At 38.0% G+C, this 115,343-nt stretch carries 116 protein-coding genes, 15 tRNA genes, 3 rRNA genes and 1 pseudogene (2 of these 135 cut by a window edge); 116 read left to right on the top strand and 19 right to left on the bottom strand.

Annotated features, from left to right (window positions below; all coding sequences use genetic code 11):
* Both ACQKTA_RS04390 and ACQKTA_RS04385 read right to left on the bottom strand, forming a co-directional pair.
* Window positions 1-282, bottom strand: partial view of a threonine/serine exporter family protein gene (locus ACQKTA_RS04390; protein WP_332581500.1) — the 5' portion only. Its footprint begins 168 nt before the window's first position; 282 of the gene's 450 nt are visible here — the first part of the coding sequence; its start codon is at window positions 280-282; its stop codon lies beyond the left edge, outside the window.
* 13 nt (window positions 283-295) lie between these two features.
* Window positions 296-1,048 (bottom strand): threonine/serine exporter family protein, encoded by a 753-nt coding sequence (locus tag ACQKTA_RS04385; RefSeq protein WP_332581499.1) that lies wholly within the window; start codon window positions 1,046-1,048, stop codon window positions 296-298.
* 396 nt (window positions 1,049-1,444) lie between these two features.
* On the opposite strand from ACQKTA_RS04385, the gene ACQKTA_RS04380 reads away from it, so the two are divergent.
* Window positions 1,445-2,017, top strand: coding sequence for a TetR/AcrR family transcriptional regulator (locus ACQKTA_RS04380; protein ID WP_427814330.1), 573 nt, complete (start codon window positions 1,445-1,447; stop codon window positions 2,015-2,017).
* A 41-nt stretch (window positions 2,018-2,058) separates the two neighbouring features.
* A tRNA-Ser gene (locus ACQKTA_RS04375) sits at window positions 2,059-2,146 on the top strand.
* Between the two features lie 92 nt (window positions 2,147-2,238).
* Here the strand turns inward: ACQKTA_RS04375 and ACQKTA_RS04370 are convergent.
* The 3 genes from ACQKTA_RS04370 to ACQKTA_RS04360 all read right to left on the bottom strand — a co-directional run bounded on the left by ACQKTA_RS04370 (window position 2,239) and on the right by ACQKTA_RS04360 (window position 4,235).
* Entirely contained in the window at window positions 2,239-3,405 is a 1,167-nt protein-coding gene (locus ACQKTA_RS04370) for a tyrosine-type recombinase/integrase (RefSeq protein ID WP_427814329.1), read from the bottom strand.
* A gap of 144 nt (window positions 3,406-3,549) precedes the next feature.
* Complete coding sequence (locus tag ACQKTA_RS04365; RefSeq protein ID WP_427814328.1) at window positions 3,550-3,888, bottom strand: ImmA/IrrE family metallo-endopeptidase; 339 nt, start codon at window positions 3,886-3,888, stop codon at window positions 3,550-3,552.
* An 11-nt stretch (window positions 3,889-3,899) separates the two neighbouring features.
* On the bottom strand, window positions 3,900-4,235 hold the full coding sequence (locus ACQKTA_RS04360) for a helix-turn-helix domain-containing protein (protein ID WP_427814327.1): 336 nt from the start codon (window positions 4,233-4,235) through the stop codon (window positions 3,900-3,902).
* 235 nt (window positions 4,236-4,470) lie between these two features.
* Here ACQKTA_RS04360 and ACQKTA_RS04355 point away from each other — a divergent pair, with 235 nt between their 5' ends.
* From ACQKTA_RS04355 to ACQKTA_RS04345, 3 genes are read left to right on the top strand one after another with little or no spacing between them, the layout of a single operon-like run.
* The gene (locus ACQKTA_RS04355) at window positions 4,471-4,659 is read left to right on the top strand and encodes a helix-turn-helix domain-containing protein (RefSeq protein ID WP_427814326.1); all 189 of its coding nucleotides are present in this window, start codon (window positions 4,471-4,473) and stop codon (window positions 4,657-4,659) included.
* 12 nt (window positions 4,660-4,671) lie between these two features.
* The gene (locus tag ACQKTA_RS04350) at window positions 4,672-4,938 is read left to right on the top strand and encodes a hypothetical protein (protein WP_427814325.1); all 267 of its coding nucleotides are present in this window, start codon (window positions 4,672-4,674) and stop codon (window positions 4,936-4,938) included.
* Between the two features lie 15 nt (window positions 4,939-4,953).
* Window positions 4,954-5,658: a Rha family transcriptional regulator gene (locus ACQKTA_RS04345; protein ID WP_427814324.1), complete on the top strand. Its 705-nt coding sequence runs from the start codon at window positions 4,954-4,956 to the stop codon at window positions 5,656-5,658.
* A gap of 189 nt (window positions 5,659-5,847) precedes the next feature.
* Here ACQKTA_RS04345 and ACQKTA_RS04340 read toward each other — a convergent pair whose 3' ends face one another.
* Window positions 5,848-6,042: a hypothetical protein gene (locus tag ACQKTA_RS04340; protein ID WP_427814323.1), complete on the bottom strand. Its 195-nt coding sequence runs from the start codon at window positions 6,040-6,042 to the stop codon at window positions 5,848-5,850.
* 112 nt (window positions 6,043-6,154) lie between these two features.
* On the opposite strand from ACQKTA_RS04340, the gene ACQKTA_RS04335 reads away from it, so the two are divergent.
* From ACQKTA_RS04335 to ACQKTA_RS04090, 50 genes and pseudogenes are all read left to right on the top strand, one after another.
* Window positions 6,155-6,304 carry a hypothetical protein gene (locus ACQKTA_RS04335; protein WP_427814322.1) on the top strand — a complete coding sequence of 50 codons (150 nt, stop codon included), beginning with the start codon at window positions 6,155-6,157 and terminating at the stop codon, window positions 6,302-6,304.
* Between the two features lies 1 nt (window position 6,305).
* The gene (locus tag ACQKTA_RS04330) at window positions 6,306-6,797 is read left to right on the top strand and encodes an AP2 domain-containing protein (protein WP_427814321.1); all 492 of its coding nucleotides are present in this window, start codon (window positions 6,306-6,308) and stop codon (window positions 6,795-6,797) included.
* Window positions 6,798-6,851: 54 nt separating this feature from the next.
* The gene (locus tag ACQKTA_RS04325; protein WP_427814320.1) at window positions 6,852-7,313 is read left to right on the top strand and encodes a hypothetical protein; all 462 of its coding nucleotides are present in this window, start codon (window positions 6,852-6,854) and stop codon (window positions 7,311-7,313) included.
* Between the two features lie 12 nt (window positions 7,314-7,325).
* Window positions 7,326-7,661, top strand: a complete 336-nt coding sequence (locus tag ACQKTA_RS04320; RefSeq protein ID WP_427814319.1) for a hypothetical protein — start codon at window positions 7,326-7,328, stop codon at window positions 7,659-7,661.
* Complete coding sequence (locus tag ACQKTA_RS04315) at window positions 7,654-8,310, top strand: ERF family protein (RefSeq protein ID WP_427814318.1); 657 nt, start codon at window positions 7,654-7,656, stop codon at window positions 8,308-8,310. The genes ACQKTA_RS04320 and ACQKTA_RS04315 overlap by 8 nt, the downstream gene beginning before the upstream one ends.
* A gap of 5 nt (window positions 8,311-8,315) precedes the next feature.
* Window positions 8,316-8,993 carry a putative HNHc nuclease gene (locus ACQKTA_RS04310; RefSeq protein ID WP_427814317.1) on the top strand — a complete coding sequence of 226 codons (678 nt, stop codon included), beginning with the start codon at window positions 8,316-8,318 and terminating at the stop codon, window positions 8,991-8,993.
* Window positions 8,994-8,997: 4 nt separating this feature from the next.
* Window positions 8,998-9,843: a phage replisome organizer N-terminal domain-containing protein gene (locus ACQKTA_RS04305; RefSeq protein WP_427814316.1), complete on the top strand. Its 846-nt coding sequence runs from the start codon at window positions 8,998-9,000 to the stop codon at window positions 9,841-9,843.
* Entirely contained in the window at window positions 9,836-10,144 is a 309-nt protein-coding gene (locus ACQKTA_RS04300) for a hypothetical protein (RefSeq protein WP_427814315.1), read from the top strand. The genes ACQKTA_RS04305 and ACQKTA_RS04300 overlap by 8 nt, the downstream gene beginning before the upstream one ends.
* Window positions 10,141-10,551 (top strand): RusA family crossover junction endodeoxyribonuclease, encoded by a 411-nt coding sequence (locus ACQKTA_RS04295; protein WP_427814314.1) that lies wholly within the window; start codon window positions 10,141-10,143, stop codon window positions 10,549-10,551. Before ACQKTA_RS04300 ends, ACQKTA_RS04295 begins: the two co-directional genes overlap by 4 nt.
* A 3-nt stretch (window positions 10,552-10,554) precedes the next feature.
* Window positions 10,555-10,860, top strand: coding sequence for a hypothetical protein (locus tag ACQKTA_RS04290; protein WP_427814313.1), 306 nt, complete (start codon window positions 10,555-10,557; stop codon window positions 10,858-10,860).
* A complete protein-coding gene (ssb, locus tag ACQKTA_RS04285; protein WP_427814312.1) occupies window positions 10,857-11,351 on the top strand; it encodes a single-stranded DNA-binding protein in 495 nt (164 codons plus the stop codon). Before ACQKTA_RS04290 ends, ssb begins: the two co-directional genes overlap by 4 nt.
* Before the next feature lie 15 nt (window positions 11,352-11,366).
* The gene (locus ACQKTA_RS04280; RefSeq protein ID WP_427814311.1) at window positions 11,367-11,864 is read left to right on the top strand and encodes a hypothetical protein; all 498 of its coding nucleotides are present in this window, start codon (window positions 11,367-11,369) and stop codon (window positions 11,862-11,864) included.
* Window positions 11,865-11,868: 4 nt separating this feature from the next.
* The gene (locus tag ACQKTA_RS04275) at window positions 11,869-12,066 is read left to right on the top strand and encodes a hypothetical protein (RefSeq protein ID WP_427814310.1); all 198 of its coding nucleotides are present in this window, start codon (window positions 11,869-11,871) and stop codon (window positions 12,064-12,066) included.
* Between the two features lie 10 nt (window positions 12,067-12,076).
* A complete protein-coding gene (locus ACQKTA_RS04270; protein ID WP_427814309.1) occupies window positions 12,077-12,373 on the top strand; it encodes a DUF1140 family protein in 297 nt (98 codons plus the stop codon).
* 323 nt (window positions 12,374-12,696) lie between these two features.
* Window positions 12,697-12,951: a hypothetical protein gene (locus tag ACQKTA_RS04265; protein WP_427814308.1), complete on the top strand. Its 255-nt coding sequence runs from the start codon at window positions 12,697-12,699 to the stop codon at window positions 12,949-12,951.
* Between the two features lie 38 nt (window positions 12,952-12,989).
* Window positions 12,990-13,259: a hypothetical protein gene (locus tag ACQKTA_RS04260; RefSeq protein WP_427814307.1), complete on the top strand. Its 270-nt coding sequence runs from the start codon at window positions 12,990-12,992 to the stop codon at window positions 13,257-13,259.
* Window positions 13,260-13,451: 192 nt separating this feature from the next.
* Window positions 13,452-13,913: a class I SAM-dependent methyltransferase gene (locus ACQKTA_RS04255; protein ID WP_427814306.1), complete on the top strand. Its 462-nt coding sequence runs from the start codon at window positions 13,452-13,454 to the stop codon at window positions 13,911-13,913.
* A 31-nt stretch (window positions 13,914-13,944) separates the two neighbouring features.
* Window positions 13,945-14,535, top strand: coding sequence for a DUF1642 domain-containing protein (locus tag ACQKTA_RS04250; protein WP_427814305.1), 591 nt, complete (start codon window positions 13,945-13,947; stop codon window positions 14,533-14,535).
* A gap of 4 nt (window positions 14,536-14,539) precedes the next feature.
* Complete coding sequence (locus ACQKTA_RS04245; RefSeq protein WP_427814304.1) at window positions 14,540-14,905, top strand: hypothetical protein; 366 nt, start codon at window positions 14,540-14,542, stop codon at window positions 14,903-14,905.
* Window positions 14,906-15,062: 157 nt separating this feature from the next.
* Window positions 15,063-15,272: a hypothetical protein gene (locus ACQKTA_RS04240; protein WP_427814303.1), complete on the top strand. Its 210-nt coding sequence runs from the start codon at window positions 15,063-15,065 to the stop codon at window positions 15,270-15,272.
* A gap of 24 nt (window positions 15,273-15,296) precedes the next feature.
* Window positions 15,297-15,530: a hypothetical protein gene (locus tag ACQKTA_RS04235; RefSeq protein ID WP_427814302.1), complete on the top strand. Its 234-nt coding sequence runs from the start codon at window positions 15,297-15,299 to the stop codon at window positions 15,528-15,530.
* A gap of 270 nt (window positions 15,531-15,800) precedes the next feature.
* A complete protein-coding gene (locus ACQKTA_RS04230; protein WP_427814301.1) occupies window positions 15,801-16,217 on the top strand; it encodes a transcriptional regulator in 417 nt (138 codons plus the stop codon).
* Window positions 16,218-16,909: 692 nt separating this feature from the next.
* Complete coding sequence (locus tag ACQKTA_RS04225; RefSeq protein WP_427814300.1) at window positions 16,910-17,251, top strand: HNH endonuclease signature motif containing protein; 342 nt, start codon at window positions 16,910-16,912, stop codon at window positions 17,249-17,251.
* A 147-nt stretch (window positions 17,252-17,398) separates the two neighbouring features.
* A complete protein-coding gene (locus tag ACQKTA_RS04220; RefSeq protein ID WP_427814299.1) occupies window positions 17,399-18,640 on the top strand; it encodes a hypothetical protein in 1,242 nt (413 codons plus the stop codon).
* Window positions 18,633-19,997 (top strand): toxin glutamine deamidase domain-containing protein, encoded by a 1,365-nt coding sequence (locus tag ACQKTA_RS04215; protein ID WP_427814298.1) that lies wholly within the window; start codon window positions 18,633-18,635, stop codon window positions 19,995-19,997. Before ACQKTA_RS04220 ends, ACQKTA_RS04215 begins: the two co-directional genes overlap by 8 nt.
* Before the next feature lie 5 nt (window positions 19,998-20,002).
* Entirely contained in the window at window positions 20,003-20,257 is a 255-nt protein-coding gene (locus tag ACQKTA_RS04210; protein WP_427814297.1) for a hypothetical protein, read from the top strand.
* A 104-nt stretch (window positions 20,258-20,361) separates the two neighbouring features.
* Window positions 20,362-21,771 (top strand): DEAD/DEAH box helicase family protein, encoded by a 1,410-nt coding sequence (locus ACQKTA_RS04205; RefSeq protein ID WP_427814296.1) that lies wholly within the window; start codon window positions 20,362-20,364, stop codon window positions 21,769-21,771.
* A 79-nt stretch (window positions 21,772-21,850) separates the two neighbouring features.
* Window positions 21,851-22,318 carry a capsid assembly scaffolding protein Gp46 family protein gene (locus ACQKTA_RS04200; protein ID WP_427814295.1) on the top strand — a complete coding sequence of 156 codons (468 nt, stop codon included), beginning with the start codon at window positions 21,851-21,853 and terminating at the stop codon, window positions 22,316-22,318.
* 6 nt (window positions 22,319-22,324) lie between these two features.
* Window positions 22,325-23,233 (top strand): phage major capsid protein, encoded by a 909-nt coding sequence (locus ACQKTA_RS04195; protein ID WP_427814294.1) that lies wholly within the window; start codon window positions 22,325-22,327, stop codon window positions 23,231-23,233.
* 2 nt (window positions 23,234-23,235) lie between these two features.
* Window positions 23,236-23,520 (top strand): hypothetical protein, encoded by a 285-nt coding sequence (locus ACQKTA_RS04190; RefSeq protein WP_427814293.1) that lies wholly within the window; start codon window positions 23,236-23,238, stop codon window positions 23,518-23,520.
* A 4-nt stretch (window positions 23,521-23,524) separates the two neighbouring features.
* Window positions 23,525-23,920, top strand: coding sequence for a phage Gp19/Gp15/Gp42 family protein (locus ACQKTA_RS04185; protein ID WP_427814292.1), 396 nt, complete (start codon window positions 23,525-23,527; stop codon window positions 23,918-23,920).
* Window positions 23,907-24,245 (top strand): hypothetical protein, encoded by a 339-nt coding sequence (locus tag ACQKTA_RS04180; RefSeq protein ID WP_427814291.1) that lies wholly within the window; start codon window positions 23,907-23,909, stop codon window positions 24,243-24,245. Before ACQKTA_RS04185 ends, ACQKTA_RS04180 begins: the two co-directional genes overlap by 14 nt.
* Window positions 24,238-24,474 carry a hypothetical protein gene (locus ACQKTA_RS04175; protein ID WP_427814290.1) on the top strand — a complete coding sequence of 79 codons (237 nt, stop codon included), beginning with the start codon at window positions 24,238-24,240 and terminating at the stop codon, window positions 24,472-24,474. Before ACQKTA_RS04180 ends, ACQKTA_RS04175 begins: the two co-directional genes overlap by 8 nt.
* A complete protein-coding gene (locus ACQKTA_RS04170; protein WP_427814289.1) occupies window positions 24,475-24,810 on the top strand; it encodes a hypothetical protein in 336 nt (111 codons plus the stop codon).
* Between the two features lie 11 nt (window positions 24,811-24,821).
* A complete protein-coding gene (locus tag ACQKTA_RS04165) occupies window positions 24,822-25,403 on the top strand; it encodes a phage tail protein (protein WP_427814288.1) in 582 nt (193 codons plus the stop codon).
* Entirely contained in the window at window positions 25,403-25,678 is a 276-nt protein-coding gene (locus ACQKTA_RS04160) for a hypothetical protein (protein WP_427814287.1), read from the top strand. Before ACQKTA_RS04165 ends, ACQKTA_RS04160 begins: the two co-directional genes overlap by 1 nt.
* Window positions 25,679-25,692: 14 nt before the next feature.
* The gene (locus tag ACQKTA_RS04155) at window positions 25,693-26,064 is read left to right on the top strand and encodes a DUF5361 domain-containing protein (RefSeq protein ID WP_427814286.1); all 372 of its coding nucleotides are present in this window, start codon (window positions 25,693-25,695) and stop codon (window positions 26,062-26,064) included.
* Window positions 26,064-26,573: pseudogene (locus ACQKTA_RS04150) on the top strand (hypothetical protein); the annotation flags it as partial. The gene ACQKTA_RS04155 and the pseudogene ACQKTA_RS04150, both read left to right, overlap by 1 nt.
* A gap of 317 nt (window positions 26,574-26,890) precedes the next feature.
* Window positions 26,891-27,403 (top strand): NUMOD4 motif-containing HNH endonuclease, encoded by a 513-nt coding sequence (locus ACQKTA_RS04145; RefSeq protein WP_427814285.1) that lies wholly within the window; start codon window positions 26,891-26,893, stop codon window positions 27,401-27,403.
* 106 nt (window positions 27,404-27,509) lie between these two features.
* Window positions 27,510-29,609: a phage tail protein gene (locus ACQKTA_RS04140; protein WP_427814284.1), complete on the top strand. Its 2,100-nt coding sequence runs from the start codon at window positions 27,510-27,512 to the stop codon at window positions 29,607-29,609.
* On the top strand, window positions 29,606-30,370 hold the full coding sequence (locus ACQKTA_RS04135; protein WP_427814283.1) for a phage tail protein: 765 nt from the start codon (window positions 29,606-29,608) through the stop codon (window positions 30,368-30,370). Before ACQKTA_RS04140 ends, ACQKTA_RS04135 begins: the two co-directional genes overlap by 4 nt.
* Entirely contained in the window at window positions 30,367-32,580 is a 2,214-nt protein-coding gene (locus ACQKTA_RS04130) for a phage tail spike protein (RefSeq protein WP_427814282.1), read from the top strand. The genes ACQKTA_RS04135 and ACQKTA_RS04130 overlap by 4 nt, the downstream gene beginning before the upstream one ends.
* Window positions 32,570-33,802: a phage baseplate protein gene (locus tag ACQKTA_RS04125; protein ID WP_427814281.1), complete on the top strand. Its 1,233-nt coding sequence runs from the start codon at window positions 32,570-32,572 to the stop codon at window positions 33,800-33,802. The genes ACQKTA_RS04130 and ACQKTA_RS04125 overlap by 11 nt, the downstream gene beginning before the upstream one ends.
* A 19-nt stretch (window positions 33,803-33,821) precedes the next feature.
* Entirely contained in the window at window positions 33,822-34,118 is a 297-nt protein-coding gene (locus ACQKTA_RS04120; RefSeq protein WP_427814280.1) for a hypothetical protein, read from the top strand.
* A 7-nt stretch (window positions 34,119-34,125) separates the two neighbouring features.
* Window positions 34,126-34,236, top strand: coding sequence for a CD1375 family protein (locus ACQKTA_RS04115; RefSeq protein WP_427814279.1), 111 nt, complete (start codon window positions 34,126-34,128; stop codon window positions 34,234-34,236).
* A gap of 50 nt (window positions 34,237-34,286) precedes the next feature.
* Window positions 34,287-34,670, top strand: a complete 384-nt coding sequence (locus tag ACQKTA_RS04110) for a hypothetical protein (protein ID WP_427814278.1) — start codon at window positions 34,287-34,289, stop codon at window positions 34,668-34,670.
* A 5-nt stretch (window positions 34,671-34,675) separates the two neighbouring features.
* On the top strand, window positions 34,676-34,885 hold the full coding sequence (locus ACQKTA_RS04105) for a phage holin (RefSeq protein ID WP_427814277.1): 210 nt from the start codon (window positions 34,676-34,678) through the stop codon (window positions 34,883-34,885).
* A gap of 1 nt (window position 34,886) precedes the next feature.
* Window positions 34,887-36,020, top strand: a complete 1,134-nt coding sequence (locus ACQKTA_RS04100; RefSeq protein WP_427814276.1) for an SH3 domain-containing protein — start codon at window positions 34,887-34,889, stop codon at window positions 36,018-36,020.
* A 327-nt stretch (window positions 36,021-36,347) separates the two neighbouring features.
* Window positions 36,348-36,899 carry a hypothetical protein gene (locus ACQKTA_RS04095; RefSeq protein ID WP_427814275.1) on the top strand — a complete coding sequence of 184 codons (552 nt, stop codon included), beginning with the start codon at window positions 36,348-36,350 and terminating at the stop codon, window positions 36,897-36,899.
* Window positions 36,896-37,285 carry a hypothetical protein gene (locus tag ACQKTA_RS04090; protein WP_427814274.1) on the top strand — a complete coding sequence of 130 codons (390 nt, stop codon included), beginning with the start codon at window positions 36,896-36,898 and terminating at the stop codon, window positions 37,283-37,285. The genes ACQKTA_RS04095 and ACQKTA_RS04090 overlap by 4 nt, the downstream gene beginning before the upstream one ends.
* 84 nt (window positions 37,286-37,369) lie before the next feature.
* Here the strand turns inward: ACQKTA_RS04090 and ACQKTA_RS04085 are convergent, their stop codons facing one another.
* The gene (locus ACQKTA_RS04085; protein ID WP_427814273.1) at window positions 37,370-37,555 is read right to left on the bottom strand and encodes a hypothetical protein; all 186 of its coding nucleotides are present in this window, start codon (window positions 37,553-37,555) and stop codon (window positions 37,370-37,372) included.
* Window positions 37,556-38,471: 916 nt separating this feature from the next.
* On the opposite strand from ACQKTA_RS04085, the gene brnQ reads away from it, so the two are divergent.
* From brnQ to ACQKTA_RS04070, 3 genes are all read left to right on the top strand, one after another.
* Complete coding sequence (brnQ, locus tag ACQKTA_RS04080; RefSeq protein ID WP_427814272.1) at window positions 38,472-39,824, top strand: branched-chain amino acid transport system II carrier protein; 1,353 nt, start codon at window positions 38,472-38,474, stop codon at window positions 39,822-39,824.
* A gap of 96 nt (window positions 39,825-39,920) precedes the next feature.
* Window positions 39,921-40,346 (top strand): GNAT family N-acetyltransferase, encoded by a 426-nt coding sequence (locus tag ACQKTA_RS04075; RefSeq protein WP_427814271.1) that lies wholly within the window; start codon window positions 39,921-39,923, stop codon window positions 40,344-40,346.
* Between the two features lie 88 nt (window positions 40,347-40,434).
* Complete coding sequence (locus ACQKTA_RS04070) at window positions 40,435-41,217, top strand: hypothetical protein (protein WP_427814270.1); 783 nt, start codon at window positions 40,435-40,437, stop codon at window positions 41,215-41,217.
* Window positions 41,218-41,259: 42 nt separating this feature from the next.
* Here ACQKTA_RS04070 and ACQKTA_RS04065 read toward each other — a convergent pair whose 3' ends face one another.
* Window positions 41,260-42,066 carry a Cof-type HAD-IIB family hydrolase gene (locus ACQKTA_RS04065; RefSeq protein WP_427814269.1) on the bottom strand — a complete coding sequence of 269 codons (807 nt, stop codon included), beginning with the start codon at window positions 42,064-42,066 and terminating at the stop codon, window positions 41,260-41,262.
* Between the two features lie 268 nt (window positions 42,067-42,334).
* On the opposite strand from ACQKTA_RS04065, the gene ACQKTA_RS04060 reads away from it, so the two are divergent.
* The 5 genes from ACQKTA_RS04060 (at window position 42,335) to ACQKTA_RS04040 (ending at window position 47,458) form a co-directional block, all read left to right on the top strand.
* A complete protein-coding gene (locus ACQKTA_RS04060) occupies window positions 42,335-43,537 on the top strand; it encodes a multidrug efflux MFS transporter (RefSeq protein ID WP_427814268.1) in 1,203 nt (400 codons plus the stop codon).
* A 235-nt stretch (window positions 43,538-43,772) separates the two neighbouring features.
* On the top strand, window positions 43,773-44,603 hold the full coding sequence (locus tag ACQKTA_RS04055; protein ID WP_427814267.1) for a transporter substrate-binding domain-containing protein: 831 nt from the start codon (window positions 43,773-43,775) through the stop codon (window positions 44,601-44,603).
* Window positions 44,604-44,622: 19 nt separating this feature from the next.
* Window positions 44,623-45,957: a CapA family protein gene (locus ACQKTA_RS04050; RefSeq protein ID WP_427814266.1), complete on the top strand. Its 1,335-nt coding sequence runs from the start codon at window positions 44,623-44,625 to the stop codon at window positions 45,955-45,957.
* Window positions 45,958-45,974: 17 nt separating this feature from the next.
* Window positions 45,975-46,715: an amino acid ABC transporter permease gene (locus tag ACQKTA_RS04045; protein ID WP_427814265.1), complete on the top strand. Its 741-nt coding sequence runs from the start codon at window positions 45,975-45,977 to the stop codon at window positions 46,713-46,715.
* Complete coding sequence (locus ACQKTA_RS04040) at window positions 46,712-47,458, top strand: amino acid ABC transporter ATP-binding protein (RefSeq protein WP_407856398.1); 747 nt, start codon at window positions 46,712-46,714, stop codon at window positions 47,456-47,458. The genes ACQKTA_RS04045 and ACQKTA_RS04040 overlap by 4 nt, the downstream gene beginning before the upstream one ends.
* A gap of 64 nt (window positions 47,459-47,522) precedes the next feature.
* Here the strand turns inward: ACQKTA_RS04040 and ACQKTA_RS04035 are convergent, their stop codons facing one another.
* Window positions 47,523-47,702, bottom strand: coding sequence for a YjzD family protein (locus ACQKTA_RS04035; RefSeq protein WP_427814264.1), 180 nt, complete (start codon window positions 47,700-47,702; stop codon window positions 47,523-47,525).
* Between the two features lie 170 nt (window positions 47,703-47,872).
* On the opposite strand from ACQKTA_RS04035, the gene dnaE reads away from it, so the two are divergent.
* The 29 genes from dnaE to ilvC all read left to right on the top strand — a co-directional run bounded on the left by dnaE (window position 47,873) and on the right by ilvC (window position 71,490).
* Window positions 47,873-51,130: a DNA polymerase III subunit alpha gene (gene dnaE, locus ACQKTA_RS04030; protein WP_427814263.1), complete on the top strand. Its 3,258-nt coding sequence runs from the start codon at window positions 47,873-47,875 to the stop codon at window positions 51,128-51,130.
* A 138-nt stretch (window positions 51,131-51,268) separates the two neighbouring features.
* Window positions 51,269-52,231: a 6-phosphofructokinase gene (gene pfkA / locus ACQKTA_RS04025; RefSeq protein WP_332581487.1), complete on the top strand. Its 963-nt coding sequence runs from the start codon at window positions 51,269-51,271 to the stop codon at window positions 52,229-52,231.
* 61 nt (window positions 52,232-52,292) lie between these two features.
* Window positions 52,293-54,077 (top strand): pyruvate kinase, encoded by a 1,785-nt coding sequence (pyk, locus tag ACQKTA_RS04020; RefSeq protein WP_332654268.1) that lies wholly within the window; start codon window positions 52,293-52,295, stop codon window positions 54,075-54,077.
* 174 nt (window positions 54,078-54,251) lie between these two features.
* Complete coding sequence (locus tag ACQKTA_RS04015) at window positions 54,252-54,803, top strand: YceD family protein (protein WP_427814262.1); 552 nt, start codon at window positions 54,252-54,254, stop codon at window positions 54,801-54,803.
* A gap of 58 nt (window positions 54,804-54,861) precedes the next feature.
* Entirely contained in the window at window positions 54,862-55,041 is a 180-nt protein-coding gene (gene rpmF / locus ACQKTA_RS04010; protein ID WP_071858614.1) for a 50S ribosomal protein L32, read from the top strand.
* Window positions 55,042-55,331: 290 nt separating this feature from the next.
* Entirely contained in the window at window positions 55,332-56,753 is a 1,422-nt protein-coding gene (gene gndA, locus ACQKTA_RS04005) for an NADP-dependent phosphogluconate dehydrogenase (RefSeq protein ID WP_427814261.1), read from the top strand.
* Between the two features lie 106 nt (window positions 56,754-56,859).
* Complete coding sequence (locus ACQKTA_RS04000; RefSeq protein WP_010740068.1) at window positions 56,860-57,546, top strand: response regulator transcription factor; 687 nt, start codon at window positions 56,860-56,862, stop codon at window positions 57,544-57,546.
* Window positions 57,543-59,048, top strand: coding sequence for a HAMP domain-containing sensor histidine kinase (locus tag ACQKTA_RS03995; protein WP_427814260.1), 1,506 nt, complete (start codon window positions 57,543-57,545; stop codon window positions 59,046-59,048). Before ACQKTA_RS04000 ends, ACQKTA_RS03995 begins: the two co-directional genes overlap by 4 nt.
* A 626-nt stretch (window positions 59,049-59,674) precedes the next feature.
* Window positions 59,675-61,233 (top strand): 16S ribosomal RNA (locus ACQKTA_RS03990).
* 76 nt (window positions 61,234-61,309) lie between these two features.
* Window positions 61,310-61,382: transfer RNA gene (locus ACQKTA_RS03985), tRNA-Ala, on the top strand.
* 169 nt (window positions 61,383-61,551) lie between these two features.
* Window positions 61,552-64,464, top strand: a 23S ribosomal RNA gene (locus ACQKTA_RS03980).
* Between the two features lie 71 nt (window positions 64,465-64,535).
* A 5S ribosomal RNA gene (gene rrf, locus ACQKTA_RS03975) occupies window positions 64,536-64,651 on the top strand.
* Together the 16S, 23S and 5S rRNA genes with 14 tRNA genes alongside form the textbook arrangement of a ribosomal RNA operon.
* Before the next feature lie 9 nt (window positions 64,652-64,660).
* A tRNA-Asn gene (locus ACQKTA_RS03970) sits at window positions 64,661-64,734 on the top strand.
* A 49-nt stretch (window positions 64,735-64,783) separates the two neighbouring features.
* Window positions 64,784-64,872, top strand: a tRNA-Ser gene (locus ACQKTA_RS03965).
* Between the two features lie 16 nt (window positions 64,873-64,888).
* A tRNA-Glu gene (locus tag ACQKTA_RS03960) sits at window positions 64,889-64,960 on the top strand.
* A 13-nt stretch (window positions 64,961-64,973) separates the two neighbouring features.
* Window positions 64,974-65,046, top strand: a tRNA-Val gene (locus ACQKTA_RS03955).
* Window positions 65,047-65,049: 3 nt separating this feature from the next.
* Window positions 65,050-65,125 (top strand) — tRNA-Asp (locus tag ACQKTA_RS03950).
* A 30-nt stretch (window positions 65,126-65,155) separates the two neighbouring features.
* A tRNA-Phe gene (locus tag ACQKTA_RS03945) sits at window positions 65,156-65,231 on the top strand.
* A 1-nt stretch (window position 65,232) separates the two neighbouring features.
* Window positions 65,233-65,313: transfer RNA gene (locus ACQKTA_RS03940), tRNA-Tyr, on the top strand.
* An 8-nt stretch (window positions 65,314-65,321) separates the two neighbouring features.
* Window positions 65,322-65,392: transfer RNA gene (locus ACQKTA_RS03935), tRNA-Trp, on the top strand.
* 13 nt (window positions 65,393-65,405) lie between these two features.
* Window positions 65,406-65,478 (top strand) — tRNA-His (locus tag ACQKTA_RS03930).
* Between the two features lie 8 nt (window positions 65,479-65,486).
* Window positions 65,487-65,558, top strand: a tRNA-Gln gene (locus ACQKTA_RS03925).
* A 67-nt stretch (window positions 65,559-65,625) separates the two neighbouring features.
* A tRNA-Cys gene (locus ACQKTA_RS03920) sits at window positions 65,626-65,696 on the top strand.
* A gap of 32 nt (window positions 65,697-65,728) precedes the next feature.
* Window positions 65,729-65,812, top strand: a tRNA-Leu gene (locus ACQKTA_RS03915).
* A gap of 60 nt (window positions 65,813-65,872) precedes the next feature.
* Window positions 65,873-65,945 (top strand) — tRNA-His (locus ACQKTA_RS03910).
* Between the two features lie 613 nt (window positions 65,946-66,558).
* On the top strand, window positions 66,559-68,238 hold the full coding sequence (ilvD, locus tag ACQKTA_RS03905) for a dihydroxy-acid dehydratase (protein ID WP_427814259.1): 1,680 nt from the start codon (window positions 66,559-66,561) through the stop codon (window positions 68,236-68,238).
* 11 nt (window positions 68,239-68,249) lie between these two features.
* Window positions 68,250-69,956, top strand: coding sequence for a biosynthetic-type acetolactate synthase large subunit (ilvB, locus tag ACQKTA_RS03900; RefSeq protein WP_427814258.1), 1,707 nt, complete (start codon window positions 68,250-68,252; stop codon window positions 69,954-69,956).
* A 3-nt stretch (window positions 69,957-69,959) separates the two neighbouring features.
* Entirely contained in the window at window positions 69,960-70,436 is a 477-nt protein-coding gene (gene ilvN, locus ACQKTA_RS03895) for an acetolactate synthase small subunit (protein WP_427814257.1), read from the top strand.
* A 58-nt stretch (window positions 70,437-70,494) separates the two neighbouring features.
* Window positions 70,495-71,490, top strand: a complete 996-nt coding sequence (gene ilvC, locus ACQKTA_RS03890) for a ketol-acid reductoisomerase (RefSeq protein ID WP_427814256.1) — start codon at window positions 70,495-70,497, stop codon at window positions 71,488-71,490.
* Window positions 71,491-71,555: 65 nt separating this feature from the next.
* Here the strand turns inward: ilvC and ACQKTA_RS03885 are convergent, their stop codons facing one another.
* The gene (locus tag ACQKTA_RS03885) at window positions 71,556-71,810 is read right to left on the bottom strand and encodes a hypothetical protein (RefSeq protein ID WP_427814255.1); all 255 of its coding nucleotides are present in this window, start codon (window positions 71,808-71,810) and stop codon (window positions 71,556-71,558) included.
* A 229-nt stretch (window positions 71,811-72,039) separates the two neighbouring features.
* Here ACQKTA_RS03885 and tuf point away from each other — a divergent pair, with 229 nt between their 5' ends.
* On the top strand, window positions 72,040-73,227 hold the full coding sequence (gene tuf / locus ACQKTA_RS03880) for an elongation factor Tu (RefSeq protein ID WP_332581073.1): 1,188 nt from the start codon (window positions 72,040-72,042) through the stop codon (window positions 73,225-73,227).
* 392 nt (window positions 73,228-73,619) lie between these two features.
* On the opposite strand, the gene ACQKTA_RS03875 is transcribed toward tuf, so the two are convergent.
* Window positions 73,620-74,357, bottom strand: coding sequence for an amino acid ABC transporter ATP-binding protein (locus ACQKTA_RS03875; RefSeq protein WP_332581080.1), 738 nt, complete (start codon window positions 74,355-74,357; stop codon window positions 73,620-73,622).
* A 12-nt stretch (window positions 74,358-74,369) separates the two neighbouring features.
* Window positions 74,370-76,532, bottom strand: a complete 2,163-nt coding sequence (locus ACQKTA_RS03870) for an amino acid ABC transporter substrate-binding protein/permease (RefSeq protein WP_427814254.1) — start codon at window positions 76,530-76,532, stop codon at window positions 74,370-74,372.
* Window positions 76,533-76,775: 243 nt separating this feature from the next.
* Here ACQKTA_RS03870 and uvrB point away from each other — a divergent pair, with 243 nt between their 5' ends.
* From uvrB to whiA, 7 genes are all read left to right on the top strand, one after another.
* Window positions 76,776-78,767 carry an excinuclease ABC subunit UvrB gene (uvrB, locus tag ACQKTA_RS03865; RefSeq protein ID WP_407856312.1) on the top strand — a complete coding sequence of 664 codons (1,992 nt, stop codon included), beginning with the start codon at window positions 76,776-76,778 and terminating at the stop codon, window positions 78,765-78,767.
* A gap of 121 nt (window positions 78,768-78,888) precedes the next feature.
* Complete coding sequence (uvrA, locus tag ACQKTA_RS03860) at window positions 78,889-81,714, top strand: excinuclease ABC subunit UvrA (protein ID WP_427814253.1); 2,826 nt, start codon at window positions 78,889-78,891, stop codon at window positions 81,712-81,714.
* 98 nt (window positions 81,715-81,812) lie between these two features.
* Window positions 81,813-83,069: a carboxylate--amine ligase gene (locus tag ACQKTA_RS03855; protein ID WP_427814252.1), complete on the top strand. Its 1,257-nt coding sequence runs from the start codon at window positions 81,813-81,815 to the stop codon at window positions 83,067-83,069.
* 2 nt (window positions 83,070-83,071) lie between these two features.
* Window positions 83,072-83,785, top strand: a complete 714-nt coding sequence (locus tag ACQKTA_RS03850) for an amino acid racemase (RefSeq protein WP_427814251.1) — start codon at window positions 83,072-83,074, stop codon at window positions 83,783-83,785.
* A gap of 243 nt (window positions 83,786-84,028) precedes the next feature.
* Entirely contained in the window at window positions 84,029-84,916 is an 888-nt protein-coding gene (rapZ, locus tag ACQKTA_RS03845) for an RNase adapter RapZ (protein WP_332581066.1), read from the top strand.
* Window positions 84,913-85,911, top strand: a complete 999-nt coding sequence (locus ACQKTA_RS03840; RefSeq protein WP_427814250.1) for a gluconeogenesis factor YvcK family protein — start codon at window positions 84,913-84,915, stop codon at window positions 85,909-85,911. The genes rapZ and ACQKTA_RS03840 overlap by 4 nt, the downstream gene beginning before the upstream one ends.
* A 15-nt stretch (window positions 85,912-85,926) precedes the next feature.
* Window positions 85,927-86,862 (top strand): DNA-binding protein WhiA, encoded by a 936-nt coding sequence (whiA, locus tag ACQKTA_RS03835; protein WP_332581064.1) that lies wholly within the window; start codon window positions 85,927-85,929, stop codon window positions 86,860-86,862.
* Between the two features lie 24 nt (window positions 86,863-86,886).
* On the opposite strand, the gene ACQKTA_RS03830 is transcribed toward whiA, so the two are convergent.
* Window positions 86,887-87,402 carry a thioredoxin domain-containing protein gene (locus ACQKTA_RS03830; protein ID WP_427814249.1) on the bottom strand — a complete coding sequence of 172 codons (516 nt, stop codon included), beginning with the start codon at window positions 87,400-87,402 and terminating at the stop codon, window positions 86,887-86,889.
* 220 nt (window positions 87,403-87,622) lie between these two features.
* On the opposite strand from ACQKTA_RS03830, the gene nifJ reads away from it, so the two are divergent.
* The 4 genes from nifJ (at window position 87,623) to glmM (ending at window position 94,806) form a co-directional block, all read left to right on the top strand.
* Entirely contained in the window at window positions 87,623-91,297 is a 3,675-nt protein-coding gene (gene nifJ / locus ACQKTA_RS03825; protein ID WP_427814248.1) for a pyruvate:ferredoxin (flavodoxin) oxidoreductase, read from the top strand.
* Between the two features lie 117 nt (window positions 91,298-91,414).
* Window positions 91,415-92,299: a diadenylate cyclase CdaA gene (gene cdaA, locus ACQKTA_RS03820; RefSeq protein ID WP_427814247.1), complete on the top strand. Its 885-nt coding sequence runs from the start codon at window positions 91,415-91,417 to the stop codon at window positions 92,297-92,299.
* Window positions 92,296-93,423, top strand: coding sequence for a CdaR family protein (locus ACQKTA_RS03815; protein ID WP_427814246.1), 1,128 nt, complete (start codon window positions 92,296-92,298; stop codon window positions 93,421-93,423). The genes cdaA and ACQKTA_RS03815 overlap by 4 nt, the downstream gene beginning before the upstream one ends.
* Before the next feature lie 27 nt (window positions 93,424-93,450).
* Window positions 93,451-94,806, top strand: coding sequence for a phosphoglucosamine mutase (glmM, locus tag ACQKTA_RS03810; protein WP_427814245.1), 1,356 nt, complete (start codon window positions 93,451-93,453; stop codon window positions 94,804-94,806).
* Window positions 94,807-94,887: 81 nt separating this feature from the next.
* Here glmM and glmS read toward each other — a convergent pair whose 3' ends face one another.
* Window positions 94,888-96,696 carry a glutamine--fructose-6-phosphate transaminase (isomerizing) gene (glmS, locus tag ACQKTA_RS03805; RefSeq protein WP_427814244.1) on the bottom strand — a complete coding sequence of 603 codons (1,809 nt, stop codon included), beginning with the start codon at window positions 96,694-96,696 and terminating at the stop codon, window positions 94,888-94,890.
* Window positions 96,697-97,135: 439 nt separating this feature from the next.
* On the opposite strand from glmS, the gene ACQKTA_RS03800 reads away from it, so the two are divergent.
* From ACQKTA_RS03800 to yihA, 7 genes are all read left to right on the top strand, one after another.
* A complete protein-coding gene (locus tag ACQKTA_RS03800; RefSeq protein ID WP_427814243.1) occupies window positions 97,136-97,423 on the top strand; it encodes a hypothetical protein in 288 nt (95 codons plus the stop codon).
* A gap of 15 nt (window positions 97,424-97,438) precedes the next feature.
* Window positions 97,439-98,467: a signal peptide peptidase SppA gene (sppA, locus tag ACQKTA_RS03795; RefSeq protein WP_427814242.1), complete on the top strand. Its 1,029-nt coding sequence runs from the start codon at window positions 97,439-97,441 to the stop codon at window positions 98,465-98,467.
* 2 nt (window positions 98,468-98,469) lie between these two features.
* A complete protein-coding gene (locus ACQKTA_RS03790) occupies window positions 98,470-99,036 on the top strand; it encodes an RDD family protein (RefSeq protein ID WP_427814241.1) in 567 nt (188 codons plus the stop codon).
* Window positions 99,011-99,934, top strand: coding sequence for a tetratricopeptide repeat protein (locus ACQKTA_RS03785; RefSeq protein ID WP_427814240.1), 924 nt, complete (start codon window positions 99,011-99,013; stop codon window positions 99,932-99,934). Before ACQKTA_RS03790 ends, ACQKTA_RS03785 begins: the two co-directional genes overlap by 26 nt.
* Window positions 99,935-100,037: 103 nt before the next feature.
* On the top strand, window positions 100,038-101,321 hold the full coding sequence (gene tig, locus ACQKTA_RS03780) for a trigger factor (RefSeq protein WP_427814239.1): 1,284 nt from the start codon (window positions 100,038-100,040) through the stop codon (window positions 101,319-101,321).
* Window positions 101,322-101,526: 205 nt separating this feature from the next.
* Window positions 101,527-102,774 (top strand): ATP-dependent Clp protease ATP-binding subunit ClpX, encoded by a 1,248-nt coding sequence (clpX, locus tag ACQKTA_RS03775; protein WP_332581052.1) that lies wholly within the window; start codon window positions 101,527-101,529, stop codon window positions 102,772-102,774.
* A 54-nt stretch (window positions 102,775-102,828) separates the two neighbouring features.
* Window positions 102,829-103,425: a ribosome biogenesis GTP-binding protein YihA/YsxC gene (gene yihA, locus ACQKTA_RS03770; protein ID WP_407857637.1), complete on the top strand. Its 597-nt coding sequence runs from the start codon at window positions 102,829-102,831 to the stop codon at window positions 103,423-103,425.
* A gap of 2 nt (window positions 103,426-103,427) precedes the next feature.
* Here the strand turns inward: yihA and ACQKTA_RS03765 are convergent, their stop codons facing one another.
* Window positions 103,428-103,580, bottom strand: coding sequence for an SPJ_0845 family protein (locus tag ACQKTA_RS03765; protein WP_407857824.1), 153 nt, complete (start codon window positions 103,578-103,580; stop codon window positions 103,428-103,430).
* Between the two features lie 133 nt (window positions 103,581-103,713).
* Here ACQKTA_RS03765 and ACQKTA_RS03760 point away from each other — a divergent pair, with 133 nt between their 5' ends.
* Window positions 103,714-105,042 carry a hypothetical protein gene (locus ACQKTA_RS03760; RefSeq protein WP_427814238.1) on the top strand — a complete coding sequence of 443 codons (1,329 nt, stop codon included), beginning with the start codon at window positions 103,714-103,716 and terminating at the stop codon, window positions 105,040-105,042.
* Between the two features lie 15 nt (window positions 105,043-105,057).
* Window positions 105,058-105,243, top strand: a complete 186-nt coding sequence (locus ACQKTA_RS03755) for a hypothetical protein (protein WP_407856457.1) — start codon at window positions 105,058-105,060, stop codon at window positions 105,241-105,243.
* Window positions 105,244-105,282: 39 nt separating this feature from the next.
* On the opposite strand, the gene ACQKTA_RS03750 is transcribed toward ACQKTA_RS03755, so the two are convergent.
* Genes ACQKTA_RS03750 through ACQKTA_RS03740 form a run of 3 tightly spaced genes read right to left on the bottom strand, consistent with a single transcriptional unit; the run spans window position 105,283 to window position 108,922 of the window.
* Window positions 105,283-107,208 carry a PTS fructose transporter subunit IIABC gene (locus ACQKTA_RS03750; protein WP_332580149.1) on the bottom strand — a complete coding sequence of 642 codons (1,926 nt, stop codon included), beginning with the start codon at window positions 107,206-107,208 and terminating at the stop codon, window positions 105,283-105,285.
* Window positions 107,209-107,258: 50 nt separating this feature from the next.
* The gene (gene pfkB, locus ACQKTA_RS03745; protein WP_427814237.1) at window positions 107,259-108,173 is read right to left on the bottom strand and encodes a 1-phosphofructokinase; all 915 of its coding nucleotides are present in this window, start codon (window positions 108,171-108,173) and stop codon (window positions 107,259-107,261) included.
* On the bottom strand, window positions 108,170-108,922 hold the full coding sequence (locus ACQKTA_RS03740; protein ID WP_407856196.1) for a DeoR/GlpR family DNA-binding transcription regulator: 753 nt from the start codon (window positions 108,920-108,922) through the stop codon (window positions 108,170-108,172). The genes pfkB and ACQKTA_RS03740 overlap by 4 nt, the downstream gene beginning before the upstream one ends.
* 164 nt (window positions 108,923-109,086) lie before the next feature.
* Here ACQKTA_RS03740 and ACQKTA_RS03735 point away from each other — a divergent pair, with 164 nt between their 5' ends.
* Window positions 109,087-110,547, top strand: a complete 1,461-nt coding sequence (locus ACQKTA_RS03735; protein WP_427814236.1) for an alpha-amylase — start codon at window positions 109,087-109,089, stop codon at window positions 110,545-110,547.
* 8 nt (window positions 110,548-110,555) lie between these two features.
* Here the strand turns inward: ACQKTA_RS03735 and ACQKTA_RS03730 are convergent, their stop codons facing one another.
* On the bottom strand, window positions 110,556-112,130 hold the full coding sequence (locus ACQKTA_RS03730; protein WP_427814235.1) for a ClC family H(+)/Cl(-) exchange transporter: 1,575 nt from the start codon (window positions 112,128-112,130) through the stop codon (window positions 110,556-110,558).
* 151 nt (window positions 112,131-112,281) lie between these two features.
* Between ACQKTA_RS03730 and pcrA the strand changes: the two genes are divergently transcribed.
* Window positions 112,282-114,531, top strand: coding sequence for a DNA helicase PcrA (gene pcrA / locus ACQKTA_RS03725; RefSeq protein ID WP_427814234.1), 2,250 nt, complete (start codon window positions 112,282-112,284; stop codon window positions 114,529-114,531).
* Between the two features lie 45 nt (window positions 114,532-114,576).
* Window positions 114,577-115,343, top strand: the 5' end (the start) of a protein-coding gene (gene ligA, locus ACQKTA_RS03720; protein WP_407856199.1) for an NAD-dependent DNA ligase LigA. 1,252 nt of this gene lie beyond the right edge of the window; the window shows 767 of its 2,019 coding nt (coding positions 1-767); the start codon lies at window positions 114,577-114,579; the stop codon falls past the right edge of the window.

Genomic DNA, 115,343 nt, shown 5'->3' with positions numbered 1-115,343 from the left:
TCCACCGGGAACCAATGGGACAAGACTAGGAACATTAAAAACAATGACGGGCATCTGCATTTTGCGAGAAAATAATATACTGATCAATCCAATCATTAAAGCACCTAAGAAATTGGCGGTACCAATATTTTGATGGAAATGCGTTTGCAAGATCCAAAAGGTCATCCAACCAGCCGCTCCGGTCAAGCCGCAAGATAAAAATGCGCGGCGAGGAATATTAGTGATCACGCTAAAGGCGATCGTACTAAACATACTGAACAAGAAATTTACTATAAATGTCATAGAACCCATCCTCCTAAAAGAAATTAAACGCTACAATGATGCCGCCGCCGATGGCTCCCGCAATAAATAAAGCTTCGGTTCCACGAGCAACACCACTAAGGAGATGACCTGCCATAATATCACGAAATGCATTCGTGATGGCTAATCCTGGAACTAGGGGCATAATCGAACCAATAATCAAGCTATTGACATCTTTGGCAAAGGAATTAGAAACCGCGAGTATTGCCAAAAGGCCGATGACTAAGGCTGCCATAAAATCATTTAAAAAACTCATTTTTAATTTTTTACCAAAAAGAGTATGAACAGAGAAGCCAATTATTCCAATTATAAATGTTGGAATGAAGTCGAACCACGTCCCATTTAAAATGATCATCAAAGTACTGCTGACAATTCCGGCAGCAATGATTTTCCATAAATAAGGAAAGTCCGGCGTATCTTGATCCACTTCGATCAAATAATGATAGAAGTCAGGTAATGAAAGTTCACCGTCTGCAAATTGTCTTGAGCCCCAATTGACAGCTGTTACTTTTTCTAAATTGATGGATTGTTGGGTTACTTGTGCAACTTGGCTTGTATGCTCTGAAGGAAATCCGACCACTAATCCAGTAGCAGTTACGTAAGTCTGGATATCATTTAACCCCGCATTTAAGGCAATTCGCTTCATTGTATCTTCTACACGATAAACCTCAGAGCCAGATTCCATCATGATTTTCCCGGCTTTTAAACAAGTATTCAGCACAAGTTGTGAATAATTTTGCTGTTCCATCAAAAATACCTCCTTTTTGCTTTCCGTATTCAATAGTAGATAAAATAAACTAAATAGACAAGAAAAACAATTACGTTTGTCAGAATTACTTAGAATAAGTATAATAAAGTAACACGTAATTTCTATTTCTGATAAAATCCGATGATTTTAAAGAAACAAACGACTAGTTAAAATTATAACGAGTTTACCATAAAATCAACTAGACTTATTCGAAGCCCAATAATGAAAAAAGTACAAATTTGCACTAAAAAACGTGGATTTTTTGTCATAATACACAAATTATTTAAAAATTGCCTCATTTGTTAGATAACATTCTCTATAGGGGTTGCAAAACTAATCCCTTTTTGATTAAAATAAAATGACGATAAAAATAATAACATTCTGGGAGGAATAAAAATGAGAAGAAAAGTATATACAAAAGATCAGATTCTAAAAGCTGCATATGAAGTTGTTGAAAATGAAGGTTTTTCTGGATTTACCGCTCGTAACATCGCAAAGAAAATGGGTATCAGCACACAACCGATCTATTTAGAATTCAAAAACATGAGCGATTTAAAAAATACCTTGTTAGATGAGATTTGTAATCACTTGTATTATGATTTTTTCCCAGAAGTCCGTACTGGCGATACAATCGTTGATTTAGGATTGAATTATATTTACTTCGCTAAAGAGCAAAGTAATTTATATAATGCTTTATTTGTTCAAGAGTATGGCGGCGGGAAAAAAATGCATGACTTTTCTTACAATTACTTCCATCAATTAATTACAGAACATCCTAAGTATAGTCAATTATCTGAAAAACGGATCAATGCGTTACATGTAGGTACTTGGATCGTTGTTACTGGGATTGCTACATTGATGTCTTCTGGAATCATCGAACCAACACAAGATGAAATCGTTCATTTGATCAATCGTTCAATCAAAGATTTGTTAGAAGAGGAAGATACTTCTGTTTTAGATTCATTATAAAATCTTGACATTTCAATCAGAAAAGGTAAGATAAATGGTGCGGAAGGTTGGCAGAGTGGTAATGCACCGGACTCGAAATCCGGCGAGCCGCAGTTATGTGGTGCACGGGTTCAAGTCCCGTACCTTCCTTTCATATCAAGCCTTAGCGTGATTTTTTATCACGCTTTTTTTGTGCCATTTTTTTGAGTACCTCATCAATTGAATACCCAATTGAATACCCTTTACATAGAATTGTGCATAAATGCAGCAAAGTTACTTATAACTTTTTTGTTCTGAGACTCTGTTACGTGTGTATAGATGTTCATTGTAGTTTGGATATCTGAATGTCCTAATCTTTCTTGGACATCTTTTGCTTGTGCTCCAGATTCGAACAGGAGAGAGGCGTGAGTATGTCTAAAACCGTGAGTAGTAATTTGTTTTGTAAGTTCGGGGTGGCGCTTATAAATAATATTTAACCATGATCTTGAGACGGTAGGATTATAAGGAGTACCATCGTGATTAAAAATCGAACCATCTCTATTTATAGAAAGAACCTTTGTACTCTCAGTATAATATTTTTTAAGTACTGAAACTGTATTGTCATCAAGAAGAATTTTTCTTTTTCCAGATTTAGTTTTTGGTGTGTTAGTGATCAATCTACCGTTTAATCCACGAGTAATTGTTTTATCAATATTCAGCATTTTATTTTTAAAATCAACATCTGACCATGTAAGTGCAAAAGCTTCACCTTTCCTTAAACCTGTAAAAGCTAATAAAGAGAAGAACGTAAATCTTTCACTATTGTCGTGTTCAATCGCTTTTAAGAAACTTAACAACTCGTCTTTGTCATAAAAATCAATTATTTTTTCGTCCTTTATAATTGATTCTCCACGAGGAATAGTTATTATTCGCATCGGGTTTTTATTAACTATTTCAATAGACATTGCGTAATCAAATACATTTGAGGTGTAGTTTTTTATTTTTTTAAATATTTTAGGTTTATTATCAGCCCATTCATTTACTATAGTTTGGCAGAAAGTAACGTCAATTTTACCAATGTATTTATCACCGAATACTGGCAATATATGTGTGTCGAAAATTTGTTTAGTAGAAGCCCAGGTGCTTTCTTTAACGGTCTTTTTATAGTTTGCAAACCATAGATCATACATTGATTCAAATTTCTTATCTTGCTTTATCTTGATGCTACTAATACCGTTTTGCTCTAGATCACTTTCTATCCTACGCAGATTTCTTTCGGCTTCTATTGCAGTAGAAAAACCTCTTCTTGTTGTTCTTTTCTTTTTGCCTGTCAAAGGATCGATGCCAAGATATACATTAAATAAAAATTTCTTTTCACCTTTTTTGTTTGAGTATTCTTTTACTCGGGGATCAATTTTTTTCTTTGCCATTTTTTAACTTCCTTTCCGCACAAGCGTTCGGTTGTACGTCGGATTTCGAGATGGTAAAATAGGTACGACAAATAGACCTACTTTACTGTTGGTTATTTGTGTGCCACGCTCACTCGTCCGCCAAGATGAATGTGAGTGTGTTTTTTATTTAAATTCCCAACCTAATCCTAGGTTGAAAGATTCAATAACATTTGAATAGTTGTAATGCCCATCACTTTCATTTATTAAATATTTCAACATATACTGATTAGCTTCATACTCCATTTTTGATTTATAAGTGCTGAGATTATAGAGAATCATATAATCAGAATGCTTTAAAGCGTGTCCAGTTTCATGAAGTATGACTTTTAATTTTTCAAATTCGTCCAGCTCTTGATTAACAAACATCATTTTTAGAACGCAATTGTAATAACCTTTGTTTTCAAGGGTAAGTTCTATTAGTTCAATTCCATTATTCTGCAGTATAGCTTTAACATTTTCCATCTAAAAAAACCTCACTTACTACTAAATCTTCCCTCTAAATATGCGCGTATAGCAATGCGATCATTATCAGTCATTGGCTTACCATCGAAACTCATCATATCATCTAAAATATCATCTAAATCAGATGATGCTAATTTGTTGATCCTTGAGGGATTTTCTGTTTTTCCAAGCAAGTAATCTGTAGAAACATTTAAATAATTAGCAACGGTATCCAATTTTTCTATACTAGGAGCATTTTTACTCCATTTAGAAATAGAGCCATTAGAAAGTTTGTTTTCTCTTTCTATGTAAGCAATACTTAATTTTTTAGATTTAGCAACATCTTTTATTCTCTCGTATAATCCCATTTTCTAAACTCCTCAGAATTTTTTCTAACTTTATCATTGACATCTGAAAATATTCTGTGATATTATACAAATGTACCGAGGCTGGCAAGCAAAGTACAAATGAACCACGCATTATTTTCTAAGTCGTATCGTTGAAATAGATACGTTTATTTCCTATACACTTAGTATAGAAAAATTTCTAAACTTAGTCAATAGTTGTGGTTAATATTCTTAGATTATTTTCGGAGGTGAGATAATGTTTTACGATCGAGTAAAAAAAATTGCAGAAAAGAAAGGTGTTTCTATTCGGAAAATCGAGACAGATTTAAAATTTAGCAACGGGGCTATTTCTAAATGGAACGATTCTGAACCTTCTTTTTCAAAAATGGTTAAAGTTGCTGAGTATTTAGAAATCCCTTTAGATGATTTGCTGAAAAAAGAGTAGGGAGGATTAACCATGAATATTCTCAGTGAAGAATTTTTGACAAAACTCAGAATTGCAATTGTTGAAGTAGTTAAAGATGCACTAATTTCATTGTCAAAGTCTGGCTCGACAGAAAAAAGATATCTGAAAAAAATTGAAGCTAGAAAATACGTCGGCGGGGTTAACGAAAATGGCTTCGAGAAGCTCATATCTCGTGGATTAAAAGAAGTACGTGTAGATGGATTTCTTAGATACGACAAAAAAGATATAGATGAGTTTATGGAAAAATACAAAATTTAGCAAAGGAGCATAACAATGACAGATCTAGTAATCATGAAAGATCGCCAAGCGGTCACAACAAGTTTACAAATAGCAGAAGCATTCGATAAGTACCATAAAGACGTTCTTGAAGCTATTGATAGCAAACTTCAATCAGCGGAAAATTCCGCTCATTACCAAAACATGTTCGCAGAAGGAGAATACAAAGATTCTCGTGGACGAACTCAACGATTGTATTACATGAATCGAGATGGCTTTGTTTTCGTCGCAATGGGATTTAATGGACGTAAGGCTGACGCATTCAAACTGAAATATATTGAAGCTTTCAATCAAATGGAAGAGCACATCAAACAACAGCCTAAAATTGCAATTTCTAAACGAGATCAAGTTATTTTGGCTTTACAAGCAAATGAAGAAACAAATCAACGAGTGGATGAACTAGATGATCGTGTAGCAGAACTAGAAGAAAACACCGTTCTAAGTGCTGGCAATTATGGATATATCAGCCGTCGAATCAGCCAACGTGTAGCCGAAGTTGCTCGAGGATTTGGAAAACTAACTTCTGAACAACGAGGAAAGCTTCATAAAGACATTAATTCAGGGGTCAAAGCAGTAACGGGAGTGTCAACACGAACACAACTGCGCAATAGACATTATGAGACAGTGTTGGATTTCATTAACGATTGGGAACCGTCGACAGCCACTAAGATGCAAGTGCGACAAATGAGCTTGGATTTATAAATAGTAAAGGAGGCAACAAGATGAAGGTAACCATATTAGAAGGAACGTCTGAACAAATCAAAAGTGTCCTCTCAACTATCGAAAGTAGTTGAGAGGAAAATAAAAGCAACACTTATAAAACAATTGAAATCGTACAAGGAAAACAAAATTCTTGTGTAGAAGAAAGATTAGCAACCATTAATAAACTGCTTAATTCTTATCAAGAAGATGTCTAACTGCTGTATTAGCCAATAATATGTCTAATTCATTTATTAGGATACCAGTTTCGGATGTAGATTTAATTTTGTGTTCTTTCATAAAATTGACGGTGACTTCTAGTAGTTTTCTCCTTAGTAAAAGTTCTTCTTTAGACATTATTTTCGGTAAATCATTACTATCACTCATTTTTTCACCACCTTATCAGTTATTTCAGCAGACCACTTGCTGATAAGAAAATTATACAACAGAAAGGAATTTTGAAATGAAAAAAATCTATTGGCTACGGCGCACTGGCGCAATGTTGTTCATGTTTGGAATTGGTGCGGCACTAACAGGAAATGTACCTGATTGGTTAAAAGTAGCATACATCACAGCAGTTTTCGGATTGATATTGATCTACGATGTTGCGGAGTATGAACAAAAAAAGCCAACCGAGGAGGTTGACTAGGATGACTAAAAAACATGATTTAACAGGACAACGGTTTGAAAGATTGATTGTGATTGAAGATAGCGGAGACAGAACAAAAAACGGAAGAGTTCTTTGGAGGTGTGAGTGCGAATGTGGAAATCATAAAAATGTTTCTGGTACAAATTTGATTAGTGGAAACACAAAAAGTTGCGGATGTCTAAAAGCGCAATTGAATAGAGAAAAGTGGAAAAATAAAGATATTTCGCGGGCACTTAGAACAGGAAGAGAAACAGACACTAAAGAAGGTACGCGCATCAGCTTATTAACTAGCAAGATGCCAGAAACTAATAAAAGTGGATTTAAAGGTGTCTTTTGGGAAGAAAGAAGAGGTCTTTGGTTGGCTTATATATCAGTGAAGAAGCAAAGAATGTTTTTGGGTTACTTTAAAAATAAACAACACGCCATTAACGCGCGCAAAGAAGCAGAAGAAAAATACTTTAAACCACTTCTTGAAAAATACAAAAAAGACTAGCCCACCATCCAAAGTTAGCTAGTCAAGAATAAAAACGCACAGGAGGATTATAACATGGGAAGATTTAATTTTGAAGATGCAGGAAGAAAAAGTAATTTTGGTGAATTTGTTCCTATCGAAATAAAAAAGAGGAATGAAGGCTATGCACGAATTGAAAAACCGATTCTTAGTATGAACAACACGACTATTAGAATCGGGTCATTTTTAGGCGAAACCCTATTAGACAAAGGTTATAAATATGCTCGTTTTATGCGTTCAGGGTCAATGCTTGGTATTCAATTCTTACATGATGAAGAAGATGATTGTGTAACGCTTCGACAGGCTAAAAACCAAGGAAAAGCAATAACTGCAGCATTCTCAAGCGTTTCAGGGTATTTAATGGAAACGACAGATCTTGTTAATTTAAATGTTTACAACTATCAATTTGATGTAAAACATGATGAAAAAAATATTTACTTCATCGAACTTGATAAGCCTTGGAGAAAAACTAAAAAGAAAAAGCCTCATAAAGATTAGGAGGGATGTTTCATGTTAACTGAAAAAGAAAAAGTGAAGCTAGACGAAGACATCACAAAAACTCCTGATGAAAAGAAGGTACTTATAAAAGATGGGTTCAGAAACACTGAGCTAAAAAAGAACGTCGAGTGCAATCAAGACGATTGTGAATCGCCTATCTGGAACACTGATACAATTTGGCGCTTGAGAATAGAAACCGAAATAAAAACTAAAGAGTTCTATCTACTCTTTGAAAATGCGCAAGAGACACTTGATCTATTTGAAGAAGAAATTAAGCGAGCGGAGCTCGTGAGATATAAAAATGGAAAAGACTTCAAGAAAGAAATGGAGGAGCGATACGGTGAGTGAAGAAAAAGAAATGAGCTTTTACGAAAAATTATCTGCATTAATTACAGAGCTCAAGGCTCCCAAAGGACAAAGAAACAACTTTGGTAAATACAACTATAGAAGTGCAGAGGATATTTTAGAAGCAGTAAAGCCATTAGCTAATAAATATGGATTAGTTCCTATGCTAACTGACGAAATAGTCCAAGTGGGCGATAGATATTATGTTAAAGCTCAAGCAGTTATCACCGATGGGATTAACACTGAGAAAGCAAACGGATTTGCTAGAGAACCTGAATCTAAAAAGGGAATGGATGAGTCGCAAATAACAGGAACCGCTTCTTCATATGCTCGAAAATACGCCATGAATGGTTTGTATCAGATTGATGATACAAAGGATGCTGATACTGATGAGTACAAACAGCAAGTTGATTCTGTTAAATCTAAAAAAATCACTAAGACGCAAGCGAGGGCGTTGCAGACTAAAGTTGATAAATTAGCAGAGCTTGTCACTTTTAAGACTAAGAAACATATTACAGGCGTTCAAATGGCCGAAAAAATTACTGATACAAAATTTTTACAGGCAATTCCATTAGCAGAATTAGATACAGAGCAATTCTTAACTGCTACTAGGTACGCTGATGAACTTGAAAAAGCTTATTCAAAGAAGTGATGTAAATGAACAACTTAACTTATCTCACAAAGATAGTGAAAATATCAGGCAATAAACTTGTTTTAGAACTCAAAGAAGAATTGAACATCAAAAGATTGAAGACGATTTTCAACGGATTTGATGGCGAGAGACAAGCGGAACTGTTCATCAAAGATCCACGTGGCTTTACACCGCAACAGAGACGCTTTGTGTTCGCTTTAATGCAAGACATCTACATTTACACAGGCGAACCTTTAGAAAGCCTGAAAGACGTGTTCTATTGGCAATTTAGATACTTCACAGGTAAAAACATCAGCTTATCAAATGAGTCAGAAAGTTCAGTTGATGAAGTATCTACACTGTCTGAATTGATACTAGATTTCATTTTTGAGAACGATATTCCTTTTAGAGAAGGCTATGAGATACCGCCGCAAAACGTTGAGTATTACTTTTACAAGTGTGTAATGACTAGAACGTGTTGCGTTTGTGGAAAGCGTGGAGCTGATATTGATCATTTTAACAAGTCGTTAGGCAGACGAAAACGCAAATCTGTAGATCATTCTGAATACGACTTTGCTGCACTATGCAGAACACATCATAGCGAAAAGCATCAGATTGGTTTAGAAGAATTCAAGAGAAAACATCATGTTATTGGAATCAAATTGAACGAGAAAGAAATAAAGAAATTGAGGATTGGAGGCTGATGAAGTGGCTGAAATAAGTTGGATCAAACTAAAAACAACAATGTTTGATGATGAAAAAATTAGGCTCATACAAGCGGTGCCTGAGTCCGATGCAATCTTAGTGATATGGATACGGTTGCTAGTGTTAGCTGGTAAAACTAATGATGACGGCTTGATTTATATACAAAGAAATATGCCTTATTCAGAGGAAATGCTATCAACTTTGTTTAGCAAGCCAGTGAATGTTGTCAGATTAGCATTAATAACTTTGGAAAAATTCAACATGATTGATTTAAATACCGATGGAAGTATAGCGATTACGAATTGGGAAAAGCATCAAAACGTTGAAGGAATGGAGCAAGTTAGACTAAAAAATGCTATTAGAAACAGAGAATATAGAGAACGGAAGAAACAAGAAAAGCTAATGTTAGAGCGTGACGTTAGCGTGACGTCACGCGACGGTACAGATATAGATAAAGAATTAGATAAAGATAAAGAAATAGATAAAGAGATAAAGAAAAGTGAACCTGTCCGTCATAAGTATGGCGAATACAAAAATGTTCTTTTAAGTGATGAACAATTAGAAAAACTGAAAAATGAATTTCCTTCTGACTGGGACCAACGGATAGAAAAAATTTCAACATATTGCGAATCAACAGGTAAAACCTATAAGAACTATCTTGCTACGATTAGAAACTGGTCCAAGAAAGATCATTCAAGAAAATCTAATCTGAATGGCTACAATAAAAATACACGAGTAGAAAAATTACCAGACCATATATCTGTAGCGCCAGAAGTGAAAGAACCTGAAATAGATTGGGTAGCAGAGGCTGAACGGACACTTGCTGAAAGAGGTGAGCTGAATGAATGATTTTGAACTCCTTAAATGTGTTCATAACAAATTGCCTCCAGATTACAAAAAGATACAAGGCCCTTATTTAAAAAGATATAGCCAATATATTGTTCAAGGAGGGCATGTGAATGATGATCGCGCAAAACAGATTTTTAAACAATATTGGGTAGGCTATTTTATTTATCATTATCAAGTAAGAGCCAAAGAGTATGATTTTTGGGAATTGAACGAAAGGCCATATGAGGAACAGTTAAACTTTGCAAAAAAAATGTATGAGATGTCCTTTGGTTACGCTCCGAAAATGAGGGTGGCTGGATGACAAAATATACTTTGTATATAGAACCTAAACCACAATCAAGACCTAGATTTGGACGTAATGGAACCTATGAAGAATCAAAGATGAAGCAGTGGAAACGAAATTGCGAGAGCCAATTAAGATTGTTGAAACCTAAAATCATAGATAAGGGTCCTGTATTCGTCTCTACGACGTTTTACATCTATCCACCTAAACGGATAGCCAAAGTGAAAAAAAGACGATCAGAGCTTGAATCAGAAAGCATATATGTAGATAAACGCCCAGATATAGATAACTATATCAAAGCAGTTCTGGATTGTAGCAACGAACTATTGTTTAAAGATGATGGACAAGTAGCCGCTTTGTCTGCACAAAAACTTTATTCATTGAATCCGAGAATAGAAATAGAAATTACAAAACTGGAGGATTAATTAATGCTAAACATGAAAACTTTAGACTATCGAATCACAAGTGATAGCAGTCAGGTAATCGTAAATAAAGCCCGCAGAAATCAAGATGGAGAAATTTCCATTTTAAAAGATAAAGAGGGCAATGAAAGAGAGTCACAAGTTCTTGTTGGATATTACAGTAATCTAAGTAAAGCTTTGGTGGCGATACAACGAGATTACGTGCTTTCAGATGGCGTGGTAGTAGAAACTATTAAAGATTATAAAGAAGCGCTAGAAACGATTACTACAACGCTAGAAAACGAATTGGACTTAAAGGAGGAATTTAAATGATAAACAATGTGGTTTTAGTTGGACGATTAACAAAAGACCCTGATTTACGATATACAGCCAATGGAACAGGCGTAGCAGCCTTTACTTTAGCAGTGAATAGAAATTTTACGAATCAGAGTGGGAATCGTGAAGCAGATTTTATTAATTGTGTAATTTGGCGTAAATCTGCAGAGACTTTAGCAAATTATGCCCGCAAGGGAACTCTTTTAGGCGTGACTGGTCGTATTCAAACTAGAAATTATGAAAATCAGCAAGGCCAACGTGTTTATGTGACAGAAGTTATTGCGGAGAACTTTCAGTTATTGGAGTCTCGTTCTGCTAATGAACAACGACAGGATCAAAGTTCTAACGATAGCAGTTATCAAAGTGGAGGAAACAGTTATAATCAACCTTCTCAATCGTCTAAAAATACTAAGCCAGACTTCAATCGTGATTCAGATCCATTTAGTGGTTCGTCAATTGATATCGGTGACGATGATCTTCCGTTTTAAAAGGAGCGTGATTACATGAGGAGTCGTAAAAGCCCTGAAAAGCAAAAAGCGTGGAGCGAACTATTGGTATTGATAAATGATTCAGAATGGTACTTAGACGAAGAGGCCAAAAGGAAGCACAAAGAATTAATGAAGATTATAGAATCAGAAGACAAAGATAAACCGAAAGCAAAAGAACGTGAAAAAAATAGATATCAAATATATCTGGATAAGCATCCAGGTTTAGAAGACGGCATAGTTGCGCTGTTAAAACAGGGAAAAACTTTTATTGAGATGAAAGAAATTTATTCTGTTAGCGACAGAATGTTCACTTATTTGAGAGCTAAGTATTGTATTGAAAGACATCACAGAATAGAACCACCAAGTAAAGAGGAGCTTAGCTATTACTATAACTACCTAGGTTTAACAAAAGCTAGTGAAAAATTCAAAGCGTCAAAACCAACTATCTATTACTGGCTAAAGAAGTATGGTATCAAGACCAAAGCAGCCAAACGAAACCTAAATTCGAGGTGATTCAATGTATCGCATATATCACGACAATATTGCAGCAATCGTTGTAGACGAAGATAGAAAGCTGTTCTGCTACACGAGTGTTGAGAAAGCAAAGCAAGTGTCTAAGAGCATCGAATCGAAAACGAGTTATCGAACAGCGTTGAATCAGCGAGAAGAGTTCTTGCTGGAAGTCGGATACAAGAAAGAAAAGTTTATTGGATAGGAGAATTACGATGAATTTAGTAGATCGTTATTACACGTTAATTCTGAAAGAACAAGTAAGACAATTACGATTATACGAACGTAAAAAAGAGCGAGCAGATAAAACGATCCAAGATTTAGCTCTGGCGCCAGCACATACTACTCAACGATACTGGCAAGCAGTAAGTCAGTCGGAATTGTGTATCAATGAAATCAATAAAATAAAAGACGAAATGAACTATCTAAATAAAATTTATCACTGGAAAGATATGTTACATCAAGATCGATTCAGTTTTATCACTAATGAAGTGTTGAGATTAGTACGCTAACTGGTGCTATCACATAGAAAATGTAAAGAGGTGATTATATTGAAAGTGCTTTGTTATTACGAATCAAAAACTCCTTTTGAAATTACCATTTGCGTTAATGATAAAAAAATTGATCGTGAAGACATTGAAAACATTGTCTATGTAACTGATATTGGACGATTTATTTTATTCTATTGGAATTAGATTGATGGAAACAACAAAGCCGTTTTTTAAATAGAAAAGGTTAACTGACCGACATTTTTGTCGGTCAGTTGAAGTATTTGCGACCCTCAAAAATGATGGTCACAAAGTCCGTAATCGGACGAGATCAAGGAGGAACTCAAATGAATGAAGAAGAAATTTTAAAGCTATTAAAATTAACAATCGGTGGAACTACACCTCATGGTTCGCATGGGATTGATATGGATGAAATACAACCGAACATTAAACTATTGGGAAGTGTAGCTACTGAATTAGTTTGTCAATTAGAAAGAATAGCTAATGCTTATGAAGATAGACAAGAAAATTCAATTCAAGCATGTGGCAAAGAAGCTAGATATTGGATTGACTTTATCGAAAAAGAAGTTTTAGGCGTATGAAAAAGTCAACTAACGACACCTATCAAGGAGGAACGATAATGAAAAAAATTGAAACGATTGAAACAATTATTTGTGATATATGTGGCAAAGAAGCAGATGGTGAATTTTTTACATTTTCACGTGTAAATGGTAACCCGACTGGGGAAACGTATTGCCCACATGATTTGTGCCGTGAACACATGGAAAAATGGTTTAGATTGTGGAGGGTTAAAGAAATTAGAAGATATGAAAATAATCCAACCAATGATAAACGGGCTGAAATGTTAAATGAGTTTAGTGAATTATTGAAAGAAGAGGACGGCAAATGATATGGACTATTATTCTGTTCATTTTAGGAATAGCGCTTGGAAGAGAATACGCACATATGAAATTTAGTAATAGAAATCAGTTTATTTTCAATAGATTAAGTAAATCTGCTAGGTCAGAAATTGTGGAAATTATTAATGACATGGACAACTAAACTTACATTAACCACCCGAATCATGGAAAGGATGAACAAATTGCCTAAAATTTTAGACGCTTGCTGCGGCAGTCGCATGTTTTGGTTTGATAAGGAAAATCCAGATGTAACTTTTATGGATTGCCGGCAGTATTACGAAGAACTACCAACAGGGCATGTGGTTAACGTTAACCCAGATGTAGTCGCTGATTTTCGTGATATGCCTTTTGAAGATAGTGAGTTCGACATGGTAGTGTTTGATCCGCCGCATTTGATCCATGCCGGCGAAACTTCCTGGTTAGCTAAGAAGTATGGCCGGCTAGATGAACTTTGGCCAGAAGACATCAGGCAAGGTTTTGCCGAATGCTTGAGAGTTCTAAGACCTTCGGGATCATTAATCTTTAAGTGGAATGAGGATCAGATTCCACTTTCTGATGTACTGGAAGCAATTGGAGAGCAACCACTGTTTGGTAATAAACGAAGTAAAACACATTGGTTGGTGTTTATTAAAAACTTACATTAACTCACCCTATCAAAGAGAAAAGAGGTATGAAATGGATAAGCAAGAAATAATTGAACGATTAAATAATAAATTGAGTGAAACACTAAAGTTCCAACAAATTTTTGAGCCTCTATCAGAAGGACATTCGGGATGTGAATCAAGGGCAAATGCTTATATGACTGCTATAAACTACGTCGAACAACTTGACGAACCGCAAAAAGTCAAAGTACCAGCGTATGTTGCTGAATATATTGAAGCACATCGTAAGTGGGGTCCTGGAATATTTATTGGTGATTGGCTTGCTGACAACGATGCCGTAGATAAATGGCTATATAACAACAGTGAGAAAGAAAACAATCGTAGATTTCTAATTGCAGTAAAAGCTTTTGTCGAAGGCTACGAGGTCGAAGAAACTCCGAAGTATTATGTTCAGCTCCCATTTATTGAATGGAACGAAGAAGCTGCTGAACTAGAGCAATTTGAGCTTTACTTAGGGTTTGACATAACTAGTGACGAGACAAGATTCACGCCGCTAAAAGAAGGATACAGAGACTTTAAAACGAAACTTGATGAAGAAACAATCAAATCGATTGATGAACGCTACTGGCCGTTTGCGGTGCCAATCGAGAAAGTAGAGGTGTGATTTAATGCAAACTATGCGAAGAATTGGCATACAAATTAATGGAAAGCTTGTAGGATCGTGCGGCTCAATAAGTAAAGTAAGCTCTCCTTTATTCAAAGACATTTTAGACACTTGGTTTGATATTGAGGGGTTTGTGCCGGCGAAACCTCCCTTGAACTCAAACCAGCAGATCGTGTTGGAGTGGTTGAAAGAACAGGTTTCGGTCGGGAATGACCTCCAATATGTTTTGTGGGAATTCACTGATAATGTTTATGAGGAGCCTGCGACATATAGTGTTTCTGAGCAAACAAAAGCGTGGCTAGAATTGACAGAGCAAGAACAATTTCAAGTCCTATCAGCCTTTGCGGAATGGGGAATGAAGCAATGCTAAATAAAAAATATAAAACTAGATATACCAGCATCGTGCCAAAAGGTTCAATCGGTAAATGTGTGGATGTGATTGATTCAAAAGTTTTAGCAGTGAGATTAGAGTTTCAGAACGGAGAATCTCTATGGTTTATGAAGAGGGATTTAACGGAGGTGGCTGAATGAAGTTCTCAGATGAATTAGAACGGCTGTATGAATCAGAAGAAATCAATCTGGCTGACTCAACCTATCCAACCTATAAAGATGCCTATACACAAGGCTACCTGGACGGAATCGAAAGAGCAGAGAATTATATAAGAGATTTGGAAAAAACACATGACGGTGCTATTGAAATGCTTAAAACGAGTATTAAAAGATTGTTTCTACGCTAACCGATGAAATCATGGAGGTTTTGAATGATGTGTGAGTATTGTGAAAAAGGTAAAAAGATTAAAGATATGGCACAAGAAGATGGATTCGGCTTTAAAGACGATGATTGTGCAAATATAAAGGGGAACATCTTTCATGTAGAAGCAGTGACTGCAGCTGGTGAAATTAATGCAGATATAGATTTGGACTATAGAATCAACTGCTGCCCTATGTGCGGAGTGAAGCTTATGAAAGGCAAACCAATATCAAGTGAAGACTAATATGTAAAAAAGACCACTGTTCGATGAGATCAGTGGTCAATGAGCTAGGTATTGGAAGTGTCCCCTAAAATTGGCATGAATTAAGAAAGTCCTAGCTCAACTACATTTTAACACAAAAAAGACTGCCGAAGAGTAGGACGACAGCCAGTGAGCTAGATTTTCGATGCCTACCAAAAAAGTCGTTGTAAAAAGAAGGAACCTAGCTCACTATTATTTTACACCTTGTATTTATTAATTAAAAACAAAAACCTATTATCGGAGGGTGAAGGATTGGCTGAATTAACAAAGACGAAGTTAGCAGATCTAGAAGAAGATTTTCGAGCATACAAAAAAATACCGAGTAAAATAGCAGAAGCGTTGATTGCTAAAGAATGGAAGCCAGAAGATGCTAATGCGTGGATAAAAGGAAGCCAAACGCATACAGAACGAGCATTAACCGATTTAATTAAACGAGAAGATAATAAAAGTTATCTTTACTATTCAAAACTGTATGCTGATATTAGTCGTGCCTACGATTCACTTAGCGAAGAACTGAAATATATTGTCGATATTTATATGTGGGGGGAATTGAATTATCTCGAATGGCGTGATGTAGCTGAACGAATTCATTGCTCTAAAACATCAGTATATAAAAAAAGGTACAAAATATTAGAAAGTTTAGCTATTCAACAAGGCAAAGTGTTCTAAAATGTGTGGTAGACCACCCTTAAAACGCTATAAAATGATAGAGTAGATAATTTATCAAGCAGGCAATTCAAACTTACTGTCATTGAAAGTTCTCCTTTCTAATTAGTTAACATACACCGTCTAGCTTGATAGATTATTTCGTTTTGACTACACTGCCACTCTGCGGAAACAGAGAAGGCAAACATCTGCACAATGAATCAAACGAGTTTCTAGGTGCAGTTAGAAACTTAATTGACGGCACGAATAATGATTTCTACTCAACAGGACGTGTCGTCTTTATGTCACTGTGGCGGATAGATCCGCACAACTTGGGCGTGAGCAATCATGAGATATAGAGTGTAATTCAACGGAGCAGAGAGTTCCCAGTCCGTATTACCGAGTGGAGCAGTACCACTCCAGTGACTTAGGTGTTTCACCACCGTTAAGCGTGAACGAATGATGCAGCAACCGAGCATTCCTATCTGCCAGACAGGGGTAAACAGTGGGTTCCATAATGGAGTAAGGTTGCTTTAATTTTAATAGAACTTCGCACACCTCTTTACAATGTGTCCCAAGCGGAGACGTTATACATAATCGAGATCACTCACACGAGTGGTCTTTTTATTTTGTCCGTCCCCTGTGTACTTCATGAATCTACGTTGAATGGCTATATCAACTAATGATAATCCACCTTAATAGAAAGGATCTTACCTATGGCATTGAGAGCAGACAGACAAGGTGCACATCGAGTAGCTTTTGAGAAGAATCGCAAGAGGCTGTTAAAGACTGAGAACGTATGTGGTATCTGTGGTAAACCGATTGATAAAAGATTGAAAGCACCAGATCCTTTAAGTGCAGTAGTAGATCACATCATACCAGTTTCTAAAGGTGGTCATCCATCTGCCATTGAGAACCTGCAGTTAGCACACTGGACATGCAACAGACAGAAGTCTGACAAGTTATTCAACAATAAACAAGACAATAAAAAAGATACAAAAGTATTAGGTAATAGAAACCTTCCTCAAAGCTTAAATTGGACTTTGTATAAGGCCTAAATAATTTTGGTGTAATTTTATTTGACTTTATTTTTAAATCAACCGAGTGAAAGTTTAAGGGGGCATACCTCCCCCTCCCGGCTGAGCGCCGTCGTTCACGCAGTCACTGTACATATTTTCTCGCGCGACATTGAAAGGAGAGATGAAATGTCATTACAAGGTATGAATTATCTGAAGAAAAAGCTTAATACAAGGCGCAGTCGTGTTGAAATGCGGTATAACCAATACGCAATGAAACATAAGGATTTTGATGTAAGCTTAACAATTCCAAATCAAATGAAGATGAATTATAAATCTATTTTAGGCTGGTGTGCTAAAGGAGTTGATAGTCTTGCAGATCGGTTGGTATTTCGAGAATTTGCAAACGACAATTTTGAAGTAAAAGAAATATTTGATGCTAATAATCCGGATGTTTTTTTCGATAGTGCAGTATTGTCGGCACTTATTGCATCATGTTCATTTGTTTATATCTCAAAAGGTGAAGATGATATGCCGCGATTACAGGTTATCGAAGCAAGTAACGCCACAGGAATCATTGATCCGATAACAGGCATACTTACAGAAGGGTATGCAGTGTTAGAGCGAGATGACAGAGGGCAACCGTTAGTGGAAGCCTATTTTGCTCCTGAACAAACATTTTATTATTATGCTGATAAGTCAAAGAAAAATTTTTCAATTGCGAATCCTACTGGCTATCCGTTGTTGGTTCCAATCATCCATAGACCGGATGCAGTCAGACCGTTTGGACGTTCAAGAATTACTCGTTCAGGTATGTATTTTCAAAGATATGCAAAGCGTACACTAGAACGTGCAGATGTTACAGCAGAGTTTTATTCATTTCCGCAAAAATATGTTACAGGATTAAGCCAAGATGCAGATCCCATGGAAACATGGAAAGCTACTGTATCCTCAATGTTGCAGTTTACAAAAGATGACGAGGGTGACAAACCAGTTTTAGGGCAATTCACTACACCAAGCATGTCGCCTTTTACAGAACAACTCAAAACTGCAGCTGCAGGTTTTGCTGGAGAAACGGGACTGACGCTCGATGATTTAGGTTTTGTTTCTGAAAATCCTTCATCCGTAGAAGCTATCAAGGCAAGCCATGAAAATTTACGATTAGCTGGTCGAAAAGCACAACGATCGTTAGGATCGGGCTTCCTCAATGTCGCGTTTATTGCAGCTTGTTTAAGAGATAGCTATCCTTACAATCGATACCAATTTAATGAGACGATCCCTAAGTGGGAACCATTATTCGAAGCAGATGCAAGTATGTTGAGTTTAATTGGTGATGGCGCTATTAAATTAAATCAAGCGATTGAAGGATTTGTTGACGAAGACACCATTCGAGATCTTACTGGAGTAAAAGGAGCTGGTAATAATGGATGATGTCGTTCCAAAACTGTTAGAAGATATCCAATCTCAATTCAATAATCAAATGCTTAAAAATAAAAAAATCAAACAATCAGTACATGCTTTAAAAAGCGGGGAAGCGACATATAAAGAGGTTAATGAGTTTGCGATAGAGGTCGGTTCAATAGCTGCAAATGCTCTAGGGGAAAATATCACGACTGAAATTTTACCAAACGGCAAAATGTATTTTAATATCGCTGATCGTATAGTCACACCAACACTGAATAAAAATTATGAACTAATTTCTGGATATGCAGTTGATGTCCAGTCGCTATTGAATAAACAAGCAGGTATTAATTTGAAAGTACAAAGCCCTATATTTGATGAAGATAGAGTAGATGGGATTGTTAACCGATTATCCAGTGATCAAGATTATGAAAATACAAACTGGCTACTTAATGAGCCGATTATAAATTTTAGCCAAAGCATTGTTGATAATGCTATAAAAGAAAATGCAGGATTTCATAAACAAGCAGGATTAAATCCTAAATTAATAAGAAAAGTATCTGGCCATGCCTGTAAATGGTGTCAAAATCTCGCTGGAGCATATGACTATGAGAGTGCTCCTGATGATATTTACAGAAGACATGAGCGTTGCAGATGTATTGTTGAGTATGTACCAAAGGATGGGAAAAGGCAAAATGTATGGTCGAAGACATGGAAAGATCCCAAAAAGGATGATAGAATTAAGTTAGCAAATGAAAAAGATCTAAACCAATCGACGAAAGCCGGAAATAGAGATATAGCAAATATTCTAAATGCAAAAAAGGGCGAACCAATGACTGTTGAAAAAGCTGATAGAACAAATGCTAATCCAAACTTTTATAAGGGACGAGAATACCAAGTCAATTGTCAGCGGTGCGTACCAACTTATGAGCTACGGAGAAGAGGGCTAGATGTTGAAGCTTTATCAGCTGCGGATGAAAGTATTTGGTCTGAACCAAATTCAACAGTAGTACGCTTTGGAAAAAAAGGAATTAGAGGAATAAATGCATTTGTAGATCCAACGACAAAAGAGCCGATTAGTTCGACACTTGTTGAGGGTAGAACAATGAAACAAAATTTTTCGAGATTGGAAAAAATTGTAAAAGAGGATGAGCGTTATTCACTGTCCATGGCATGGAAACGAGGCGGGGCTCATATAGTCAACATGGAAAGAATCGATGGGGTACTTTCAATTGTAGATGCACAAAGTGGATCAATTGCACCGATTGATGAATATTTTGCTATTCGAAAAGCACAACCTAAAAGTCTCAATTATTGTAGAATAGATAACACTGAAATTAATTTGAATATCTTAGAAAAAATTGTTATGGCCAAAAGGGAAGGTTGATACTAATGAAGGATTTAGACTCTATCATTAATGCGGTAGATATTCCAGGTTTCATTAAGAACAGTATAGAAAAATGGACTATTGAAAAAAATACTCCTAGTTTTATGTATCTTTTACCCGATTATGGTTATATAGAGCCAACAATTGGACAGCCATTTTTCTTGGTCGTGGATAAAATAACCTCGACGGGGATTCTTATTTTTAGAGAAACACCAGAGTGGGAACAGTTTAAATTAGATATGATATATGATTCAGAATGAAAAGCGCTTATTAACTAAAAAAAGTTGATAGGTGCTATTTTTATACCCAAAATTATCCCAGCGATAGGGTTATCATGCATGAAGGTGATTGAAAGGAGCAAGCTATGACTACTAAAGTAAGATTTGGTAATCAGCATCCTACTCAATCGGTAATTCTGCCGTATGACACAACGAAATATCTTGAAGCGATCGAACTATACAAGAAAACAAAGCGAAATTGTTACGAGTGGCAGCTTAATATCTTGAAAGATATTATGGCAATCGACAAAAGCGGATTGTGGGTACATCAAAAGTTTGGTTATTCCATCCCACGCCGAAATGGTAAAACAGAAATTGTTTACATGCTGGAATTATGGGCATTAAAACAAGGGTTAAGTACACTACACACGGCGCACCGGATTAGCACTTCTCATTCGTCTTATGAAAAGCTCAAAAAGTATCTTGAAGATAGCGGATATGTTGAAGGAGAAGATTTCAACTCAATCAAAGCAAAAGGTCAAGAACGATTAGAGCTATACGAAACGGGAGGGGTCATTCAATTTCGAACGAGGACATCTAGTGGCGGACTTGGTGAAGGATTTGATTTTTTAGTCATCGATGAAGCTCAGGAGTACACGACTGAACAGGAATCAGCTTTGAAATATACAGTAACTGACAGTGATAATCCTATGACGATTATGTGTGGAACGCCACCTACGCCGGTATCAAGTGGAACGGTGTTTACTCACTATCGAGAGACAACTTTAGCAGGCTCGACAAAATATGCCGGTTGGGCAGAGTGGTCGGTAGAGGAAATTCAAGATATCCATGATATTGATGCTTGGTATAACTCGAACCCCTCAATGGGCTATCACTTGAATGAGCGGAAAATCGAAGCTGAATTAGGTGAGGATAAACTCGATCATAACGTTCAACGTCTTGGCTATTGGCCTAAGTATAATCAGAAGTCTGCTATTTCTGAAAGAGAATGGTCAGTTCTTAAAGTTAATAATTTACCTGTTTTGAAAGGTCCGTTATTTGTTGGAATTAAGTATGGGAATGATGGAACAAACGTTGCCATGAGTGTTGCTGTCCGAACTTTATCAGGGAAAATATTCGTTGAAACAATTGATTGCCAGTCTGTTAGAAACGGAAATAATTGGATTGTTGCCTTTTTGAGACAGGCAGAAGTGCAATCGGTTGTCATTGATGGAGCTGGCGGTCAGTCGATACTTTCGAGCGAAATGAAAGACTTTAAGTTAAAAGACCCAATTCTGCCAACGGTCAAAGAGATTATTAATGCCAATTCGCTTTGGGAGCAATCCATTTATCAAAAATCAATTTGTCATAACGATCAACCTTCATTAACAACCGTCGTTACAAATTGTGAGAAACGAAACATTGGAACAAATGGAGGCTTTGGGTATAAATCGCAATTCGATGATATGGATATTAGTCTTATGGACAGTGCACTTTTAGCTCATTGGGCTTGCAGTAGTGTGAAGCCTAAAAAGAAACAACAAATCAGGTATTAAACGACTTTCGTTGAAGGTCGTTTTTTTAATACACAAAATTACCGAGACAGCCGGGTAAGCTGGGAAAGGATTTTTTATTATGTCAGAATTTAAAGCAATCGAAACACAAGAGGAACTGGACCGAGTTATCCAGGATAGATTAATTCGTGAAAAAAGTAAATATTCAGATTACGATGAAATCAAGAAACGTAACAACGAGTTAGAAAATGAAGTGGGTTCTTATAAATCAACTGTAGAAGAGTTAAACGAAAAATCTAAATTGTTTGATCAAGAAAAATCTGAATTGAGTGCAAAAATTTCAGACTATGAGACAGCAAATTTACGAACAAAGATTGCTTTACAAAACGGATTACCGTTTGATCTTGCAGAAAGACTTGTAGGTACCGATGAAAAAAGTTTGAAGGCCGATGCTGAGCGACTTGCTGGTTATGTAGTAAAACCCGCTCAACCAGTACCGCCCTTGAAAAATACTGAGTCGCCTTTAGGTGATGAAAAAAGTAGTGCGTATAAAAATTTATTAAGTGGTCTTAAAAACGAAGGAGAGTAAATTATTATGACATTAGAAAGAGGAACATTATTTGATCCAAAATTAGTAACAGATTTAATTAGCAAAGTGACGGGGAAAAGTTCATTAGCACGTTTATCGTCTCAAACACCTATTCCGTTCAATGGTGAAAAAGTTTTCACTTTTACGATGGATTCAGAAATTGATGTCGTTGCAGAAAGTGGTAAAAAAACGCATGGTGGTATGTCATTGGCACCACAAACAATGATGCCGATCAAAATTGAATACGGCGCTCGCATTTCTGATGAGTTTATGTATGCATCCGAAGAAGAACAAATTAAAATTTTAGAGGCCTTCAATGATGGGTTTGCTAAAAAAGTTTCTCGTGGTATTGATTTAATGGCTTTTCATGGTGTTAATCCTCGAACTGGAGAAGCTTCAACTGTAATCGGAGCTAATCATTTTGATGCGAAAGTAACTCAAAAAGTCGAAATGCCAGTCGGTTTGGCAGAACCAAATGAAGCGATTGAATCAGCAATAGAAGTTGTCAATGGCTCAGAAGGAGACATTTCTGGCATGGCAATGAATCCAGCATTCCGTTCAGCATTGGCTAAACAAAAGGACAAACAAGGAAATCCAATGTTTCCTGATTTGGCTTGGGGTAACGCACCATCTACTATTAATGGACTGGCAGTTGATGTCAATCGAACAATTTCAGATATGAACTCATTAAATGATCGGGCAATTATTGGTGATTTTTCTGAGGCATTTAAATGGGGATATGCAAAAGAAATTCCAATGGAAATCATTCAATATGGTGATCCAGACAATTCAGGAATGGATTTAAAAGGTTATAACCAAATTTATGTACGTGCAGAGGCATTTTTGGGTTGGGGAATTATGGCTCCTGAAAAATTTGCACGTATTACAGAAGTCGCTGCAGAAGGTGGCAAATAAAGATGCGATATAAAAATATTAAAACAGGAGCTGTCTTAGACAGTTCCTTTGTTGTTTCTGGTGAACATTGGGAAGCTGTTAGCAATCAAAAGAAAAAAAATTTAGATTCAATCGATGTTAATGACTCGGTAAAAAAAGAAAAAAAGAAGTCCGATATTGAAGAAACAAACGAATCAACTAGCGGAGTGTCCAAGAAAGAAATTATGCAAGAATTGGATGCTATGGGTATCGATTATGATGCCAAAGCTAAAAAGGATGATCTTTATAAATTAATGATTGGGGAGTGATCCCATGACTGTTTTTGCAACTATTGAAGATGTCGAATTGTTATGGCGTACGCTAAAAAGTGATGAAAAAGTACGAACGGCCGAATTGATTCAAGTAATTTCAGACTCATTGAGAGAAGAGGCGTTCAAAGTCGGAAAAGATCTAGATGTAATGATCGAACAACGACCATCGTTTCAGAATGTCGTTAAGTCTGTGACGGTTGATGTTGTTGCTCGTACGCTTATGACTTCAACAGATCAGGAACCGATGACGCAATTTGCAGAGGGTGCAATGGGCTATAGCGTATCGGGATCTTATCTGATACCTGGTGGGGGTCTATTCATCAAAAATAGCGAACTTAACCGTTTAGGATTACGTCGTCAAAGATTTGGAGTGATTACCTTATATGGGGAAGATTAAAGGCATTACAGTTCAACTAGTCAATCCAATCACAGAAGGCATAGATCCATTTGGAAATCCTATCTACAAAGATAAAGTAGTAACGGTAGAAAACGTCTTAATTGCCCCAACTTCATCAGATGATATTGTTAATCAGTTAAGTCTGACGGGGAAAAAGGCTGTTTATACGTTGGGAATTCCTAAAGGAGACACGCATGATTGGGAAGATAAAAAGGTGAAGTTCTTTGGCCAAGAATGGCGCACATTTGGTCTCTCGTTAGAGGGGATTGAATCGCTCATTCCACTTGATTGGAATAAGAAGGTGATGGTGGAACGTTATGGCTAAGAATAAATTTAAGATGAATTATGCTGGTGTTGGTCAATTACTGAAATCAGCAGAAATGCAAAATATTTTAGAAGAAAAAGCTACAAGTATCCGTAATCGAGCGGGCGAAGGGTATAAACAAGATATCTATGTCGGTAAAAATCGTGCAAATGCTATGATTTATGCGGATTCTTATCAAGCCAAAAGAGACAATTTAAAAAATAATACATTGCTAAAGGCGGTGCGATAAATGATTGAGATTGTAATTAAAGACTTTCTTGATGGCCATTTATCTGTACCGTCTTTTTTGGAGCGTCCAAGCAAGCCACCAAAACAATATATTTTGTTAGAAAAGGCAGGAAGTGGCAAAAGGAATTATTTGCCTACGTCAACCTTCATTTTTCAAAGCTACGCACCATCTATGTATGAAGCAGCAAAGTTGAATGAAGAATTAAAAGAAGTGGTTGAAAGCATGATTATTCTTGATGATATAAGCGGAATCAAGTTAAACAGCGATTACAACTTTACGGATACCACAACAAAAGAATATCGTTACCAAGCGGTATTTGATATTAATCATTATTAGGAGGGAAACGAATGTCAAACGCACAAAACGTTTCAACAGCAAAACCTAAAGTCGGGGGTGCTATTTATTCAGCACCATTAGGAACTAAACTACCAACCGACGCAGTAATGGCCTTAGATGCTAAATTTAAAAGCTTAGGATATATTTCAGAGGATGGGCTAACAAATACGAATTCACCAGAATCGGATAATTTTAAAGCATGGGGTGGAGAGACCGTCGGGACGACACAAACAGCAAAAGAAGACACTTTTGCATATACTTTAATTGAACCATTGAATCCAGATGTTTTGAAAGAGGTCTATGGACCGGAAAACGTTTCAGGTTCCATCGATACGATGATTACAATCTTGGCAAATGCAAAAGAATTAGAAGAACATGCACTTGTTGTAGATATGGTATTAAAGGGTGGAATCTTGAAACGGATTACGATTCCTTGTGGGAAAGTTACCGAAGTTGGTGATATCACATATACAGATGGTGATCCAATCGGATACGAAACGACTTTAACCGCAATTCCAGATGATAAAGAAAATACGCACTATGAATATATTCAAAAACCCAATACAAATTCCAATGAAAGTGGTGGCAAGTAATGGCTAAAAACAATGTGATAAAAGGTGTAACAAAATCAGGATTTTCTTATCAGCTATCTAAAGATCGCTTAAATAATTATGAGTTGCTAGAAGCTATTGGAGAAGTGGAAGAATCTCCGTTAGCATTGTCTAAAGCATTGAATTTAATGTTAGGTAAAAAACAAGCCCAACAATTAAAAGATCATGTCCGAAATGCAGAAGATATTGTTCCAATGGACAAAATGGAAGCAGAAATGACAGAAATGTTTACAAGTATTTCACAAGTAAAAAACTAGTGGTCCTTGCCAGAATGCTTAAAATTGACGAAGATGCTTTGATTTGCGACCTTGCTGAAACCTATCAAATTTATGACTACAAACAGTTCCCGGCACTAACGGTGGCTGTTTTTTCTTGTGGTTTAAGGGAAGAATCACGGATTATGCTTCGTTTAAGTGAGCAAACAATCCCGTTAAAAACTCTTTTGTTGGCAGATATCTCTGATAAATTAGCCTTGCTATTTTGGGCTAAAACAGATGATGGGCAAAAAGGAAAAAATCGCCCGACTTCGGTCGTAGCGTCTATGTATGGGCAAAATACTGTAGAAAAAAGCGAGATTGTTTTTGATTCTGGTGAGGAATTTGAACAAATGAGACAACGTTTAATTGATGGAGGTGAGTTGTAATGGCAACAGATTTAGGACAAGCATATGTACAAATTGTTCCTTCTGCAAAAGGTATTAGTGGTGCCATTCGTGGAAAGCTAGACCCAGAAGCGAGTGCGGCAGGACAAAGTGCTGGTAGTAATCTTGCAGGAAGACTTGTCTCTGTAGTTAAAGGAGTCGTTGCAACTGCTGCCATTGGTAAAGCGTTCGCAGCTACTATTTCTGAGGGCGCTCAATTAGAGCAGTCACTCGGTGGTGTGGAGACATTATTCAAAGGTAGTGCAGACAAAGTTAAAAAGTATGCAGATGAAGCCTATAAAACATCGGGACTGTCTGCTAATGATTACATGGAAAATGTCACAGGTTTTAGTGCAAGTTTGCTTCAATCTGTTGGTGGTGATACAGAAAAAGCCGCAGATACAGCTAATATGGCCATGATCGATATGTCTGATAATGCCAATAAGATGGGTACCAACATGGGCGATATCCAAAATGCCTATCAAGGATTTGCTAAACAAAACTATACGATAGAACTAATGTCCGCTGCATAGGTGACTATGTAGATGAAAGTGTGTGAACCTTACTAAGGGTGTGAAGTTAGAATATAGCAGTAAATGGCTATTGAGATAACTTTGCTAACAGGGGAAGTCTAAAACGATTATAGCTTTCGTCATGATTATCCTGTGCTAAGCTTTATTCTTTATCCAAATCAAATAGGCTGATAAATGATAATTTGGTATAATAAAGATATAAAGAAAGTCAAACGACTATGAGTTTGTTACTCAGTACTGTATCTATTAGTACGATATGGGAAGCGCACACCAACTTAAAAGGAGAATGAAAAGCTATGGAGATGTGGAAGGATATAGAAGATTTACCAGGTTATTCTGTAAGCAATAAAGGAAGAGTCATGAAAAATGATACAGGTCAAATTATGGTGTTGGGCAAGAACAACGGATACGTTAGAATTGTTGTTGCTAAACATGTCCATAGACTTGTAGCCAAAGCTTTTCTTGACGACCCTGAAAATAAAAAACACCTTTGGGTAGATCATATAGACGGAAATCGTTCTAACAATGATGTTTCTAATTTGAGATGGGTTACTCCATCAGAAAATAGACTGGCTTTTGGCCATGAACAAAGAACCATAAATAAACAGAGAAAAGTTAGAGCGACACATCTCGATGGCGAAGAAATCATTTTCGAATCAAGACAAGCCTGCGCTAAGTATTTTGGAACTTCTGATAGTGAAGTTGTTTATAACAAGCGATATCAGCGACACTCATCTAAAAAAAGGACGAATCCAAATGCACATGATAAAAAAGGCTGGATTTTTGAAAAAGTTGAAGATATAGTCTAATCCCTTAAGGTTTACGATAAATCGTAAGCCTTTTTAAATACCGCGAAAGTGGGGGTATAAATGGTTAGATAACCTTAAACTAGGTTATGGTGGTACTAAAGAAGAAATGCAGCGTTTACTCACAGATGCGGAAAAAATATCTGGTGTTAAATATGACATTAATAACCTAGATGATGTGTACAAAGCCATTCATGTTGTACAGGGTGAATTGGGTATTACTGGAACCACAGCAAAAGAAGCGGCAGAAACTCTAAGTGGCTCGTTTGCTTCGATGAAGGCATCCTTCCAAAATGTTCTAGGAAAATTAGCATTAGGACAAAATATACAACCACAACTTAATGAGTTGGCCAAAACAACGTCAACCTTTCTTTTTGGAAACTTCTTGCCAATGGTTGGGAATATTTTAAAGGCCTTGCCCGGAGCGTTCGTTACTTTCTTTAAAGCGGCAGTTCCTTATGTAAAAGAAGGTGTAGGAAATCTATTCCGTTCTGCTTTAGAACCAATAAAAGGTATAGGTGAGAAGCTATCTTCATCTTTTGATGGTTTTGGGAATATCGGTAAAACATTAGGAAATATCTTTTCGGGATTAACAACACAAATTAGTTCACCAACAAAAGGCTTAGATGTTTTCCAACTTGCGTTGGGTGCACTGATGGGGCCAGCAGGATTAGCCATAAAAATTATTGGACAACTTGCTAAAGTGTTTCAAAATGAAGGGATTAAAGGTGGTTTAAATACGTTGTCCACCTCATTTGAAACTTTAGCAAATGAAATAGCAATTAAAGGCCCACAGATTGGTGAATCTTTCGGTAATGCATTGCAAGGAATTTTAGGAGCAGTTGCAACGGCGTTACCTGGAATAATTGCAGGAGGATTACAAATAATTGCTGGACTCATTACAGGAATTGTTCAAGGATTACCGCAGTTAACTATTGCAGTCGCACAATTGATTGGAGCGTTTACTGGTTCTCTTTTGATGCTGATGCCGACGATTACTCTGTCAGCAACAACACTTATTACAGCATTCATCGGAGGTCTATCGTATGCCTTACCACAAATCATTGCAGCTGGTGCAGGATTAATCAATTCATTGTTGCAAGGAATTACGCAACAATTACCAAGCATTATTGAAAATGGAGCAAATTTGATCGTTACTTGGTTAAATGCGTTAAACACATATTTGCCTTCGATATTACAAGCAGGCATGAATTTATTGATTACCTTTCTTCAAGGAATTGCCTCTAATATTGGGCAAGTTGCTCAACAGGCGTTGAATATTATCATTAATTTTTCTCAAGTGATTATCTCAAACATGCCGACAATTCTTAATACCGCAGTGGATTTGATGGTAAGCTTTGCTAATGGTTTGGCATCAAGAATGAACGATATTATAGGCGCTGCAGCCAATTTAATTGCTAGTTTTATTAATGGAATTGCTGATCATCTTGGTGAAATTATCAATGCTGCGGTGAATCTAATTGTTAAGTTCTTAGAAGGAATCGCACGTAAGATTCCTGACATTGTGAATGCGGCAATGGATTTAGTCGATGCAATAGTCAGAGGTGTATTACAGGCACAAGGTCGATTAATGGATGCAGCAATAGATTTGATTAATGGATTTGCCAATAATATTCGGGATAGAAAAGATGAAATAAAGAGTGCTGCTCATAATCTATTAGATGCCATGTTACGTGTCTTTTTACCAGATAGTTTAGTTGATGCTGGTGAAGCCATTATTAATGGTTTTTTGGATGGTCTTCAAAAGGCTTTTGAAGGTGTTAAAAAATTTGTTGGCGGAATTGCAGACTGGATCAAAGAACACAAAGGGCCTATATCATATGATAAGAAATTATTGATTCCTGCAGGGAAAGCGATCATGGGCGGTTTAAATGCTAGCCTACAAGATAGCTTTAGCAATGTGAAAAATACGATTTATGATTTAAATGACATGATTCAAGATACCGTAGGAACGGATGTAGGTATTAATTTAGCTGCAGATGCAGTAGTTACCAATAATAGCGTGAACCAGCAAAAACGTGCGCAAGTTAGCCAGCTATCTGGAAAACCAACAGTATCTGATCAACCTATTTTTAATTTTAGCTTTAATATAGAACATGTGGATTTATCAAATAATCGTGGAATTGAGGATACTTCTTTACAATTAGCAAAATTAGTAGAGAAACAAATGAGGGGGCGTTTAGCATGATTAACTTTAATAAAATGCCTTACTTTCAGTTTAGGGGAAGGCGTTCAAATGAATTTAACATGGTCATTCGCCATGATATGGAATTTGTCCTTCCAGAAACCACTTTGGATTTTACAGAAGTGGATGGCAGAAGCTCAGACATAATCTTTGATAGAGGAAGATTGAAAGATATTGAAAAGACCTTCCCTGTCAGAATTTACAAAGAATCAGATACAACAATAGCCGCTCAGCTTAGAAATATAGCTGGGTGGCTTTATTTATCCCATGAATATTTACCATTACTCTTTAGTGGCTATGGTGAGTATTATTACAAAGCTTTGGGTTATAAAACAATCACTATAAAAGATGAAAGTAAAAACTGGGTCGATGTGGACTTTACCTTCAAATGCCAGCCTTATGTTTTTCGTTTGGATGGTGAAGATGAGCGAGATGTTTCAAGTGGTCAATCTATTACTAATCCTGAATTGTTTACTAGTCTGCCGATTGTTACCCTCAATAAAACTTCAAGTGCTACAGACAGTAATATTTACATTAATGGCCAACAGTTTCGTATAGCGAAAGAAGCAGGGATAGGAATCATTACAATGGATTGTGAGAACGGAATTGCTTACAAAGAAGGCGGGGTAAACGTCTCAAAACAATGTTTCTTAAATACTGAAGGCTATCATCCACTTATTTTACAACCTGGGAAAAATGAAATTTCTTATACGAATATCAATCAATTTAAAATCAAACCTAGATGGAGGAATTTAGCCATATGAGCACCATTATCTTACATGATAAAACAAATAATAACTGGTCTTCACTAGGGATTGGGCCATTAAAAGATGCGATAAACCCACTTGCTACCAGAGAAAAAAACGGCATCTATGATCTTAGTTTTCAATACCCTGTTACTGGTCCACTTTTCAAAGAACTCAAAGTTGGTCGTTGGTTTGTTGCAGATGCAGGCCCGACGATTCAAGCGCAAAGTCAACGTTTTGAAATAGCGCAAATTACAAAGCCCATTAATGGAATCGTTACAGTTTACGGGGAACATTATCGATATAAATTACTGAGAACCATTGTAAAGATAGGCTCAACTTTTAGTAATATCCCTGCCCAAACAGCACTTAATCAATTAAAAGATCGAATGGAACCAAAGGGAGAGTTTACTTTCTTTAGCAACGTTTTAACTAAGAGCTCTATTGATTTTACCGATCCAGCAAAATTCAAAAATGCTCAAGAAGTATTAGGCGGTGTTCAGGGATCCATACTAGACAATTTTGGTGGGGAATATCGATTCAATAATAATGAAGTCCAATTACTCAATAGGGCAGGAATAGACACTAATATTATCATTGCCTACGGTAAAAATCTTACAGACATTCAACAAGAAGAATCGATTGAGAATACCTATACCTCCATTTATGGTTGGGCAAAAATAGGCAACGGGGACGATGAAAAGATTCTAACACTGCCTGAAACGTTTATAGATAGTGAGTATGTAGGAAACTATACAGAGCGCCGTATACAGATGGTCGATTTCAGTGATAAAGAGCCAAAAGACGTTTCCACATTAAGAAATCTAATGAAGAATTATATCAAAACGAACAATGTAGGGATTCCTAAAGTATCCATCAAAACGAGTTTTGTTGACCTTGCAAGTGCGGTCATGGATAAACAATTAAAGAATTTAGAGCAGCTAGACTTATGCGATTGGGTAAATGTCGCGTTTAATCAATTGGATATCAATACTTCTGCACAAGTAATTAAGACAGTTTGGAATGTGGCTCTTGACCAATACGAATCGATCGAATTAGGAGAAGCACGAACAGACTTTTCAAAAGTTCTAGAAGATTCAAAAACAGATACTACGGCTATTAATAGTCATTTGTCTGAACTAGAAAAAGCGAAGAATGAAGCTTCTAATATCCTAAAAAATCCAGGAGTAGGACATGTCGTTATTTACCCTTCACTTGCAGACCCTCAAGAGATTCTGATTATGGATACAACAGATATCAATACTGCTAAAAAGGTATGGCGTTGGAACGCTGGAGGATTAGGCTTTAGCTCTACTGGCTATAACGGCAGTTACGGATTAGCTATGACTAATAACGGCGCCATAGTAGCAGATAGAATAACCACAGGTACTTTAAAAGCCATTGATATTATTGGTGTGGCTATTTCTGGTAGTACGTTTGAAACCACCGGCAATAACGGGAAAATATTTATGTCTGGCGGCAGCATGAAATTTCAAGATTATACTGGAAAAGAATTTGGCTTATTTTGTCCAGCAAATGCTGGGAGCTCTGGATTAACAATGATGATGTCTTCGACAGGCGACATAATGCTAGTTGCCGGAAATGGAAAAGTTAAAAACACCACATTTTCAATGACAGGAGGTTACGCTTCTGATGCTCATGTAACAAGCTTAACTGGGGAAAATACACCATTGTGGTTTCATTATGCAGGTGACCAATCAATAAGTGCTGGTGTCGAGATAGATAAAAATGGTGTTTTCCTTCGGGGAGTGGTAACGGCATATGAGGGGTTAGATATTTTAAAAAAGCTGACAGTGTATGGCGATACCTCAACTAATTTTTATTCCCCATTAAATATGCATGGTTATGCTATTCAAAATCAATCGGATATTCGATTAAAAGAAAACATAGAAGATTCAACTGTCAACGGTATTGAAGAAACGAAGAAATTAAACTTCGTTGAATTTGATCGGAAACAAAATTATCAAAGTAAAGACCCAAAGAAACAACCCTCTGCACAAAGAGAGCTAGGCTTAATTGCACAATATTCGCCTTTTTTAAGCGTAAAAAGTGAAGAAGACAATTACTTGAGAATCGATATGAATAAGCAAATCATGCTTAACAGCATGACGAATAAGCAATTGATTGCTCTTGTCGAAGAACAAGAACAACGTTTAATTAAAATCGAACAATTTCTAAGTGAAAAGGAGGGATTCGATGGCAAATAAAATTTTGAACTTAGATCTTTCAAAAGATCCCATTATGCCTGCGATTATTTACGGACGTATTGCAGATGATCGAATGCAAACAGTCACTGTTAATATCACGCGCAGAGACGAAGTGGCAGATCTTACGGGCTGTAAGATTACTTTTGAAGGAACAACACATAGCGGTCAAACAAAAGTGTTTGATACTAATAATGTTTCTTCCACATCACCAGGATTAAAGAAAGGGACCTTTGACTATACCTTTCCAAACATGGCGTTTGCAGTAGCTGGAAAGTATGATCGAGCTTATTTTTCTATTACAAAAGATGGAAAACGTGATACGACTGCTGATTTTGATATATTGGTGACAGGAAATGCCGATATCGATGCGCCAGAAGCAAAGACTATTATTACCGAATACAATAAATTAGTTGATGATCTTCAAAAGTTGCAGAAGCAAAATATTAGTGACCTACAAAAGCAACAAAATGCTTACATTCAATCAAGTGATGATGAATTTAAAGCCATTCAAGCAAGAATAACTGACTTAGAAACGCAGATTGATAATTATGAAAAAGCGGTTGGTAAAATGACATCTGATGCTGTAAGCGCAGTTGATGAAGCGTTGAATGAATTTAAAGCGGGCGCTTTCTATACACAGATAGAGTCCGATAATCTATTTGCTAAAAAAACTGATTTGACTAAGGAAAAAGTTAATCTTGGTAACGTTGATAACTACGCAACGGCAACACTGGAAGAAGCGGAATCTGGACTAGCAAAAGACAAGTTCATGACACCTTTTCTTGTGTTTAAAGCTATCGCCAAATGGGTACAAGGAAAATTTGTAACACCAGAGGATTTATTGAATAAAACATATCCGATCGGTTCTATTTATCCAAGTATTTCCAGTGTAAATCCAGAGCTACTTTTCGGCGGTACATGGGAACGGTTCGCCAAAGGACAAGTGTTGGTAGGTGTTGATGAATCGGATGGCGATTTTGCTGCAGGGAAAGCTGGCGGTACCAAAGCACACAAGCTAACAATTAATGAGTTACCAAAACATACTGTCCCTTTGGGTTTAAACAGAGGACCAAATCCATCAGCGTCAGGTTCAGGGACCGGTGGTTATCTTTGGGGTGATGTGGCGTCAGGCGGTAAAAATAGTGGTTCAGTTGGTGGCGATCAACCGCATAATAACTTGCAACCGTACATTGCAGTGTACATGTGGAAACGTACAGCGTAGAAAGAGGAGGAAAAACTAGATGAAAATTTATCAACCGTTAGAAGTGAAGAATACAGAAACAGGATTGTGGTACAACGAGTGGGAGATTTCAGAGGGAATGCCTGTTCCAGAAGGTATGGTGCTAGTTGCTCCACCTGAAAATCTATTATTCCCACGTTGGGATAATGTGCAAGGCATGTGGATTGAAGACAAAGACAGTATCATCGAAAAGATGAAGCAAGATAATGACGAGTTAAAAAATCAATTACTCGAAACACAAACGGCTATTGCAGATGTATATGAAATGATTTCTAAAGGAGATGAAATTAATGGTTAAAGTTTATGTGAATCTTATTATTAATAATCGTCGTCAATTGTCTGATGTACCGAGTTTAATCCACGATCAAGTAAAAGAGTTATTGCTTGATATGGAGTTGCCAGAATTAACAGAGTAGCACGCCTTCGGGTGTGCTTTTTATTTTAAGAAAGTTGGTGAAATTTATAGATGGAGTTAGAAGCTCAGGTCAAGCAGCATGAAGATAAACTCAAACAACATGACAAAGAATTAAGCCGTCTAAATGATGCAACATTAGAAATGCAACGAACGATGAATGAAGGGCTTGCCCGTGTAGATGAGTCAAACAAATTCCTTCGAGAGCAAAACGGACGACAGTCTGAACAAAATCAGGAAATACTCAGTGCAATTCTTGAACGAAATACTCGTAGCGAAGAACTCGAATATGAAAAAAGGAAATATGAAGAAGGGCTTGCCCATGAAACAGATATGTTAAACAAAACTAATCTGTGGAAATTGATTCTAGGAATCGGAGGCTCGTCAGCAGTAATTTTTGCATTCATTATGGAATTACTTAAATTTTTTAGGGGGTAGGAAAAATGCAAAATACAACGTTTGATAAATTAAAATGGATTGCAATTATTGTCATTCCAGCTTTAGCAACCTTTGTTGGTGTGGTAGGTAAAGCTACAAATTGGCAGTATACAGATTTAACTGTCATTGTAATCACTGCCATAGGTACTTTTTTAGGAACCATATTAGGTGTGACCAATCGTAGTTATACTCAAATGAACAATAAGGAGGACTAACATGAAGAGGAAAATTGTTTTATTGAGCCTATTGATGGCTCTTTTTTTATTGCCCATTCAAGTACATGGGTACACAGTGAACAATGAATTTAATTTAGGGCCAAATGAAGGCAGCACACAACTTGCTCAAAATCGCTATATTATCGTTCACGATACTGCGAATCCATCTGCAACAGGTCGTAATGAAGCAACTTATATGAAACGAAATTGGCAAAATGCTTATACCACTCATATTGTCGGAGACGGTATCGTTTATCAAGTTGGACAGCCAGGCTATGTTTCGTGGGGAGCATTGAATGCAAACCCCTATGCACCAGCACAGATAGAATTACAAGCTACACCAGATAGAAGCATGTTTGCAAAAAATTATCCCGTGTATATTGAATTAATTCGTGATATGTGTGACCGTTTTGGAATTCCGAAAACATTGGACAATATTTATGGTACAAACGGCGCTAAATCTCATCTATGGGTAACAAATAATTACGGTGGCGATCATACAGACCCTTATGGATATCTAGCCTCAATGGGGGTATCTCAAGCTAAATTTGCACGAGATATTCAAGAGGGACTCAAAAGCAATAATGGAGCAACAGCTATACCTACGCCTACACCAGCACCCACTCCTGTACCGAAGCCAACAGACACCTACGAAAATGTAAATGGGTCCTATACATTTGCCTATGAAACTAGAATACGCAATGGTGTGGGTCTTAATGGACAAGATTCTGGTTTGACTTACGAAGCCAGTCAATCTGTGAGTTATGATCGTATTTATCACAATGTAGATGGTTATGACTGGCTAAGTTATATCTCATACAGTGGTCAGCGGCGTTATATCGCTATGACAGGGCAGGGAAGTGGACAAAATACACCAAGTCCGGCACCAGCGGTGAAAAATAGAGTTGCACAAGATGGCACCTATCAAGCTAAAGGAACAATGAACGTACGCTCGGCACCATCAACTACTGCAAGTGTGGTCGCGACTTATTATGGTGGACAGACGTTTACTTATGATTCATATGTGGATTCAGAAGGAACACGCTGGGTATCTTATGTAAGTTACAGCGGTGAACGGCGCTATGTCGCACGACGCACGTTAGATTGGTCTGTTGTATACGGAAATGCTTACTGAAAAATTTGCTTGGTAGATGATTTGTGATACTATTTAAGTAGGGTTAGATGGCTACTTACCCTCACTTTCGGCTGGCTAAGTTCTTGACTTCTTAGCCAGTTTTTTTATCTTTAACTTGAAATACATTGATCAGAGTATTAGAATAATTCTATCAATGTTTGTTGTAATCCATAATGTTTTATCCTTCAGTCAGGTATGTCATCTACCTGGCTGTTTTATTAGAGTAATTTTAAAAGTTATATAAATGAATTTAATCAAACTTGATTAAATATAAAACTTTGATACAATTCAATTAATTGTAAAAGAATGAAGGGTGTCCTATAATTAATGCAAGATAATAAGGAAAACTATGTAAAAACTATCAAGAATGCTATTGTAACTCTTTCGTCAATAGTTTTTCTTTTGAATATTATCTTGAGCATTGACTTTCTATCGATATTGTTAAATTCTTTTACTTATATATCATCTCAAGGGTTAACATTTTTTTCGCTAGATCCTAAAACAGAAAAATCAAAGAAACGTCGAAGTATAATGGTTAATTCAGCAATATGGTTAATTGCAGTTATTGTTGCCTGTTTATTGGTAGTGAACAAAATTGAGTTACAAGGTTCAATAAATAGAATAGTACTTAACATAGTGAAAACAATTTTAATTATCTTTTCTATGTTAGTTGTGTATTTTTCGTTCGTAGATGGTTCTGAGACTGTTACTAATAAAGAAAAAAGTCTTGCTAAAGCAGTACACAAAGATTTAGCCACTCAATATGAACATGATAAAAATGAAAAAATTTATTCAGAACGAAATAAGCGTTCTGATAATAATGCAAAGAAACGTTCTTTTATTGTAAATTTGAAAAGAAAGAAGGATGAGAAAAGATGATTGTAATGATAATTTTTACTCTATTTCTTTTAATTTATTGGTTAGGGCTTTCTTATTTAGCAACAGTAGCTTTTAAGAAAAAAAATATTGATTTAAGCTTTATTATGAAATTGTATATTCCACTTTATATAGGTAAAACAAGTATATCTAGTATAAAAGAACAATGGCATAATAAAGTAAATAGAAAAAAGGCTGTTATTGGTTTTCTTTTAGGTTACGAACTGGCTTTGGTAATACTAGTCGAGGTATTTTTATTTGGTTTAGAAAAAGGATTGATTCCAAAAAGAGAAAAGAAAACATTAAGAGCGCAGATAAATTTCTTTAAAAGCTCAACAATGAAAAGTAGCTTCTCAAGAAATATTGAAAGCCAATTGAATTACGCATAATTAAGTTATTATATAGAAGAGCTACATGGTAGCTGACTAGGAGCCTTTTATAATGGTTCCTTTTTTATTTTAAATTTAAAGACCCTAGCACTCGCTAAGGTCTTTTTTTCTATCCTCAATCAGTTGTTCTAACTCCGCCAGATCGTCGATTGTGGCCTGCATTTTGATGAACGAGCGAGATCTAGATCGATTACTCAAATATTTGGCGTGCTCTTTGTTTTTTTCTTGCCAACGCTTATTTGCTTCAGTCTGTGTGTTTTTCTTCTCCATTATTGGAAAACCTCCTAGAAATAAATCCGATTAATATAGCAGCCATTAAATAATGTAGCCAATACATGTGGTTAGTTATTACAGCAACTAATCCAACTAAAAGTATCATCAACAGTAACGCTTGAATAACTTTGTTTTTCATATGCTTCATGATAAAATATAGATGAAAGAGGGAAGTTAATCCCTCTAAGCTTTGTCGTTGTTTTTGTCTTTTAGTAATTCTTTCAGAGTCTTAGCGGACTGGAGAATTCCATAGACAATGGCAACGGCTTTTCCTATTTCATCTAATTTCATCATTTCACCTCCCTTAACTATATTTATATAATACTATGCATAGTATAGTTAGTCAACACTTTCCCTTAATATAAATAAAAAAAGCCCCGAATTATCAGGGCTATTATTAATTTATTCTTCTATTTTAAATTTAATGTTACATCCATCAAAATAATTTTTAACAAAAGTATTGTATCATTAAATGAAATAAAGTAACTACTATATCTAGAAATAAATCTGTCACGCTTATGAAATAATGGTATAAAGTGAATACCTTTTTGAATACCCCATAAGGTAATTGGAAGTGTTTATAAGTTATAAATAGAAAAGCAAAAAGACTGAAAGCAAGCGTAAGTTGCTTAAAATCAGCCTATAATTCTATTCTCGAAATCCGGCGAGCCGCAGTAATGTGGTGCACGGGTTCAAATCCCGTACCTTCCTTTTATCTTAACTATTGAAAAGCTGAAGATCCCTTACAAAAGTTTTGTAAGGATCTTCAGCTTTTTTAGTTACTGTTGAGGCAAAAAGATTTAAAATAAATAAACTATTATTAATACTTAAATAGAAAAAAGTTTTGTCATAGATTAGATTTTTATGTACAATTAACCAGGAAATCATAAATTTATAGTTAGTAGGGGATTATATGGAGAAAAAACTTTCATTGAAGCAGTATATTTACGTGGGTTCCATGCTCTTTGGCTTGTTCTTTGGAGCAGGAAATTTAATTTTTCCAGTTAACATGGGGCAGTTGGCAGGAGGTCATATTTTCTTAGCCAATTTAGGATTTTTGGTTACCGGAATAGGTTTGCCCTTTTTAGGTGTGGTAGCTATTGGTGTCTCGCAAAGCAAAGGAGTTTTTGATTTAGCGCTAAGAATAAATCGAACATATGCCTATATTTTTACTATTTTGATTTATCTTGTTATCGGACCATTTTTTGCTTTACCTCGTTTAGCAACTACTTCTTTTGAAGTGGGGATCGCTCCATTTTTAAAAGGTAATAATCAGACTTTATTTTTAGCTGTTTTCAGCATCTTATTTTTCTTAGTTGCTTTCTTGTTTTCACGCAAACCGACAAAAATTTTAGATTATGTAGGCAAATTTTTAAATCCGATTTTTCTAGTTTTACTAGGAGTTGTCCTCTTTCTAGGATTTATTCGTCCAATGGGTTCAGTTAGTGGAGCAGCAGTCCAACCAGCTTATCAAGCAAATGCATTCATCAAGGGATTTACAGAAGGATATAATACTTTAGACGCGTTGGCTTCTTTAGCCTTTGGGATCATTATTGTTACAACAATCCGATCGATGGGAGTAGAAAAACCAAATCAAATCGCAAAAGATACCATCAAATCAGGTGCTATCAGTATCGTATTGATGGGGGTCATTTATACGTTATTAGCTTATCTTGGTGTAATGAGTTTAGGTCAATTTTCTATCAGCGAAAATGGCGGCGTTGCTTTGGCCCAAATTTCTAATTATTATCTAGGGACGGTCGGAAGTGTCTTGTTGGCACTGATTGTGATCTCAGCGTGTTTAAAAACGGCAATTGGTTTGATTACTGCTTTTTCGGAAACTTTTGTCGAATTATTTCCGAGTCGCAGCTATCAATTCTTTATTATTATAGCAAGTGTTTTACCATGCCTGTTTGCAAATGTCGGGTTAACTAAAATCATTGAAATCTCATTACCCGTTTTAATGTTTGTTTATCCTTTGGCGATGACTCTGATTTTATTAGCCATTTTGAGTCCATTGTTCAAACATCGCAAAATAGTTTATCAAACAACGACGGCCTTCACATTGATTGCGGCTATTTTTGATGGTTTAGCTGCGTGTCCGCAAGGAATTTTAGATATTCCATTCGTCAACACATTGTTAACCTTTGTCGGTAATTACTTACCATTTTTCTCGATTGGAATGGGCTGGATTTTACCAGCATTTATCGGTTTCTTGATCGGTTTGGTTTACACTCAAGTGTCAAAAAAACAAAGTGCTGTATAATTTTTATCATAAGAAGAGTCTCATTTATAATGGGGCTCTTTTTGTTATACTCGAAAGTAAGAGCAAAATCATTTATCAAAGTAGGTGGAGGTATTTATGGAAATTATTGAAAATAATACAAGTGAGATGCAAGTACGAATCAAAGAGAAAATTGTTGATTTTGGAAATAATCGCTTGCCTTCGACGATCGATACGTTACCCGAAAGTACTTTTGGGTGCTATTTGCTTGATGAAGAAGATATTTTATTGGGAGGAATCACTGCCCATTGTTTTTGGAATATCATGCATATCGACTTCTTTTGGGTTGATGAACGATTAAGGGGACAGGGACAAGGAAAAAAATTATTAGAAGCAATGGAAACAATCGCTAAAAGAGAAAAGTGCAAAGTGATTCATTTAGAGACTTTTTCTTTTGAAGCACCTAAATTTTATGAAAAAAATGGCTTTGAAACTTTTGGCAAGATTAAAGATGTACCGGTAGCTCATTGCGACTATTTTTTCTTCAAAAAATTATTGGATTGATCCAAGTTGCTAGGACAACTATCGCGTAAAAAATAATCGGCTTTGCTATAATATAGCAACAAGCAATTAAACAAGAGAGGTGAAAGTCATGATCGATTTAACAGTGAAAATCACTCGAAATAAGACGATGATTTCATTTGAAGAGGAAGGATCAGTGATTCTTTATCAGCAATTGGATAATATAAAGCCAGCAAACGAGAATGCTCTTTTGGTCTATTATAATGGGCGGAAGCCAGTGGCAGTCTCCTTTGACCATGCAATTGATAAAAAGAGCTTGAATACAGCGGACAGTCTAGCAGAAATCCAACTCGGATGGGAAGCAGAGCCAAAAGATCTTGCCCAAGTAATGCTCGATACGTGGACCGAAAAAGGACTGGAAGTTGCAGCCTTATTTGAACCACAAAAAGTTACCGGTAACCAATACGCTGTTGCCAAAAAATATCAGACAGATTTGTTTACGATACTAAAGACCTTTGGTTATGAGAATGAAAAGATAAAAACAAAGCCGGCAAAGGCACAGCATCGTTGGTCAAAAGCATTAAGTGAAATTCCTTTTTATATTGATTACAAAGGAGCAAAAGTAGAAGTTGTTTGGCAAAAACGCAATGAAATGCGGATTAAGTCAGGAGCGGTTCTAGCACAAGAAATCCCTTTGAATAAAGAGGGCTCAGTGGGTTTTAGTGCTCGGTTGACGGAAAAATTACGTTCCGATCACGGTGATAAAATCAAGAATTATGTAACGGTGGAAGATATCATTTTAAAAAGTGTGAATGAAGTGGGAATCTTTCTTTATTTTGCTGGAACGAATGGTTGGCTAGTTTTAAAAGATAAAGAGGGAAAAACGATCGATGCTTATTCAGTCGTAAACTAAAAAAGCTGGGATACAGAATGGTACATTCTGTGTCTCAGCTTTTTATAAATCTAAATATTTAGCTAAATAGTCGGCCATACCGTTTTCAGCATTTGTTTTTTCAGTAATATCGTTGGCTACCGATTTTAATTGATCTGTACCGTTAGCCATCGCTACACCCCAACCGGCAAATTTCAACATATCAACATCATTGTGTTCATCTCCAAAGGCAACGATATCTTCACGTTGAAAATCAAGTGTTTCGATCACACGTTGTAGGCCATGTGCTTTTTGGATTCCTTTGGCCACAACTTCTAAGATAGGATTAGGTCCGCCCCAAGTGTTCACTTCTACTTCATGTCCGAATTGCTGTTTTAGTTCTTCAGAAACACTGCCGACATTTTCAGGTTGGCTGCGAAGTAACACGGAAGTTGGATTTGTTCGCAAGGTATTCATGGTTAGTAAGTTTTCATCAGTAGCAAAATCACTCGCAAAAAAATGTTTATCAAAGAAATTCAAATCATCGATGAAGAAAGTTTCACGATTTTCAGCGGCGATAAAATCTAATTTTAAATTTTTCTTTTCCGCCATTAAGTCAAAAACAATTTTTCGATTGAAAGAAGTTTCTTGTTCACCGATCCAATGTTGCTCTGGCAAGTGGACAAGTGCGCCGTTGAAATTGATCATAGGTGTTGTTAGTTGTAATTGTTCATAAAAATTTTTACTCATCCGATATGGTCGGCCAGTAGCGATGACAACAGAGTGTCCCTCCGCGATTGCGCGTCGTAATACTTTAGCCGTTTTATCAGTAATTTTAGACTCGGGATTTAATGTTGTCCCATCTAAATCAAGTGCAATTAATTTTTTCATAGGATCTCCCTTCTATAGATAAGGAAACGATTTCGAATTAAGATAATATTGAGAAAATTTAGGCTCAGTAATAAAGTTGTCACCGACCAAAATCCTTATTTCGATTTGTTTAAGTCTAGCATACTCATCAAAAAACGCAACTGCAGAGCGTTTAAAAATAAGAATATTAATGAATATCTAAATACACGCTAGAGGAAGATACGTTTCTTTTTTTTTCGTTCTGTTATAGTATAGAACTAATTAATGGCTAGGAAGTGAAAAATAGAAGATGAAAATCCATTGGCGTAGAAATTTATTTATTTCTTGGATTGGGTGTTTTTTTACTGGGGCGAGTTTCAGTTTAGTAATGCCGTTTTTACCGGTCTATATCGAGCAATTGGGAACGGCAAAATCACAAGTTGATTTGTTTTCGGGACTGGCGATTTCAGTTACCGCATTTGCCGCCGCCATCGTATCTCCTTTATGGGGGAATTTAGCCGATCGTAAAGGACGGCGTTTAATGATGGTGCGTGCAGCGGCGGGGATGACAGTAACAATGGGCTCATTAGCTTTTGTCCCTAATGTTTATTGGCTGCTGATCATGCGCTTTATGACAGGAGTATTATCAGGATATATTCCTAATGCAACAGCATTGATTGCTTCTCAAGCACCAAAAGAAAAAAGCGGCTGGGCGTTAGGCACATTGGCTACTGGAGCGGTCGCAGGAAATTTGATCGGACCGTTGATCGGCGGGATGTTGGCGCAGTGGTTTGGTTTACGAAATGTTTTCATTATTACAGGAATTATTTTATTGATTTGTACAATTTTAACGATCTTGATGGTCAAAGAAGATTTCGAGCCAATCGAGAAAGCTGATATCGTCAGCATGAGTGAATTGCGTCAACGAATCGATCATATGCCGATTTTAGTGGGACTATTTATTAGTTCATTGATTTTGCAATTGGGCGCTACGAGTATCAGTCCGATATTGACGCTATATATCAGGGACCTAAATGGATCCAGCAGTAATACGCTATTCATTAGCGGCTTGATTGTTTCAGTGGCGGGTGTGTCAGCAATCATTTCTTCTCCAACGTTAGGAAAAATTGGTGACCGCATCGGAAATCATAAAGTACTATTAGCGGGCTTGATTCTTTCGTTCGTTTGTTTTATTCCAATGGCATTTGTTCGAACACCTTTTCAATTAGGCGTGTTGCGTTTTTTCCTTGGCTTTTCCACTGGAGCACTAATGCCATCGATCAATACGTTGATCAGTAAAATCAGCCCACCAGAAGGAGTCAGTCGGATCTTTAGTTATAATCAAATGTTCAACAACTTTGGACAAGTTATTGGACCAATGTTAGGGTCGACTGTAGCACATTCAATGGGCTACCCGTCAGTATTTCTAGTGACTAGCCTCTGTGTGTTTGGAAATATCATTTTAAGCTTCTTCAATTTTCGTAAGTTGCTCATAACTAAAACAAAAATCTAAGCAATAAGTAAAGATAGACTTCATAAAAAACAGGCAGAGTTGAAAATTTTTTCGACTCTACCTGCTTTTTTATTTATGTATAAGTTTTTTTGATGGATAGATATAAAATTTATAAATTATTCGGTAATGACTCCGAATGCTATACTAAAAACCAATTCTAATAATTTGTTAGTTTTAATTAATACATTATTGATAATTATTTATAAAAAAGTTGAAAATAAAGGGAGTTTAAAATATGAAGAAAATAGCGTTGGTTTTGGTAGCTCTTACCAGTTTTTTGATACTTACAGGTTGCGGCACAAAAAAAACAGCAACAACGAATTCGAGTGATGTAAAAAAAACGATCGTTGTCGGAACGAGTGGTGTCAGCAAACCATTTAGTTATGAAAAAGACGGGCAATTAACAGGGTATGATGTGGAAGTAGTTAAAGCTATTTTCAAGGGAACTGATTATAAAGTGAAATTTGAAAAAACGGAATTCGAATCGATTTTATCAGGTGTAGATAGCGGACGTTATCAACTAGGAGTCAATAACTTTTCTTATAATGAAGAAAGAGGTAGCAAATATACGTTCTCTTACCCGATTATTACAAATCCTAATGTTTTCACTGTCAGAAAAGATGGTGACTCTATTAAAGAAATCAGTGATTTAGGCGGGAAAAAGGCGGTCACAGAGGTGGGGAATTCTGGAGCAACGATTCTTGAAAACTACAATAAAGAAAATCCAGATAATAAAGTAAATATCACCTATTCAGAAGTAGATTTTATCAAACAATTCGAGCAAATCGAAGCTGGACAATATGATGTACGGATCATTTCTAAAGTTTCTGCCGAAGCTGGGATCAAAGAACATGGCTTTAAAGATTTAAAGACCGTTGCATTTACTAGCGAAGGAACCAATGCCAATGCTTATGTCTTGCTAGGAAAAGATGCAGATCCAGCCTTGCAAAAAACAGTCAATGATCGGATTAAGGAATTAGTGGAAGATGGTACATTAGCTAAAATCAGTCAAGAACAGCTAGGTGGAGATTACGTTCCTAAAACAGCTGATTTGAAACAACCGTAAAGAGAAGAGAGGGTTACACATGAATTTTATAATTACCGGAGATTCGCTTTTTTCAAGTCAAAATCTAACGCAAACGATAGATGAGGCTTTAGTAGCAAAATTACAAACCGCTGATGCAGTCTTTACTAATGCCGAATTTGTCACGCCGAATTTAGCAACTCCTCCCGCAGCCGGCAGAGGATATGTAACAAGTGTTCGTCCAGCATTGTTAGATGAGTTTACAAAATTAAATATTCGTTATGTTGGATTTGCCAATAATCATACAGGAGATTTTGGGATTCAAGGGATGTTAGATACATTAGAAGAAAGTCGGAAACGCAACATTATTCCTTTGGGGATTGCTGAGAATTTATACAACGCCAGAAAACCAGTATTTATTGATCATGCGGATTGCCGAATCGCTCTTATCACCGTTGATGTCACACGAAGCGAAGTTTTTGCTGCACTTGATAGTGCCAATGGATTGCCGGCACGTCCAGGAGTGAATCCATTACGATGGGATCGTAAATATGTAGTCAGTCCCAAGGATCTACAATCATTAGAAGCAATCAGTCAGCGCAGCGGTTTTTCAGCGAGTATGGATGAAGCGAAAAAAATCGAATTATGGAAAGCAGCTGATTCAAGAGAACAATTAGATCTAGGTTCGTTTTTTGAAGGCTACATCAGTTTTGTTGCAGGAGAGCAGCCGGGCGTAGAAACAACGGCAAAAGAAAGTGATCGTCAGGCTATTTTAGCCTCGATTGAAGATGTGAAAAAAAGAAGCGATTTTGTTTTTGTCAGTCTTCATACTCATGAGGGAGAAAATGAAAACTGGTATAGCGAGTATCCTGCTGCATTTATTGAACAGTTTTCTCAAGCTGCGATCGATGCAGGCGCAAATATCATATTTGGACACGGTGCGCATTTTACTCGGGGAATTCAAAACTATCATGGTGGTACGATTTTTTATAATCTTGGCAGTTTGCTGATGGAGTTTGAAGCGGGCGAATCACTCTTGCCTTCAGAAATGAATGAAGCTTATGGTTATGCTTCTGCTGAATTGCCATCAACGCTTCATGGTAATCGTGTTAAAGACTCAGATGGAAATTGGCAAGGATTTTATAGTGATCCTAAATTTGAAGAAAATTTTTTAGTTTCATTTGATTTAAAAAGTGGACAAGAACCGCAATTTCAGTTGATTGCAACTAATTTGCAATTACGTAATGATAGGGTGACCAAACGAGGGCTCCCAATCATTGCAGATGTACGATCACGTCGCAATCTGATCTCTCATTTGAATGCAGTCAGTCAAGAACGATACCTAACCGAAATCGTTGAAGAAAATGGTGTTATCAAAGTACGCTCTTTGGAATAGAAAGCGAGGCAGTTTTTTTGGGTAAAATTTTTGATGTTAATTATGTTTTTAATGCCATCGCAGAACTTATAAAATTTTTGCCGATGACATTGCAGATCACGGTATTGTCGATGTTTTTCGGGCTTGTTTTAGGCTTGTTATTAGCAATCATCAAAATAAATAGGATTCCGGCCTTGTCACAACTAACGACGATCTTTGTTTCTTTTGTTCGAGGAACACCACTGATCGTCCAACTGTATTTAAGCTATACTGGCATTCCATTATTGTTAAAATACTATAATCTTCATCACGGGACTGACTTAAATGTCAACAATGTTCCAGCACTGCTGTTTGTCTTAGTCACTTTCAGTCTCAATGAAGCTGGCTATAATTCGGAAAGTTTACGTGCAGCCTTGTTATCAGTAGATAGAGGCCAAATCGAAGCCGCACAATCTTTAGGGATGACTTACGGTCAAGTAATGAAACACGTGATCTTACCTGAAGCATTCGTGGTCGCTTTGCCAACTTTGGGAAATACATTGATAGGTTTGTTAAAAGGAACTTCTTTGGCTTTTGTTTGTGCTGTAGTCGAGATGACAGCTCAAGCAAAAATTTTAGCAGGCTCCAATTTTCGCTATTTTGAAGTCTATCTAGCGTTAGCATTGATTTACTGGGTAGTAACAATTATCATCGAACAGCTGATTCGATTGATTGAGAAAAAAATTGCGGTGCCCGATGAAGTAGTTTTACGATCAAAAAGGTCAGGTGATTGGTTATGATCCAAATCGAACATTTATCTAAATCTTTTCAAAGCAATCAAGTATTGAATGATCTTTCCTTTGAGATTCAATCTGGAGAAGTGGTCGCGCTGATTGGCTCATCTGGGGCAGGTAAATCAACACTTTTGCGTACACTTAATTTTCTAGAAAAAGCAGATACCGGTCGGATTACGATCGATGAGTTTTCATTAGAAATTGCAGCGGCAAAAAAAGAACAGATCATTCAACTAAGAAAGCAAACCGCTATGGTATTTCAATCATTTAATCTGTTTCGCCAAAAGACAGCATTGGAAAATGTTATGGAAGGGTTGGTTGTTGTAAAAAAAATACCAGTCGACCAAGCACGCAAAATGGCAGAAAGCCAGTTGGAAAAGGTGGGCTTATTAGAAAGAGCAGATTATTATCCAAAACATCTTTCTGGCGGCCAACAACAACGAGTCGCAATTGCTCGCGCACTAGCGATGCAGCCAGAGTTATTGTTGTTAGACGAACCAACTTCTGCACTAGATCCTGAATTAGTCGGTGGTGTATTGGCAACGATCCAACAGGCGGCAAAGGATGGTTTTACGATGTTGCTAGTTTCTCATGAGATGAATTTTGTTAGGAAAGTTGCGGATCGTGTCCTGTTTCTAGAGCATGGAAAAATCATCGAAGCAGGAACAGCGCAAGAAGTTTTTGAGCACCCTAAACAAGAACGAACCAAAGAATTTTTAGCAAATTACTATCATCAAAACGAAATTTGATAAAAGTTTTGCGATTAATTTGAAATATATAAAAAACCAGTTACAATTAAGTAACTGGTTTTCTTTATGCTTTTACTTTTTTTGGTGAGACGAAACGAGCAGTAATAATTGCGATCACGCCAACGACAAGTGAAATGATAGTAGACATTTCAAAATTATAAGAAGCACTTTGCAAGGCACCGCCTAGATAACAAACGGCTTGTCCAATTGCGAAAGCCCAAAATAGTGTGACTAGATATTTCATCAAGAGCACCTCTTTTCACAGTAACATTTAGGTTTAGTTTAGCATTTTTTTTGAAAATGTAAAGAAAAGTCTAGTACCTATTTACATTAATTGAACGCTAAAAGAATGATAGCAATGAATACTGATTAAATAGAAAAAATACTGATAGATAGACGAAGTAGGAGGACCTTATGCAACTACCACAACTTTATACAAAAACTTCCTATTCATTATTAAATAGTACCTTAACGATCAAGGAATATGTAGAAACAGCAAAAGCCCGTGGGTATTCAGCAATTGCTATTACAGATAAAAATGTTTTATACGGTGCGGTAGAATTTTTTCAAGCGTGTCAAAAAAATCAATTAACACCGATCATTGGATTAGAATTGGATTTTATTTCGATTGAATCAACTGAAACGGTATTGCTCTATGCAAAAAATGTAGCAGGCTATCAGGAACTCATGCGTTTATCGAGTACTCGAATGATGGCAGAAAAGCCTCAAAAAATCAGCGAATATCAAATCAAACAAGATAACTTATTGGTTGTTTTGCCCGTAGACTCAATCAAAGAAGCACTCGAACCGCTTATAAATGAATTTCAAGAACTGTTTCAAACGGATTTTTATTTAGGGATCACACCTGAGACGAAGCTTAGTAATTTGCCAGCCAGTTGTTCTAAAGTTGCTTTGCATGAAGTAGCTTATTTAGAAAAATCTCAGGCTTTCTCAGTTAACGTGATGAGTCATATTCAAGCTGGAACTCAAATTCCCCGAGAAGAATTGATTGCGCAATCTGGAGAGCATTATTTACTTGATATGCAGGAACTAATTGAGCGTTTTGATGATCAGGAAGCTTTAGTAAATGCTGAAAAATTTGTTAACGAATGCCATTTTGAACTTCCGTTGCATCAAAAATTATTACCGCATTACCCAGTACCCACCGAGCAATCTGCTAAAGAATATTTGCAAAAACTTTGTTGGGAAAAACTTCCTGAGCGTGTTTTCGAAGTGACAGAAGTTTATCGTCAACGGTTAGAACGAGAATTGAAAATCATTCATCATATGGGATTTGATGACTATTTCTTGATTGTTTGGGATGTGATGGATTACGTTCATCGTAGTAAAATCGTTTCAGGAGCTGGTCGAGGTTCGGCTGCAGGTTCGTTGGTAGCCTATGTGCTTAATATTACTGATGTCGATCCTATTGCCTATAATTTATTATTTGAACGGTTTTTGAATCCTGAACGAAATAGCATGCCTGATATTGATTTAGATATTCCTGACAATCGGCGCAATCAAGTTTTACATTATGTTCATGAGAAATACGGCCACTTTCATGTTTCGCAAATTGCCACCTTTGGAACGATGGCTGCTAAAATGGTGCTTCGTGATGTTGGTCGGGTCTTCGGACTGTCTCAAAGCGAGGCCAACCGTTGGTCAAAAGCGATTCCGAATCAGTTAAAGATCACTTTAAAGGCCGCCTATGAAAAATCAGAATCGTTGAAACAATTGGTGGCCTATGATGAACGCAGTAAATTATTATTTGAGACAGCATTGGACTTAGAAGGTTTGCCTCGCCATGTATCGACTCATGCGGGTGGAGTAGTGATCAGCGACGTTGATTTAATGAACATCGTTCCCTTGCAAAATGGATCAGAAGATATATTGCTGACTCAATTTACGATGACCGATGTCGAGACGATCGGATTATTAAAGATGGATTTCCTAGGATTAAGAAATTTATCGATCATAGACAATACATTACAAAATATTCAACGTGTTTATCAAGAGGATTTAATATTGAGAGATATTCCGTTAGATGATCCAGAGACGTTAGCACTATTCCAAAGAGGTGAAACAAGCGGTGTCTTTCAATTTGAATCCGCAGGTATCCGAAATGTCTTACGAAAACTTCACCCAACAACAATAGAAGATATTATTGCTGTTAATGCACTTTATCGTCCCGGTCCAATGCAAAATATCGATCACTTTATCGCTCGAAGGAATGGGAAAGAAAAAGTGGTTTATCCTGATCCTTCCGTTGAATCAATCTTGGCACCGACGTACGGTATCATTGTGTATCAAGAACAGATTATGCAAGTGGCATCTGAGATGGCTGGTTTTAGTTTAGGCGAGGCGGATATTTTACGTAGAGCAGTCAGCAAAAAGAAAAAGGAACTTTTAGATGAGGAAAGAAAACATTTTGTTGAAGGCGCCTTAGCTCATGGACACAGTCAAAAAAGTGCGGAAGAGGTATACGACTATATTGAGCGTTTTGCAAATTATGGATTCAATCGATCTCATGCCGTGGCCTATACTTTTGTAGCGTATCAATTAGCCTATTTAAAAGTTCATTATCCAGGTGCTTTATATACTGCATTGATGCAGTCAGTTCGTAACGATCTTAAAAAATTAAGAGAATATATCGCTGAAGCTAATCGAGCAGGAGTAAAACTATTGGCTCCTGATATCAATCGGAGCGGGTACAGTTTTACATTAGTAGAAAAAAATGTGATTCGTTTTGGATTAGATGCTATTAAGGGTATGCGACGAGATTTTGTCAGTGATATCGTAAAGGCACGCAAAGAAAATGGATCTTTCCAATCACTCGATCAATTTTTATTACGCATCGAATCACGTTGGTTGAAAAACGAATATCTGGCACCGTTGATTTTAGTAGGCGCCTTTGATGAATTACATCCGAACCGAAAAGAATTATCTGATGGTTTGGAAGGGAAGATTCAAAATGTGCAATATAGCGGCGGAAGTATGTCACTGCTGGATGTAATGAGTCTTAAAGAACGAGCAAGTGCTGATTTTTCATTAGCTGAACGGCTTGATTATGAAGAACAGTATTTAGGGCTCTATGTATCGGGGCACCCGACAGAGAATTATCCTAAACTATTGAAACAAAAAGATCTTCAAGCGATTACTGAATTAGTTGTAGGCAGCCAAGCTAAAATCCTCTTCTATTTAAAGGATATTCGCGAAATACGGACAAAAAAAGGTGAACAAATGGCTTTCTTGACTGGAAATGATCAAAGCGGTGAGGTTTCCTTAACGATTTTTCCGCAAATGTATCGCCGAGTCCGTAATTTATTAGTGGTAGAACAGGTGTATGTGGTACAAGGAAAAGTTGAACGCAGTCGCTATGATCAAACGATTCAATTATTAGTAGAAGAAATTGAGTTAGCACAAACAGCAGAAAAGGCAATCAGTGATCAAACATTGTATTTACGTGTCAAAGCTGAAAAAGAGTCAACTGCTGTTGAACGAGAAATCGCTGATCAAATCAAATTATCACCTGGAAATGTTCCGGTAATTATCTATTATGAAAAAAATCAGCGAAAGATTGTGTTGGCTAAAAAGTTTTGGATAGGGGTTAATGACTCCTTAATAGCTGCTTTACGTGACATATTAGGGGAACAAAATGTCGTAATAAGATGATTTCTTGTAACTTTCAAAAACTTTTTTCAAAATATAAGCTTTTAGCGTGGACATCCCAAGACTTTTGGGATGTTTTTTGGTAGAATGTACCATGAATTAAGCAATGTATGTTTTTGATAATATTTATGAGGTGAGAAAATGAAACGCATTGGAATTTTAACAAGTGGAGGAGACGCTCCTGGAATGAACGCTGCTGTTCGCGCGGTCGTTCGTAAAGCGATCTTCGAAGGCATGGAAGTATATGGTATCAATTATGGTTTCGCCGGACTAGTTGCTGGAGACATCCGTCGTTTAGATGTTGCCGATGTTGGTGATAAAATCCAACGAGGCGGAACTTTCTTATATTCAGCTCGTTACCCAGAATTTGCTACTGAAGAAGGTCAATTAAAAGGGATCGAACAATTGAAAAAATTCGGTATTGAAGGTTTAGTTGTTATCGGTGGCGATGGTTCTTACCATGGCGCATTAGCTTTAACGAAACATGGCTATCCAGCTGTAGGTATCCCAGGAACAATCGATAATGATATTCCAGGAACTGACTTTACCGTTGGTTTTGATACTGCTATCAATACAGTCCTTGAATCTGTTGACCGTATCCGTGATACTGCAACTTCACATGTCCGTACATTTGTTATCGAAGTAATGGGACGTAACGCAGGCGATATCGCTTTATGGTCTGGTGTTGCTGGTGGAGCTGACGAAATCGTCATTCCTGAACATGACTTCGACATTGAAAAAATTGCGAAAAAAATCCAAGCAGGCCGTGATCGTGGCAAAAAACATTGTCTAATCATTTTAGCTGAAGGTGTTATGGGCGGAAATGAATTCGCTGATAAATTAGCTGAATACGGCGATTTCCATACACGTGTAAGTGTTCTAGGACACGTTGTTCGTGGTGGTTCTCCAAGCGCTCGTGACCGTGTATTGGCAAGTAAATTCGGTTCATATGCCGTAGATTTATTGTTAGAAGGTAAAGGTGGATTGTGTATTGGTATGGAAGACAATAAAGTTATTGCTTCTGATATCGTTGAAACTTTAGAAAACAACAAACACAAACCTGATTTATCATTATATGACTTAAATAACCAAATCTCATTTTAATCTCGTTAATAATAGTTGAATACTATATATTATAAACAACCAAGAATGGAGCGTTTACGCAATGAAAAAAACTAAAATCGTTAGTACATTAGGACCAGCAAGTAATACTGTTGAATTAATTTCTCAATTAATCGAAGCTGGTGCTAACGTCTTCCGTTTCAACTTCTCTCACGGAGACCATGAAGAACAATTAACTCGTATGCAAATGGTTCGTGAAGCAGTAGAAAAAACTGGTAAAGACGTTGGTATTCTTTTAGATACAAAGGGTGCTGAAATCCGTACTACTGTTCAAGATACTACTGAAGCTGACTATGGTCGTGCTGGATATATCGAATTCAACGTAGGCGACAAAACTCGCATCTCAATGGATTCTGAACTTAAAGGAACAAAAGAAAAAATCGCTGTAACTTACCCAGGTCTATTCGATGATGCTCACATCGGCGGACACATCTTATTCGATGATGGTCTTATCGACATGGAAATCGTTGAAAAAGACGCTGCTAACCGTGAATTAATCATGTTAGTTAAAAATGCTGGTATGTTGGGTTCTCGTAAAGGTGTTAATGCACCTGGTATCTCAATCAACTTACCTGGTATCACTGAAAAAGATGCTGACGATATCCGTTTTGGTTTAGATAACGACATTAACTTTATCGCTGCAAGTTTTGTACGTAAAGCGCAAGACGTTCTAGACATTCGTGAAATCTTAGAAGAAAAGAACATGACTCACGTTCAAATCTTCCCTAAAATCGAATCTCAAGAAGGTATCGATAATATCGACGAAATCATCAAAGTTTCTGATGGTATCATGATCGCTCGTGGTGACATGGGTGTTGAAATCGCGCCTGAACTAGTACCTATGGTTCAAAAACGTATCATCAAAAAATGTAACTTTGCTGGTAAACCAGTTATCACAGCTACTCAAATGTTAGAATCAATGCAAGAAAACCCACGTCCAACACGTGCGGAAGCATCTGACGTTGCGAATGCTGTATTTGACGGAACTGATGCTACAATGCTTTCTGGTGAATCTGCAAATGGTAAATACCCAGTTGAAGCTGTTGGCACAATGGCTCGTATCGATATGGAAGCTGAAGCTGCATTGAACGAATTAGGTTCATTCCAAATCAACGAATTCGACAAAACAAACGTAACTGAAACAATCGGTTTATCTGTAGCTCGCGCTGCTAAAAACTTAGGTGTTAAAACAATCGTTGCTGCTACTGAATCAGGTCACACTGCACGTATGATCTCTAAATACCGTCCAGATGCTGACATTTTAGCTGTAACATTTGACGAACATACAAAACGTAGCTTAATGGTTAACTGGGGTGTATACCCAACAGTTGCTGAAAAACCTTCAACAACTGATGAAATGTTCGACTTAGCTGCTCAAAAAGCTGTAGAATTAGGTTTTGCTGAAGAAGGCGACTTAATCTTGATCACTGCTGGTGTACCAGTTGGTGAACGTGGAACTACAAACGTAATGAAAGTTCAAATGATCGGTTCTAAATTATTAGAAGCACAAGGAATCGGCGAATCTTCAGTTGTTGCACATGCAGTTGTTGCAAGTTCAGCTGAAGAAGCAATCAAAAAAGCTCAAGATGGTATGGTTCTAGTTGTTCCAACAACTGATAAAGAATATATGCCTGCAATCGAAAAAGCTGCTGCTTTGATCGTTGAAGAAGGTGGATTAACTTCACACGCTGCTGTTGTTGGTATCGCTCAAGATATCCCAGTAATCGTTGGAGCAAAAGATGCAACTTCAACTGTTGTTGATGGCGAATTAGTGACTGTCGACTCTCGTCGTGGCATTGTTTACCGTGGACAAACAACAGCTATCTAAATCTTAGACTGTTGCGAAGCGGACCAATTTATTGGTTCGCTTTTTTTATGAGTATTTACACTAAATAAAATAGATAAATGCAGACGAGCGTTTTTTATAGGTGTCAAGAAAATTTCATTGACAAAGGTTTTTTACACCTGTATAATAGCGATTGTTGCTTAGAGGTGATGAATAATGAAATGGTCGATTGGCGAATTACGCCGCTATAAAGAAGAAGCATTAAATTTTTCAGAAACGATTGATGTAAATAAAACGTTGATTCGTCGTGATAATGAAGTTTTAGCAGTAGCACCTGTTGCTGTTGAAGGTATCTTGTCCGTTGGAAAAAATGAATATATTTTACATTACCGTTTGAAAACTGTTGTAACTGTTCCTTCAGCACGTTCCTTGGAACCAGTTGATCTGCCACTTGATCTATCAGTAGATGAAGTATTCATGACACGGGAGCAATGGTCTTCTCTAGAAGATGAACGAGACGAAGAGATCCTTGTCATAGACAATGATACGATCGACTTAACAGATTCTATCGAAGATAACATATTATTAGCGATTCCGCTGCAAGTGTTTTCTGAAGAAGAGCTTCAATCAAAAGACTTACCAAAAGGTAACGATTGGGTAGTCGTGAGCGAAGAAGAATACTTGCAAAAAAAAGAATCTGCTGAAACAATTGATCCTCGTCTTGCAAAATTGTCTGAATTATTCAATGAATCAGAGGATAACGAGTAAGATTGGAATAAAATGTATCAGTAATGATACTTCATTTTATAAGGAGGTGTAACACCCAATGGCAGTACCAGCTAGAAAAACATCAAAAGCTAAAAAGAACAAACGTCGTACTCACTACAAATTAACCATCAAAGGATTAAACGAATGTCCTAACTGTGGCGAAATGAAGAAGAGCCATCACGTATGTGGCAACTGTGGCTACTACGATGGAAAAGATGTTATGTCTAAAGAAGCATAAGCACTTTTTAATAGAGAAGCTAAAACCTTAAGACTAACCATGGAGTCTTGAGGTTTTTTTCTTAGAAAAAACACAATTCGTTTTCCATTCTTACTTTCTTAGGATATAATGAGAAAGGTAAACATATCATGCATTTTAAACATCTTTTGCATAACAGAACAGACGAAGAGATCATTGATTCGTCCATTTATTAGATGAAGATATGCATAATAGAATAGTACATGTAAAGTAGAGAAGATTGTTCTCTAACGAAATGGCAATCGTTATCTACTTGAAATAGGAGGATTCTTATGTCAAAACAACAATTTGGTGTCGTAGGTATGGCAGTAATGGGGAAAAACCTAGCCCTAAATATTGAAAGCCGTGGATATTCTGTAGCTTTATACAATAGAACAGGTTCAAAAACTGAAGCCGTAGTAGCAGAACATCCAGAACGTAACTTAAAAGCAACTTTTTCAATCGAAGAGTTTGTTCAAGCAATTGAAAAACCTCGTCGCATCATGTTGATGGTCCAAGCGGGTCCTGCGACAGATGCAACGATTCAATCATTGTTACCTCATTTAGACAAAGGGGATATTTTGATTGATGGCGGAAACACATTCTTTAAAGATACAATCCGTCGTAACGAACAATTAGCAAATTCAGGAATCAATTTCATTGGTACTGGCGTTTCAGGTGGTGAAAAGGGTGCATTAGAAGGTCCTTCAATGATGCCTGGTGGTCAAAAAGAAGCGTATGATTTAGTTGCTCCTATTTTTGAACAAATTGCTGCCAAAGCTGAAGATGGCGAACCATGTGTTACTTATATTGGTGCTAATGGTGCTGGACATTATGTAAAAATGGTTCATAACGGTATTGAATATGGAGATATGCAATTAATTGCTGAGTCCTATGATTTAATGCATCGTTTATTAGGCCTTTCAGTTGATGAAATGGCTGAAGTATTTTCTGAATGGAATAAAGGGGAATTAGATAGCTATCTAATTGAAATCACTGCAGATATTTTAACGCGTAAAGATGATGAAGGAACAGATCACGCAATTGTTGATGTCATCAAAGATGCTGCTGGAAACAAAGGAACAGGTAAATGGACTTCTCAAAGCGCATTAGATCTTGGTGTACCACTACCATTGATCACTGAATCCGTTTTTGCCCGCTTTATCTCAGCATACAAAGAAGAACGTGTTGCTGCTAGCAAAGTCCTTACAGGACCAGCTCCTTACAAATACGATGGTGATAAAAAAGATTTGATCGAAAAAATTCGTGAGGCTCTTTATTTCAGTAAAATCATGAGTTACGCTCAAGGGTTCTCTGAATTACGTGCGGCTTCAAAAGAATTTGGTTGGTCATTACCGTTTGGCGAAATTGCTAAAATTTGGCGAGCCGGCTGTATTATTCGTGCAGGTTTCTTACAAAAGATTACTGATGCGTATGAAAAAGATCCAGATTTAGCAAACTTGATGTTAGATAGTTACTTCCAAGAAGTGACAGCTAAGTATCAGCAAGCTGTACGTGAAGTAGTAGCAATTGCGGTTCAAGCGGGTGTTCCTGTACCAACATTCTCATCTGCTATTACTTATTATGATTCTTATCGTGCAGAACGTTTACCAGCAAACTTGATTCAAGCGCAAAGAGATTACTTTGGTGCACATACGTATGAACGCACTGATAAAGAAGGAACATATCATTACAGCTGGTATGACGAAGAATAAAAATGTTAATTATAATAGGTCTATACAATTAAATGTAGCTTTTTAGTTTTTTAGCCCTATAATAGTATAGGTTTAATGAAATTTAACCAGGAAAGGAACTAAAAAAATGAGTAATATTCTGATCATTGAAGATGAGAAAAACTTAGCTCGTTTCGTCGAATTAGAATTGAAACATGAAGGCTATGATACCGAAGTTCATTATAACGGCAGAACTGGACTTGAAGCAGCACTTGAAAGCGATTGGGATGCCATCTTATTAGACTTGATGTTACCTGAATTGAACGGGTTAGAAGTTTGTCGTCGTGTTCGTCAAGTGAAAAATACACCAATTATCATGATGACAGCACGTGATTCTGTGATCGATCGTGTTTCAGGGTTGGATCATGGTGCTGACGATTACATCGTCAAACCATTTGCTATCGAAGAATTATTAGCTCGTTTACGTGCCTTACTTCGTCGTATTGATATCGAGGGCGATAAAAACGTTGCAAAACAAACAACGATTACTTACCGTGACTTAACAATTGAAAAAGAAAATCGTGTTGTTCGTCGTGGTAATGAAATTATTGAATTAACAAAACGTGAATATGAATTACTATTAACTCTTATGGAAAATGTAAATGTCGTGTTAGCACGTGATGTTTTACTGAATAAAGTATGGGGTTATGAAACTGAAGTAGAGACAAACGTAGTGGATGTATATATCCGTTACTTGCGTAATAAAATTGATGTACCGGGTGAAGACAGCTATATTCAAACTGTCCGCGGTACTGGTTACGTTATGCGCTCATGAGAAAATTTATAAAGAAACAAAGAGAACTGAAGGGGCCCTCACTTACCATCAAGTGGGCCTTTACAAGTTCTTTCTTTATATTCGTAGTATTTACTATCTTTGCAGTTATTACGTATAAATCTTCAGTGAATTTAATAGTAACAAAAGAACGAAAGAATGTTGAACGGACGATCTCAGAAGTTACTTCGCGTCTATCAAATGCCGATGAAGAGCTGACTTTAGTAAACACTTATCGAACATTGACAGAGTCCATTGGCCAAGAGAGTGCATTATATGATCAGAATATGACGCTAGAAGGTAATATGATGCGGATTGATGATTTTATTTCAGAACTAGGTCAACGTCCTCTTTCGTTAGATATTTACAATCTGGATAAGAAACTGATATTCAAGACTCAAAATGAATATCAGCCATTGATACAGACAAAACATAAGAGTCCGACAATCGTTACAGTAGATGAAAAGAGTGGTTTTTTATCAGTCGAACCCATCTATTCCAAAAAAACGAGAGAAAAAATAGGTTATGCGCAAATTTTTTATGAGTTATCAGATTTTTATGAAATGCGCAGTAGATTACTACTTACATTAATCATTTTAGAAATTGTCTCTCTATTGTTAAGTAGCTTTTTAGGCTTTATTTTATCTTCATATTTCTTGAAACCAGTAAAAGTATTGAGAGATACAATGGAAATCATTCGGAAAGATCCTCAAGCAGAAGTGCACGTGCCAGAAATTACAACAAATGACGAGTTATCAGATTTAGCAGTCATTTTTAATGATGTCATTGACCGTATAAGGATGTATATTGAACAACAAGAACAGTTTGTTGAAGATGTTTCTCATGAACTTAGGACTCCTGTAGCAGTGATAGAGGGCCATCTAAACATGTTGAACCGCTGGGGCAAAGATGATCCAGAAATTTTAGATGAATCCATTCAAGCAAGTTTACAAGAGCTCGTCCGTATGAAGAGCCTAGTGCAAGAAATGCTAGATTTATCACGTGCAGAACAAGTGGATGTTTATTATGGTAATGAAACAGCAAAAGCTAAGGAAGTAACCTATCAAGTGTTCAATAACTTTAACATTTTATATCCTGAGTTTACGTTCACTTTGGATGATGACCTTGATGGTGAAAAGATCCTAAAAATTTATCGAAATCACTTAGAACAAATTTTGATTATTATTTTAGATAATGCAGTAAAATATTCTACTGATAGAAAAGAAGTTCACATTTCAGTTTCTTCAACATTGAATAAGTTTGAAATTGCGATTCAAGATTTTGGTGAAGGAATACCAGATGAAGATATAGATAAAGTATTTAATCGATTTTATCGTGTAGATAAAGCCCGCGCTCGAACAAAGGGTGGAAATGGACTAGGCTTATCGATTGCACATAAACTTTTAGAGAGCTATAAAGGAAATATCTCTGTGGAAAGTGCAGTTGGAAAAGGAACAATTTTTAGAATTTTTATTCCAATGGTAGAAGAAGAAACAGTTGAGTAACTTCTCAACTGTTTTTTTATGCGAAAATTCAAATTTATTTTTTGAGAAGATAACGTTATTTTTGTTTTAAAATCGAACGTTATTTCAGATAAATAATTAAACGTTCGAAAAAATAAAAAAGATAAAAAAACATATAAAAAATAGTTGCATTATAGCTTTAAAATTGCTATATTATTATCTGTTCCCAAGAGAAAAAACATCTCGAAAAAAATTAAAAATAATTATTGACGGATGTTGAAACTTGTGGTATTTTTATAAAGTCGCTTGAACAAAAAGAAAAGCTAACTTGTTTTTTTATAAAAAGTTTTTAAATAAAAGTTCTTGACTTTTGATTGAAGACCTGATATGATTTAAAAGTTGCTGATACAGCGGAAATTAAATAATAACTTTTGAGATTAAAAAAACTTCAAAAAAGTTGTTGACATTAACTTTTAAATCTGTTAAGATATAAAGGTTACTGAAACAAAGCGATAAACGATGTAGACCTTTGAAAACTGAACGAATAAAACAAACCAAATGTGTAGGGCGTTTCTTTTAATAGAAACAAACAAAACATAGCAAGCAATATGCTAGCAAGTCAATTTTTTAAAATTGAGCTTAACAATCGCAAGATTGTTTCAAACACTTTTTATGAGAGTTTGATCCTGGCTCAGGACGAACGCTGGCGGCGTGCCTAATACATGCAAGTCGAACTCTTTTTCTTTCACCGGAGCTTGCTCCACCGAAAGAAAAAGAGTGGCGAACGGGTGAGTAACACGTGGATAACCTACCCTCAAGCGGGGGATAACACTTGGAAACAGGTGCTAATACCGCATAACAAAGAAAACCGCATGGTTTTCTTTTGAAAGGCGCTTTTGCGTCACTTGAGGATGGATCCGCGGTGCATTAGCTAGTTGGTGAGGTAACGGCTCACCAAGGCAACGATGCATAGCCGACCTGAGAGGGTGATCGGCCACATTGGGACTGAGACACGGCCCAAACTCCTACGGGAGGCAGCAGTAGGGAATCTTCGGCAATGGACGAAAGTCTGACCGAGCAACGCCGCGTGAGTGAAGAAGGTTTTCGGATCGTAAAACTCTGTTGTTAGAGAAGAACAAGGATGAGAGTAAAAAGTTCATCCTTTGACGGTATCTAACCAGAAAGCCACGGCTAACTACGTGCCAGCAGCCGCGGTAATACGTAGGTGGCAAGCGTTGTCCGGATTTATTGGGCGTAAAGCGAGCGCAGGCGGTTTCTTAAGTCTGATGTGAAAGCCCCCGGCTCAACCGGGGAGGGTCATTGGAAACTGGGGAACTTGAGTGCAGAAGAGGAGAGTGGAATTCCATGTGTAGCGGTGAAATGCGTAGATATATGGAGGAACACCAGTGGCGAAGGCGGCTCTCTGGTCTGTAACTGACGCTGAGGCTCGAAAGCGTGGGGAGCAAACAGGATTAGATACCCTGGTAGTCCACGCCGTAAACGATGAGTGCTAAGTGTTGGAGGGTTTCCGCCCTTCAGTGCTGCAGCTAACGCATTAAGCACTCCGCCTGGGGAGTACGACCGCAAGGTTGAAACTCAAAGGAATTGACGGGGGCCCGCACAAGCGGTGGAGCATGTGGTTTAATTCGAAGCAACGCGAAGAACCTTACCAGGTCTTGACATCCTTTGACCACTCTAGAGATAGAGCTTCCCCTTCGGGGGCAAAGTGACAGGTGGTGCATGGTTGTCGTCAGCTCGTGTCGTGAGATGTTGGGTTAAGTCCCGCAACGAGCGCAACCCTTATTGTTAGTTGCCATCATTTAGTTGGGCACTCTAGCAAGACTGCCGGTGACAAACCGGAGGAAGGTGGGGATGACGTCAAATCATCATGCCCCTTATGACCTGGGCTACACACGTGCTACAATGGGAAGTACAACGAGTCGCGAAGTCGCGAGGCTAAGCTAATCTCTTAAAGCTTCTCTCAGTTCGGATTGTAGGCTGCAACTCGCCTACATGAAGCCGGAATCGCTAGTAATCGCGGATCAGCACGCCGCGGTGAATACGTTCCCGGGCCTTGTACACACCGCCCGTCACACCACGAGAGTTTGTAACACCCGAAGTCGGTGAGGTAACCTTTTGGAGCCAGCCGCCTAAGGTGGGATAGATGATTGGGGTGAAGTCGTAACAAGGTAGCCGTATCGGAAGGTGCGGCTGGATCACCTCCTTTCTAAGGAATATTACGGAGACTACACAGGTTATTTTATTCGTTCAGTTTTGAGAGGTTTACTCTCAATTTAATACTTGGGGCCTTAGCTCAGCTGGGAGAGCGCCTGCTTTGCACGCAGGAGGTCAGCGGTTCGATCCCGCTAGGCTCCATTGATGACACTAGTCATCATCGTTCATTGAAAACTGGATACAGAAACAAACCAAACAAACCGAGAACACCGCGTTGAATGAGTTTTTTAATAAGTTCAATTGCTTATTTTATTACTAAGGAACATGATCGCTCATGGAAATTAGTAAGACCCAACCGAAAGGTTGATAAGGTTAAGTGAATAAGGGCGCACGGTGGATGCCTTGGCACTAGGAGCCGATGAAGGACGGGACTAACACCGATATGCTTCGGGGAGCTGTAAGTAAGCTTTGATCCGGAGATTTCCGAATGGGGAAACCCAGCATCTTTTATAGGATGTTACTTTTCAGTGAATACATAGCTGATTAGAGGTAGACGCAGAGAACTGAAACATCTAAGTACCTGCAGGAAGAGAAAGAAAATTCGATTCCCTGAGTAGCGGCGAGCGAAACGGGAAAAGCCCAAACCAAGAGGCTTGCCTCTTGGGGTTGTAGGACTCCGATATGGTAGTCCAGTGAGATAGTCGAAGGACCTGGAAAGGTCTGCTAGAAAGGGTAAAAGCCCCGTAGACAAAATTTGACTGGCACCTAGGAGGATCCTGAGTACGGCGGAACACGAGGAATTCCGTCGGAATCCGGGAGGACCATCTCCCAAGGCTAAATACTCCCTAGTGACCGATAGTGAACCAGTACCGTGAGGGAAAGGTGAAAAGCACCCCGGAAGGGGAGTGAAATAGATCCTGAAACCGTGTGCCTACAACAAGTTAAAGCCCGTTAATGGGTGATAGCGTGCCTTTTGTAGAATGAACCGGCGAGTTACGATTACTTGCGAGGTTAAGTTGAAAAAACGGAGCCGTAGCGAAAGCGAGTCTGAATAGGGCGAATGAGTAAGTGGTCGTAGACCCGAAACCATGTGATCTACCCATGTCCAGGTTGAAGGTGCGGTAAAACGCACTGGAGGACCGAACCCACGTACGTTGAAAAGTGCGGGGATGAGGTGTGGGTAGCGGAGAAATTCCAAACGAACTTGGAGATAGCTGGTTCTCTCCGAAATAGCTTTAGGGCTAGCCTCAGAGTAAGAATGATGGAGGTAGAGCACTGTTTGGACTAGGGGCCCATCTCGGGTTACCGAATTCAGATAAACTCCGAATGCCATCCATTCATCTCTGGGAGTCAGACTGTGAGTGATAAGATCCATAGTCGAAAGGGAAACAGCCCAGACCACCAGCTAAGGTCCCAAAATATATGTTAAGTGGAAAAGGATGTGGGGTTGCACAGACAACTAGGATGTTGGCTCAGAAGCAGCCACCATTTAAAGAGTGCGTAATAGCTCACTAGTCGAGTGACCCTGCGCCGAAAATGTACCGGGGCTAAACATATTACCGAAGCTGTGGAACACACCATTAGGTGTGTTGGTAGGAGAGCGTTCTAAGGGCGTTGAAGGTAGATCGTGAGGACTGCTGGAGCGCTTAGAAGTGAGAATGCCGGTATGAGTAGCGAAAGACAGGTGAGAATCCTGTCCACCGAATGACTAAGGTTTCCTGGGGAAGGCTCGTCCGCCCAGGGTTAGTCGGGACCTAAGCCGAGGCCGAAAGGCGTAGGCGATGGATAACAGGTTGATATTCCTGTACCCGTTGTTTTTGTTTGAACAATGGAGGGACGCAGGAGGCTAAGGAATCAGACGATTGGAAATGTCTGTCCAAGCAACAAGTCTTGAAGTGAGTCAAATGCTTGCATCTTTAAGGACAAGTTGTGATGGGGAGGGAAATAATAGTACCGAAGTTCCTGATGTCACACTGCCAAGAAAAGCTTCTAGTTAGAAAACAATGGCCCGTACCGCAAACCGACACAGGTAGTCGAGGAGAGAATCCTAAGGTGAGCGAGAGAACTCTCGTTAAGGAACTCGGCAAAATGACCCCGTAACTTCGGGAGAAGGGGTGCTGATCTAACGATCAGCCGCAGTGAATAGGCCCAAGCGACTGTTTATCAAAAACACAGGTCTCTGCAAAATCGAAAGATGACGTATAGGGGCTGACGCCTGCCCGGTGCTGGAAGGTTAAGAGGAGTGCTTAGCGTAAGCGAAGGTACGAATTGAAGCCCCAGTAAACGGCGGCCGTAACTATAACGGTCCTAAGGTAGCGAAATTCCTTGTCGGGTAAGTTCCGACCCGCACGAAAGGCGTAACGATTTGGGCACTGTCTCAACGAGAGACTCGGTGAAATTTTAGTACCTGTGAAGATGCAGGTTACCCGCGACAGGACGGAAAGACCCCATGGAGCTTTACTGCAGTTTGATATTGAGTGTTTGTACCACATGTACAGGATAGGTAGGAGCCGTAGAAGTCGGAACGCTAGTTTCGACAGAGGCGCTGGTGGGATACTACCCCTGTGTTATGACCACTCTAACCCGCACCACTAATCGTGGTGGGAGACAGTGTCAGATGGGCAGTTTGACTGGGGCGGTCGCCTCCTAAAAGGTAACGGAGGCGCCCAAAGGTTCCCTCAGAATGGTTGGAAATCATTCGCAGAGTGTAAAGGCACAAGGGAGCTTGACTGCGAGACCTACAAGTCGAGCAGGGACGAAAGTCGGGCTTAGTGATCCGGTGGTTCCGCATGGAAGGGCCATCGCTCAACGGATAAAAGCTACCCTGGGGATAACAGGCTTATCTCCCCCAAGAGTCCACATCGACGGGGAGGTTTGGCACCTCGATGTCGGCTCGTCGCATCCTGGGGCTGTAGTCGGTCCCAAGGGTTGGGCTGTTCGCCCATTAAAGCGGCACGCGAGCTGGGTTCAGAACGTCGTGAGACAGTTCGGTCCCTATCCGTCGCGGGCGTTGGAAATTTGAGAGGATCTGTCCTTAGTACGAGAGGACCGGGATGGACTTACCGCTGGTGTACCAGTTGTCTCGCCAGAGGCATCGCTGGGTAGCTATGTAGGGAAGGGATAAACGCTGAAAGCATCTAAGTGTGAAGCCCACCTCAAGATGAGATTTCCCATTTCTTTAAGAAAGTAAGATCCCTGAGAGATGATCAGGTAGATAGGTCAGAAGTGGAAGTGCAGTGATGTACGGAGCGGACTGATACTAATCGATCGAGGACTTAACCAAAAAAATTGATCTTGGCTGTTTGAATGTTTCTGATCCAGTTTTGAGTGAACGAAGTTTACTCAAACAAATAGTGTGGTGGCGATAGCGAGAAGGATACACCTGTTCCCATGTCGAACACAGAAGTTAAGCTTCTTAGCGCCGATTGTAGTGAGGGGTTGCCCCTTGTGAGATTAGGACGTCGCCACGCTGTAATTATTCCGGCATAGCTCAGTTGGTAGTAGCGCATGACTGTTAATCATGATGTCGTAGGTTCGAGTCCTACTGCCGGAGTTTCTCGAAAGAGAATTTATAGAGTATTGGGCCTTTGTGCTCCTTTCTTGGAGAGTTGTCCGAGTGGCCGAAGGAGCATGATTGGAAATCATGTAGACGGGTAATCCTGTCTCAAGGGTTCGAATCCCTTACTCTCCGTAACACAAATTTTACTGGCCCGTTGGTCAAGCGGTTAAGACACCGCCCTTTCACGGCGGTAACACGGGTTCGAGTCCCGTACGGGTCATTTAATTAAATATGGAGGTTTAGCTCAGCTGGGAGAGCATCTGCCTTACAAGCAGAGGGTCAGCGGTTCGATCCCGTTAACCTCCATTCGGTTCCGTGGTGTAGGGGTTAACATGCCTGCCTGTCACGCAGGAGATCGCGGGTTCAAATCCCGTCGGGACCGCCATTTAATTAAAAACTTTAAACTATTATTTATGGCGCGGTAGCTCAGTTGGTAGAGCAACGGATTGAAGCTCCGTGTGTCGGCAGTTCGATTCTGTCCCGCGCCACCATGGAGGAGTAGCGAAGTGGCTAAACGCGACGGACTGTAAATCCGTTCCTTAGGGTTCAGTGGTTCGAATCCACTCTCCTCCATTTGTTTCAGGGGCATAGTTTAAAGGTAGAACAGCGGTCTCCAAAACCGTTAGTGTGGGTTCAATTCCTGCTGCCCCTGTTTTTCTAATATGGCGATCGTGGCGAAGTGGTTAACGCACCGGATTGTGGCTCCGGCACTCGTGGGTTCGATTCCCATCGTTCGCCCTTTTCATTGGGGTATAGCCAAGCGGTAAGGCAAGGGACTTTGACTCCCTCATGCGTTGGTTCGAATCCAGCTACCCCAGTTTCCTCAGAAAAGGTTAAGAAATTTTCTTGAAAATTATTGTTCTGAGAAGAAAAAAATAGTATAATGGCGGTATAGCCAAGTGGTAAGGCAGAGGTCTGCAAAACCTTCATCACCGGTTCAAATCCGGTTACCGCCTTAGTACTAAAATAGCAATAGTATCATAGACATGCCGGCGTGGCGGAATTGGCAGACGCGCTGGACTCAAAATCCAGTGCCCTCACGGGCGTGCCGGTTCGACCCCGGCCGCCGGTATTAAAGAGCTAAGATGTTATTTCATCTTAGTTTTTTATTTGAAATTGAATAGGTAATATGGCGATCGTGGCGAAGTGGTTAACGCACCGGATTGTGGCTCCGGCACTCGTGGGTTCGATTCCCATCGTTCGCCCTAAAAAACTCCTGAGTTTTTGAGTTTCAGATTTAGACAAAGTACTAATATTTAGTACTTTGTCTTTTTTTGTTTATCAAAATATAAGTAAACATGTACAAATAAACCTTATAACTATTTGTTATTATAAGAATACTAGCATTATTGATTTCTATTTTATTTATGACTCAGTAAAATAGAAATTCGATGAAATAAGAGAGTGTTCATGCTTAGACCTAGTTCTTATAACTAATTTGAGAATGGTTTAATGTTTATTTAGTATTAAAAAGTTTTAGAGGCCTCAACAATTGTTGAGGCTTTTTTGTTTTGTAAGGAAGTTAATTAAAATTATCAAAAATAATTCAATAAATTTCATTGACTTTTAATTTTTAAAGCAGTATAGTATAAAAAAATAATTAAAGAATTATTAGAAAAAGCAAGGGGAAGATTTTTATGCGCAAGAACAGACACGATGATTTTAGCCAATACGTCTTATTAATTATTATGTCCAGGACTTAGAACGCGGTAGTTTTAAACCGTTAGTTTGAGTCCTGTTTGTGTTACGAATGGGATTCTTGCTAAAGTATCCCATCAATTATTGATGGGATACTTTTTTATTTAAGGAGATGTATTTATGAGAAGCGATCAAATCAAAAAAGGTATCGATGCGGCACCGGCTAGAAGTTTATTATATGCAACAGGTCAAGTAAAAAATATAAGAGATATGGATAAACCCTTTATTGCTATCTGTAATTCTTATATCGATATTGTTCCTGGGCATGTACATTTACGTGAGTTGGCAGATATAGCAAAAGAGGTAATTCGTGAAGCAGGAGGAATTCCGTTTGAATTTAATACGATTGGTGTTGATGATGGTATTGCCATGGGTCATATTGGTATGCGGTATTCTTTGCCTAGTCGGGAACTGATAGCTGATTCTGCAGAAACAGTGATCAATGCACATTGGTTTGATGGAGTATTCTATATTCCTAATTGTGACAAAATCACACCAGGGATGATTTTGGCAGCTGTTAGAACAAATGTACCGGCAATATTTTGCTCTGGAGGCCCAATGAAGGCTGGAATTGATCCTCGTGGACATCAGGCCACACTATCTTCAATGTTTGAAGCTGTAGGAGCATATAAAGACGGTAAAATGACAAAAAATGATTTTCAATTTATGGAGCAAAACGCTTGTCCAACTTGTGGTTCTTGTGCGGGTATGTTTACTGCTAATTCAATGAATTGCTTGTTAGAAGTATTAGGCTTGGCTTTACCAGGGAATGGAACTGTATTGGCTGTTTCTGATGAACGTCGTGAATTAGTTCGTAAATCAGCAAAACACTTAATGGAGTTAGTCAAAAAACAAATTAAGCCGCGAGATATCGTGACAAAAGAAGCAATCGATGATGCCTTTGCATTAGATATGGCTATGGGCGGATCAACAAATACTGTTTTACACACACTAGCAATTGCTAATGAAGCAGAAATTCCTTATAACCAAGCAGACATCAATGAGATTGCGAAACGTGTGCCGTATCTCTCAAAAATTGCTCCTTCTTCTAGTTATTCGATGCATGACGTCCATGAAGCCGGTGGTGTTTCAGCAATCATTCATGAATTAGTTTCTATCGAAGGGGCTATCCATCCAGACCGAATAACGGTAACAGGAAAAACGATTCGAGAAAATGTAGCGGATGCGAAAATCAATAATCCTGAAGTGATCCATCCAAAGAGTAATCCATATAGTAGCGTAGGCGGGCTTTCGATTTTATATGGGAATATTGCTCCTGAAGGAAGTGTCATTAAAGTTGGTGGTGTCGATCCTAGTATTAAGGTCTTTAAAGGTAAAGCAATTTGTTTCTCTTCTCATGACGAGGCGGTTGATGCAATTGATAATCATACAGTTAAGAAAGGCCATGTCGTTGTGATTCGCTATGAAGGACCTAAGGGAGGACCTGGTATGCCAGAAATGTTGGCACCTACTTCAAGTATCGTTGGCCGCGGATTGGGTAAAGACGTGGCATTGATTACTGATGGACGCTTTTCAGGTGCAACAAGAGGAATTGCCGTTGGACATATCTCTCCTGAGGCAGCAGCGGGCGGACCAATCGCTTTAGTTCAAAATGGAGATGAAATTACAATTGATTTAACCAATCGCACACTGAACGTTGAAATTTCAGAAGAAGAATTAGATCAACGGAAAGAAAAATTGGAAAAATTCTATCCTAAAGTCAAAAAGGGATGGTTAGCACGTTATTCAGCATTGGTTACCTCAGCACATACTGGCGGGGTTATGAGATTACCTGAATAGGAGGACTGTGAATGGAAACTATTAAACAAATGAACGCAGAAGATAAAAAAATTTCTGGAGCCAATTTATTATTAGACTGTCTAGCAAATCAAGGGGTGGAACTAATATTTGGTTATCCCGGTGGTGCAGTCTTACCATTATATGATGCATTGTATGACGAAAAAATCCCTAATGTTTTGACTAGGCATGAGCAAGGTGCCGTTCATGCAGCAGAAGGATATGCTAAAGCAACTGGAAAACCTGGGGTAGTGGTTGTCACTAGTGGTCCAGGTGCGACAAATGTTGTCACAGGAATCGCGGATGCTCTGGGTGACTCTGTTCCATTAGTTGTTATTACAGGGCAAGTAGCAACCGACGGGATAGGAAAAGATGCTTTTCAAGAGGCAGATATGCTGGGGATTACTTTACCAATCACTAAACATAATTTTCAAGTTAGAGATGTCACCGAATTACCGAAAATTGTAAATGAGGCTTTTCATATTGCAACAACTGGAAGAAAAGGACCTGTATTGATTGACTTACCTAAGGAAATGACTATCTCGAAAACATTCCCCAAAATTGACAATGTGGTCAAATTGGATAGCTATCAACCTACAGTGACACCGGCAGTTTTACAGATTGAACGTTTGATGGGTCTGCTGAAGAAAGCTAAAAAACCAGTCCTGCTGATAGGTGCAGGAGTGATAGCAGCAGAAGGAGCAGACGAACTTCGCCAATTTGTTGAACGATATAAAATACCAACTGTTTGTACTTTACTTGGCTTAGGGCTATTGCCTCATGATCATCCACAATTATTAGGAATGGGTGGGATGCATGGCACTTATGCAGCAAACATAGCATTGATGGAAACGGATCTGTTGATTAATATTGGTAGTCGTTTTGATGATCGATTAGCTTGTTCGCCAGAGTCATTTGCTCCGTATGCCAAAATCGTTCATATTGATATTGATTCTGCAGAGATTGGAAAAGTTATTACGACAGATGTTCCCATTGTTGGGGATGCACGGATTGCTTTAGAACAACTGCTTGCCTGCGATGAGATTTCGATTGATTGTGAGGCCTGGCGTGATTTGTGTCAAAAGAGGAGAGCAAAGTATCCGTTAAAGTATTCTTTTGAATCAGGAGTTATTAAGCCGCAAGAAGTTATTGAGCGTGTTGGTGAGATTACAGGAGGCTCTTCTTATGTGGTTACAGATGTAGGCCAACACCAAATGTGGGCGGCACAATTTTATCCATTTAACTTTCCCAAACAATTGATCACAAGTGGTGGGCTTGGAACGATGGGCTATGGTATCCCAGCAGGTATTGGCGTGAAAATCGCCAAGCCAGAAGATTCTGTCGTTGTTTTTGTTGGAGATGGTGGATTTCAAATGACAAATCAAGAACTAGCTATTTTAAATCTGAATAATTTAGATATTAAATTTGTTTTATTGAATAATCATTCTTTAGGCATGGTTCGTCAATGGCAAGAAACATTTTTTAATCAGAGAAGATCTCGTTCAGTATTCGACGAACAACCTGATTTTATGAAATTAGCTGAAGCTTATGGAATTTCGAGTACTAAGATTAGTGATCCGGCCACTTTATCAGAAGATTTAGCAACTGCTTTTTCAGTTAAAGGGCCGATGTTGATTGAAGTAGTTGTCTCAGACAAAGAACATGTACTGCCCATGGTTCCGGCAGGGATGCCAAATGATCAAATGCTAGGGGTTGACTGATTGATGAAACGAATGATTACGGCAATGGTGCGAGACAAAGCAGGTGTTTTGAGTCGTATCTCCAGTGTATTGAATAGAAGACAAGTTAATATTGAAAGTATTTCTGTTGGTCGAACTGAAATAGCAGGAGAATCACGCATGACGATTATGATTCGGGCAGGCAATTTGGCTGATATTGAACAAGTAACAAAACAGTTGAATAAGCAGATTGATGTAATCAAAGTATCTGATATTTCAGATGAACCGCATTTGGAAAGAGAACTGGCCTTAATCAAGGTCAATGCTCCGACGACAATTCGATCAGAAATTCAAGCAATGATCGATCCTTTTCGAGCAGATGTCGTCGATGTTAGTTTGAAAACAATTGTCGTTCAAGTAGCTGGTTCTGATGAAAAGGTCAATGCGTGCATCGATGTCTTAAGACCTTATGGAATCAAACAATTAGCACGAACCGGTATTACTGGTTTTAGTAGAGGTTAATCGCAAATTATTGCTTTTAATAGATTAGAAAATTAGAAAAAAATTGGAGGAATAATTCATGGTTAAAGTTTATTATGATGATGCAGTAGAAAAGGACGCTTTAGAATGGAAAACAATCGCAATCATAGGTTATGGCTCACAGGGCCACGCGCATGCGCAAAATCTTAGAGATACAGGACATCAAGTAGTGATCGGCGTACGTGAAGGAAAGTCAGCGGATGCTGCTAGAAAAGATGGCTTTAATGTAAGTCCAGTATCAGAAGCGACAAAAGCTGCACAAGTAACCATGATTTTAGCTCCAGATGAAATCCAAGGGAGTTTATATGAAAAAGAGATTGCCCCTAATTTGGATGAAGGCGATGCATTAGCATTTGCTCATGGGTTTAATATTCATTTTGATGTAATCAAACCGCCTAAGAACGTCGACATCTTTTTAGTCGCACCAAAAGGACCAGGACATTTAGTTCGCCGGACATTTGTTGAAGGTTTTGCAGTCCCTTGTTTATTTGCTGTTCATCAAGACGCAACAGGAACTGCTCGAGAATTAGCACTATCTTATTCAAAAGGAATTGGTGCAACTAGAGTAGGAGTCTTGGAAAAAACTTTCAAAGAAGAGACCGAAACAGATTTATTTGGTGAACAAGCTGTCTTGTGTGGTGGTTTGACGAGCATGATCGAAGCAGGTTTTGAAACCTTGGTCGAAGCAGATTACCAACCAGAATTAGCTTATTTTGAAGTTTGTCATGAAATGAAATTGATTGTTGATTTGATTTATGAAGGTGGATTTGCTAATATGCGCCATTCTATCTCAAATACAGCCGAATATGGTGATTATGTTTCTGGTCCACGAGTAATCACTTCGGAAACAAAAGCCAATATGAAAGCTGTTTTAACAGATATCCAAAACGGAAAATTTGCCGAAGGTTTTATTGCAGACAACCAAAATGGATTCCCGAAATTCAAAGAAATGCGTGCTAAAAATGGCGGGCATCAAATTGAAGCTGTGGGTAGTGAATTAAGAAAAATGATGCCTTTTGTAGGACATAAAGATTAGACTGACAAACTAGTTTCTTACCATAATAAATTTCAGGAAAGCGAACGTTGCAGCGTTCGCTTTTTTTAGTAAGGAATGATCACTAATAATTCAGGATGATCATTAAGTTGTAATTCTTTGAGCTGTAGTTCAGGATGTGAAATAATTCTTGATTGGGCGTCAAAATGTTCAAAAAAATAATTTTTTATTTGCTCATCGGTCCATTGTCGAGCAGGGAAATGCTGAAAATTTTTTCCATTATACATAAAAACAAACCCCATACTCCAAGCTTGCTGTATTTCTTGTGGTACTTGAGAAATCCTTTTTTCAAACGAAACCATCGTGGTCAACTCCTTAACAAATGAGTGTTTAAATCCATTATGTCTGAAAAAATTTCTATCGTCCAGTAAATGAGAGACAAAATATTTGGAGTTTGACCAATTCTGATGTATGATGACTTCGGATAGTTAATTACTTACAAAAAGTAAAAGTGTTAATCTTTTTCATTTAGCAAAAAATGATTTACACTATATCCGTAAAAGTTTTTATTTTTTAGGAGGTTTGTTTATTATGGCAAAAGAACATTATGATAGAAGTAAACCACATGTTAATATTGGTACCATTGGTCACGTCGATCACGGTAAAACAACATTAACGGCAGCAATTACAACGGTATTAGGCAAGAAAGGTCTAGCAAACCCTCAGGACTATGCTAGTATCGATGCTGCACCGGAAGAACGTGAACGTGGAATCACAATTAACACGGCACACGTAGAGTATGAAACAGAAAAACGTCACTATGCACATATTGATGCCCCAGGACATGCGGACTACGTAAAAAATATGATTACTGGTGCTGCTCAAATGGATGGTGCGATCTTGGTTGTATCAGCAACTGATGGCCCAATGCCCCAAACACGTGAACATATTTTGTTATCACGTCAAGTTGGAGTAAAACATTTGATTGTTTTCTTAAATAAAGTTGATTTAGTTGATGATGAAGAATTGATTGATTTAGTGGAAATGGAAGTACGTGAATTACTTTCTGAATATGGTTTCCCAGGTGATGATATTCCTGTACTTAAAGGGTCTGCATTGAAAGCTTTGGAAGGTGATCCTGAACAAGAACAAGTTATTTTGGACTTAATGGATACTGTTGATGAATATATCCCAACACCTGAACGTGATACAGACAAACCTTTCTTGTTACCAGTTGAAGATGTCTTTTCAATTACTGGTCGCGGAACTGTTGCTTCTGGACGTATCGATCGCGGGGAAGTCAAAGTCGGCGATGAAATTGAAATTATCGGGATCAAACCTGAAGTTCAAAAAGCAGTCGTTACCGGACTTGAAATGTTCCGTAAAACATTAGACTATGGTGAAGCTGGTGATAATGTCGGTGTATTATTACGTGGAATTACTCGTGATGAAATCGAACGTGGTCAAGTATTAGCTAAACCAGGTTCAATCACACCTCATACTAAATTCCAAGCTGAAGTGTATGTATTAACGAAAGAAGAAGGCGGACGTCATACACCGTTCTTTAATAACTATCGTCCACAATTTTATTTCCGTACAACTGACGTAACAGGGAATATCGTGTTACCTGAAGGTACTGAGATGGTTATGCCAGGCGATAATGTAACGATCGATGTTGAATTGATCCATCCAATCGCAGTGGAAAAGGGAACTACTTTCTCTATTCGTGAAGGCGGACGGACTGTTGGTTCTGGTATCGTTACAGAGATTGAAGCATAATCAAAATAAAAAACGTAGCGCAGTCATGCGTTACGTTTTTTTGTGCAAAAAGATATAGGATATCTATAATGTACCAGAATGGATATTTTGATTAATAGTCCAACTAATTTTCTAATAGCAGGAATAGTTGATGATTATCACCGTTCATCGAAGCACGAACGGTAAGAGAAAATGAAGGAATCAATATAGTAGGGACGACACCAACTAGCTATAAAGCACTATCGATTTCCCGACACCAGCAGAACTACAAATGATTGCTGAAAAGGCACTTTCAAGTGTAGATGGGATTGTTCGTAATCGTATTGAGATTGATCAAGAGGCTATTTTTCATGTATTAAGAAATTATTGAAAAAAACCGCGAAATCTAAATGATTTCGCGGTTTTTTTTTGGATTATACGTTCAAAACTTTGTTCAAGAAGTCTTGGGTTCTTGGATTTTGTGGATTACTGAAGACTTGTTCTGGAGTACCATCTTCTAAGATTTTTCCACCATCAGTAAAGATGACACGGTCAGCTACTTCTTTAGCAAAGCCCATTTCATGAGTTACAATCACCATCGTCATTCCTTGAAGTGCTAAATCTTTCATAACTTTCAGCACATCACCGACCATTTCAGGGTCAAGAGCAGAAGTGGGTTCATCGAACAACATAATATCTGGATTCATTGCTAATGCTCGAGCAATAGCAACCCGTTGCTTTTGTCCACCCGATAAGCTATCTGGGTAAACATCTTTTTTCTCAGCTAGTCCAACTTGACCTAGCAATTCGATGCCGCGTTTTTCAGCGGCATCTTTCTTTTCACCTTTACGATCGATAGGAGCTAAAGTGATATTTTGTAACACAGTAAGGTGCGGGAACAGATTGAAATGTTGGAATACCATACCGATATGTTGACGGACTAAATTGATATCGGTATGTTTGTCTGTCAAATCTTGTCCATCAATAATGATCTCACCAGAAGTTGGATCTTCTAAACGGTTCATACAACGTAAGAAAGTACTTTTACCTGAACCTGAAGGTCCGATGATACAAACAACTTCACCTTCACTAATACTGATATTCAAGTCATTCAAGACAGTGTTATCACCAAATTTTTTGACTAAATGATTTACGACGATTTTTTTATCCATTGTATTTTCCATTTATTTCACCTTCTTATCTAAACGGTTAGCTAATTTAGTTAGGATCGTAATCAAGATCAAGTACATGATCGCGATGATCAAGTAAACGTATGAACTTTGAGTTGTTCTAGCCACGATGATTTTACCAGTTTGCAGAAGCTCTACAACACCGATAGCAGAAATAATCGTTGTATCTTTCAAACTGATAACGAATTGATTGATGAAAGAAGGGATCATAATTTTAACTGCTTGCGGTAAGATAATTTTTTGCATGGTTCGATTGTATGGCAAACCTAAACTACGAGAGGCTTCCATTTGACCAACGGGCACAGCGTTGATACCACCGCGTACGATTTCGGCGATATAGGCACTAGCATTCAACGTTAATGTAATGATCCCAGCTGCAAAGTCTGGAATTTTGATTCCTGTGATTCCTGGCAAGCCGAAGAAAATGAAGAAGGCTAATACCATCATTGGAATCCCGCGGATAATATCGATATAGATGCCTGCTAATAATCGTAATGGGCGTGAAGGAGAGACACGGAACAAACCGAAAATTACACCTACTACTAAAGCTAAAGCAAATGAAACTAAAGCTAAGACGATTGTTTTCCATAAACCTTCTAATAATGATTTATAGTTATTTTTCAATAAACCAGTGATTGTGGATTCATCGACAGCATCTTTTTTCTCTTCGCTGCCTGAACCAATATATTTATCAACGATCTTATCGTATTCACCAGTTCGTTTTAATTCTTTCAAACCTTCTGTAAACATTTCCCGAAGTTCAGGATTTTCACCTTTTTTAACAGCAAAACCATATTCACCGCCGACTTCGCGCTTGATTGGTGTTTTTAGGTCTTGGCCTTGTTGAATGGCATAACCGATAACTGGATAATCATCCATCATAGCGTCGATCGAACCGACTTTTAAGGCATCGTATAATTGGTCAGCCGCATCGAAGCTCTTAATTGTGTAGCCATATTCTTTTTTATGAGCCTCTAAGAAATCAGCACTTTCTGTTCCAACTTTAGCACCAACTGTTTTGCCTTTTAAATCTTTATATTCTTTAATATCTTTATTGTCTTTAGCAACTGCTAATTGAATTCCACTTTGGAAATAAGGATCTGAAAAATCATAATTTGCTTTTCGTTCATCAGTCATAGTCATACCGGCGATCATACCGTCAGCTTGACCAGATTCTAATGCTTGCATAGCAGAGGAGAAGCCAATAAATTTGAAATCGATCTTGAATCCTTGAAGTTCAGCGATTCGAGTTAATAAATCAACATCGATCCCTTTGTATTTTCCGTCACTGTCTTTATATTCAAACGGTGCAAAAGCTGAATCGCTGGCGATAACATACACATCTTTTTTCGGTTCAATTTTTTTCATTTGGCTCGTAGAAGTACTATCGCTTGAGCCGCTTGAAATATATTTGCTGACGATTTTGTCATAAGTTCCATTTTCTTTTAAATCTTTCAATCCAGCATTGAATTTTTTCAATAATTCTTGATTTTCACCCTTTTTAACAGCAAAGCCATAAGCACTACCTTCTTCAGGTTCACCGACAAGTTTGAAAGGTTGTCCATTTGACACGGCGTAGCCTAATACTGGATAGTCATCAAAAATTGCTTCAGAATTTCCGTTACTTAAAGCATTATACATAGCATCAGCAGCTTCGTATAATTTGACTTCATAACCGTATTTATCTTTGTTATCTTCTAAGAAAGTAGCACTTTCGGTCCCAATTTTTGCAGAAACTGTTTTACTTTTTAAATCAGCATAATCTTTGATATCGTTATTGTCATTTTTAACAGCCATTTGAATTCCGCTATCAAAATAAGAATCAGAAAAATCGAAAGTTTTTTTACGTTCATCAGTAATACTCATGCCCGCGATCATACCATCTAATTGATCTGATTGAACTCCTTGGATCGAACTATCAAAACCTAAAGGATTCAAGTCCACTTTGAAACCTTGATCCTTTGCGATTTCTTTAAGTAAATCAACATCGATCCCGATATATTCCCCGTCAGAATTTTGAAACTCAAAAGGAGCGAACGTTAAGTCAGTCCCAATTTTATAAGTTTTTTCCGCCGCGTGAGTTTTCGTAGTGAAGCCGAGTGTTAAAAGACTTGCCACTAAGAAAAATACGAAAGGAATTAATTTGTTTTTTCTCATAGTAATCCTCCTATATACTTATCATTCGTTTATTATAAGTTAGCCTAATACTAAAATACAAGTAGTTGGACTGTCTATGTGAAAAAAATCTAAATTTTGATGACACGAAATGTAAGGAAAGTTAACATGGCTAGTTTAAGAAATCGTTTAGCACAAGGAGAATAAATAGCGAAAATATGTTCGGTATGCTATAATTTTTGGATAAGAGATTATTTATCTTACTATTAAAAGGAGGGTTTTTGCGTGATTGAAAGAGTAACAGATAATGAGTTTGACCTCCATTCAAAATATCAGCCTGCTGGCGATCAACCGGAAGCTATTTCGCAATTGACCGAAGGTGTCGTCAATGGAAAAAAAGCACAAATACTGTTAGGTGCTACGGGTACTGGGAAAACATATACCATTTCAAATGTGATCAAAGAAGTTAACAAGCCAACTTTGATTATTGCTCATAATAAAACATTAGCTGGACAGTTGTATGGAGAATTCAAGGAATTTTTCCCCAACAATGCTGTAGAATATTTTGTCAGTTATTATGATTATTACCAACCCGAGGCTTATGTGCCTTCAAGTGATACGTATATAGAAAAAGATTCTAGTGTCAATGACGAAATCGATAAACTCCGTCACTCAGCTACCAGTTCATTACTTGAACGAAATGATGTGATCGTAGTTGCCTCGGTTTCGTGTATTTTTGGTTTAGGATCACCGAAAGAATATATGGAACAAGTTGTTTCGTTACGTGTTGGGATGGAAATGGATCGAAATCAATTACTCCGCAAACTCATCGACATTCAATTTGAGCGAAATGACATTGATTTTCAACGGGGACGTTTTCGTGTTCGTGGGGATGTAGTAGAGATTTTTCCTGCTTCTCGTGATGAACATGCGCTACGCGTAGAGTTTTTCGGTGACGAAATCGAACGTATTCGAGAAGTCGATGCATTGACCGGTGAAATTACCGGCGAAACGGAGCATGTGGCGATTTTTCCAGCGACTCACTTTTTAACGAATGAAGATCATTTAGAACATGCCATCAGTAATATCCAAGCAGAACTTGCTGATCGCTTAGAAGTCTTGAATAGTGAAAATAAGTTGCTAGAAGCTCAACGATTAGAGCAACGAACAAATTATGATATCGAAATGTTGCGGGAAATGGGCTATACTTCAGGCATCGAAAATTATTCGCGCCATATGGATGGACGTAAAGAAGGAGAGCCGCCGTATACGTTGATTGATTTCTTTCCAGATGATTTCTTGATGGTAATCGATGAGTCGCATGTGACGATGCCTCAAGTTCGCGGAATGTATAACGGTGACCGAGCACGAAAACAAATGTTAGTTGATTATGGATTCCGCCTGCCGTCCGCTCTAGATAATCGTCCGTTACGCTTGGAAGAATTTGAAGAACGAGTTAATCAAATCGTTTACGTCTCAGCTACGCCCGGTCCTTATGAACATGAAGAAACGGACACTGTTGTTGAACAAATCATTCGGCCGACTGGTTTATTAGATCCAGTGATCGATGTTCGACCGATTATGGGACAAATCGATGACCTAGTTGGAGAAATTAACGAACGAGCAGAACGGAATGAACGGGTCTTTGTCACGACTTTGACGAAAAAAATGTCAGAAGACTTGACAGATTACTTTAAAGAATTAGGCATCAAAGTAAAATACTTGCATAGTGATATTAAAACGTTAGAACGAACTGAAATTATTCGAGATCTGCGTTTAGGTAAATTTGATGTTTTGATCGGAATTAACTTATTACGTGAGGGTATCGATGTTCCGGAAGTTTCATTAGTAGCTATTTTAGATGCAGATAAAGAAGGTTTCTTGCGGAGTGAGCGTTCGCTAGTCCAAACGATTGGACGGGCGGCTCGAAATTCTGAGGGTAAAGTAATCATGTATGCAGATAAAATTACTGATTCAATGCAACGTGCGATGGATGAAACGACGCGTCGCCGAAGCATTCAAGAAGCTTATAATGAAGAGCATGGAATCGAACCAAAAACGATTATTAAAGAGATTCGTGATTTGATCTCAATCAGCAAGGTGGCTGAAAAGTCAGCTGACTATGATACGACTTCTTATGAAGACCTATCTAAAGAAGAACGTAAAGAATTACTTGCGAAGATGGAAGAAGAAATGCGTGAAGCAGCTAAGGCTTTAGATTTTGAAACAGCTGCAACATTGAGAGATACGATTTTAGAACTGAAGGCAGCCGAATAGACTATCGGCTGGTTTCAGTTTATTGACTATTTTTTATTTCTCAGTATACTAATAAATCTTGTTAAAAAATGCTCTATATAATAGAAGAAAAACGAAATTAAAAATGAAATGGGAGAAATAAATGGCAAATGATAAAATAGTGATTCATGGAGCGCGTGCGCATAATTTAAAAAATGTCGATGTCACGATCCCTCGTGACAAGATGGTAGTTGTTACTGGTTTGTCTGGTTCTGGGAAAAGTTCATTAGCCTTTGATACGCTATATGCCGAAGGCCAACGCCGTTATGTGGAAAGTTTATCTGCATATGCACGCCAATTTTTAGGTCAAATGGATAAACCGGATGTTGATAGTATCGATGGCCTTAGTCCGGCTATTTCAATCGATCAAAAAACGACAAGTAAAAACCCTCGCTCGACTGTTGGAACGGTAACTGAGATCAATGACTACTTACGTTTGTTATTCGCACGAGTGGGGCATCCAATCTGTCCAAACGATCATATTGAAATTACTTCTCAATCGGTGGAACAGATGGTTGATAAAGTATTGGAGCTGCCTGAACGTACAAAAATCCAAATCTTAGCACCGGTTGTGGCTAAGAAAAAAGGTCAGCACAAAAAGGTGTTTGAAATGATCCAACGCGAAGGGTATGTTCGGATGCGTGTTGATGGTGAACTTTATGATGTGACCGAAGCACCAGAATTAACGAAAAATAAAAAGCATGATATTGAAATCATTGTTGACCGGATCGTAGTAAAAGATGGCATACGCTCAAGACTATTTGATTCATTCGAAGCAGCATTACGTCTGGCAGAAGGGTATGCGATTGTTGATGTGATCGGTGAAAAAGAAATGTTGTTCAGTGAACACTATGCTTGTCCTTACTGTGGCTTTACTGTTGGTGAACTAGAACCACGTTTGTTTTCATTTAATGCACCTTTTGGCGCGTGCCCAGACTGTGATGGCTTAGGTGTGAAATTAGAAGTCGATATGGATTTAGTAATTCCTGATCAAAGTAAAACATTGCGTGAAGGCGCGTTGATTCCTTGGAATCCCATCAGTTCGCAATATTATCCGCAAATGTTAGAACAAGCCTGTCAAAGTTTCAATATCGATATGGATACACCCTTCGAAGAATTACCAAAAGAGCAACAAGAGATTATTTTAAATGGATCGAATGGCGAAAATTTCCATTTCCATTATGAGAATGATTTTGGTGGCGTGCGAGATGTAGAGGTTCCATTTGAAGGAATTATCAATAATATCAATCGCCGTTATAAAGAAACAAATAGTGATTTTACGCGCGATCAAATGCGTTTGTATATGACGGAATTGACTTGTCAAACGTGTCATGGTTATCGCTTGAATCCTCAAGCCTTATCAGTTCAAATCAACGATACCAATATTGGTCAAGTCAGTGAAGACTCAATCAATGGAACGTTAAAATTTTTTGAAACGGTTATTTTAAGTGAACAAGAAAAAGTGATCGCAAAACCGATTTTAAAAGAAATCAAAGATCGTTTGAGTTTCTTACGCAATGTTGGATTGGATTATCTGACATTGAGTCGAGCAGCAGGTACTTTATCTGGCGGAGAGGCTCAACGTATTCGTTTAGCTACGCAAATTGGTTCTAATTTGTCAGGTGTCCTATATATCTTAGATGAACCGTCGATTGGGTTGCATCAACGAGACAATGATCGCTTGATCGAATCATTGAAAAAAATGCGGGATTTAGGAAATACATTAATCGTGGTAGAACACGATGAAGATACGATGCGTGCAGCGGACTATTTAATTGACGTGGGCCCTGGAGCAGGTGATCAAGGTGGAGAAATCGTTGCTGCCGGAACACCAAAAGAAGTCGAAGCTAATCCAAATTCCCTAACAGGACAGTATCTATCAGGTAAACGAGAAATTTCGGTGCCAAAAGAGCGTCGCGAAGGCAATGGTAAGAAAATAAAAGTAACCGGTGCGGTAGAGAACAATTTGAAGAATGTCGATGTAGAATTTCCATTAGGGAAATTTGTTGCCGTGACTGGGGTTTCAGGTTCGGGTAAATCAACATTAGTGAATCAAATTTTGAAAAAATCATTAGCACAAAAGTTGAATCGTAATTCTAATAAACCTGGTAAGTTCAAAAAAATCACTGGCTATAAGCATATTGAAAAACTTGTAGACATCGATCAAAGTCCGATTGGTCGAACTCCCCGCAGTAACCCGGCAACGTATACGAGTGTGTTTGATGACATTCGTGATTTATTTGCACAAACCAATGAAGCGAAGATTCGCGGATATAAAAAAGGCCGCTTTAGTTTTAATGTTAAAGGCGGGCGTTGTGAAGCCTGTCGGGGCGATGGAATTATCAAAATCGAGATGCACTTTTTACCAGATGTTTATGTCCCTTGTGAAGTTTGTCATGGCAAACGATACAATTCAGAAACATTGGAAGTTCATTATAAAGGGAAAAATATTGCTGATATTTTAGAAATGACGGTTGAAGATGCAGTCGAATTCTTCAAACATATTCCAAAGATCCACCGGAAATTGCAAACGATCGTCGATGTTGGTTTAGGATATGTGACGATGGGACAACCGGCTACGACTTTGTCAGGTGGAGAAGCCCAACGAATGAAGTTAGCTAGTGAGTTGCATAAAAATTCTAACGGAAAAAACTTTTATATTTTGGATGAGCCAACAACTGGATTGCATACAGATGATATTGCTCGTTTATTGAAAGTCTTGGAACGTTTTGTTGATGCTGGAAATACTGTTTTAGTCATTGAGCACAATCTTGATGTAATCAAATCAGCAGACTACGTGATCGACTTAGGTCCAGAAGGCGGCGCAGGCGGCGGGACGATTTTAGCTACTGGAGCCCCGGAAGAAATTGCGGCAGTACCTGAAAGTTATACGGGTCATTACTTAAAACGAGTGTTAAAAAATAAATAACTGATAAAGCTTAATGCAAGTAAAGGATTCTTCTTTGCTTGCATTTTTCTTTATGGTATGATTATCAAGGATTTAGAATGAGAAGGTGTAAAAATAATATGACTGAAAAACAAAAATTTGTACCGATTTTGTTAGGAAGCGACATCAACGTTTACGGGATGGCTCGTTCCTTTCATGAAGCTTACGGAATTGTTTCGGAAGCTTATGCAGGCTTGCAATTAGCACCGACAAAATATAGTAAAATCGTCAATGTTCACGTGGTGCCTGGTTTTGATAAAGATCCAGTGTTCTTAGAACAGATGCGTGAATTAGGAAAAAATACTTACAATGATCCTGCGACTAAATATCTTTTGATCGCTTGTGGTGACGGGTATGCAGAACTAGTTTCACAACATAAAGAAGAGCTTTCTGAATGGTTTATTTGCCCTTATATCAACTTTGATCTTTTGCAACGTTTAATCAGTAAAGTAAGCTTCTATGAAATTTGCGAAACTTACGATCTGCCTTATCCAAATACGTTTATCATTACGGAAGATATGTTGGAAGCTGGAAAATTGAAACAAGATTTACCATTTGATTTTCCAGTCGCATTGAAACCCGCAAACAGTGTCGAATGGCTATCAATCGACTTTGAAGGCCGTAAAAAGGCCTTTATTTTGGACACACGTGATGAATTCGATGTCATTATTGAACGGATTTACCAAGCAGGCTATACGAGTGAAATGATCGCCCAAGACTTTATTCCTGGTGATGACAGCAATATGCGTGTATTGAATGCTTATGTAGATCAAAATCATCAAGTTCGGATGATGTGTCTAGGTCACCCGCTATTAGAAGATCCTTCACCTGAAGCGATCGGAAATTATGTGACGATCATGCCGGATTACAATGAAAAAATCTATCAAACGATCAAAGGCTTCCTTGAGAAAATCGACTATACTGGTTTTGCGAATTTTGATATGAAATATGACCCTCGTGATGGTGAGTATAAATTATTCGAAATCAATTTGCGACAAGGCCGCAGCAGTTTCTTCGTGACCTTGAACGGCTTTAACTTGGCTCAATATGTTACTGAAGATCGGGTCTTTGAAACACCATTTACAGAAACGATTTATGGGAAAGCAGAGCCTAAAACATCGATGTTATGGATGGGCGTACCTAAAGGCGTTTTTGAAAAATTTGCTCGCAACAATGCAGACAAAGAAAAAGCCTTAGAGATGATCAAAAATGACCATTGGGGCACCACTGTCTTTTATAAAAAAGATATGTCGATCATGCGTTGGATCTTAATGAAATATATGTTCAGCAAATACAAAGGACGTTTTGATTTATTCTTTAAAGAGAAAGAAGGATAGAGATGGAGAATTTCTTTAGTATTCTCGGTGGCATGGGAACAATGGCAACAGAAAGTTTTGTTCGTATTTTGAATCAACGAACTAACGCCCATAATGATCAAGAATATTTGAATTATGTAATGTTCAATCATGCAACGGTACCTGATAGAACTTCATACATCTTAGACCATTCGGCTGATAATCCCTTACCATTTTTAATGGACGATATTGAAAAGCAAAATCTGTTAAAGCCCGAATTTATTGTGTTGACTTGCAATACAGCACATTACTTTTTTGATGAATTACAAGCAGCTACTGAGATCCCGTTAGTTCACATGCCGCGTGAAGCGGTCAATGAAGTGGCGAAACGTCATCAAGTGGGAGATAAGATAGCTGTGTTAGCTACTGCTGGCACCATGACTGCTAAAGTTTATCAAACAGCTTTAGAAGCAAAAGGCTTCGAAGTTTTAGTGCCTGATAATGATTTGCAAGCAAAAATCAATCATTTGATTTATCATGACGTAAAAGAAAATGATTTTATCAACAGCGAGTTGTATCTAGAGATTCTTTCAGATGCAATGGGAAAATACGGTTGTCAAAATGCGATTTTAGGCTGTACAGAATTATCCTTAGTACAAGAATTAACGAAGGATGTGCCATATCCAGTGATCGATGCTCAATCGATCTTAGCTGATCGTACAATTGAATTAGCTTTGAAAAACAGATCTTCTAACTAGAAGGTCTGTTTTTTACTTAAAAACTTAAAAAAAGTGAAAGAACAATAAAAAAGTAGCAAAGACACGCCAGGAGTGTTATAATTTTTTAGAAGGCAAAGAAGTTTGCCTTTTTTTCATGCAAAAATGATTAAACAATAAAATGTTCGTATCGATTCAATGGATCGATTTATAAAGAGTATATATAGCGAAAAAATTTTTTCAGCTATGATTGAATAGTGCTTAAATTAGAGAGGAGTGACACAAATGACTGAAAGTTTACATTTGGTAGTCATCACTGGTATGAGCGGTGCCGGGAAAACCGTTGCGATTCAAAGTTTTGAAGACATGGGATATTTCTGTGTAGATAATATGCCTCCGGGCTTGATTCCAAAATTTTGGGAATTGATCCGTGAATCTGGAAAAGTAACCAAGATTGCTTTAGTAGTCGATTTACGTTCTCGTTCATTTTTTGAAGATATTCAAAGAATGCTAGTAGAGATCGAGAATACCGGATTCATTGACACGAGTATTTTATTTTTAGATTGTTCAGATGAAGAATTAGTTTCTCGTTATAAAGAAACCCGTCGAGCTCATCCGCTAGCGATGGATGGTTTGGTGACGGAAGGGATTCGTAAAGAACGAGCTATTCTGGAAGATTTAAAAATGCGCGCAACGCTTACGATCGATACAACTGAATTGACTCCACGTCAATTGCGGGAACAAATCAATCAATCATTTAAACAAAAAGATGATGCGGGATTCCACGTTGAAATGCTCTCCTTTGGGTTTAAATATGGCCTGCCCATCGATGCAGATATCGTAATGGATGTGCGTTTTTTGCCAAATCCTCATTATATTCCTGAATTGCGACCGCAGACGGGCTTAGATCAACCGGTCTATGATTATGTGATGTCTTTTCCAGAGACAGAAGGATTTTATTCCAATTTTGTTCGTTTGATCATGGATATTTTGCCGGGCTATATCAAAGAAGGAAAAAGTTCTTTGACGATCGCCATCGGCTGTACTGGTGGACAACACCGCTCGGTGGCATTATCGGAACGTATTGGCAAAGCGATCAAAGAAGCAGATTACAAAGTGAATATCACGCACCGCGACAAAGATAAACGGAAAGAGACGGTGAATCGCTCATGAAAATGAAAACGTACCGTATTCGCAAACCGAAAATTGTTGTGATCGGCGGAGGAACCGGTCTGCCCGTTATTTTGAAAAGTTTGCGCAATCAAAGTGCCGAAATCACTGCAGTCGTAACCGTAGCAGACGATGGCGGCAGCAGTGGTGAATTGCGTAATTCAATCGATATGGCACCGCCAGGCGATTTGCGTAATGTGCTAGCTGCGCTGTCTGATATGCCGAAATTGTATGAAGATCTTTTTCAATATCGCTTCCAAGCAAGTGATAATTTTTTAGCTAATCATACGATTGGCAACCTTTTGATTGCGGCATTATCTGAAATGCGCAATAGTACTTATGAAGCGATTCAACTACTATCGAAAATGCTTCATGTGGACGGACATATTTATCCGTCTTCTGAAACCCCATTAGTATTGCATGCAGAATTTACTGATGGAACAAGCGCGGTTGGAGAATCTAAGATCGCTCTTGATCGAAAAACGATCGACTATGTTTATGTAACGGAAAAAAATGGAGATCGTGCTGTTCATGCTGCTCGCAAAGTTGTTGCGGCGATTGAAGAAGCCGACATGGTCGTATTAGGTCCTGGATCGTTGTTCACAAGTATCTTGCCTAATTTAGTGATTGAAGAAATTGGCGAGGCTGTTCGTAAAACAGCTGCTGAAGTTGTTTATATTTGTAATATCATGACCCAAAAAGGGGAAACGGAACATTTTAGTGATGCAGACCATATCCAGGTGCTTCACAAACATTTACAAAGTAAATTTATCGATACAGTTCTAGTAAACACAGAACATGTCCCTGATGGATATATGGATCCAGAGGTTTACGATGAATATCTAGTACAAGTCACTCATGATTTCAATGGGCTAAGAGAAGAAGGCTGTCGGGTCGTTTCGACCGATTTTCTAGAACTTCGTGATGGCGGCGTCTTTCATGATGGCGACAAAGTAGTTGATGAATTGTTCCGTATCGTTTTTGGAGCGAAAATTTAAGAAGGAGGACTCGTCATGTCTTTTGCAGCGGAAGTTAAAAAAGAATTAACGGGTCTTGAAGTCAAAAAAAATCTCGCACAAGCTGAGTTATCTGCTTTGATTCGAATGAACGGCTCTCTCAGCTTGAGCAATCATCAATTTGTTTTGAATGTCCAAACAGAAAATGCAGCGATTGCTCGACGAATTTTTACTTTAATGAAAGAACATTATGGCGTCCGGAGTGAATTACTCGTACGTCGAAAAATGAAATTAAAGAAAAACAATGTTTACATTGTACGACTTAAACAAGAGACCCAAAGAATATTATTAGACTTGGATATCATGGATGGTCTAATGTTCCAACCTAATATTGCGCCAGATATCAAAAATTCTGATGAAAAAACGCGGGCTTATTTACGGGGAGCATTTTTAGCTTCCGGTTCGGTGAATAATCCTGAAGTTAGCCGCTATCATTTAGAAATATCTTCAATTTACGAAGAGCACAATCAAGATATCTGTGATTTATTGAATCAATTTGATTTAAATGCGCGAACACTTGAACGCAGAAATGGTTTTATCACCTATTTGAAGGGTGCGGAAAAAATTGCGGACTTTTTGACATTGATCGGTGCGACCAATTCAATGTTGAAATTTGAAGACGCTCGTATTGTTCGTGATATGCGAAATTCAGTGAATCGCTTAGTAAATTGTGAGACGGCGAATATGAATAAAACGATCGATGCTGCTTCGAAGCAAATCGATAACATTCGTTTTATAGAATCGACGGTGGGATTACAAGCATTGCCCGAGAAACTGCAAGAAATTGCGGAACTACGAATGCAAAATCCTGAGATCAGTCTAAAAGAATTAGGAGAGATGATTCCTTCTGGCTCGATTTCTAAATCAGGTATCAATCATCGCGTTCGAAAAATCAATGATTTTGCGGATAACCTAAGAAAAAAAACCGTTTGATCAACAAACGGTTTTTTTCCATTTTTATTCAGTCAAGTAACTTGTTAAAGTGGCTTCATCAATTGATTCATCAAAAATATGTTCGCCAATCACTACGGTCGGAACGAACTTGATAGTTGCTTGGTCAGCTTCGTTGCGAATCTCTTGTTGAAGTTCACGGTTGGCTTGTTGTTCAAAATGCAAAGTATTCTCAGCGTATTTTGCCACATCTTCAAGCTCAAAGTCACCCCAAGTATCTTGAGTATCATAGGCTTGTTGGATTTGTATCAATGCTTTGTCAGCATCCGGGCTAATGTATTCGTGCATGACATTACCGCGCTGTAAGCTGATTTTGTCTTTGTCTAACAATTTAATGATCCGTTGAACTTTTCCATCAGCAACTGCTCGATCGAGTGTTGCACGCGATTCCTCAAACCATTGTTTACAGTAGGGACAGCGCAGATTCATAAATTCGATGATTTTTTTCGGCGCATCATCCGAACCGATTTTGATTCCGTTGAAGTCATTAACAAGTGATGCTTTGATTACAGAAATATCCACAAAAACACGTCCTTTCTATTACTAGTGTACAAAAAAATGAATAGAAAACAAAACTTTTTTAACTATTCAAATTAAAAGAACGAAAGTATTATTTTAAATTTTGTTGCAGTGGTTTATAATAAGTGCGTCATTATAAAGTTTATACGAATGTTGTCTTTTTTTTGTTTGTTAAAAAGAGCATTTGTTCCATTCATAGGTAAAATATTTAAGGAGGAAAATCATGCGTAAGAAAAAAACGATGGATGGCAATACAGCGGCGGCATATATCTCGTATGCGTTCACTGAGTTAGCAGCAATCTATCCAATTACTCCTAGTTCAACGATGGCTGAATTAGTTGATCAATGGGCAACCCAAGGAAAGAAAAATATTTTTGGTCAGCCTGTATCGATCACGGAAATGCAATCAGAGGCAGGAGCGGCCGGTGTGGTACATGGTGCATTAAAAACGGGTGCACTGACTACAACTTATACCGCTTCGCAAGGATTGTTATTAATGATTCCGAATATGTATAAAATTGCTGGTGAATTGTTACCTGGTGTTTTTCATGTTGCCAGTCGTGCACTAACAACCAATGCATTAAATATCTTTGGGGATCATGGCGATGTGATGGCTGCTCGTCAAACCGGTTTAGCTATGTTGCAAGAAAGCAGTGTCCAAGAAGTAATGGACTTATCAGCAGTCGCTCATTTAGCTGCGATTGAAGGCAGTGTTCCATTTATGAATTTCTTTGATGGATTTAGAACGAGTCATGAAATTCAAAAAGTTGAAGTCATCGAATATGATGAATTAGCACCGTTGATAGATCAAGAGAAATTGAAGGCATTCCGTAAATGTAGTATGAACCCTAATCATCCTACTATCAGCGGAACTAACCAAAATCCTGACATCCATTTTCAACAAAGAGAAACAGTCAATCGTTATTATGAAGATTTACCGATGATTGTGCAAAAATACATGTTTGAAATCAATAAATTGCGTGGAACAAATTATGATCTGGTCACTTACTATGGAGCAGAAGATGCAGAAGAAGTCATCGTTGCGATGGGTTCAGTCGCTCAAACGATTGAACAAACGGTTGATTATTTGAATGCAAATGGTCGTAAAGTTGGTTTCTTGAATATCCATCTTTATCGTCCATTCCCAACGGAGAACTTTTTAGAAAAATCGCCAGCGTCTGTAAAATCAATTGCTGTTTTGGATCGTTCTAAGGAGCCTGGTGCTGATGGTGAACCTTTACTATTAGATATCCAAAGTGCCATGTATGAATCAGATGTCCGTCCTAAAATTATTGGCGGTCGCTTTGGCCTTGGTTCTAAAGATGTAACACCAGATCAAATCATCGCTGTTTACGATGAGTTATTAAAAGACAAACAATCCGCGAAGAAACGTTTTACAATCGGTATTGTTGATGATGTCACATATATGTCTTTAGAAAGCAAAAAAATCGTCGATCTAACGAATCCTAAGACCTTCCAAGCTAAATTCTGGGGATTTGGTTCTGATGGGACTGTGGGTGCCAATAAATCAGCAATCAAAATCATCGGTGATCATACGGACAAGTATGCTCAAGGATATTTTTATTATGATTCTAAAAAATCTGGTGGGTTGACGGTTTCACATTTACGTTTTGGAGATACACCAATCCGTTCGACTTATTTAGTAGAAAGTGCCGATTTCATTGCTTGTCATACACCTGCCTATATTCATACGTATGATTTATTAAAAGGCTTGAAACCAGGCGGTATTTTCTTGATGAATACGATGTGGAATGATACCCAAATGGATAAATTATTACCAGCAAGAATGAAACGATACATTGCTGAAAATGATATCAAATTTTATACGATCAATGCGGCGAAGTTGGCAATGGAAGTCGGGTTAGGTCAACGGATCAATACAGTAATGGAAACGGCTTTCTTCAGCTTGACAGGTATTATTCCATTTGATGAAGTTTTAGGTATCTTAAAAGAAGAAGCGGATAAGAGTTATCGCCGTAAATCAGTCGAGATTGTTGAAAAAAACCAAGCAGCAATCGACCAAACCGTCGAATTATTACACCAAGTCCAAGTTCCTGAAACTTGGCGCACAGTTGAGATCCCAGAGAAGGTACGTAAAACACCTGTTTCTCAATATGTCGAAGAAATTCTTGAACCAGTCAATTCAATGCGAGGAAATGATTTAACCGTCAATGACTTAATTAAAAACGGCATGACTGATGGAACGATCCCAACAGGTACAACGACGTTTGAAAAACGTGGTGTAGCATTAGAAGTGCCTCATTGGATCAGCGATTGTTGTACGATGTGTAATGAATGTTCATTCGTTTGTCCACATGCAGCGATTCGTCCATTCTTGGCGGATGAAGAAGAATTAGGGGAAGCCCCAGAAGGTTATATTGTTCGCGAGATGCGAGGTGCTGACGGGTTAAAATATCGGATCCAAGTATCGATTGAAGATTGTACCGGTTGCGGTCTTTGTGTGGAAGCTTGCCCCGCAAAAGAAAAAGCGTTAGTCATGAAGCCATATGAAGAAGAGAAAGAACAAGCAATCAATTGGGCATTTTCAATGACACTGAAACAAAAAGCAAATCCAGCCAAAACGAATTCAGTATTAGGCTCTCAATTCAATAAACCATTATTAGAATTTTCAGGTGCTTGTGCTGGTTGTGGAGAAACGCCTTATGTAAAATTAATGACGCAAATGTTTGGTGATCGGATGATGATCGCAAATGCTACTGGGTGTTCTTCGATTTGGGGAGCGGCAGCACCAGTCAGTCCTTATACAACAAATGACAAAGGCCAAGGTCCAGTGTGGTCCAATTCATTATTCGAAGACAATGCAGAATTCGGTTATGGGATGTTTTTAGCTAATCAAACCAGAAGAAAAGAATTAGCAGATAAGATCAATAATGTATTAGATATTGTTTCTGAAGATCTTCGTGAACTGATGGAAGATTGGATGGATCACATGTTTGAGTCTGAAGGCACACAACAGCGTGCAACCAAGTTGACTGCAGCATTGGAAGAGGAAGGTTTGACTAATCCTCAATTGGCAGCTATTTATGATGATCGTGATTTATTTGTTAAAACAAGTCAATGGATGTTTGGTGGCGATGGCTGGGCTTATGATATCGGTTTTGGTGGTATCGATCATATCTTAGCCAGCGGTGCGGATGTCAATATCTTAGTAATGGATAATGAAGTTTATTCTAATACCGGGGGACAAACATCAAAAGCAACACCTGCTTCTGCAATCGCAAAATTTTCGGCGGGCGGAAAATACCAATCTAAAAAAGATTTAGGTATGATGGCGATGACTTATGGCAATGTGTATGTTGCTCAAATTGCATCTGGTGCCAACCAAATGCAGACGATTAAAGCCTTAGAAGAAGCTGAAAAATTCCCTGGACCTTCATTGATCATTGCGTATACTCCATGTATCAATCACGGATTGCGTGGTGGGATGAGTCAAACATTACGTGAAGCGAAAGAAGCGGTAGAGTCTGGTTATTGGTCATTGTATCGTTACAACCCAGCACAACGAGAAAAAGGCAAAAATCCAATGACTTTAGATTATAAGAAGCCAGATTTTAGTGAAATGATCGGATTTATGAAACAACAAAATCGTTTCTCTGCTTTAGAACGTATCCAACCAGATGATGCCCAACGCTTGTATCAAAAAACCGTCAATGATGCGGAAACACGTTTTTATAATTACGCACGCTTAGCTGGACAAGAAGAAAAAATCCGTGCAAAATTAGCTGGAACGGCAGAAACTGTTGAAAAAACAGCTGTAGCAGTAAAGTCAAAACGGGAAAAGAAAATCGATCCTGAGGCGGAAGCTCGTCGTGCAGCTCGCAGAGCAGCTCGAGCAGAAAAACGTAATAAATCATAATAACTAATTAGCAAGAGCCTTAGTCTTCTAAGGCTCTTTCCCTTCTTAAATTTTATGCTAGACTTAAGCCACTGTGGTATAATTGTAGAGAATTTTAGATAGAAAGAGAGGTTACATATGCCTAGTCATCTAATGGAATTATTTAAAGCTGATTATTGGCTGAGCCTTTTTTCTGAGAATCTTTCAACTTGGGATATTATCGTTAACCTGCTAGATATTTTTGTCGTTTGGTATTTAATTTATCGCTTGTTTGAAATTGTTCGTGGAACAAAAGCTGTCCAATTGATCAAAGGTGTCGCAATTTTCATCGGAATAAGAATCGTAGCAGAATTGATTGGTCTACATACGCTATCTTGGTTGATGAATCAAATCATCACTTATGGGGTGATTGCAGCAATCGTCATCTTCCAACCGGAAGTTCGTCGAGGCTTGGAGCATTTAGGTCGAAGTTCGTTTTTTAAACCAAGCAAGAAAGAAGAGCGCGATGATGAACGGATGATTCTAGCTTTCGATAAAGCGATCCAGTACATGTCAAAACGTAAAATTGGTGCTTTAGTAACGATTCAGCGTTTTACTGGCTTGGAAGAATATATTGAAACTGGGATTGATCTCGATGCAGACATCACTGGCGAATTGTTGATCAATATCTTTATTCCTAACACGCCGTTGCATGATGGTGCTGTAATTGTAAAAAATGGAAAAATCGCTGTTGCTTCCGCTTATTTACCATTATCAGATAGTATGCTGATTCCAAAGGAGTTTGGGACACGTCATCGTGCCGCAGTCGGTATCAGTGAAGTCAGTGATGCATTAACTTTTATTGTTTCTGAAGAAACTGGCGGTGTTAGTATCACGTTGAATAATGATTTCATGCATGATTTATCGCAAGAAGAATATTTAGCAGTGATGCGTCGGGAATTATTACCGGATGAAAAAGATCTGAACAAAAGAAGTCTCTTGCAAACCTTTTTGGAAGGATTGACTAAAGGAGGCAAAAAATGAAAATTAAATTTAAAAAAAGCAACTTGCCGTATATGTTGATTTCTTTATTATTTAGTTTGATTTTATTCTTCAACGTGAATAGTCAAAATGTTAGTCAAGTTTTTTCTTCGGATACTAACTATGAAAAATCGATTGAAAACGTACCAATTGATGTGCAATATGATTCGGATAAATACTTTGTTCATGGTTTTTCTTCTACTGTTTCTGTTAAATTAAACGGTGCAAATAGAATTCAATTAAATAAAGAAGTTGATTCAGATACACGCGATTTTACGATCGTTGCTGATCTGTCAAATCTTGGTCCAGGAACGCATGAAGTTAAATTGAAAACTAAAAATTTATCGAGCTCATTATATGCGCAGATCGAACCAAAAACTATTTCTGTAACTATTGAAAAGAAAAAGACCAAAGAATACAGTGTTTCACCCGTTTTAAGCAGTACAACTAGTAATGATGGCTTAAAAATCGGTGAAATGTCCGTTAAACCCAGCAAAGTAAAAATCACTACGGGTGAGGATACGATGAAACAAATCGATCGTGTAGTGGCATCGGTGGACGGCAGCAAATTAACAACGGATCAAGACAGCATTGAAGCACAAGTCCAAGCGTTGAACTCTAGCGGTGAGGCTTTGGCGATCCAATCGAATCCACAAAATGTAGTTGTTACTTTTGAAATCGAAACACCTAGTAAAGAAGTATCTTTATATCCGATTCAAGAAGGGGATCTTCCTTCAAATGTCGACAGTGTCCAAATCGATTTAAATCGGACGACAGCAACGATTAGCGGTGCACAATCAGTGATCGATAAGATTGATTCGATCGGCATTCCAGTTGATGTCAGTCAGATACAAGGAACAGTTAAAAAGTTTATTGACGTACCTGTATCAGGTGATTTCCAAGTGGATCCTAAGACAGTGAGTGCCCAAGTAGCACCGACATTCAAAGAAACACAAGAAACAGAATCAAGTAGTACGAATCATTCTAGTTCAATGGTGAGTGAGTCGAGTCACTCAACTGGAAATGATTCTTCAAGTGAAAAATCAAGTTCTACTACAGTTGAGAGTTCTACGACAACTACTACAACCAGTGTCTCTCAAGAGAGAACAGTTCAATCAACCAATTAACTAGATGAAGAAGGGAATTATAAATTAATGGGTAAATATTTTGGAACAGATGGGGTACGCGGAATCGCGAATAAAGAGTTAACACCAGAATTAGCTTTTAAACTAGGTCGCTGCGGCGGATATGTTTTAAGTCAGCATCATGAAGGTGATGGTCGTCCAAGAGTGTTAGTCGGAAGAGATACGCGTATTTCAGGTGAGCTATTAGAAACAGCTTTGATTTCTGGACTATTATCAGTCGGAATCGAAGTCTTTCAATTAGGTGTCATCTCAACGCCAGGAGTTGCTTATTTAACAAGATTGCAAAAAGCTTCAGCCGGCGTTATGATTTCAGCTTCTCACAATCCAGCAGAAGATAACGGAATTAAATTCTTTGGTGGAGATGGTTTCAAATTAGTCGATGAACAAGAAGCAGAGATCGAAGCATTAATCGATGCGGAAGAAGACACGTTGCCACGTCCATCAGCTGATGGCTTAGGTACATTAGATGAATTCCATGAAGGTCTGTTGAAATATTCTCAATTTTTGGTTCAAACAATCTCTGGAGATTTATCAGGCGTGACAGTCTGTGTAGATGCAGCTAATGGAGCAACTGCTACAAGTGTCAATCGTTTATTTGCCGATTTAGAAACTGATTTTTATACAATGGGTACTTCACCAAATGGGTTGAATATCAACGCCGGTGTTGGTTCGACCCATCCTGAAGAATTGGCTAAGATGGTCATAGAAAAAGGAGCAGATGCTGGTTTAGCTTTCGATGGAGATGGCGACCGCGTGATCGCAGTAGATGAATTAGGTAATATCATCGATGGTGATCGCATTATGTTTATTTGTGCCAAATATTTAGCCGGACGTAAACGTCTGAAGAAAAATACTGTTGTCACAACAGTAATGAGTAATCTAGGTTTCCATAAAGCGATCGAAGATATTGGTTTAGAAGATGTGATTACGCAAGTTGGTGACCGCTACGTTGTTGAGGAAATGCGTAAAAATGATTATAATCTTGGTGGAGAACAATCAGGACACGTTTTATTCTTAGATTACAATACTACAGGCGATGGGATGTTAACTGGAATCCAATTACTGAACATCATGAAACAATCTGGGAAAAAATTATCTGAATTAGCTAGTGAAGTAACGATTTATCCGCAAAAACTTGTGAATATTCGTGTGAGTGACAAATATGGCGCGATGGATGTCCCAGCAATCAAACAAGCCATTGAAGAAGCAGAAGCTGAAATGAATGGCGACGGTCGTATTTTAGTTCGCCCTTCAGGAACAGAACCGTTATTACGCGTAATGGCTGAAGCGCCAACGGACGAAAAAGTCGATTACTATGTCGAAAAAATTGCTGCTGTTGTTCGAGCAGAAATCGGATTAGATTAATTGAAATAGCACTTTGATCAAAATGATCAAGGTGCTATTTTTTTAATAAAAAAGGTTGAGAAATTTTCTCAACCTTTTTGCTTATTCGACGGTAACGGATTTTGCTAGATTACGAGGTTTATCAACGTCATAGCCACGTAAAAGTGTCGCGTAATAAGCGATCAATTGTCCTGGAATGACGGATACTAGCGGACGTAAGAATTGATGAACAACTGGAAGCGTAATTTGATCGCCTTCTTTGCTCAATTCTTCTGATGCAATAACTAAAGTATGTGCTCCACGACTTTCTACTTCACGTAAATTACCACGGGTATGTGGAGCTGTCACAGCTTCGGTAATAATACCAATAACGGGTGTTCCTTCTTCAATCAAGGCGATCGTTCCATGTTTTAATTCACCAGCAGCAAAGCCTTCTGCTTGGATATATGAAATCTCTTTTAATTTTAGCGCAACTTCCATTGAGACGTAGTAATCTTCAGCGCGTCCGATATAAAACGCATTACGAGTCGTTGCTAAGTATTCTTCAGCTATTTCTTCAATAATGGCTTTTTCAGCAATCATAACATCCATTGCATTTGCGGCAATTCCTAATTCTTTTGTTAAATCAAATTCTTTAGCTGCACTGATGGTTTTAGCTTCACCGACAGCTTTTGCTAAAACAGTTAAAGCGGCAATTTGTGCCGTATATGCTTTTGTAGAAGCAACAGCAATTTCGGGGCCAGCGTGTAATAACATCGTATAACTAGCTTCACGAGATAATGTCGATCCTGGGACGTTTGTGACTGTAAGTGAAGGGTGTCCTAGTTCATTTGTTTTGACTAATACTTGACGGCTATCTGCAGTTTCACCACTTTGAGTCAAATAGATAAAGAACGGTTTTTCTGAGAGCAATGGCATATTATAACCAAATTCGCTGGATAAATGAATTTCTACGGGAATGTTGGCTAAGCTTTCAATAATTTGTTTACTTGCCCAGCCAGCATTATTACTTGTCCCGCAGGCCACGATATAGATTCGGTCACTATCCAATAAACTTTGTAACAACGCTTTTTCAATAACGACGGTTCCTGTTTCATCAGTATATTCACTAATGATCCGACGCATTGTAGCAGGCTGTTCATCGATTTCTTTTAACATGTAGTAAGGATAAGTGCCCTTTTCCATATCAGAAAGGTCAATTTTTGCTTCATAAGGGGCACGTTGAATCTCATTACCAGCAGCATCTTCGATTTCAACATGATCTTCTGTGACAATGACCATTTCGCCATCGTTGATTTCAACAAATTGATTTGTTTGCTCCAACATCGCCATTGCATCACTGCAGATTACATTAAACCCATCTCCAAGTCCGATCAATAAGGGGCTTTTATTTTTAGCAACAAAAATTGTTTTGCGATCTTCTTTGTCGATCAATCCAAAGGCGTATGAGCCGTGGATTTCTGCTAAAGCTTTACGAAAAGCTTCTTTTGTAGTTAATCCTTGATCAGCAAAATGTTCGATCAAATGAACAACAATCTCGGTATCTGTTTCACCGTAGAAACGATCTTCTGATAAAAAATTGTTTTTTAAGTCATCATAATTTTCAATTACGCCATTATGAACTAAAACGAAGCGCTTGCTTTGTGAAGTGTGCGGATGAGCATTTTCTTCACTCGGTTCACCGTGAGTAGCCCAGCGAGTATGTCCGATGCCGATAGTTCCATGAACATCTTCACTGATCTTGTCAGATAGTTCTTTAATTCGTCCTTGCGATTTAATCAAGAAATCTTCGTTTTGGTCTGCTACAAAAATACCAGCTGAGTCATATCCACGATACTCAAGTTTTTCTAATCCATTCACTAAAATACTAGTTGCTTGTTGATTGCCTACGATCCCTACGATTCCACACATAATGTTTTCCTACTTTCCTATCATTATATGTTTCCGAGCTGTCTGATTATTTTTTTGTTCTTTTATCAAGTCTTTAAAATAATCTTTAGAGCACAGCAACCCTGAAGTCATCCGCCGAATCTTTCGATAAACTTCATCCTCGTCACCTGTTATAAGGCCTGGCGCTATCTTATTGGTACATTTAAGATTTCATTTTTTTAATACCGGAAACAAACAATAATATAATATAAATGCTTGGACAAGTCAAATATTTTTTTATTTTAATCGAATTGGTATATACGATTTATTAGTTTTTGTTACACGAAAGGGAAGAGATTTTTTCGTTTCTTCTGATCGCAGAATAAGCTAAAATGGTATGGTACACTGGATGGGTAATAAGTAGCTGATCTAGTCATACATTGATTCTATCGGAACGATCTAAATCAAGGAGGGAAAATAAATGAATCAACCGGATAATTTAACTGTAGGAGAATTACGTAAATTTTTGGCGCAACTTGAAAATGAGCCAGAAATAAACGATGAAACGAAAATATTTTTGGACACTGGATGGGACAGTATCCAAGAAATCAGCCCTGACGCCTTGAGTGTCGAAGAGGCACAATCTTTTCAAATTGAAGATCCATTAACTCACGAATCTTTTGGCGGATATTCACTAACAGAAAAGGCTGAAAAAATGAACGGTAATGGACCAATCGAAAAAGTATTGGTTATTCGTAATTTATATTAAATTAGGAGGAATGAAATGAATAAACGGCGTTGGGTAGCAATTATTATTGCAGTTGTATTGTTGGTATTTTCAATCGTATCGTCATCGATTACGCAAAAATCAGAAAATGAAAAGCAGATGGGACAAATAAATGAGTTGCTTTATGGAAACGATGATGTCCAAGAACAAGTCGAAGAAGCAGGAACAAGTGATCAGAAAATCGTTAAATTAGTAGTTGAGGGAACAATCGTGGATGATGGAACAAGTGGATTGTTTTCTTCAGGTGGTTATAATCATGAATCATTTATGAAACAATTAGCTGCTATAAAAGCAGATCCACAAGTAAAGGGTATTTTACTGGAAATTAATTCGCCTGGCGGGTCTGTCTATGAGACTGCTGAAATAACACGGGCATTAAAGGACATTCAAAAGGATAAAAAAATTCCGATTTATGCAACGATGGAAAGTCAAGCTGCTAGCGGTGGGTACTATATTGCTGCAAGTTCTGACAAAATTTTTGCAACGGAAGACACCATGACGGGGTCGATCGGTGTGATCATGTCTAGCATGAACTATTCAGGGTTAATGGAGAAATTAGGAATTGCTGATTCAACCATCAAAAGTGGAGCGTTAAAAGATATTGGTTCGTCTTCAAGACCACAAACTGAACAAGATAAAGAAGTCTTGCAAGCTTTTGTTGACAGTATGTATGGACGATTTGTAAAAGTAGTCGCTGAAGGCCGAAAGATGAATGAAACGGATGTCCGTAAGTTAGCAGATGGTCGTATCTATGATGGGGCTCAAGCTGTAGATAATGGATTAGTGGACGAAATCGGTTATCCCGATCAGGCGCTACAAGCATTGAAAAAAGATAAAAAATTAAGTGATGCGCAAGTTGTGACTTATACAACAGGTGCTACAAACTTTATCAATACATGGCTAGGCAGTAGTTTGGCAGAATTTCAAGGAATTAAACCTTCCCAAGAAGACTTAGTGAAAAAGATTGTTGAGAGTGTAGGTACACCTCAAGCTCCTAAAGCAATGTATCTTTATGGAGGTGAATAAAGATGGTCGAAGAAACACGCCAGCGTCCAGCTGTTGGGCCGGTCGAAACATTACTGAAAAAAAAGATGCAGAAGCCTGAATTTCATCAGTATCCCAATTATTTTTATGCAGGATTTTGGATACGTTTGTTTGCCTATTTGATCGATTTACTTTGCATTACAGCAATTCAATCAGTTGTGCTAGGGCTTCCAGCTTATTTTATTGGTTGGGATAAAAGTTTTGAGCTAACAACTATTTATGGTGCGCTGGCATTAGTAATCTATTTAGTTTATTTTATCGTAATGACTAAAATTAATCATGGACAAACGATTGGTAAGATGATTTTTGGTATTCAAGTAGTTTGCTTTAATGAGACAAAGTTAAGCTGGAAAACAATCTTTGTACGAGAAGGCGCTTGTCGTTTTATCTTACGAGGATCATTGTTCATGCTAGGTTATCTAGTGACGATTTTTACGCCAAATAAACAACACATCGGAGATTATTTTTCAGACACGAGTGTCGTTACGATAAACTTGTTAGCAGCTAGAGAGGAATTATATACGAATGAAACCGATCGAATTTCCGAATAACGATCATTATTACTTAACATTAGCTGAAGAAGCTTTTGCTAATGGTGAAGACAAAATAGCATTAGAAAATTATAAATTAGCGTATCAAGAGAACCCATCGCCCAAATTAAATCGTTTGATTGCTAGTTTAGCAGTCGAACAAGGTGAATTCGGGGTTGCTCTGGAATATGCTAAAGAAGCGGCTGAAGATTATTTGGAAAGTGTTGAATCCATTGATCTATATATACAAATACAACTATTGGCGCATCGTTTTTTTGCAGCGCGGGAGTTTTTATGGCAAGCCCAAAAAGTAAAATCGATTACCGAAGAGCAGAAGAATCTATGGTTATTTCGAATCGATGACCAAGAAGATTTTTATCAAAAACAGCAGCAAGCAGCGATGAAAGTAATTGAAGATGAATTAAAAGAGTTACCAAAGCTAAGCAATATGGAACAGTTGTTGTTGATCCGTAAAGTTAGGGGCCTGACCAATGAACGGTTGAAATTTTGGGCTGCTGATTTTATGTTGAACTCGGCAGTGTCCCCATTGGTTCGTAGCTATTTATTTGAAAGTTTGGCGCGTCTAGGCGTAAATGAAAGATTTCGCTATTTAACGTTTCAGGAAGAAGTCGTAGAATTAATTCCTGTGGAAACTGGGTTTGACACGACGCTTCAGCAAACAATTGATGAGTTATTGACCACAATTTTGCTGGATGAAGACCCTGTTTTATTAAGTAATTTGATAGAACAAGTCAATTTAGAGATGGCATTTCTTTATCCTTTACAAAGTTCTTATAATGACGCACAAGCATGGGTGAATAGCTATCTAGTTGATTATGCCGGAATTGAAGCAGACTTAAATCCGCAAATTGAAGCACTACGTCAAAAGATAAAAGAACTGATGTTGGGTTATCATTAAAAAGCGTTGAGAGTAAAAGCTTTATATTTACTTTTCACAATCAGTAGTGTAATATTTAATAGTATGCAAAATGCAAGTATATTAGTATTCGGAGGGAACAAACTTGACTGCAAAATTTGAAAAAACAGGCACCAATGATGGTGTGTTAACTTTCTCAATTGAACAAACTGAGATTCAAAAAGGCTTAACAAATGCATTCAACAAAGTGAAAAAAAATCTTAACGTACCTGGTTTCCGTAAAGGAAAAGTATCTCGCCAAGTATTTAACCGTATGTACGGCGAAGAAGCATTGTACGAAGATGCTTTGAACGACGTATTACCAGTTGCTTATGAAGCTGCGGTAAAAGAAGCGGGAATCGATCCTGTTTCTCAACCAAAAATCGATGTTGAAAGCATGGAAAAAGGCGAAGCATGGGTTATCAAAGCTGAAGTTACTGTAAAACCTGAAGTTAAATTAGGTGATTACAAAGAACTTGAAGTTCCTAAACAAGAAGTGGAAGTTTCAGAAGCAGACGTTGATGCACGTTTGAAATCTGAACAAGAAGCGCAAGCTGAATTAGTTGTTAAAGAAGATACTGCTGCTGAAAACGGCGACACAACTGTTATCGACTTTGAAGGATTCGTCGGCGACGAAGCATTCGAAGGCGGAAAAGGTGAAAACTATTCACTTGAATTAGGTTCTGGTTCATTTATCCCAGGATTTGAAGAACAAATAGTTGGCCATAAAGCCGGCGAAAGCTTAGATGTAACTGTTACTTTCCCTGAAGATTACCAAGCAGAAGATTTAGCTGGTAAAGAAGCAGTCTTCAAAGTAACGATCCATGAAGTAAAAGCAAAAGAATTACCTGAATTGGATGATGATTTTGCTAAAGACGTTGATGAAGAAGTAAATTCTTTAGACGAATTAAAAACAAAATACCGTGACGAATTAACAAAACAAAAAGCAGAAGCTGCTAAAGAAGCAAAAGACGAAGCTGCGATCAAACAAGCAGTCGAAAATGCTGAAATCGTTGAACTTCCACATTCAATGGTACATGACGAAGTCCACCGTTCAATGGATGAATTCTTGAACAATATGCAACGTCAAGGAATCTCTCCTGAAATGTACTATCAATTAACTGGTTCTACAGAAGAAGATCTTCATACACAATTTGAAGGCGAAGCTGAAAGCCGTGTTAAAACAAACTTAGTGATGGAAGAAATCGTTGAAGCTGAAAAAATCGAAGCTTCAGCAGAAGATGTTGCTGCTGAAATCAAAGAATTAGCTGACATGTACCAAATGCCAGAAGAACAAATCCGTCGCGTCTTAACAGAAGATATGTTAGAACACGATATCAAAATGAAAAAAGCTGTTGAAATCGTAACAGGTACAGCAGTAGAAAAATAATTGTATTTTTAGAGAGCGGAGAGATCCGCTCTTTTTTTGTAAAAAAGATAATAGATTAAAAAGTTCTCGTATGACGAGAACTTTTTTCTTTAGAAATCCTTGTAATTCCAAATGGTTTATTTGTCTTTTAGAGCTATTGTGGTATTATAGATAAAGACTGCAATCGTGGAAACACTTGTAGATAAAGAAGCAAGAGGTGAAAGCCATGTATGAGAGCACAGGCGCAGGGGAAACAGTTCGTTGTTCATTTTGCGGCAAAACCCAAGAAGAAGTAAAAAAAGTTGTTGCAGGTCCGGGAGTATATATTTGTAATGAATGTATCGACCTTTGTAAAGAAATCATAGATGAAGAATTCCACGAAGAAGCTATTCGTGAGTTTATCGATGTACCTAAGCCAAAAGAATTACTTGATGTGTTGAATCAATATGTTATTGGACAAGATCGTGCTAAAAGAGCTTTATCAGTTGCAGTATATAACCACTATAAACGTGTGAATACAGAAGCTGAAGAAGTCGATGAAGTCGAATTGCAAAAAAGTAATATCTGTTTGATCGGGCCGACAGGTTCAGGTAAAACATTCTTGGCCCAAACCTTAGCGAGAACGTTGAATGTTCCATTTGCGATTGCAGATGCAACTAGTTTGACTGAAGCGGGCTATGTCGGGGAAGATGTAGAAAATATTCTTTTGAAATTATTGCAATCGGCTGACTATAATGTTGAGCGTGCTGAAAAAGGAATCATCTATATTGATGAAATCGATAAAATCACTCGTAAGAGCGAAAATGTATCGATCACACGTGATGTTTCTGGTGAAGGCGTCCAACAAGCATTGCTTAAAATTCTTGAAGGCACTGTTGCAAGTGTTCCGCCACAAGGTGGACGTAAACATCCGCATCAAGAATTTATTCAAATCGATACGACAAATATCTTATTTATTGTTGGCGGAGCGTTTGATGGGATCGAAACGATCGTAAAAAATCGTCTAGGTGAAAAAACAATCGGTTTTGGTACAAATAATAAAAAAATCGATGAAGAAGCAAGTATTATGCAACAAATTATTCCGGAAGACTTATTGAAGTTTGGTTTGATTCCTGAATTTATCGGACGTTTACCTGTAACGACTGCTTTGGAAAAATTAACGACTGAAGATTTGGTTCGGATTTTAACAGAACCTAAGAATGCTTTGGTAAAACAATACCAAAAATTACTATCTTACGATGAAACAGAATTAGTCTTTGATGAGGATGCTTTACGAGCAATCGCGGATAAGGCAATCGAGCGTAATACTGGTGCTCGTGGACTGCGTTCTATTATTGAAGATGTAATGATGGACGTGATGTTTGATATTCCTTCTGATGAAACAATCGAAAAAGTTACTGTAACAAAAGATTCTGTCGAAGGACTAGGCGAACCGTTGATTCAATACCAAAATGACGAAAAAAAAGCAGGTTAGCAAATGGAGGGTTCACAAAATAATTTGTGAACCCTTTTTGAAAGGCGTGAAAAAATGAAAGTCAATAATGCGGATATCGTAATCAGTGCTGTTTCTCCAGCGCAATATCCTGAAACAGATTTACCAGAAATTGCTTTAGCTGGACGCTCAAACGTAGGAAAATCATCGTTTATCAATACTTTAATCGAGCGTAAAAATTTAGCACGGACTTCCGGAAAACCCGGAAAGACTCAAACGTTAAACTTTTATTTGATTGAAGATGCGTTGCATTTTGTCGATGTTCCAGGTTATGGATATGCGAAGGTTTCTAAAACGGAACGAGCAAAATGGGGAAAGATGATCGAAACATATATTACGAGCCGTCAGCAATTAAGAGCAGTCGTATCGTTAGTCGATGTTCGTCATGATCCAAGTAAAGAAGATATCCAAATGTATGAATTCCTTAAATACTATGATATTCCAGTCATCGTGGTGGCAACAAAAGCGGATAAAATTCCTCGCGGCAAATGGAATAAGCACACTAGTGCAATCAAAAAGAAATTGAACTTTGATAACAATGACACCTTTATTCTTTTCTCTTCAGAAACAAAACAAGGAAAAGAAGAGGCTTGGCAAGCAATTGAAGAAGCAATAAAAGAAGATCAAGCTTAAATTTAAGCTTGATCTTCTTTTTTTTCTTTTACTTCGTTTTCTGGCTTCAAAAATTTTTCTAAAGCATCGTTTTTTTCAACTTTTTTATTTGGATCTACAGCAAATGCATCGAATAATTTATCTAAATCGTCAGACCGTTCGAATTTTAATCCCATAGAGACACCTCCGTATTCACTTGTATTCTAATGTCTATTATACCTCTTTTGGAGTAAAGGATAATCAATTTCTTAGGGGTTTTTAAATCTTTAAGATATAATTATGATATAAGGATGAGAAAGGGGGCAGACGATGGATACGAAACAACGATTATACAGTTTGAGTCAGCTGCATCATTTAGAACAGAAAGATCTACAAGTGCTACTTACCGATTGGTTGATTATCAGTCGTCTGTTGTTTGAACCGGATGAAATGGTCATCAATGGACTAGAACAACCTTTTGAACAAATAAAATTGCAGCAATTGTTAGCTGATTGTAAAATCAATGAGGATGTATGGGTGCAATTAAAAAATAATAATGAAGAAACATCGCTCCATCTTTTAGGTGATACATTACTTGAAAAGAGCATTTTACAAAAGAAAACATTTGAGTATTGGGAAATTGTTTATTTGGATTATTTGAATCAACGGCTTGAAAGATTTGGATCATTTGCTTATTTGCGTTCTTATGAAGAATATTTGTTCCATAATACGAGCGATTTATCTGAACGTCGTACTTTTGAATCCGCAGAAGAAACACACGTGCTTCCGAAAATGAAAGGGCTTAACGGTGATTTGTCAGTCGATTGCAACAATTTTCCTGGCTACGATGTTTTTTACAAAGGCGTTTGTCTTACTTCTTGTTGGCGAATATTTTTAGGATCACCTTACCAAAAAATATTTGCTAAACCTTTGCTTTTAGAAGTTCAACAAATCGAGAGTGTGACTGAAATTGGAGAGGGCGTGTGGTTTGAACTCTATAAAGATCCTTTTCAGTGGAAAGAAGCAGCTAATTTAAAGTTTCAACAATTATTTCGAGATCAATTGGGTATTTCTCAACTAGCTTATACAAATGGCGTCGGCATTCTGAAGCAACCGTATATTGAGTTTGCCTTTGATGATACTCTCGTCCAAACTGTCCAGTATCAAAATGATCAATTTCAACCAATAGAAAAAAGCCAGGCAACTTACTTTGTAACTCGGACCTATGATTTCTTGACTAAGCAATATCAAGTCAATCGAATGAAAGGTGGATTGAATGCTTTAGCATACTTTCCTTGGATCGATGATGATAGTGAGCGGATGATGAATTATCGTGTTTTATATCCTGAATTGACGTTAGACAAAGGATTGAGTGCATTCGAGTATTATATCCGTAATTCGATTGAATATGAAATTCAAGATCTTCGCTATCAAGATTATACAGCGATCCTACAATTATTTATCCCTAAACGAGCTTTTTTAGATTTTCCAACTGATGAATTGAAAAAAATACTTAAAGATATGACGATCCATCAAATCAGCCGTAAGAATGATTCATTGATTTTTTCGTTGGAGAAGGAAGGAAAGCACTTGATGGTCTATTTTATTGATCAAAATAAGGTAGCTGCTAAAAATCGATTAGATATACTCGAAAATTGAGAGGAGAGAGTTATTATGGATTGGAAATATATCAAAATAATGGGTAGTTGTATGTTGATCGTTGCAATGATTTTTGCCTTGCCGCTAGCATCTTTACAAATTCCTTTAGCAATCGCAGTTTTTTTTGTCGGTATGATTTTATATTCTTTCAAGCCCAAACCTCAAGTTGTTCGTGTTCGTCGGAAGGATCGTTGGTTATAAAAAAAGCACTCTCAACTGAGAGTGCTTTTTTTATTTGAATTATTTTGCAGCAGGTTTTTTGATCAAACCATAGATGACACCTGAAACGATAGCACCGATTGCAATAAAGACAAGATAAAGTAGTGGGTGGCTCAATAGTAAGACGACGAAGATACCACCATGTGGAGCTAATAATTTAATGCCGAATGCGCCGACTAAACCACCAGCTAATGCTGAACCGACAACGAAACTTGGAATGACACGGATTGGGTCAGCAGCTGCAAATGGTATCGCACCTTCTGTTACAAAGGAAAGTCCCATAACGATATTAGTAAGACCAGCATCAACTTGACTTTGTTCAAATTTATTTTTGAATAAGCGAGTAGCAACGAAGATTGCTAATGGAGGAACCATACCGCCGGCCATAACAGCCGCCATCACGATTGATCCGCCTTGAGCAACGCTCGAAGCAAGGGTTGCAGTACCGAAGACATACGCTGCTTTATTGATTGGACCGCCTAAATCGACAGCCATCATCCCACCAAGTAATGCACCTAGTAAAATAGCATTGGAACCGCTAAGACCTGTTAAGAAACCGTTCAAGCCATCATTAATTGCTTTCATAGGAACATTAACTAGCAACATCAAAAATCCAGTAATCAGTAATCCAAAGAATGGATAGAAAAGAATTGCCTTGATTCCTTCAAGTGATTTAGGTAAGTTTTTGAAAAGTTTCTTCAAGAAAATGATGACATAACCAGCGATAAATCCACCAACTAATGCACCAAGGAAACCAGCCCCACCTGTGTTCGCTAATGCACCGGCTGCAAAACCAGCAATTAAACCAGGTCGGTCAGCGATACTTGAACCAATGAAACCAGCTAAAACAGGAAGCATAAATCCAAAGGCAGCACTACCGATTTGATTGAACCAGCTAGCCGCTTGATTATAGTTACCTAAATTTGCAAGTTCAGAATGAGGGACACCGATAAATTGGTCGATCATGAATGAAAGAGCGATCATGATACCGCCGCCGATGACAAATGGAAGCATGTGTGAAACACCGTTCATTAAATCTTTATAGATACGTTGTCCGACTGTTCCGTTGTCACTTTTTTCCTCGCTTGATGAAGCTTCACCGTCACCATGATAAATTGGAGCTGAACCGCTTAATGCTAAGTTGATCAATTCTTCAGGCTTACGAATGCCGTCGCTAACAGGACGATTAACTAGTTCTTTGCCATTGAAACGATTCATTTCGACTTTTTTATCTGCAGCAACAATAACGCCATCTGCACGAGCGATATCTTCAGCGGTCAAGCGATGCTTGATTCCTTCTGAACCATTTGTTTCAACTTTGATATCCACACCCATTTCTTTGGCTTTTTTCTTCAATGAATCTTCAGCCATATAAGTGTGAGCAATTCCGGTTGGGCAGGCAGTAACTGCAACGATGTATCGACGATCTGAAGTTTTAACTGATGCAGCAGCGGCTTCTTGTGCAGCCTCCGCTTTTTCTTCTGCTTCTTTAGCTTTTTCCGCTTCGTCAAACGTTGCTTGAACTTGTTCAGGAGTTTCCGCTGATTTTAATTTTGCTACAAAATCAGGATCAATCAAAAGTCTTGAAAGGGCAGCTAAAGCTTGTAAGTGAGTGTCGTTTGCCCCTTCAGGAGCAGCAATCATAAAGAATAGATAAGTTGGTTGACCATCTAATGATTCATAGTCGACACCTGAATTGCTTTTAGCAAATAGAACAGTAGCTTCTTTAACAGCACTATTTTTTGCATGTGGCATTGCAATTCCGTCGCCTAAACCGGTTGAAGTTTGAGCTTCACGATTCAAAATACCTTCTTTATATACATCAATGTCAGAAATACGGCCAGCGTCATACATTTTTTGTACCATTTCATCGATCGCAGCTTTTTTAGTTGTCGCTTGCAAATCCATGATCATGGCATCTTTAATCAATAGATCTTTGATATCCATCATTGTTCCTCCATTATTGTTTGATAATTTTTACAGAATAAAAATCTTCATTATTTTACTTTTGAGATTTCCACTTCTGGTAATAATTCTTGAATAAATTCAGCAGTTGCTAAGTCGTCTGAGAAGGTAGTTGCACTTCCGCAAGCGACACCCCATTTGAATGCTTCAACAGGATCCTGCGTTTTTGTATAGTTTCCGACAAAACCAGCGATCATTGAATCACCAGCACCAACAGAATTTTTAACTGTTCGTTTTAAAACATTTGAACGATAAACTCCATCTTGAGTGAATAGCAAGGCGCCATCGCCAGCCATTGAAACTAAGGCATATTGAGCACCTTCATCTAATAAGCGTTGCCCGAAGGGATAAATATCTTCAACAGATGTAAAGGTTGTTTGATAAAGTTCAGCCAACTCATGGTTATTAGGTTTAACAAGCAGTGGATTTTTTTCTAAAGCATCCATTAAATCAGCGCCAGTTGTATCGATGACAAATGAAGCACCTTGGGCTTTGATAATCTTGATCAATTCTTGATAGAAGCCTGTAGGAACACTCGCTGGTTTACTACCAGATAAAACAACGATATCAGTGGCCTCAAGGTGGCTAAGGACTTTTTTTAGTTCAGCCATTTCTTGTTCTGAAACTGTTGGGCCTTGGCCATTGATTTCTGTTTCCTCGCCGGCTTTTAATTTAATGTTGATTCGTGTGTCATCAGATACAGTTGTAAAATTTGTCTCGATGTCTTCACGTTGCATCCAATCATTAATGAAAGTGCCGGTAAAGCCACCTAAAAAGCCTAAAGCTGTTGAAGTATTATCGATTCGCTTCAAAATTCGAGAAACGTTGATGCCTTTTCCGCCAGGTAATTTAAAGTCATTTTTCATGCGATTCACATCGCCGATTTCTAATTGATCAACATGTACGATATAGTCGATCGATGGATTAAGTGTCACTGTATAGATCATACAGAAACCTCCTTCAAGGTAGTTTTTTCTGTGATTTGATCATGGATAACCAAAGGACAGGTATCGGTGAGGATTGAAGCTGCTGACAATGGAGCGACACTGACAAAACTTGTTTGATTAAATTTGCTGTGATCTACCAGAACGTAAGCTTCTTCGGATTGCTGGATCGCTGTTCGTTTCAAAATAGCTTCTTCTGGATCTGGAGTGGAGTAGCCACTGATAGGATCTACGCCGTTCATTCCCATGAAAACTTTATTGAAGCGATACTGTTTTAATTGTTCGATTGCTTGCGAACCAATGATCGCATCGGTAGTAAGCTTAATTCGCCCGCCCAAAACAATTGTTGCAATCTGTGCTTCCACTAAATGAGCAGCAAGGCCAACGGAATTAGTCACGACAGTCACAGTTCGTTGTTTTAGAAAAGGAACCATTTCAGAAGTAGTCGTTCCGGCATCTAGATAGATCACATCGCCTTCATGGATCGTTTCAACAGCAAATTGTGCAATCAATTGTTTTTGTTGAACGTTTTTGGATGATTTTTCTATCATTCCAAGTTCTTGTTCCAAATGTTGAGGGCGCTTTGCTCCACCGTGGACTCGTTCGAGTAAACCGAGATCTTCCAGTTCTTGCAAATCGCGTCTTACGGTTGATTCAGAAGCGTCCAACCAATTGACTAAGTCATGTGATTTAACTAATCCGTCACGTTCTAACCATTCAAGTATTTTTTGATGTCGTTCCTCTGTAAGCATTTTCAATCCTCCTTCATCTGAAATATTAGCATATTTTATTTTAGTTTTCAACCATAAACATTCATAATCAATCAAAAACATTCAAAAGAATATAAGCTAATCATCTTACTAGGTAGTATTGTAAATATTAGGTATGATAGTAATCAGAAAACGAGGTGAAAGCTATGAAAAAACAAACAATTTTACAAGGGTTTGAATGGTATCTTCCAGCTGATGGCACACATTGGAAAAATTTAGCTGAAAAAGCAGAAGAGTTAAAAGGATTTGGGATCAATACCATTTGGTTACCGCCAGCTTACAAAGGATCTGAAGGCGCCAATGATGTTGGTTACGGCACTTATGATTTATATGATTTAGGTGAGTTTGATCAAAAAGGTTCCGTAAAAACAAAATATGGAACTAAGGATGAGTATTTAGAAAGTATTCGTACTTTAAAAAAAGCTGGGATAAAAGTTTATGCAGATATTGTATTTGACCATTTTATGGGGGCAGATGAAACAGAAGAAGTTTCTGCTGTGGCCTATGAATTCGATGATCGGACAAAACCTGCTGGGGATGAAGAACAAATCGTGGCTTGGACAAAATTTACTTTTCCAGGAAGAAATGGAAAATATAATGAGTATCAATGGACATGGAAGAACTTTTCTGGTGTCGATTACGATGCTAGAAACAAAGATCATGCGATTTTCAATTTTGCTGATAAGGGGTGGGAGCCTCAAGTCGATGATGAAAATGGAAACTTTGATTATTTGATGGGTTGTAACTTGGATATGACTAATCCAGAAACGGTTGATCAATTAGATCAATGGGGAAAATGGTACCAAGAGCTGACCGACGTCGATGGTTATCGATTAGATGCAGTGAAACATATCCGGTTTGATTTATTTGTTGATTGGCTTTTACATCGTCGTGAAGAAAAAGCCGAGGAATTATTTGTAGTCGGAGAATACTGGTCAGATGAACTAGACAAACTGCAAGAGTATTTAGATTCATCCGGAAATTTGATTTCATTATTTGATGTCCCGCTGCATTTTAATCTTTTCCAAGCAGCCTCAACGATGGGTGAGTTTGATATGCGTAAGCTGTTTGCTGGAACACTGCTTGAAACGCGTCCTGATTGGGCAGTCACCTTTGTCGATAATCATGATACACAACAAGGTCAAAGTTTAGAATCTTGGGTCGAGGGCTGGTTTAAATTACAGGCTTACAGTTTGATTTTATTACGTAATGAAGGAACACCGGTTGTTTTCTGGGGGGATCTTTATGGAACTGAAAAATCAGAAGCGGTCGGAGAAGGACTGATATCCATATTACGTTTAAGAGAACAATTAACATTCGGGGGGCAAGTTGATTATTTCGACGATCCAGACATTATTGGTTGGACTTGCACCGGTGATTTTGAGCAAGCGGAATCTGGCATGGCAGTCATTATGACAAATAGTCAGGGCGGCGAGAAACAGATGACGATCAGTGCGATCCATGAAGGAGAGACTTTTGTCGATATTCTAGGTAACAATGATGCTAAGATTACTTTAGATGAAAATGGTCAGGGAGTCTTCCCAGTAAATGATGGTCAAGTTTCTGTTTATATCAATGAAAAATTAGCAAATAAAATAAGGGAGTGAGCCTAAGCTCACTCCCTTATTGCTTTTTCTTGTTTTCTTGCGATGGCTGGATGAGAACGCTGAGAAATCAAAGTTTTGATTTTTTTAGTATACTCTTCATCGGTTAGGATCATTAAAAGATCGCCAACTTTCATCACAGTGTCACCGTGGGTAATCATTTCATTGGAACCTCGACGAATAGAGACTAAAAGCATTTCTTTCGGCCAATTAAAATCGCGTACCATGGTTCCATCGAGGGTGCTTTCAGCTGCAACTGGAAATTCAATAATGGTTTTATTTCCAGTGATACTTGGCAAATGACCTTTTACGAGACGTTCTAATAAAGATTCATAAATAGGATTTCCGCCTAATAAATCATTGATCACATATGCAGTCAATGAGCAAACTGCTAAGGGCATCAAATGGGTGATATTTCCAACCATTTCAGTAACTAAGATAATCGCAGTTAGAGGAGCTTTTCCAATGGCAGTAAAATATCCAGCCATCGCAAAAATTGCAAAATCTTTGATTAAATCCGTATCGATTCCGAATAGTTGATTCAAGACTGTACCATAAAGCGCACCGATCAAAGCGCCTAAAGTTAAGATAGGTAAGAAAATTCCACCAGGGAGATTGGCGCCATATGAAATCATAGAAAAAATAAAACGTAATAAAAAAAGGAACACTAAGAGTGATAATGAAAAATTATGCTCACCAAGGGCTAAAACGATTTGATTTCCGCCACCTAGATAATGAGGGAAGAAGTAACCAATCGGAATGATCAATAAAAATGGAACGATGCTATAAAAGGATTCGGGTAGATGAGTCCAACGATACCATTTTGGTAAAGCTAATAAGACTTTTTGATAAAGATAACCCAACACACCTAAAACAATGCCTAATAAAACGAGCCAACCATAGTCTTTCAATGGGTAAAAAGGAACGTCGGCAATAAATAAAACGGGCTGTAACCCAAAAAAATTTAAAGAAACAAGGTTTGCAGTTAGAGCAGCGGTCAATGAGGTCAACCAAATCAGTGGAGAAAAATGATGATGGACTTCTTCGATCACGAATAATAGCCCAGCGATAGGCGCGTTAAACGCAGCAGCTAATCCAGCAGCTGCCCCACTAGAAATAAAAATTTTCTTTTCGGAGGTAGTCGTATGGGTGAATTCACTAAAACCTTGTCCGACCATAGCACCTAATTGAATCGATGGGCCTTCACGACCTAAAAATAATCCAGAACCAACGGATAAAATACCTCCGATAAATTTTTTCCATAAGATGGAAAACCAATTCAATTTAATATCGCCCTGCAAAGCGCCTTCGACTTGAGGAATACCGCTGCCTTTGATATTTTTTTCAGACTGCATCAAGCGACTGATAATAAAAGCAAAAAACAGCATCAAGACAGTCCAAGGAATCATCCATAGTGGATTGTCGTGGAACCAAAGATAGATCGATACGGTCAATTCCATCGTTTTTTCAATTGCTAACCGAAATAAGCTGACAATGATTCCAGCAAGTGCTCCAATCAGGATGCCTTTTAAAATAAAAATGACTTTCGTGCTGTCCAAGCGTTTGATTTCATGTTCTTTTTCCATTGTTTCTCCTCCGTATCTTAATAAATGTAGCGCGTTTTTTTTTTAATTCAAGAAGGAATCAATGAATTCGTTTTTATGAATTGTTGCTAGTGTCGCGAAACTTTCTTAGATGCTATAATAAAAAAGATTGAATAGAGAAAGGACGTTTTGCATGCCAAGCAAGCAAGAATTGTTAGCAGGACTAAACCCTAAACAAAAAGAAGCGGTGCTTCATACCGAAGGACCGTTATTGATTATGGCTGGAGCGGGAAGTGGAAAGACGAGAGTTTTAACACATCGCATTGCTTATTTAATAGAAGAAAAGAATGTAAATCCATGGAATATCTTAGCGATCACATTTACGAATAAAGCAGCACGAGAAATGAAAGAACGTGTGAACGGTATTTTAGGTCAAGGAGGAGAAGACGTCTGGGTCTCTACTTTTCACTCAATGTGTGTGCGTATTTTAAGACGCGATGTTGATGCGATCGGCTATGATCGGAATTTTACGATCTTAGATGGATCGGATCAATTGACATTGATGAAGCGGATTTTGAAAGACTTAAATATCGATCCTAAAAAATATGATCCGCGTTCGATTTTAGGCAGTATCAGTAATGCAAAAAATGAATTGCTGACGCCAGAAACGTATGCAGAACGCCAAGGTTCATTTTTTGAAGAAATCGTTGCTCGTTGTTATGATGCTTATCAAAAAGCGTTAAGAAATAATCAGAGCATGGATTTTGATGATTTGATCATGAATACGATTCGTTTATTTGAAGAAAACGAGAATGTTTTAACTTATTATCAAAATAAATTTCATTATTTGCATGTTGATGAATATCAAGATACGAACCATGCCCAATACACTTTGGTCAATATGTTAGCAGCGCGTTTTCGTAATCTTTGTGTCGTTGGTGATGCTGATCAAAGTATTTACGGTTGGCGCGGTGCCGATATGCAAAATATTTTAGACTTTGAAAAAGACTATAATGATGCTGTAGTCATCTTATTAGAACAAAATTATCGTTCGACTAAAAGCATTTTAGATGCCGCAAATCAAGTGATCAAAAACAATAGCAATCGCCGTGACAAGAATCTTTGGACAGACAACCAAGCCGGGGACCAAATTACGTATTATCGTGCAGACAGTGAACGTGATGAAGCGCAATTTATCGTGAGTCGGATCAAAGAAGAAATTCAAGCCAATAATCGTAGTTATAATGATTTTGCGGTTCTTTATCGAACCAATGCTCAGTCACGGGTGATCGAGGATACATTAGTGAAATCAAATGTACCTTATACGATGGTCGGCGGACATAAGTTCTATGATCGTAAAGAAATTAAGGATATTATCGCGTATTTGAATATCATCAATAATCCCCGTGATGGTGTTAGCTTTGAACGAATCATTAATACGCCAAAACGTGGAATCGGTGCGGCATCAGTTGAAAAATTACGAAATTTTGCTCAAATGCATGACTGGTCAATGGTAGAAGCAGCCCAAAATGTCGATTTGGCAAATATTTCAGGTAAAGCCGGCCGTATGATCGGTGAATTTGGCGCAATGATCACCCAATTTCAAGAGATGATTGCTTACCTTCCAGTTACAGATCTAGTCGATCAAGTTTTAGAACGAACAGGCTACTTAGATGAATTGAAAAATCAACGAACGTTAGAAGCAGAGTCACGACTAGAAAACTTGGAAGAATTCCGTTCAGTAACCCAAGAATTCGATAAACGTAACGCAGCTCAAGCAGAAGAAGACGCGGAAGCACCCGAAGAAAAATTGGCGGTCTTCTTAAATGACTTGGCTTTGGTTTCTGATTTAGACGACTACCAAGAAGAAAGTGCCCAAGTTACTTTGATGACGCTACATGCGGCAAAAGGGTTAGAATTTCCAATCGTCTTTCTAATTGGGATGGAAGAAAAAATCTTCCCGTTATCTCGTTCATTGATGGAAGAGTCTGAGTTGGAAGAAGAACGACGCTTAGCTTATGTGGGCATCACCCGAGCAGAAGAAAGTTTATACTTGACGAATGCCTTTTCAAGAACTCTTTATGGGAAAACTCAATACAATCAACCTTCACGTTTTGTAGCAGAAATCGATGAAAGTTTGTTGAATCCCATTGGTATCCAACCACAACAAAAAGCGGCTGTTTTTAATAGTACAAATTCGTATCAAAATACGATGAAAGCTAAATATCAGCACGCAACTCGCGAACCAATGACCAACAAAACCGCTTCTGGCGGAGAAAACGAAAATTGGAATCCAGGCGATAAAGTCCAACATAAAAAATGGGGCACAGGGACTGTTGTGAAAGTGAGTGGCAGCTCAAAAGATGTTGAATTAGATATTGCATTTCCACAACAAGGAGTCAAACGGTTATTGGCTGCTTTTGCCCCAATCGAAAAAATCTAATCAATTAGTCAATAAATAAAATAGGAGGGATTTTCTTTGGAACCCATGACATTCCAAGATGCCGAAAAACGGTCAGCAGAACTTCGAGTAGAATTGAATCAATATGCCCATGAGTACTATGTGCAAGATCAACCTTCTGTTGAAGATGCTGTTTATGATAAAAAATATCATGAACTTGTCGCAATCGAAACGGATTATCCCGATTTGATCACACCAGAATCTCCAACTCAACGAGTAGGAGGGAAAGTTTTAGCGGGTTTTGAGAAAGTTGTTCATACGATCCCGTTGTATAGTTTGAATGATGTGTTCAGTAAAGAAGAGTTGATTGCCTTTGATGAACGGGTAAAAAAAGCGCTAGGACAGGCTGTTTCTTATTGCTGTGAATTAAAGATTGATGGATTATCCATTTCTTTGAAATATGAAGCAGGTGTTTTTGTTCAAGGCGCAACTCGGGGCGATGGTTCTGTAGGAGAAAATATCACTGAAAATTTAAAAACGGTCAAATCAATTCCGTTGCGCTTAAAAGAACCGCTCTCAATCGAAGTACGTGGAGAATGCTATATGCCCAAAGCTTCTTTTGTAAAATTGAATCAACAACGAGAAGAAGCAGGTAAAGAAGTATTTGCTAATCCACGGAATGCGGCTGCAGGTAGTTTACGGCAATTAGATACGCGAATTGCAGCTCAAAGAAATTTGAGCACTTTCTTATATACACTCGCTGATTTTGGACCCTTAGAATCGACTACGCAAGATCATGCATTGAATGAAATGGCGCGGTTAGGATTTCGGACAAATCCTGAACATCAAGTATG

The sequence above is a fragment of the Enterococcus sp. 22-H-5-01 genome (assembly GCF_050310005.1).
GTDB lineage: Bacteria > Bacillota > Bacilli > Lactobacillales > Enterococcaceae > Enterococcus_A > Enterococcus_A hailinensis.
This window is presented reverse-complemented; position numbering and strand designations above follow the sequence as displayed.

Excerpts from the sequence above, each read along its gene's own strand:
- ACQKTA_RS04130 (WP_427814282.1), top strand. The coding sequence starts at position 30,367 with ATGAGCACCATTATCTTACATGATAAAACAAATAATAACTGGTCTTCA.
- dnaE (WP_427814263.1), top strand. The coding sequence starts at position 47,873 with ATGCAACTACCACAACTTTATACAAAAACTTCCTATTCATTATTAAAT.
- ilvB (WP_427814258.1), top strand. The coding sequence starts at position 68,250 with ATGGAAACTATTAAACAAATGAACGCAGAAGATAAAAAAATTTCTGGA.
- nifJ (WP_427814248.1), top strand. The coding sequence starts at position 87,623 with ATGCGTAAGAAAAAAACGATGGATGGCAATACAGCGGCGGCATATATC.
- pfkA (WP_332581487.1), top strand. The coding sequence starts at position 51,269 with ATGAAACGCATTGGAATTTTAACAAGTGGAGGAGACGCTCCTGGAATG.
- ACQKTA_RS03755 (WP_407856457.1), top strand. The coding sequence starts at position 105,058 with ATGGATTGGAAATATATCAAAATAATGGGTAGTTGTATGTTGATCGTT.
- ACQKTA_RS03870 (WP_427814254.1), bottom strand. The coding sequence starts at position 76,532 with ATGAGAAAAAACAAATTAATTCCTTTCGTATTTTTCTTAGTGGCAAGT.
- ACQKTA_RS03790 (WP_427814241.1), top strand. The coding sequence starts at position 98,470 with ATGGTCGAAGAAACACGCCAGCGTCCAGCTGTTGGGCCGGTCGAAACA.
- ACQKTA_RS04095 (WP_427814275.1), top strand. The coding sequence starts at position 36,348 with ATGCAAGATAATAAGGAAAACTATGTAAAAACTATCAAGAATGCTATT.
- ACQKTA_RS04015 (WP_427814262.1), top strand. The coding sequence starts at position 54,252 with ATGAAATGGTCGATTGGCGAATTACGCCGCTATAAAGAAGAAGCATTA.
- ACQKTA_RS04265 (WP_427814308.1), top strand. The coding sequence starts at position 12,697 with ATGAATGAAGAAGAAATTTTAAAGCTATTAAAATTAACAATCGGTGGA.
- ACQKTA_RS04140 (WP_427814284.1), top strand. The coding sequence starts at position 27,510 with ATGCAGCGTTTACTCACAGATGCGGAAAAAATATCTGGTGTTAAATAT.
- ACQKTA_RS04270 (WP_427814309.1), top strand. The coding sequence starts at position 12,077 with ATGAATTTAGTAGATCGTTATTACACGTTAATTCTGAAAGAACAAGTA.
- ACQKTA_RS03760 (WP_427814238.1), top strand. The coding sequence starts at position 103,714 with ATGGATACGAAACAACGATTATACAGTTTGAGTCAGCTGCATCATTTA.
- ACQKTA_RS04125 (WP_427814281.1), top strand. The coding sequence starts at position 32,570 with ATGGCAAATAAAATTTTGAACTTAGATCTTTCAAAAGATCCCATTATG.
- pcrA (WP_427814234.1), top strand. The coding sequence starts at position 112,282 with ATGCCAAGCAAGCAAGAATTGTTAGCAGGACTAAACCCTAAACAAAAA.
- ACQKTA_RS04335 (WP_427814322.1), top strand. The coding sequence starts at position 6,155 with ATGTTGTTCATGTTTGGAATTGGTGCGGCACTAACAGGAAATGTACCT.
- ACQKTA_RS04165 (WP_427814288.1), top strand. The coding sequence starts at position 24,822 with ATGTCAAACGCACAAAACGTTTCAACAGCAAAACCTAAAGTCGGGGGT.
- ACQKTA_RS03750 (WP_332580149.1), bottom strand. The coding sequence starts at position 107,208 with ATGGATATCAAAGATCTATTGATTAAAGATGCCATGATCATGGATTTG.
- ACQKTA_RS03995 (WP_427814260.1), top strand. The coding sequence starts at position 57,543 with ATGAGAAAATTTATAAAGAAACAAAGAGAACTGAAGGGGCCCTCACTT.
- ACQKTA_RS04210 (WP_427814297.1), top strand. The coding sequence starts at position 20,003 with ATGAAGGATTTAGACTCTATCATTAATGCGGTAGATATTCCAGGTTTC.
- ACQKTA_RS04320 (WP_427814319.1), top strand. The coding sequence starts at position 7,326 with ATGTTAACTGAAAAAGAAAAAGTGAAGCTAGACGAAGACATCACAAAA.
- ACQKTA_RS03785 (WP_427814240.1), top strand. The coding sequence starts at position 99,011 with ATGAAACCGATCGAATTTCCGAATAACGATCATTATTACTTAACATTA.
- ACQKTA_RS04340 (WP_427814323.1), bottom strand. The coding sequence starts at position 6,042 with ATGAGTGATAGTAATGATTTACCGAAAATAATGTCTAAAGAAGAACTT.
- ACQKTA_RS04065 (WP_427814269.1), bottom strand. The coding sequence starts at position 42,066 with ATGAAAAAATTAATTGCACTTGATTTAGATGGGACAACATTAAATCCC.
- ACQKTA_RS04055 (WP_427814267.1), top strand. The coding sequence starts at position 43,773 with ATGAAGAAAATAGCGTTGGTTTTGGTAGCTCTTACCAGTTTTTTGATA.
- ACQKTA_RS04250 (WP_427814305.1), top strand. The coding sequence starts at position 13,945 with ATGGATAAGCAAGAAATAATTGAACGATTAAATAATAAATTGAGTGAA.
- ACQKTA_RS04040 (WP_407856398.1), top strand. The coding sequence starts at position 46,712 with ATGATCCAAATCGAACATTTATCTAAATCTTTTCAAAGCAATCAAGTA.
- ssb (WP_427814312.1), top strand. The coding sequence starts at position 10,857 with ATGATAAACAATGTGGTTTTAGTTGGACGATTAACAAAAGACCCTGAT.
- ACQKTA_RS04350 (WP_427814325.1), top strand. The coding sequence starts at position 4,672 with ATGAATATTCTCAGTGAAGAATTTTTGACAAAACTCAGAATTGCAATT.
- ACQKTA_RS04070 (WP_427814270.1), top strand. The coding sequence starts at position 40,435 with ATGATCGATTTAACAGTGAAAATCACTCGAAATAAGACGATGATTTCA.
- glmS (WP_427814244.1), bottom strand. The coding sequence starts at position 96,696 with ATGTGTGGAATCGTAGGGATCGTAGGCAATCAACAAGCAACTAGTATT.
- ACQKTA_RS03730 (WP_427814235.1), bottom strand. The coding sequence starts at position 112,130 with ATGGAAAAAGAACATGAAATCAAACGCTTGGACAGCACGAAAGTCATT.
- ACQKTA_RS04180 (WP_427814291.1), top strand. The coding sequence starts at position 23,907 with ATGGGGAAGATTAAAGGCATTACAGTTCAACTAGTCAATCCAATCACA.
- ilvC (WP_427814256.1), top strand. The coding sequence starts at position 70,495 with ATGGTTAAAGTTTATTATGATGATGCAGTAGAAAAGGACGCTTTAGAA.
- rpmF (WP_071858614.1), top strand. The coding sequence starts at position 54,862 with ATGGCAGTACCAGCTAGAAAAACATCAAAAGCTAAAAAGAACAAACGT.
- ACQKTA_RS04235 (WP_427814302.1), top strand. The coding sequence starts at position 15,297 with ATGATGTGTGAGTATTGTGAAAAAGGTAAAAAGATTAAAGATATGGCA.
- ACQKTA_RS03885 (WP_427814255.1), bottom strand. The coding sequence starts at position 71,810 with ATGGTTTCGTTTGAAAAAAGGATTTCTCAAGTACCACAAGAAATACAG.
- whiA (WP_332581064.1), top strand. The coding sequence starts at position 85,927 with ATGTCTTTTGCAGCGGAAGTTAAAAAAGAATTAACGGGTCTTGAAGTC.
- brnQ (WP_427814272.1), top strand. The coding sequence starts at position 38,472 with ATGGAGAAAAAACTTTCATTGAAGCAGTATATTTACGTGGGTTCCATG.
- ACQKTA_RS04145 (WP_427814285.1), top strand. The coding sequence starts at position 26,891 with ATGGAGATGTGGAAGGATATAGAAGATTTACCAGGTTATTCTGTAAGC.
- ACQKTA_RS04000 (WP_010740068.1), top strand. The coding sequence starts at position 56,860 with ATGAGTAATATTCTGATCATTGAAGATGAGAAAAACTTAGCTCGTTTC.
- ACQKTA_RS04160 (WP_427814287.1), top strand. The coding sequence starts at position 25,403 with ATGGCTAAAAACAATGTGATAAAAGGTGTAACAAAATCAGGATTTTCT.
- ACQKTA_RS04200 (WP_427814295.1), top strand. The coding sequence starts at position 21,851 with ATGTCAGAATTTAAAGCAATCGAAACACAAGAGGAACTGGACCGAGTT.
- ACQKTA_RS04380 (WP_427814330.1), top strand. The coding sequence starts at position 1,445 with ATGAGAAGAAAAGTATATACAAAAGATCAGATTCTAAAAGCTGCATAT.
- ACQKTA_RS04215 (WP_427814298.1), top strand. The coding sequence starts at position 18,633 with ATGGATGATGTCGTTCCAAAACTGTTAGAAGATATCCAATCTCAATTC.
- ACQKTA_RS04050 (WP_427814266.1), top strand. The coding sequence starts at position 44,623 with ATGAATTTTATAATTACCGGAGATTCGCTTTTTTCAAGTCAAAATCTA.
- ACQKTA_RS04300 (WP_427814315.1), top strand. The coding sequence starts at position 9,836 with ATGAATGATTTTGAACTCCTTAAATGTGTTCATAACAAATTGCCTCCA.
- ilvN (WP_427814257.1), top strand. The coding sequence starts at position 69,960 with ATGAAACGAATGATTACGGCAATGGTGCGAGACAAAGCAGGTGTTTTG.
- ACQKTA_RS03855 (WP_427814252.1), top strand. The coding sequence starts at position 81,813 with ATGACTGAAAAACAAAAATTTGTACCGATTTTGTTAGGAAGCGACATC.
- ACQKTA_RS03735 (WP_427814236.1), top strand. The coding sequence starts at position 109,087 with ATGAAAAAACAAACAATTTTACAAGGGTTTGAATGGTATCTTCCAGCT.
- ACQKTA_RS04105 (WP_427814277.1), top strand. The coding sequence starts at position 34,676 with ATGCAAAATACAACGTTTGATAAATTAAAATGGATTGCAATTATTGTC.
- ACQKTA_RS04035 (WP_427814264.1), bottom strand. The coding sequence starts at position 47,702 with ATGAAATATCTAGTCACACTATTTTGGGCTTTCGCAATTGGACAAGCC.
- ACQKTA_RS04240 (WP_427814303.1), top strand. The coding sequence starts at position 15,063 with ATGAAGTTCTCAGATGAATTAGAACGGCTGTATGAATCAGAAGAAATC.
- ACQKTA_RS03850 (WP_427814251.1), top strand. The coding sequence starts at position 83,072 with ATGGAGAATTTCTTTAGTATTCTCGGTGGCATGGGAACAATGGCAACA.
- ACQKTA_RS03875 (WP_332581080.1), bottom strand. The coding sequence starts at position 74,357 with ATGGATAAAAAAATCGTCGTAAATCATTTAGTCAAAAAATTTGGTGAT.
- ACQKTA_RS04385 (WP_332581499.1), bottom strand. The coding sequence starts at position 1,048 with ATGGAACAGCAAAATTATTCACAACTTGTGCTGAATACTTGTTTAAAA.
- ACQKTA_RS04290 (WP_427814313.1), top strand. The coding sequence starts at position 10,555 with ATGCTAAACATGAAAACTTTAGACTATCGAATCACAAGTGATAGCAGT.
- ACQKTA_RS04075 (WP_427814271.1), top strand. The coding sequence starts at position 39,921 with ATGGAAATTATTGAAAATAATACAAGTGAGATGCAAGTACGAATCAAA.
- ACQKTA_RS04330 (WP_427814321.1), top strand. The coding sequence starts at position 6,306 with ATGACTAAAAAACATGATTTAACAGGACAACGGTTTGAAAGATTGATT.
- ACQKTA_RS04370 (WP_427814329.1), bottom strand. The coding sequence starts at position 3,405 with ATGGCAAAGAAAAAAATTGATCCCCGAGTAAAAGAATACTCAAACAAA.
- gndA (WP_427814261.1), top strand. The coding sequence starts at position 55,332 with ATGTCAAAACAACAATTTGGTGTCGTAGGTATGGCAGTAATGGGGAAA.
- ACQKTA_RS04060 (WP_427814268.1), top strand. The coding sequence starts at position 42,335 with ATGAAAATCCATTGGCGTAGAAATTTATTTATTTCTTGGATTGGGTGT.
- ACQKTA_RS03840 (WP_427814250.1), top strand. The coding sequence starts at position 84,913 with ATGAAAATGAAAACGTACCGTATTCGCAAACCGAAAATTGTTGTGATC.
- ACQKTA_RS04220 (WP_427814299.1), top strand. The coding sequence starts at position 17,399 with ATGTCATTACAAGGTATGAATTATCTGAAGAAAAAGCTTAATACAAGG.
- ACQKTA_RS04155 (WP_427814286.1), top strand. The coding sequence starts at position 25,693 with ATGCTTAAAATTGACGAAGATGCTTTGATTTGCGACCTTGCTGAAACC.
- glmM (WP_427814245.1), top strand. The coding sequence starts at position 93,451 with ATGGGTAAATATTTTGGAACAGATGGGGTACGCGGAATCGCGAATAAA.
- ACQKTA_RS04310 (WP_427814317.1), top strand. The coding sequence starts at position 8,316 with ATGAACAACTTAACTTATCTCACAAAGATAGTGAAAATATCAGGCAAT.
- rapZ (WP_332581066.1), top strand. The coding sequence starts at position 84,029 with ATGACTGAAAGTTTACATTTGGTAGTCATCACTGGTATGAGCGGTGCC.
- yihA (WP_407857637.1), top strand. The coding sequence starts at position 102,829 with ATGAAAGTCAATAATGCGGATATCGTAATCAGTGCTGTTTCTCCAGCG.
- sppA (WP_427814242.1), top strand. The coding sequence starts at position 97,439 with ATGAATAAACGGCGTTGGGTAGCAATTATTATTGCAGTTGTATTGTTG.
- pfkB (WP_427814237.1), bottom strand. The coding sequence starts at position 108,173 with ATGATCTATACAGTGACACTTAATCCATCGATCGACTATATCGTACAT.
- ACQKTA_RS04195 (WP_427814294.1), top strand. The coding sequence starts at position 22,325 with ATGACATTAGAAAGAGGAACATTATTTGATCCAAAATTAGTAACAGAT.
- tuf (WP_332581073.1), top strand. The coding sequence starts at position 72,040 with ATGGCAAAAGAACATTATGATAGAAGTAAACCACATGTTAATATTGGT.
- ACQKTA_RS04110 (WP_427814278.1), top strand. The coding sequence starts at position 34,287 with ATGGAGTTAGAAGCTCAGGTCAAGCAGCATGAAGATAAACTCAAACAA.
- uvrA (WP_427814253.1), top strand. The coding sequence starts at position 78,889 with ATGGCAAATGATAAAATAGTGATTCATGGAGCGCGTGCGCATAATTTA.
- ACQKTA_RS04275 (WP_427814310.1), top strand. The coding sequence starts at position 11,869 with ATGTATCGCATATATCACGACAATATTGCAGCAATCGTTGTAGACGAA.
- ACQKTA_RS04090 (WP_427814274.1), top strand. The coding sequence starts at position 36,896 with ATGATTGTAATGATAATTTTTACTCTATTTCTTTTAATTTATTGGTTA.
- clpX (WP_332581052.1), top strand. The coding sequence starts at position 101,527 with ATGTATGAGAGCACAGGCGCAGGGGAAACAGTTCGTTGTTCATTTTGC.
- cdaA (WP_427814247.1), top strand. The coding sequence starts at position 91,415 with ATGCCTAGTCATCTAATGGAATTATTTAAAGCTGATTATTGGCTGAGC.
- ACQKTA_RS04280 (WP_427814311.1), top strand. The coding sequence starts at position 11,367 with ATGAGGAGTCGTAAAAGCCCTGAAAAGCAAAAAGCGTGGAGCGAACTA.
- ACQKTA_RS04325 (WP_427814320.1), top strand. The coding sequence starts at position 6,852 with ATGGGAAGATTTAATTTTGAAGATGCAGGAAGAAAAAGTAATTTTGGT.
- ACQKTA_RS04100 (WP_427814276.1), top strand. The coding sequence starts at position 34,887 with ATGAAGAGGAAAATTGTTTTATTGAGCCTATTGATGGCTCTTTTTTTA.
- ACQKTA_RS04245 (WP_427814304.1), top strand. The coding sequence starts at position 14,540 with ATGCAAACTATGCGAAGAATTGGCATACAAATTAATGGAAAGCTTGTA.
- ACQKTA_RS04225 (WP_427814300.1), top strand. The coding sequence starts at position 16,910 with ATGGCATTGAGAGCAGACAGACAAGGTGCACATCGAGTAGCTTTTGAG.
- ACQKTA_RS04345 (WP_427814324.1), top strand. The coding sequence starts at position 4,954 with ATGACAGATCTAGTAATCATGAAAGATCGCCAAGCGGTCACAACAAGT.
- ACQKTA_RS04260 (WP_427814307.1), top strand. The coding sequence starts at position 12,990 with ATGAAAAAAATTGAAACGATTGAAACAATTATTTGTGATATATGTGGC.
- pyk (WP_332654268.1), top strand. The coding sequence starts at position 52,293 with ATGAAAAAAACTAAAATCGTTAGTACATTAGGACCAGCAAGTAATACT.
- ACQKTA_RS04135 (WP_427814283.1), top strand. The coding sequence starts at position 29,606 with ATGATTAACTTTAATAAAATGCCTTACTTTCAGTTTAGGGGAAGGCGT.
- ACQKTA_RS04170 (WP_427814289.1), top strand. The coding sequence starts at position 24,475 with ATGATTGAGATTGTAATTAAAGACTTTCTTGATGGCCATTTATCTGTA.
- ACQKTA_RS03800 (WP_427814243.1), top strand. The coding sequence starts at position 97,136 with ATGAATCAACCGGATAATTTAACTGTAGGAGAATTACGTAAATTTTTG.
- ACQKTA_RS04355 (WP_427814326.1), top strand. The coding sequence starts at position 4,471 with ATGTTTTACGATCGAGTAAAAAAAATTGCAGAAAAGAAAGGTGTTTCT.
- ACQKTA_RS03740 (WP_407856196.1), bottom strand. The coding sequence starts at position 108,922 with ATGCTTACAGAGGAACGACATCAAAAAATACTTGAATGGTTAGAACGT.
- ACQKTA_RS03815 (WP_427814246.1), top strand. The coding sequence starts at position 92,296 with ATGAAAATTAAATTTAAAAAAAGCAACTTGCCGTATATGTTGATTTCT.
- ilvD (WP_427814259.1), top strand. The coding sequence starts at position 66,559 with ATGAGAAGCGATCAAATCAAAAAAGGTATCGATGCGGCACCGGCTAGA.
- ACQKTA_RS04175 (WP_427814290.1), top strand. The coding sequence starts at position 24,238 with ATGGCTAAGAATAAATTTAAGATGAATTATGCTGGTGTTGGTCAATTA.
- ACQKTA_RS04360 (WP_427814327.1), bottom strand. The coding sequence starts at position 4,235 with ATGGGATTATACGAGAGAATAAAAGATGTTGCTAAATCTAAAAAATTA.
- ACQKTA_RS04085 (WP_427814273.1), bottom strand. The coding sequence starts at position 37,555 with ATGGAGAAGAAAAACACACAGACTGAAGCAAATAAGCGTTGGCAAGAA.
- ACQKTA_RS04120 (WP_427814280.1), top strand. The coding sequence starts at position 33,822 with ATGAAAATTTATCAACCGTTAGAAGTGAAGAATACAGAAACAGGATTG.
- ACQKTA_RS04185 (WP_427814292.1), top strand. The coding sequence starts at position 23,525 with ATGACTGTTTTTGCAACTATTGAAGATGTCGAATTGTTATGGCGTACG.
- ACQKTA_RS03765 (WP_407857824.1), bottom strand. The coding sequence starts at position 103,580 with ATGGGATTAAAATTCGAACGGTCTGACGATTTAGATAAATTATTCGAT.
- ACQKTA_RS04295 (WP_427814314.1), top strand. The coding sequence starts at position 10,141 with ATGACAAAATATACTTTGTATATAGAACCTAAACCACAATCAAGACCT.
- ACQKTA_RS04205 (WP_427814296.1), top strand. The coding sequence starts at position 20,362 with ATGACTACTAAAGTAAGATTTGGTAATCAGCATCCTACTCAATCGGTA.
- ACQKTA_RS04365 (WP_427814328.1), bottom strand. The coding sequence starts at position 3,888 with ATGGAAAATGTTAAAGCTATACTGCAGAATAATGGAATTGAACTAATA.
- ACQKTA_RS04190 (WP_427814293.1), top strand. The coding sequence starts at position 23,236 with ATGCGATATAAAAATATTAAAACAGGAGCTGTCTTAGACAGTTCCTTT.